This window comes from Dysgonomonas sp. Marseille-Q5470 (assembly GCF_951230145.1).
Taxonomy (GTDB): Bacteria; Bacteroidota; Bacteroidia; order Bacteroidales; family Dysgonomonadaceae; genus Dysgonomonas.
In genome coordinates this window covers 173,015-288,357 of the sequence record NZ_CATNVE010000004.1, presented here as the reverse complement: position 1 = coordinate 288,357, position 115,343 = coordinate 173,015, and the positions used below count along the sequence as shown (strand labels likewise).

General features: G+C 39.3%; 86 protein-coding genes, 3 tRNA genes and 1 pseudogene (2 of these 90 running past the window's edge). 51 read left to right on the top strand and 39 right to left on the bottom strand.

From position 1 onward, the window contains the following. Positions 1–1,501, top strand: partial view of a carbohydrate-binding domain-containing protein gene (locus QOX35_RS09705; RefSeq protein ID WP_283686732.1) — the 3' portion only. Its footprint begins 401 nt before the window's first position; only the last 1,501 of its 1,902 coding nucleotides appear in the window; its start codon lies off the left edge, out of view; it ends in the stop codon at positions 1,499–1,501. 111 nt (positions 1,502–1,612) lie between these two features. Here the strand turns inward: QOX35_RS09705 and folD are convergent, their stop codons facing one another. Further along, positions 1,613–2,494, bottom strand: a complete 882-nt coding sequence (gene folD, locus QOX35_RS09700; RefSeq protein ID WP_283686731.1) for a bifunctional methylenetetrahydrofolate dehydrogenase/methenyltetrahydrofolate cyclohydrolase FolD — start codon at positions 2,492–2,494, stop codon at positions 1,613–1,615. Positions 2,495–3,007: 513 nt separating this feature from the next. On the opposite strand from folD, the gene QOX35_RS09695 reads away from it, so the two are divergent. The 5 genes from QOX35_RS09695 to QOX35_RS09675 all read left to right on the top strand — a co-directional run bounded on the left by QOX35_RS09695 (position 3,008) and on the right by QOX35_RS09675 (position 6,134). Beyond that, on the top strand, positions 3,008–3,736 hold the full coding sequence (locus tag QOX35_RS09695) for an RsiV family protein (protein ID WP_283686729.1): 729 nt from the start codon (positions 3,008–3,010) through the stop codon (positions 3,734–3,736). After that, on the top strand, positions 3,736–4,356 hold the full coding sequence (gene rsmG, locus QOX35_RS09690; RefSeq protein ID WP_283686728.1) for a 16S rRNA (guanine(527)-N(7))-methyltransferase RsmG: 621 nt from the start codon (positions 3,736–3,738) through the stop codon (positions 4,354–4,356). Before QOX35_RS09695 ends, rsmG begins: the two co-directional genes overlap by 1 nt. Positions 4,357–4,399: 43 nt before the next feature. Next, a complete protein-coding gene (locus QOX35_RS09685) occupies positions 4,400–4,840 on the top strand; it encodes a hypothetical protein (protein ID WP_283686727.1) in 441 nt (146 codons plus the stop codon). A 155-nt stretch (positions 4,841–4,995) separates the two neighbouring features. Then, positions 4,996–5,406: an RrF2 family transcriptional regulator gene (locus QOX35_RS09680; RefSeq protein ID WP_283686726.1), complete on the top strand. Its 411-nt coding sequence runs from the start codon at positions 4,996–4,998 to the stop codon at positions 5,404–5,406. Positions 5,407–5,480: 74 nt separating this feature from the next. Beyond that, positions 5,481–6,134: an NAD(P)-dependent oxidoreductase gene (locus QOX35_RS09675; protein WP_283686725.1), complete on the top strand. Its 654-nt coding sequence runs from the start codon at positions 5,481–5,483 to the stop codon at positions 6,132–6,134. Positions 6,135–6,200: 66 nt separating this feature from the next. On the opposite strand, the gene QOX35_RS09670 is transcribed toward QOX35_RS09675, so the two are convergent. After that, entirely contained in the window at positions 6,201–7,250 is a 1,050-nt protein-coding gene (locus QOX35_RS09670) for a bifunctional transcriptional activator/DNA repair enzyme AdaA (protein WP_283686724.1), read from the bottom strand. A gap of 184 nt (positions 7,251–7,434) precedes the next feature. Then, a complete protein-coding gene (locus tag QOX35_RS09665; protein ID WP_283686723.1) occupies positions 7,435–7,746 on the bottom strand; it encodes a hypothetical protein in 312 nt (103 codons plus the stop codon). Between the two features lie 514 nt (positions 7,747–8,260). On the opposite strand from QOX35_RS09665, the gene QOX35_RS09660 reads away from it, so the two are divergent. The 4 genes from QOX35_RS09660 (at position 8,261) to QOX35_RS09645 (ending at position 12,697) form a co-directional block, all read left to right on the top strand. Beyond that, a complete protein-coding gene (locus QOX35_RS09660) occupies positions 8,261–8,902 on the top strand; it encodes an MBL fold metallo-hydrolase (protein WP_283686722.1) in 642 nt (213 codons plus the stop codon). A gap of 17 nt (positions 8,903–8,919) precedes the next feature. Then, positions 8,920–11,772: an aminomethyl-transferring glycine dehydrogenase gene (gcvP, locus tag QOX35_RS09655; protein ID WP_283686721.1), complete on the top strand. Its 2,853-nt coding sequence runs from the start codon at positions 8,920–8,922 to the stop codon at positions 11,770–11,772. Between the two features lie 164 nt (positions 11,773–11,936). Then, positions 11,937–12,266, top strand: coding sequence for a heavy-metal-associated domain-containing protein (locus QOX35_RS09650; RefSeq protein ID WP_252638373.1), 330 nt, complete (start codon positions 11,937–11,939; stop codon positions 12,264–12,266). Next, on the top strand, positions 12,263–12,697 hold the full coding sequence (locus tag QOX35_RS09645) for a copper resistance protein NlpE (protein ID WP_283686719.1): 435 nt from the start codon (positions 12,263–12,265) through the stop codon (positions 12,695–12,697). Before QOX35_RS09650 ends, QOX35_RS09645 begins: the two co-directional genes overlap by 4 nt. 87 nt (positions 12,698–12,784) lie before the next feature. On the opposite strand, the gene QOX35_RS09640 is transcribed toward QOX35_RS09645, so the two are convergent. The 3 genes from QOX35_RS09640 to QOX35_RS09630 all read right to left on the bottom strand — a co-directional run bounded on the left by QOX35_RS09640 (position 12,785) and on the right by QOX35_RS09630 (position 19,673). Beyond that, positions 12,785–14,539: a hypothetical protein gene (locus QOX35_RS09640; protein ID WP_283686718.1), complete on the bottom strand. Its 1,755-nt coding sequence runs from the start codon at positions 14,537–14,539 to the stop codon at positions 12,785–12,787. Positions 14,540–14,672: 133 nt separating this feature from the next. After that, entirely contained in the window at positions 14,673–16,373 is a 1,701-nt protein-coding gene (locus tag QOX35_RS09635; RefSeq protein WP_283686717.1) for a SusD/RagB family nutrient-binding outer membrane lipoprotein, read from the bottom strand. Between the two features lie 18 nt (positions 16,374–16,391). Then, positions 16,392–19,673, bottom strand: a complete 3,282-nt coding sequence (locus QOX35_RS09630) for a SusC/RagA family TonB-linked outer membrane protein (RefSeq protein ID WP_283686716.1) — start codon at positions 19,671–19,673, stop codon at positions 16,392–16,394. A 724-nt stretch (positions 19,674–20,397) separates the two neighbouring features. Between QOX35_RS09630 and asnA the strand changes: the two genes are divergently transcribed. Further along, positions 20,398–21,435, top strand: a complete 1,038-nt coding sequence (asnA, locus tag QOX35_RS09625; RefSeq protein ID WP_283686715.1) for an aspartate--ammonia ligase — start codon at positions 20,398–20,400, stop codon at positions 21,433–21,435. A 112-nt stretch (positions 21,436–21,547) separates the two neighbouring features. Further along, positions 21,548–23,215, top strand: a complete 1,668-nt coding sequence (locus QOX35_RS09620) for a nucleoside kinase (protein WP_252638379.1) — start codon at positions 21,548–21,550, stop codon at positions 23,213–23,215. Between the two features lie 115 nt (positions 23,216–23,330). On the opposite strand, the gene QOX35_RS09615 is transcribed toward QOX35_RS09620, so the two are convergent. Beyond that, the gene (locus QOX35_RS09615; protein WP_283686714.1) at positions 23,331–24,596 is read right to left on the bottom strand and encodes an ABC transporter permease; all 1,266 of its coding nucleotides are present in this window, start codon (positions 24,594–24,596) and stop codon (positions 23,331–23,333) included. A gap of 13 nt (positions 24,597–24,609) precedes the next feature. Then, on the bottom strand, positions 24,610–25,872 hold the full coding sequence (locus QOX35_RS09610; protein ID WP_283686713.1) for an ABC transporter permease: 1,263 nt from the start codon (positions 25,870–25,872) through the stop codon (positions 24,610–24,612). A gap of 404 nt (positions 25,873–26,276) precedes the next feature. On the opposite strand from QOX35_RS09610, the gene QOX35_RS09605 reads away from it, so the two are divergent. Next, positions 26,277–27,527 carry an SGBP N-terminal domain-containing protein gene (locus QOX35_RS09605; protein ID WP_283686712.1) on the top strand — a complete coding sequence of 417 codons (1,251 nt, stop codon included), beginning with the start codon at positions 26,277–26,279 and terminating at the stop codon, positions 27,525–27,527. A gap of 95 nt (positions 27,528–27,622) precedes the next feature. Here the strand turns inward: QOX35_RS09605 and QOX35_RS09600 are convergent, their stop codons facing one another. The 5 genes from QOX35_RS09600 to ribH form a co-directional block, all read right to left on the bottom strand. Further along, positions 27,623–27,964 carry a hypothetical protein gene (locus tag QOX35_RS09600; protein ID WP_283686711.1) on the bottom strand — a complete coding sequence of 114 codons (342 nt, stop codon included), beginning with the start codon at positions 27,962–27,964 and terminating at the stop codon, positions 27,623–27,625. Positions 27,965–28,131: 167 nt separating this feature from the next. Further along, positions 28,132–28,569, bottom strand: coding sequence for a hypothetical protein (locus tag QOX35_RS09595; protein ID WP_135104593.1), 438 nt, complete (start codon positions 28,567–28,569; stop codon positions 28,132–28,134). A 742-nt stretch (positions 28,570–29,311) separates the two neighbouring features. Continuing rightward, positions 29,312–29,384 (bottom strand) — tRNA-Gly (locus QOX35_RS09590). Positions 29,385–29,409: 25 nt separating this feature from the next. Further along, positions 29,410–29,492, bottom strand: a tRNA-Tyr gene (locus tag QOX35_RS09585). Between the two features lie 35 nt (positions 29,493–29,527). After that, positions 29,528–30,025, bottom strand: coding sequence for a 6,7-dimethyl-8-ribityllumazine synthase (ribH, locus tag QOX35_RS09580; protein WP_283686710.1), 498 nt, complete (start codon positions 30,023–30,025; stop codon positions 29,528–29,530). A 200-nt stretch (positions 30,026–30,225) separates the two neighbouring features. Between ribH and dut the strand changes: the two genes are divergently transcribed. The 16 genes from dut (at position 30,226) to QOX35_RS09500 (ending at position 47,313) form a co-directional block, all read left to right on the top strand. Then, entirely contained in the window at positions 30,226–30,660 is a 435-nt protein-coding gene (gene dut / locus QOX35_RS09575) for a dUTP diphosphatase (RefSeq protein ID WP_006843835.1), read from the top strand. Between the two features lie 19 nt (positions 30,661–30,679). Continuing rightward, positions 30,680–32,461 (top strand): tetratricopeptide repeat protein, encoded by a 1,782-nt coding sequence (locus tag QOX35_RS09570; RefSeq protein ID WP_283686709.1) that lies wholly within the window; start codon positions 30,680–30,682, stop codon positions 32,459–32,461. Next, positions 32,458–33,303 (top strand): lipoprotein insertase outer membrane protein LolB1, encoded by an 846-nt coding sequence (lolB1, locus tag QOX35_RS09565; RefSeq protein WP_283686708.1) that lies wholly within the window; start codon positions 32,458–32,460, stop codon positions 33,301–33,303. Before QOX35_RS09570 ends, lolB1 begins: the two co-directional genes overlap by 4 nt. Next, on the top strand, positions 33,300–34,601 hold the full coding sequence (locus QOX35_RS09560; protein ID WP_283686707.1) for a murein hydrolase activator EnvC family protein: 1,302 nt from the start codon (positions 33,300–33,302) through the stop codon (positions 34,599–34,601). Before lolB1 ends, QOX35_RS09560 begins: the two co-directional genes overlap by 4 nt. Further along, on the top strand, positions 34,601–35,335 hold the full coding sequence (locus QOX35_RS09555) for a sugar 3,4-ketoisomerase (RefSeq protein WP_283686706.1): 735 nt from the start codon (positions 34,601–34,603) through the stop codon (positions 35,333–35,335). Before QOX35_RS09560 ends, QOX35_RS09555 begins: the two co-directional genes overlap by 1 nt. After that, positions 35,325–36,260 carry a GNAT family N-acetyltransferase gene (locus QOX35_RS09550; RefSeq protein ID WP_283686705.1) on the top strand — a complete coding sequence of 312 codons (936 nt, stop codon included), beginning with the start codon at positions 35,325–35,327 and terminating at the stop codon, positions 36,258–36,260. Before QOX35_RS09555 ends, QOX35_RS09550 begins: the two co-directional genes overlap by 11 nt. An 87-nt stretch (positions 36,261–36,347) precedes the next feature. Continuing rightward, positions 36,348–37,997 (top strand): amino acid permease, encoded by a 1,650-nt coding sequence (locus tag QOX35_RS09545; RefSeq protein ID WP_283686704.1) that lies wholly within the window; start codon positions 36,348–36,350, stop codon positions 37,995–37,997. A gap of 107 nt (positions 37,998–38,104) precedes the next feature. Then, a complete protein-coding gene (gene rlmB / locus QOX35_RS09540; protein WP_135104584.1) occupies positions 38,105–38,845 on the top strand; it encodes a 23S rRNA (guanosine(2251)-2'-O)-methyltransferase RlmB in 741 nt (246 codons plus the stop codon). 26 nt (positions 38,846–38,871) lie between these two features. Next, the gene (locus QOX35_RS09535; protein ID WP_283686703.1) at positions 38,872–39,249 is read left to right on the top strand and encodes a RidA family protein; all 378 of its coding nucleotides are present in this window, start codon (positions 38,872–38,874) and stop codon (positions 39,247–39,249) included. A 74-nt stretch (positions 39,250–39,323) separates the two neighbouring features. Then, the gene (gene ribD, locus QOX35_RS09530; RefSeq protein ID WP_283686702.1) at positions 39,324–40,370 is read left to right on the top strand and encodes a bifunctional diaminohydroxyphosphoribosylaminopyrimidine deaminase/5-amino-6-(5-phosphoribosylamino)uracil reductase RibD; all 1,047 of its coding nucleotides are present in this window, start codon (positions 39,324–39,326) and stop codon (positions 40,368–40,370) included. A gap of 93 nt (positions 40,371–40,463) precedes the next feature. After that, the gene (locus tag QOX35_RS09525; RefSeq protein WP_283686701.1) at positions 40,464–41,846 is read left to right on the top strand and encodes a DUF6242 domain-containing protein; all 1,383 of its coding nucleotides are present in this window, start codon (positions 40,464–40,466) and stop codon (positions 41,844–41,846) included. 88 nt (positions 41,847–41,934) lie between these two features. Next, positions 41,935–42,639 (top strand): type IX secretion system protein PorG, encoded by a 705-nt coding sequence (porG, locus tag QOX35_RS09520; protein ID WP_135104580.1) that lies wholly within the window; start codon positions 41,935–41,937, stop codon positions 42,637–42,639. A gap of 17 nt (positions 42,640–42,656) precedes the next feature. After that, on the top strand, positions 42,657–43,406 hold the full coding sequence (uppS, locus tag QOX35_RS09515; protein ID WP_252638393.1) for an undecaprenyl pyrophosphate synthase: 750 nt from the start codon (positions 42,657–42,659) through the stop codon (positions 43,404–43,406). Positions 43,407–43,473: 67 nt separating this feature from the next. Beyond that, positions 43,474–46,149 (top strand): BamA/OMP85 family outer membrane protein, encoded by a 2,676-nt coding sequence (locus tag QOX35_RS09510; RefSeq protein ID WP_283686700.1) that lies wholly within the window; start codon positions 43,474–43,476, stop codon positions 46,147–46,149. Positions 46,150–46,238: 89 nt separating this feature from the next. Further along, positions 46,239–46,754, top strand: coding sequence for an OmpH/Skp family outer membrane protein (locus QOX35_RS09505; protein WP_006843849.1), 516 nt, complete (start codon positions 46,239–46,241; stop codon positions 46,752–46,754). 55 nt (positions 46,755–46,809) lie between these two features. After that, positions 46,810–47,313 (top strand): OmpH/Skp family outer membrane protein, encoded by a 504-nt coding sequence (locus QOX35_RS09500; protein ID WP_006843850.1) that lies wholly within the window; start codon positions 46,810–46,812, stop codon positions 47,311–47,313. A gap of 84 nt (positions 47,314–47,397) precedes the next feature. On the opposite strand, the gene QOX35_RS09495 is transcribed toward QOX35_RS09500, so the two are convergent. Next, on the bottom strand, positions 47,398–51,444 hold the full coding sequence (locus QOX35_RS09495; protein ID WP_283686699.1) for a two-component regulator propeller domain-containing protein: 4,047 nt from the start codon (positions 51,442–51,444) through the stop codon (positions 47,398–47,400). Positions 51,445–51,817: 373 nt separating this feature from the next. On the opposite strand from QOX35_RS09495, the gene QOX35_RS09490 reads away from it, so the two are divergent. The 8 genes from QOX35_RS09490 (at position 51,818) to QOX35_RS09455 (ending at position 66,370) form a co-directional block, all read left to right on the top strand. Then, entirely contained in the window at positions 51,818–54,943 is a 3,126-nt protein-coding gene (locus QOX35_RS09490) for a SusC/RagA family TonB-linked outer membrane protein (protein ID WP_283686698.1), read from the top strand. A gap of 19 nt (positions 54,944–54,962) precedes the next feature. Next, complete coding sequence (locus QOX35_RS09485) at positions 54,963–56,591, top strand: RagB/SusD family nutrient uptake outer membrane protein (protein ID WP_283686697.1); 1,629 nt, start codon at positions 54,963–54,965, stop codon at positions 56,589–56,591. 39 nt (positions 56,592–56,630) lie between these two features. Continuing rightward, positions 56,631–57,758 carry a SusE domain-containing protein gene (locus tag QOX35_RS09480; protein ID WP_283686696.1) on the top strand — a complete coding sequence of 376 codons (1,128 nt, stop codon included), beginning with the start codon at positions 56,631–56,633 and terminating at the stop codon, positions 57,756–57,758. An 86-nt stretch (positions 57,759–57,844) separates the two neighbouring features. Further along, the gene (locus QOX35_RS09475) at positions 57,845–58,996 is read left to right on the top strand and encodes a glycoside hydrolase family 76 protein (RefSeq protein WP_135104572.1); all 1,152 of its coding nucleotides are present in this window, start codon (positions 57,845–57,847) and stop codon (positions 58,994–58,996) included. Between the two features lie 6 nt (positions 58,997–59,002). Then, positions 59,003–60,190 (top strand): glycoside hydrolase family 76 protein, encoded by a 1,188-nt coding sequence (locus QOX35_RS09470; protein WP_283686695.1) that lies wholly within the window; start codon positions 59,003–59,005, stop codon positions 60,188–60,190. A gap of 21 nt (positions 60,191–60,211) precedes the next feature. After that, the gene (locus tag QOX35_RS09465; RefSeq protein ID WP_283686694.1) at positions 60,212–61,690 is read left to right on the top strand and encodes a glycoside hydrolase family 125 protein; all 1,479 of its coding nucleotides are present in this window, start codon (positions 60,212–60,214) and stop codon (positions 61,688–61,690) included. A gap of 7 nt (positions 61,691–61,697) precedes the next feature. Beyond that, on the top strand, positions 61,698–64,346 hold the full coding sequence (locus QOX35_RS09460) for an alpha-L-rhamnosidase (protein ID WP_283686693.1): 2,649 nt from the start codon (positions 61,698–61,700) through the stop codon (positions 64,344–64,346). Between the two features lie 80 nt (positions 64,347–64,426). Then, a complete protein-coding gene (locus QOX35_RS09455) occupies positions 64,427–66,370 on the top strand; it encodes a glycoside hydrolase family 97 protein (RefSeq protein WP_283686692.1) in 1,944 nt (647 codons plus the stop codon). Positions 66,371–66,518: 148 nt separating this feature from the next. On the opposite strand, the gene QOX35_RS09450 is transcribed toward QOX35_RS09455, so the two are convergent. The 4 genes from QOX35_RS09450 to QOX35_RS09435 all read right to left on the bottom strand — a co-directional run bounded on the left by QOX35_RS09450 (position 66,519) and on the right by QOX35_RS09435 (position 71,227). Continuing rightward, positions 66,519–67,289 carry a 3'-5' exonuclease gene (locus tag QOX35_RS09450; protein ID WP_135104567.1) on the bottom strand — a complete coding sequence of 257 codons (771 nt, stop codon included), beginning with the start codon at positions 67,287–67,289 and terminating at the stop codon, positions 66,519–66,521. Positions 67,290–67,381: 92 nt separating this feature from the next. Next, positions 67,382–68,506 (bottom strand): DNA polymerase III subunit beta, encoded by a 1,125-nt coding sequence (gene dnaN, locus QOX35_RS09445; RefSeq protein ID WP_135104566.1) that lies wholly within the window; start codon positions 68,504–68,506, stop codon positions 67,382–67,384. 580 nt (positions 68,507–69,086) lie between these two features. Continuing rightward, a complete protein-coding gene (locus tag QOX35_RS09440) occupies positions 69,087–70,313 on the bottom strand; it encodes an isocitrate dehydrogenase (NADP(+)) (protein ID WP_006843862.1) in 1,227 nt (408 codons plus the stop codon). A 29-nt stretch (positions 70,314–70,342) separates the two neighbouring features. Next, positions 70,343–71,227, bottom strand: a complete 885-nt coding sequence (locus QOX35_RS09435) for an alpha/beta hydrolase (RefSeq protein WP_283686691.1) — start codon at positions 71,225–71,227, stop codon at positions 70,343–70,345. A gap of 276 nt (positions 71,228–71,503) precedes the next feature. Here QOX35_RS09435 and trpS point away from each other — a divergent pair, with 276 nt between their 5' ends. Next, positions 71,504–72,493 carry a tryptophan--tRNA ligase gene (gene trpS / locus QOX35_RS09430; protein WP_135104563.1) on the top strand — a complete coding sequence of 330 codons (990 nt, stop codon included), beginning with the start codon at positions 71,504–71,506 and terminating at the stop codon, positions 72,491–72,493. A 107-nt stretch (positions 72,494–72,600) separates the two neighbouring features. Here trpS and QOX35_RS09425 read toward each other — a convergent pair whose 3' ends face one another. Beyond that, positions 72,601–73,539 (bottom strand): DUF6794 domain-containing protein, encoded by a 939-nt coding sequence (locus QOX35_RS09425; RefSeq protein ID WP_283686690.1) that lies wholly within the window; start codon positions 73,537–73,539, stop codon positions 72,601–72,603. Positions 73,540–73,716: 177 nt separating this feature from the next. Between QOX35_RS09425 and QOX35_RS09420 the strand changes: the two genes are divergently transcribed. Beyond that, positions 73,717–75,069, top strand: a complete 1,353-nt coding sequence (locus QOX35_RS09420) for a DUF4026 domain-containing protein (RefSeq protein ID WP_283686689.1) — start codon at positions 73,717–73,719, stop codon at positions 75,067–75,069. A 7-nt stretch (positions 75,070–75,076) separates the two neighbouring features. After that, positions 75,077–76,018: a glycosyltransferase family 2 protein gene (locus tag QOX35_RS09415; RefSeq protein WP_135104561.1), complete on the top strand. Its 942-nt coding sequence runs from the start codon at positions 75,077–75,079 to the stop codon at positions 76,016–76,018. 8 nt (positions 76,019–76,026) lie between these two features. Here QOX35_RS09415 and QOX35_RS09410 read toward each other — a convergent pair whose 3' ends face one another. From QOX35_RS09410 to QOX35_RS09400, 3 genes are read right to left on the bottom strand one after another with little or no spacing between them, the layout of a single operon-like run. Further along, a complete protein-coding gene (locus QOX35_RS09410; protein WP_252638408.1) occupies positions 76,027–76,257 on the bottom strand; it encodes a DUF4834 family protein in 231 nt (76 codons plus the stop codon). A gap of 47 nt (positions 76,258–76,304) precedes the next feature. After that, a complete protein-coding gene (locus QOX35_RS09405; protein ID WP_283686688.1) occupies positions 76,305–77,114 on the bottom strand; it encodes a DUF4249 domain-containing protein in 810 nt (269 codons plus the stop codon). Between the two features lie 5 nt (positions 77,115–77,119). Beyond that, positions 77,120–79,438 (bottom strand): TonB-dependent receptor, encoded by a 2,319-nt coding sequence (locus QOX35_RS09400; protein WP_283686687.1) that lies wholly within the window; start codon positions 79,436–79,438, stop codon positions 77,120–77,122. Between the two features lie 486 nt (positions 79,439–79,924). Between QOX35_RS09400 and QOX35_RS09395 the strand changes: the two genes are divergently transcribed. The 5 genes from QOX35_RS09395 to QOX35_RS09375 all read left to right on the top strand — a co-directional run bounded on the left by QOX35_RS09395 (position 79,925) and on the right by QOX35_RS09375 (position 86,648). Continuing rightward, complete coding sequence (locus QOX35_RS09395; RefSeq protein ID WP_283686686.1) at positions 79,925–82,207, top strand: GH92 family glycosyl hydrolase; 2,283 nt, start codon at positions 79,925–79,927, stop codon at positions 82,205–82,207. A gap of 115 nt (positions 82,208–82,322) precedes the next feature. Beyond that, on the top strand, positions 82,323–83,510 hold the full coding sequence (locus tag QOX35_RS09390; protein WP_283686685.1) for a DUF5009 domain-containing protein: 1,188 nt from the start codon (positions 82,323–82,325) through the stop codon (positions 83,508–83,510). A 172-nt stretch (positions 83,511–83,682) separates the two neighbouring features. Beyond that, positions 83,683–83,760, top strand: a tRNA-Val gene (locus QOX35_RS09385). Positions 83,761–84,047: 287 nt separating this feature from the next. Further along, positions 84,048–85,043, top strand: coding sequence for a site-specific integrase (locus tag QOX35_RS09380; protein ID WP_283686684.1), 996 nt, complete (start codon positions 84,048–84,050; stop codon positions 85,041–85,043). Between the two features lie 243 nt (positions 85,044–85,286). After that, positions 85,287–86,648: a site-specific integrase gene (locus QOX35_RS09375; RefSeq protein WP_283686683.1), complete on the top strand. Its 1,362-nt coding sequence runs from the start codon at positions 85,287–85,289 to the stop codon at positions 86,646–86,648. A 312-nt stretch (positions 86,649–86,960) separates the two neighbouring features. Here QOX35_RS09375 and QOX35_RS09370 read toward each other — a convergent pair whose 3' ends face one another. The 4 genes and pseudogenes from QOX35_RS09370 to QOX35_RS09355 form a co-directional block, all read right to left on the bottom strand. Further along, entirely contained in the window at positions 86,961–87,260 is a 300-nt protein-coding gene (locus tag QOX35_RS09370) for a helix-turn-helix domain-containing protein (RefSeq protein ID WP_252639297.1), read from the bottom strand. A gap of 3 nt (positions 87,261–87,263) precedes the next feature. After that, complete coding sequence (locus QOX35_RS09365) at positions 87,264–87,431, bottom strand: helix-turn-helix domain-containing protein (protein ID WP_252639296.1); 168 nt, start codon at positions 87,429–87,431, stop codon at positions 87,264–87,266. A 142-nt stretch (positions 87,432–87,573) separates the two neighbouring features. Then, a pseudogene (locus tag QOX35_RS09360) lies at positions 87,574–87,837 on the bottom strand (DUF3408 domain-containing protein); the annotation flags it as partial. A gap of 523 nt (positions 87,838–88,360) precedes the next feature. Continuing rightward, a complete protein-coding gene (locus QOX35_RS09355; RefSeq protein WP_252639294.1) occupies positions 88,361–89,302 on the bottom strand; it encodes a hypothetical protein in 942 nt (313 codons plus the stop codon). A 607-nt stretch (positions 89,303–89,909) separates the two neighbouring features. On the opposite strand from QOX35_RS09355, the gene QOX35_RS09350 reads away from it, so the two are divergent. The 3 genes from QOX35_RS09350 (at position 89,910) to QOX35_RS09340 (ending at position 92,559) form a co-directional block, all read left to right on the top strand. Beyond that, complete coding sequence (locus tag QOX35_RS09350) at positions 89,910–90,260, top strand: MobC family plasmid mobilization relaxosome protein (RefSeq protein ID WP_252639293.1); 351 nt, start codon at positions 89,910–89,912, stop codon at positions 90,258–90,260. After that, entirely contained in the window at positions 90,250–91,512 is a 1,263-nt protein-coding gene (locus QOX35_RS09345) for a relaxase/mobilization nuclease domain-containing protein (protein WP_252639292.1), read from the top strand. The genes QOX35_RS09350 and QOX35_RS09345 overlap by 11 nt, the downstream gene beginning before the upstream one ends. Before the next feature lie 369 nt (positions 91,513–91,881). Beyond that, positions 91,882–92,559 (top strand): hypothetical protein, encoded by a 678-nt coding sequence (locus tag QOX35_RS09340; RefSeq protein ID WP_252639291.1) that lies wholly within the window; start codon positions 91,882–91,884, stop codon positions 92,557–92,559. A 117-nt stretch (positions 92,560–92,676) separates the two neighbouring features. Here QOX35_RS09340 and QOX35_RS09335 read toward each other — a convergent pair whose 3' ends face one another. Then, on the bottom strand, positions 92,677–93,882 hold the full coding sequence (locus tag QOX35_RS09335) for an IS256 family transposase (RefSeq protein ID WP_252639290.1): 1,206 nt from the start codon (positions 93,880–93,882) through the stop codon (positions 92,677–92,679). A 163-nt stretch (positions 93,883–94,045) separates the two neighbouring features. Further along, on the bottom strand, positions 94,046–95,386 hold the full coding sequence (locus QOX35_RS09330) for a DEAD/DEAH box helicase (RefSeq protein WP_252639289.1): 1,341 nt from the start codon (positions 95,384–95,386) through the stop codon (positions 94,046–94,048). A 333-nt stretch (positions 95,387–95,719) separates the two neighbouring features. Between QOX35_RS09330 and QOX35_RS09325 the strand changes: the two genes are divergently transcribed. The 3 genes from QOX35_RS09325 to QOX35_RS09315 all read left to right on the top strand — a co-directional run bounded on the left by QOX35_RS09325 (position 95,720) and on the right by QOX35_RS09315 (position 98,268). Continuing rightward, positions 95,720–96,286: a pilus assembly protein N-terminal domain-containing protein gene (locus tag QOX35_RS09325; protein WP_252639288.1), complete on the top strand. Its 567-nt coding sequence runs from the start codon at positions 95,720–95,722 to the stop codon at positions 96,284–96,286. A 108-nt stretch (positions 96,287–96,394) separates the two neighbouring features. After that, complete coding sequence (locus QOX35_RS09320) at positions 96,395–96,973, top strand: RNA polymerase sigma factor (protein ID WP_252639287.1); 579 nt, start codon at positions 96,395–96,397, stop codon at positions 96,971–96,973. After that, positions 96,970–98,268 (top strand): porin family protein, encoded by a 1,299-nt coding sequence (locus QOX35_RS09315; protein WP_252639286.1) that lies wholly within the window; start codon positions 96,970–96,972, stop codon positions 98,266–98,268. The genes QOX35_RS09320 and QOX35_RS09315 overlap by 4 nt, the downstream gene beginning before the upstream one ends. A 56-nt stretch (positions 98,269–98,324) precedes the next feature. Here QOX35_RS09315 and QOX35_RS09310 read toward each other — a convergent pair whose 3' ends face one another. The 11 genes from QOX35_RS09310 to QOX35_RS09260 form a co-directional block, all read right to left on the bottom strand. Then, positions 98,325–100,007: a ribulokinase gene (locus QOX35_RS09310; RefSeq protein WP_283686682.1), complete on the bottom strand. Its 1,683-nt coding sequence runs from the start codon at positions 100,005–100,007 to the stop codon at positions 98,325–98,327. Between the two features lie 35 nt (positions 100,008–100,042). Continuing rightward, positions 100,043–101,188, bottom strand: a complete 1,146-nt coding sequence (locus tag QOX35_RS09305; RefSeq protein ID WP_252639284.1) for a glycoside hydrolase family 183 protein — start codon at positions 101,186–101,188, stop codon at positions 100,043–100,045. A 29-nt stretch (positions 101,189–101,217) separates the two neighbouring features. Continuing rightward, positions 101,218–102,375, bottom strand: coding sequence for a glycoside hydrolase family 183 protein (locus tag QOX35_RS09300; protein WP_283686681.1), 1,158 nt, complete (start codon positions 102,373–102,375; stop codon positions 101,218–101,220). A 30-nt stretch (positions 102,376–102,405) separates the two neighbouring features. Continuing rightward, positions 102,406–103,611, bottom strand: a complete 1,206-nt coding sequence (locus tag QOX35_RS09295) for a glycoside hydrolase family 172 protein (protein ID WP_252639281.1) — start codon at positions 103,609–103,611, stop codon at positions 102,406–102,408. Between the two features lie 175 nt (positions 103,612–103,786). Next, positions 103,787–104,713 (bottom strand): Ig-like domain-containing protein, encoded by a 927-nt coding sequence (locus QOX35_RS09290; protein ID WP_252639280.1) that lies wholly within the window; start codon positions 104,711–104,713, stop codon positions 103,787–103,789. Positions 104,714–104,800: 87 nt separating this feature from the next. After that, positions 104,801–106,576 (bottom strand): L-fucose isomerase, encoded by a 1,776-nt coding sequence (locus QOX35_RS09285; protein WP_252639278.1) that lies wholly within the window; start codon positions 106,574–106,576, stop codon positions 104,801–104,803. Positions 106,577–106,610: 34 nt separating this feature from the next. Next, positions 106,611–108,554 (bottom strand): glycoside hydrolase family 172 protein, encoded by a 1,944-nt coding sequence (locus QOX35_RS09280; protein ID WP_252639276.1) that lies wholly within the window; start codon positions 108,552–108,554, stop codon positions 106,611–106,613. A 24-nt stretch (positions 108,555–108,578) separates the two neighbouring features. Continuing rightward, positions 108,579–110,672, bottom strand: coding sequence for a glycoside hydrolase family protein (locus QOX35_RS09275; protein ID WP_252639274.1), 2,094 nt, complete (start codon positions 110,670–110,672; stop codon positions 108,579–108,581). A gap of 57 nt (positions 110,673–110,729) precedes the next feature. Continuing rightward, positions 110,730–111,980, bottom strand: a complete 1,251-nt coding sequence (locus QOX35_RS09270; RefSeq protein WP_252639273.1) for a DUF6786 family protein — start codon at positions 111,978–111,980, stop codon at positions 110,730–110,732. Between the two features lie 4 nt (positions 111,981–111,984). Then, positions 111,985–114,543: a GH116 family glycosyl hydrolase gene (locus tag QOX35_RS09265; RefSeq protein WP_435301188.1), complete on the bottom strand. Its 2,559-nt coding sequence runs from the start codon at positions 114,541–114,543 to the stop codon at positions 111,985–111,987. Positions 114,544–114,627: 84 nt separating this feature from the next. Further along, on the bottom strand, positions 114,628–115,343 hold the 3' portion of the coding sequence (locus QOX35_RS09260) for a RagB/SusD family nutrient uptake outer membrane protein (RefSeq protein WP_252639272.1). The gene runs 1,147 nt beyond the window's last position; the window shows 716 of its 1,863 coding nt (coding positions 1,148–1,863); its start codon lies off the right edge, out of view; it ends in the stop codon at positions 114,628–114,630.

Here is a 115,343-nt window from a genome sequence, read left to right as displayed (position 1 = left end):
GTCTAACCGATTGGTAGACAGCAGCACTTACACAGCCTACAACGACGAAGACATGAAAGGGGCTTTCTTCAGCGAAGGACAGCTCAATTTTCAGGGAAATGGAAATCTACTTGTTATAGGACGATATAAGCACGCAATCAGCAGTGACGACTACATTCGTATAAAAGGAGGTAACATCACCATATCAGGTGCAGTAAGTGACGGAATCCATGCCAAAGATTATTTCAGAATGGATGGAGGTACACTCAACATCAAAGCCTCGAGCGATGGTATAGACTGCGACGAAGGCTACATCAAAATTTATGATGGAAATATCACTATAAAAAGCGACGACGATGCCATTGTAGCCTCTTACGAAGACACAGATACATCGATAGACTCGTCTATAGCCATCAGTGGAGGCACTATAAATATCACTACCACAGGACAAAAAGCGGCAGGTATAAAAAGCGACATCGGTTCAATCGGCGTCACAGGGGGTACAATAAACATCAGTACTTCGGGGCTTGCGGCAAAAGCTTTTAATGCCGGAGGCAATATGACAATAGGAGGCGGTGAGCTTACACTGGCAACAACAGGCAGTGCGTATTACGATACCGACGACAAAGACATATCATCTGCGGCGGGCATAAAATGCGATGGCGCCCTCACGATAGATAAAGGTGTAATAAATATAACAGCCTCCGGCGCAGGGGGAAAAGGCATCAGTGTAGATGGAGACCTCATTATTAACGATGGAACTATAAATGTATCTACTACCGGAGATCTATTCAAATACGGCTCGGACGATACGGCAGCTAAAGCCATAAAAAGCGACGGCAATGTTACCGTAAACGGTGGTACTATAATCATCAAAACAACCAAAGAAGAAGCCGAGGGATTGGAAAGCAAGAAAATTCTGACAATCAACAATGGTACAATCGAAATTGAAGCCTACGACGATTGTATCAATGCCTCCAATCACATAGCTATCAACGGAGGAAACATATATTGTTACAGCACTTCAAATGATGGTATAGACTCGAACGGAACAATGACTATAACAGGTGGCACCATCATATCCTCTGGTACAACAGTACCGGAAGAAGGTTTTGACTGCGACAACAATACGTTCAAAATCACAGGTGGTATTCTTGTAGGTACGGGTGGAGCAACCAGTACTCCTACGTCAGGTGTAAGTACTCAGCGATCTGTTATTTACGGAACAACGGGGACTTCGGGCGATCTGATACATATAGAGGCATCTGATGGTACGGGAATATTAACTTACAAAGTACCTAGAACATACAACCAAATGACATTATTATTCAGCTCTCCCGATATGAAGTCGGATGTAACGTATACGATTTACAAAGGGGGCAGTGTGTCAGGCGGCAGCAATTTCCACGGACTGTATTCATCGGCAACATATTCAAAAGGAACGACAGCTATAACTTTCACACCAAGTTCGATGGTTACCAGCATCGGAACCTCAACAGGAGGGAACGGAGGTCGTCCGTGATTTTACTATTGGATAAATAATCGTAAAGGCCGCTTTGTGAAAAGCAGCCTTTATTTTTTTATAAGTGAAACGATCGCTCCACTCTATAAGATCATTCTTCTCAGAAAAATATTACTTGTATATTTCGTTTTTTCCTGCCAGCAATGTATTTCTCATCAGGGAAATAATTGTCATAGGCCCTACCCCACCCGGTACAGGTGTGATAAACGATGCTTTGGCGGCTACCTCATCGAAAGCAACATCCCCTTTCAGCTTAAATCCTGATTTAGTTTCAGCAGAAGGCACACGGGTAGTACCTACATCGATCACTACAACGCCATCTTTCACCATGTCTCCTTTCAGAAACTCGGGAACGCCCAATGCAGCAATAATAATATCGGCACTTTGACAAACTTCTTTTATATTTGGTGTACGGCTATGGCATACGGTTACTGTGGCATCGCCCGGATAACCTTTTTGCATCATCAGGTTTGCAACCGGTTTTCCTACAATATTGCTACGACCAAGCACTACGCAGTGTTTACCCTGAGTAGGAATATCGTATCGTTTCAGCAATTCGAGTATCCCCGCCGGTGTTGCCGACACAAAACAGGGCAAACCAATAGACATACGCCCTACATTGATCGGATGAAATCCGTCTACGTCCTTGCGGTAGTCAATCGCTTCTATTACTTTCTGTTCCGATATATGTTTTGGCAATGGCAATTGAACGATAAACCCGTCAACGTCGGCATCTTTGTTCAGCTTATCTACACAAGCCAAAAGTTCTTCTTCGCTTACGTTATCCTCGAAACGTATAAGAGACGACTTAAAGCCTACCTCTTCGCATGTACGCACTTTGCTGGCAACATAAGTTTCACTTCCGCCGTCGTGCCCCACCAATACTGCTGCCAGATGAGGGGTTTTACCTCCTGCGGCTTTTATTTTTGCGACCTCTTCGGCTATTTCTTTTTTCATTTGAGCCGATATGGCTTTACCATCGATTAATTGCATATAAATTGCTTTAGATAAGAATTATTAAGTTGTAAAATTTACTGCCATATTCATCTAGATGTAGTGGCTGGGCTTGTCCCTGCCCGACCAATAGTAGGTAACCACAAGGGTTACCCCTACAAGATACGTCAATAATTATTACTGACTACCTAGATGCCACAAAGATATAAAAATAGGAGCAAATAGCTGTTAATTGACAGAAACTTCATACTACCAAAAAGTTAATATAAATACGCCTTAGAGGCACTCTATTGAAAAATTACTTCATAAAAGATTAACAAAAAAAGGTATCCCTTTTCCTTTTTGTCGTATATTTGCTTCATGAAAAGAAATAAAAAACTATTAGCACAGATTTAACGTTAGTAGTATATACAGCAGTAGAAACTAAATGATGTTCATATGAAATTCACCTCTACACATATCAGTTTATTATTTATATTTTCCATTTTATTTTTTTCATGCGAAAACAAAAAAACGGATACAGTAAACAATATAGTGTACGATTCTATTAGTGTGTCAAAGATTTACCATTTGGATAACGACTCCACTAAGCCTTCGTGTTCTATAAAAATAAATTATATCTTCCCTGCAAAATATGGAGACAGTATTATGCTCGCCAAGATACAAAAAGAGTTTAACTATGCCTTGTTCGAAGACGAGTCTTCGGAATCGCTCTCGCCGGCAAATGCGGTAGACAAATATGTAACCAATTACATTGCAAACTACAAGGAAGCGGCACAAGTGCAGTTCCCAGACTGGGAAAGCTCCGAAGATAGTGAAGATTATTTTTCGTTCTACAAAACGCTAAACTCTCAAGTACTGTTCGACAAAGGAGGCATCGTTTCTTACCAGACATCATCGATGGACTTTAAAGGTGGTGCTAATTCGTCTACATTCTACAAAAATGTGAATATAGACCTGAAGACAGGAAATGTAATTACAGAAAAAGACATATTTATCCCCGAATATAAAAAGCTGCTCAACACAATGCTTACCGATAAGATAGTGGCACAAAACAACGTGAAGACAGCCGAAGACCTTCTCGAATTTGGATATTGGGGAATAGAAGACATAGCAGCCAACAACAATTTCTCGATCGACGATAACGGGATAACTTATCTATTCAATCAGGGCGAATACTCAGCTCCATCGCTGGGGCCTATCAAAGTTCCGTTTACATACAGTGAGTTGTACCCGATATTAAAAGACAATTCTCCAATTTCTAGCTTCTCAGGAAAATAATGGATATAATTCTTAAATACTTCCCTAATATTACAGAAAAGCAAAAACAACATTTTGCTGCTCTATACGATCTGTATGCGGATTGGAATTCTAAAATAAATGTAATTTCACGCAAAGACATCGAAAATCTGTATACTCACCATGTACTTCACTCGTTGGGAATAGCCAAACTGATTCAGTTCAAAGACGGCTCGAAGATTATGGATGTAGGTACAGGAGGCGGATTTCCGGGAGTACCGCTCGCCATATTGTTTCCTAAGTGTAACTTCCTGTTGGTAGACAGTATTGGTAAAAAAATAAGGGTTGCCACAGAAGTTTCGAGCGCCATCGGATTAGAAAATATTCAATTTCGCCATTGTCGTGCCGAAGAGGTAAAAGAACAATTCGACTTTGTAGTAAGCCGCGCAGTAATGCCTCTACCCGATTTGGTGAAAATCATACGGAAAAACGTATCGAAAGAACAGCAAAATGCTCTGCCAAACGGACTGATATGCCTCAAAGGAGGTAATCTGGAAGGAGAGCTAAAGCCATTCAAGAAAACAGCCGAGGCTGACGACTTGTCGATGTACTTCGAAGAAGAGTACTTTAAGACAAAGAAGATCGTTTATGTACTGATCTGAGATACGAAAATATCTCTTACTACTAACTTTAAATTTATCGGTGATGAAAAATCTACTCGTTATTTTTCTATGCCTCTTTTTTGTCGGATGTCAATTCAATCAGACTACAACAAGAGGTATTGACTCTGCTCCGGGAAATGAAGTGGAAATAGGCAGAAAAGCTTTAGGCTTTGCGGAATCAGATCAGATTGATAGTTTATTAACCCTGTTTGACAAGAGTGCGAATGTGAGTGAAAAGGCGATTAAGCCCTTTATAAAAATATGGAAACCCACATTCAACCAGTATATTTTTCCCGACAAATCGAATATCAGAGTATCAAAGACCGTAAGTAAAAGCATCGGAGGCACACAAGAGTTTATCGCCGTAGTATATCCATATACAGATGGAACAAATTCACCTACCAAAGATTTTGTAATTACATTCCTAAATGAGAAAATAGTAAAGATGGAATTGCAAGAGACCCGTGCAATTAAAATATTTTAAGCGTTTTCTCCAATACTTACGCGAATGATCGTTGCCTGTCATACCGACAAAGGAAACATCTCTTCCCTATAAGAAAAAAGTATATTTTTCTTCACTTTTATATTGTAGTATAAAATTTTTATCTACCTTTGTACTGTAATAAATATAATTACAGAATGAACGATCGCAGATTTGTTATATCAATGCATATATTAGTATTACTCTCCAAGTTTCCGGACGAGCTGCTCTCTTCCGATTTTTTGGCGGGGAGTATGAATATAAATTCTGTATTGGTAAGGAAAGAGCTATCAAACCTTCGCAAACATAATATTGTTATAAGTAAGGAGGGTAAAAACGGAGGGTGTATGCTTGCCAGACCTGCCAATGAAATATTCATCTCGGACGTATATAAGATTGTAAGCACACATTCCATTCTGGGCAACGAACTGGCATCGCCAAACCCGAAGTGTCCTGTTGGCAAACAAATCAATGAGCATTTGTACGACCTGAATAAAGAAGCCGAAGATATAATGATAAGCCGATTGGCTAACCAAACGTTAGCTGATTTCAGTAATAGATTTGAATAAAAAAATTTAAACAAAACTGTAACACAAAAACATACAGTATAAAAGAAATTAATTAATCAATAAAAAAGAAAGTTATGAAGAAAATAGCATTAATAGGAGCCACAGGCTTCGTTGGTTCACACTTGTTGGCAGAGTTAGTAAACAGAGGTTATGAAGTAACAGCATTTGCACGCTCTACAGATAAAATTCCGGTGAAAGACGGAAACCCCAAAACAGTTGCCTTGGATGTTACAAATACGAAAGCATTGGTAAAAGCTCTTAAAGGCAACGATCTTGTGCTAAGCGCATTTAATCCCGGATGGACTAACCCGAATATATACGACGATTTCATTAAAGGATCGGAAGCAATACAGAAAGCTGTAAAAGAAGCAGGTGTAAAACGTTATATCGTAATCGGAGGAGCAGGCAGCCTCTACATAGACGGCAAGCAACTTGTAGACAGTGAAGGTTTTCCCGAAGAAATAAAACCGGGAGCCACCGCAGCAAGAGACTATCTGAATATCTTGAAAAAAGAAACTGAATTGGATTGGACAATGTTTTCGCCTGCCATCAATATGCACCAAGGCACCAAAACAGGACGGACAGGCAAGTATCGATTGGGAACAGACGAACCTGTGTTCGACAAAGACGGAGAATCTATCCTGTCTGTTGAGGATCTGTCTGTAGCTATTGTTGACGAAATTGAGAATCACAAATTTTCCCGCCAACGCTTTACCGCAGCATATTAATCCTATATAATTTCATTATCCTGAGCGCACTAAGGGCTCTCTCGCTAAAGAGACATTCCTTTTCGTTCAGGATAATTTTTGTTTATTATCTTTTTCCAGATCGATAAGCTTCCGTTTACGCCACAATCCTCCCGCATAGCCTGTCAACGACCCGTCGGAACCCACAACCCGATGACAAGGAATGATAATTGCAATTTTATTCATCCCGTTTGCATTAGCCACAGCCCTTACCGACGATGGCTTACCTAGGACTTCCGCCTGCCTGAGATAAGACGAAGTAGTGCCATAGGGAATTTCAACGAGTGCTTGCCATACTTGTTTCTGGAAATCTGTGCCGGATATATCCAACGGAACTTTAAACTCTTTCAATCTTCCTTCAAAGTAGGCGTCCAATTCTTCTTTCAGATGTTTGAAATATTTGTTCTGCCCCTGTACAATATTAGCATTATGATACTTGGCTAATTGCTTCAGCTCGGTTTCCAATCCTTTCCGATCCGAAAACTCGAGTAAACAAACCCCTTTATCCGTAGCACAAGCTACCATTGTTCCCAAATCTGTTTCTATACGAGTGAAGTCTATGACGTGCTTTTCTTTGCTATTTTTGGGAGATACACCAAACACCTTCTTAAACGAGTCGTTGAAGCCACTGAGAGACTCATAGCCCGAATCGAAAGCAATATCGGTGACAGATGTGCCGGTCTGCAATTTTTTAAATGCTGTATTTATCCTGTACATACGCTGATAGGCATGAAAAGTGATACCATGATTCTTGAGAAACCACCGGCGGATCTTACTTGGCTCTATATCCAACTTCAACAGGTCGTAATCTTTGAGTTTCAAAGAAGGGTCTTCATCCAAAAGCCTTAATACATGGTCTACATATTCCGGAGTGCTACCTGCTTTCTCCATCGGATGGCAAACTTTACAGGCTCTGTAACCTTTGAGTATGGCGTCTTTTGCAGAAGCGAAGAACTCTACATTCTCCCTTTTTGGCTTGCGGGCTGTGCATGTAGGACGACAAAATATACCTGTCGTCTTTATTCCCGCAAAGAATGTTCCTTCGAATGAAGGGTCTTTGGCGACCAATGCCTCATAAAATATATCATCTTTTTTCATATCCTATTTTTATAGCAAAGCTAATAATAGATATATTTCTTTACAACCGATAAATTTACATGTATTTTTAATTAAAACCTTACCGATTCAAATACTTTGAAATTGTTTCGATATCGAAGTTAGTCTTCAAAAAAAATCGGTTGCAATGATGCCATCACAACCGATTCTCTGATATAATTATTGATTATTGTCCAAAACCAAAATGTCCGTGCATTCCGTGCATACCATGCATGTGACATTCGAAAGCTTTTTTCTTTTCGTCAACAAATGCTTGTTTTTCATCGCTCGACATACTCATCCATTTTTCACAACGAGAGTCTATTGCTTCAACAGAGAAATGGTCTTCGTGATTATCAAAGCCTTCCATACGCTTGTTCATAAACTCCAACTTTTCACTATCTGTCATTTTAGACCATGATTCTTTAAATTCTTTTCTTGCATCTTTATCGAAAGGGTTTCCACCAAAGAATCCCATTCCAAAACCTCTTGTTCTCATAATTTATTCAGTTTTACATTTTACAATCTATTTATTAAGAGCGCTCTATTTATGTAGACTACTGAGGCTTAAAAATATTTTAAGAAATTATTCCTTTTAAACAAAATTCACATTACGAATTTATTTAATGCTTATAGAACATTCTGTTTTTAGGTATAAATTGGGCATACAACCAAACAACTATTAATACAATAACTATTGCCGTTGCATACAAAATAAAACCGAAAGAATATACTGTGCCTTCATAAAAGGGATAAGGATAAGCTCTAAAAGACAGCACTTAACTACAATTGGTTTAAACAAATGAATATAAACATTTTACACCTAAACCATTTGCTATAACATCTAATTTCAGGAATGACGATAATAAATTAGTTAACAACTTGTAAACTTCCTATCAAACTGATAAAAAGTCAAGCCTACAATATTAGTTCTGAGTAAAAACTGGTAACTTTGCGAGAGCAATGACTATACATTGTAGAATCTTTTTTAACAGATAGTTACTAATATATATATGGAAGTAAAAATATTTGAATTTAACCCCATCAGTGAGAATACATATATTGCATATGATGAAACAAAAGAGTGCGTTATCATTGATCCGGGTTGTTTTTTTCAAGATGAGAAAGAGCTTTTGCTGAACTTCATCTTAGACAATGAGTTAGTTGTAAAACATCTACTAAATACACACCTACACTTCGATCACGTATTCGGAAATAATTTTATTTACGAACAATTCAAACTGGAAACAATGGCCAACAAGGGTGATGAGTTCTTACTCGAGCAACTCCCTACCCAATTACAAATGTTTGGCTTCACAAATGAAGACACGAGAATACCCAAGGTGGGAAAATATCTGAACGAAAATGATGTTGTAACCTTTGGCAATCAAAGGCTGATAGTAATGCAAATACCGGGACACTCGCCGGGCAGCATTGTTTTCTACAATCAGGAAGCCGATTGTGTATTTGTAGGCGATGTACTGTTCAGAGGTAGTGTAGGACGTACCGACCTGGCGGGAGGCAACCACAAACAACTGATAGACGGCATAAAAGAGAAATTGATGAAACTACCACCCGACACAGTGGTATATTCGGGTCACGGGCCGTTGACCACAATCAGAGAAGAAGCTAGAAACAATTTTTATTTACAATAAAACGATACTTAGAATCCATGGAGACCCAAAAATTTCAACACCGCCACATCGGCATCAATGCAGAAGATGAAAAAAAAATGTTGTCTAAAATCGGCGTCAATTCGCTGGATGAACTGATAGATCAAACCATCCCTGCAAATATAAGATTGCAGAACGGTCTTAATCTACCGGAAGCATTAAGCGAACACGAATATGCTGAGGAAATGGCTCTGATGGCCTCGAAGAATCGTATTTGCGCATCGTACATCGGCATGGGATGGTACGATACCGTATGCCCTGCCCCTATCTTCCGCAACGTATTCGAAAACCCGGTATGGTACACTTCATATACTCCATATCAGGCAGAAATTTCGCAGGGAAGACTCGAAGCGTTGATGAACTTCCAGACTACCGTAAGCGATCTTACCGGATTGCCTCTTTCTAACTGTTCGCTACTCGACGAAGCAACAGCCGGAGCAGAATCTGCTACAATGATGTTTAATCTCCGTACACGCGACCAGATAAAGAATAATGTAAATAAACTTTTTGTTGATAAAAATATATTCCCGCAAACCTTAGCTGTGATCAGCACACGCATGGAACCACAGGGCATTGAGGTGGTAGTTGGTGATTATAATACGGTCGATCTTTCAGACGGATTTTTTGGCGCAATTATCCAATACCCTAACTCGAATGGGAATATTGTAGATTACAAAGCTTTCGCCGAAAAGGCACACAGCATCGACTGCAAGGTATCTGTAGCTACAGACCTGATGGCACTTACGCTGCTTGTTCCTCCCGGAGAATGGGGTGCAGATATTGCATTCGGCAGCAGCCAGCGTTTTGGTGTTCCTATGTTTTACGGAGGTCCTTCGGCAGGATTCTTTGCAACGAGGGAGGAGTTTAAGCGCAATGTACCGGGACGTATCATCGGCGTATCGAAAGATGCCTATGGCAAACCGGCCTATCGCATGGCACTGCAAACTCGTGAACAACATATCAAACGTGAAAAAGCGACATCCAATATCTGTACAGCACAAGCACTGTTGGCCACAATGGCAGGATTCTATGCTGTATATCACGGACCAAAAGGCTTAAAGAACATAGCTACTCAGATACATTCGGCTACAGCACTTATTGCAGACGAGCTGAAAGAACTGGGATATACAATACTGAACGAACAATATTTTGACACACTCAAAATAGGCTTACCGAGCGGAATATCTCAATATACAGTTCGTGAGTTTGCCGAGATGCGTGACATCAACCTGCGCTATTACGAAGCGGGAGAAGTAGGTATCAGCATAGACGAAACAATAACAGAGTACAAGGCTCACGAATTGCTTGCCGTATTCTCTATGGCAGCAGGACGTATGGAAGTGTTTATGATAGACGATCTTGCTCAAAAAATAACAATAAATGATCAGTTCCTTCGTAAGAGCGAATTCCTTCAACACGAGGTTTTCAACTCTTATCATACCGAAACAGAATTGATGCGTTACATTAAACGCCTCGATAGGAAAGATATTTCTTTGGCTCATTCGATGATCTCTCTGGGGTCGTGTACAATGAAGCTGAACGCAGCCTCTGAACTTCTTCCTCTTTCGTTGGGCGGATTCCAAAACATTCACCCTCTAGCTCCTAAGTCGCAGACTCAGGGATACAACGAACTGATAGAAGAGTTGGGCGAATATCTGAAAGAAATCACAGGTTTTGCAGGCGTAAGCTTCCAGCCTAATTCAGGTGCAGCAGGAGAGTATGCAGGATTGATGACAATCCGCAAATATCTGGAAAGTATCGGACAAGGGCATCGTAATATTATCCTTATCCCGGCATCGGCACATGGTACAAATCCTGCATCAGCAATTCAGGCGGGATACGAAACCGTAACGATAGAGTGCGATAGCCACGGAAATATAGCAGTAGAAGACCTGCAAGCAAAGGCTGATCAGCATAAAGATCATCTGGCGGGTTGTATGATCACATATCCGTCTACTCATGGTATCTTCGAAAAAGAGATTAGAGAGATGTGCAAGATTGTACACGAAAAAGGCGGACAGGTGTATATGGACGGGGCGAATATGAATGCACAGGTAGGACTTACCAATCCGGGCTTTATCGGAGCCGATGTTTGTCATCTGAACCTGCATAAAACATTTGCTATCCCTCACGGTGGAGGCGGCCCGGGCGAAGGCCCTATCTGCGTTGCAGAACACCTTATACCATTCCTTCCTCATCATCCCGAAGTAGATGGCAGCACCGTTAATACGGTAGCATCGGCACCATACGGAAGCGCAGGAATATTACCTATTACTTACGGCTATATCCGTATGATGGGTGGAGAAGGTTTGACGCATGCCACAAAAATTGCTATATTGAATGCCAATTATCTGGCAGAATGCCTAAAAGATACGTATGGAATAGTTTACAGAGGTACAACAGGCAGAGTAGGTCACGAGCTTATCCTTGAATGCCGTAAGTTGAAGGAAACATCAGGTATCACAGAATCGGATATCGCAAAACGATTGATGGATTATGGTTACCATGCCCCTACTCTTTCGTTCCCTGTACATGGCACATTGATGATAGAACCTACCGAAAGTGAAAGCTTATCGGAGCTAAACCGTTTTGTGGATACCATGAACCAGATATGGGAAGAAATCAAGGAGGTAGAAAACGGAACATACTCGAAAGAAGACAATGTTCTTGTGAATGCACCTCACCCCGAATATGAAGTATGTGCCGACGAATGGAAACATGCTTATCCACGCTCTAAGGCTGCTTATCCGCTCGAATTTGTAAAACAAAACAAATTCTGGATCAACGTGGCACGCGTAGACAATGCGTATGGCGATAGAAATTTGGTAACATGTCTTTGTGACATGGGATAAAAGATATTTGAGATACTTTTTGTAGTTGCTGCATAGGCAAAGAAGATAATATATTTATCAGCGACGAAGAGTCTGTATAAATTTTAACAGACTCTAAAAAGTATTATTATTTTAAACTTTATAAATAAACATCTGTTTTATAACAGAGTATTAAACTTAGAACTATGAATGCTAAAATTTTTGTAATCTCTTTTATATTGATGCTTAGTGCCGGTTTTACACTAAATGCACAAGATAAGAAAGGTTTGAAGAGTGACAAAGAAACAGTAGTTTTCACGGTGTCGATGACTTGCGAAAACTGCCAGAAGCGTATCGAAAAGAATATTGCTTTTGAAAAAGGTGTAACCGATATGAAGGTAAACCTTGATGACAAAACGGTGACTATCGAATTTAAGAATAGCCAAACCACTGTTGATAAACTGAAGGCAGCTATCGAGAAGCTGGGATATGAAGTAGCAGTAAAGACGGATAAGAAAATAGAAGCGAAAAAATGAAAAAGTTATTAATAGCCATTGCAGTAGTGGGACTAATGTACAGTTGCGGAGGCAGCTCCCAAAAACCACAGGAAGAGCCTAAAGCTGACAGCACACTGATAGCTGATACACACAATGCAAGAACCTCGTTAGACTATATGGGCTCATACACAGGTAAGCTCCCTACTGCCAGCGGAGAAGGCATGAATGTAACCATCGAGCTAGGTGACAGCACCTTCGTTAAGAAGACTCAATATGTAGGAAAGAAAGAAACTTTTGAGGAAAAAGGCAAATATAGCTGGAATAATGAAGGCAATACTGTAATCTTGGAAGGAATAAAAGATGCTCCGAGCAAATATTTTGTTGGTGAAAATACCTTGACCCAATTGGATATGGAGGGTAAAAAAATAACAGGAGACATGGCAGAGCTGTATGTACTGAAAAAACAGTAATGTAAATATAAAATCAAATTATAAAAAAGAGACGTCTCTCGTTAGAGACGTCTCTTTTTTTTTCAAGCGATTATCGCTATCTTATTATCAGATAGGGAATGGTATTATATTTCCATTTCCTTCTGAATAAACGTCATTTCTTTGATAATCAATCCCTTTTTGGGGTTGTACGCTAAAATATTTGGAAAAAGAATATACGATATTTGAATTATTCTTATCTACTAAGTCAAAAGAGACTCTTACAGTTACATTTTTACAAGTGTAAATTCCATACTCATAGCTAGCGGTTTCTGCTTTCATTATTTTAGATTTAAAACTATAAGAGTTATTCATTGTTTTATAATATTCGATATTGTTAATCAAAGCAGCAGGTTCAACAGATGTTACTCCCCAAGTAGAAACAACAGAGGATGTCATAGCTAAATCAAATTTTGTATTTTTTATATCAAATTTAGATGCTATTTCCGGATTTAAGACTATTTTAGGAGTATTCAATACGTATTTATATTGACAATAATAACTAATAGGTAGCCATGTAGTCGCAGTATACATATTAACAGTAACAACAGGTGTTTCTTGCAGATTCCAAACTCCTAAATTTTTATTATATAGCGGCATATCATTTACATTAGATGTACTACCAGGTACAGGAAGAGCAGATATAGCTCCCCAACCGACTAACGGAGTTTCTCCCTCTAAGGAGATCTTTGTTGTAGAATTTATAGATAAGTCTACTTTTGTTATGGACTCTTGGCTTTTTCCTCCGATCAAAGAATTAACAAATCCACCAATAGCGTCACCTATAGCTGAGCCACCGCCAGATAAAATTGCAGCAATACCTTTTTCAGCACCAGCTTGTAAGCCTGTAGAGATCCACTTAGATGCATTACTCTTAATATTATTCCATAGTCCTTTAGAAAAAGAGTCATTCTTCTTGATACCTTCATCTAATTTTTTACCTACTTGCTCCGGTAATGCTTTATCATCAATTATCATTGAGGATACAGAAGCTGATTTATTAAACATGTCACTCAAGCTCAAATTGAGTCCAGAAGAATTAGGAGCGGTTGTTTTCAATGTACCTGTTATTGAGCCTGTAGTTGTAGCATTACCAGTAAGTGTTATTTTATTAACACCCCAGCCTTTAATATAAAAATTATGCCCGCTATTTTGCGTAATACTTGGATCATATGCACACTCTAGTTCTATTCCATACCAATTATTATCTTTATAACCTATCCCTGAATAATTAGTCCCAGTGAAAGTCCCTTTGGGTGTAATAATTTGAGATGGTCCCTGAACAAGTAAACTTTGACCTGTAGCAAAACCAGTTGTAAAATTAAATAAACTAGTCGGCTTATCTGTTGCAATACCCCAGAAGGAAGCAGTAGTCCCATATCCCGACCCATTTGATATTTCATATAGAAAAAATCTTAAAATGCCCGTATATTTATTATATATAGCAAAGTATTTAGAAGAAGTGTTTAAATGCAAATTACTATAAACCAACTCCCATCCTTTTTCTCTTGAATAATACCTTTTACTATATGTTACATCTTCGGCATTGGCATCCAGCCAGTTTGAAGGTATCCCAATATTTTGGGTGCTACCTTTTGTCCAAGGCAGAGTTAATGTTATCGGAGTTGAAGTGTAGGGATTTTTTGTTTGTATGCTATTGACTCTATCCCACTCAAAATATCCATCAAAAGAAGATTTTAGTACAGGTGAGATCTTTAAACTCTCACTTGAATAATCATCAATTTGATCAGAGCAGCTACTGAAACTTGCAGCGATAAACAAAACAATAAAAAATAACGAATAAATCTTAATACGCTTTTTCATGGCTTAATAATTTACGGGTTAATACTATTATACATAAGATTATTTAAAAGAAATACCCCCTGAAATTATCAGGAGGTATTTTTTAGATATTAGTACTTTTTATCATCTCCACATTCGAGGATGAGATAATTGATTATTTTTTATCCCACCATATACGACCAAATTCACTAGCTGGATCTCCAAAGTCAGGATCAGCCATCATTGTTTCCAATTTTTCTTTTTGGTTTGCATAGTTAGGAGTTCCTTCCAAAGGTATAGCAAAACGATATCTTCTCGGAGGTGTCTGTTTAACATTATCTACTGTACATTCTTCTAAAGCTAATATTGAAGAGTTTGTAGAAGGATATCCAGTACGTTTCCATAAAGCCCAACCTTCGTTTGAATTTTTAAAGTCTTCAATATATGTTTGTACATATATTTGTTCTTTTCCTTTTGCAGGATTCCACTTGATATCAGCTTGATTCATGAATGTAGAAATCTCATCATCAGTCATCGCTGTGTAATCATGTATCTCACAGTAGTTACCTACATAGTTCCACAGTCTCAAAGAACCTTCAACTCCGGCAGTATACCATTGCTCTGCAGTTTTAGAGCTTGCAACACCCTCTAACACAAACTCTGCAGCCATAAAGCTGAAATCTGCCTGAGTGATATTAGGAAACCAAGTTCCTCCATTTCCTCCATCATATGATCCTGAGAAAAGTCTAGTTTGAGGACGATTCACTGCTTGCATATTTATAGCTCTATTAGATGGGTCAAGAGTTTTACGATCAAACTTAATTTTCTCGTAATCGCTAGTACTTACTAAATCATAGTTCGCAGTTCCTCCTAACCATCTTTGCCCTATCAATTCAGCCGATATTTTGTTATCTGGATTTTGTGTATTGTACTCTGCAACATATTCAGGGGTCAAATTATTTATTCTAAAGAACATGCGTCTACGTGGATCATTATACTTATTCAAATAATTCATCATACCATTTGAAGCACGGATAAGGTCTTCAACAGCTTGATAATCTCCATTATCTGAGTATTTCATCTCTAACCAGAAAACAAACGAATCTGTATATGATGTAGGAAGCTCTGCATCTGGACTAGCTAATACCTCTGTTGCAATAGCTTTTGCTTTAGCTAGATCTCTTTTCATTAAACGATTAGCAATACGCAAACGAAGAGCGTTCGCAGTTTTAATCCATTTAGTCACATCACCTCTAAACGCTAAGTCATAGTTAGCAAAAGACACCTGATCTTGATTTGATTTAAACTTTGCTATCGCAGCTTTCAGCTCTGCATCCCAAATATCATATAATTCTTTTTGGGTTTCGAATTTAGGCTCTTCAATATTACTTCCACTTCTAAATCCCCATCCTTCAGTATATGCTAAAGACCCATGGAAATCTGAAGTAATAATCCCTTGATATATAAGAGTCACACGGGCTGCTTCTATTACATTAGAATATTGAGCTGCTTTATCCGGCATATTTTTGTTCACATAATATTCCAAGTGACGAGCATAAGAACCTGTATTCAACCAACACAATCTATAACGTTGTTCTCCAATATTGGAATTGAAAATAGTGTAAGTTGTACGTGTATTTCCTATAATACGTACCCCATACTGCATCCATCTCATTTGTGCAGCATAGTAATCATAATACCATTCCCAAGAACTAGATTTTGTGCTTACTTGTACATTGTATAAGAATCTTTCGGGTTCAACGTCTTTTGTTGTTTCCACATTTGTATTTGTTTCAAGGAAACCATCTGTACAACTGCTAAAGAGTACAAGTCCTGAAATCAATAATACAAAAAACGGTTTAATATATTTATTCATAATTGTCATTTTTTATCATTAAAAACCAATATTAAGCTTAAACCCTAGGCTTCTTGTAAGAGGGGAACCACCTAGTTCTACAAACTGAGTACTGCGGTTTGTAGACGTTACATCCGGATTAATATTGTCAGGTAAACTATTATAGATGTAGCCTAAGTTACGTCCGACTAAGCTAAATGCTGCATTTTTTACATAAACTTTTTGCAACCATTTTCTTGGAATATCCCAACTAATGGATATTTCACGTACTGCTACATAAGAACATTCGAAACGAGAAGCTTCACGTATTCCAGTTCCCCAGCTATAAAGATTATCGTAGTATTGATGTGCAGCAATCGGTCCGACTAATCCTTTCTCGTAAGCTTCACGGTAAGACATGCCACCGACATCTTGTCCATTTTTAGTAATACCTGCAGCAAAAACTCCATCAGGAATCATTCCATCATATACTGTACGTCCATCAGCCAATTTGCGAGCCAAACCTCCGTATTCTTCACTACGTCCGTTCAAAGAAGAAGCGATAGCTCCAGAAGCCATACCATAGTTATAAGTAGCTGAAAGAATATCACCACCATAACGTGCATCAAGTAATACATTCAATACAATACTCTTATATTGAACTGTAGTACTAAAGCTTGCTAAGAACTTAGGTTGTAAAGATCCTATTTTTGTACGTACGCCAGCTCTCTGCCATGCTCCACTCTCATTTAAAACCTTCTCTCCCTTATCATTACGTTTAAATGCATAATCTGTATATATATCACCATAAGATCCACCTACACTCGCATAAGCATGAGCATCCATACCATTATATTCAATTGGGAAAATAGGTACATTAGGAGCTAATTCAACTATTTTATTTTTATTTCTGGTAAAGGTAGCAGTCATATCCCATTTTAGATCTTTTGACTCTATTGGTGTTGCACTCAATGCGATTTCAAAACCAGAGTTTTGAATATTACCGGCATTGATAAGCTTATCAGTCATACCTGTTTCTAGTGCTGTATTAATTGGTAAAATCTGATTCTTTGTATTCGTTTTATACCAAGTAATATCAATTCCAAAACGGTTATTTATAAATTTGATATCTGCACCTAATTCTATAGAGTGTTGTTTTTCCGGTTTCAAATCAGGATTTGGAAGAACATTTGTATCAAACACATAGTATGGATTATTAATCTTAGTACCACCTAAAGTATATACAGGATAACCTTCGTTTATCATATAATAACCTTTGCTTGTTGCATAAGGATCTGTATCATTACCCACAATAGCATAAGAAGCTCTTAATTTTGCAAACGACACTGCTGTTGGCAGAATACCTTTAAGAGACTCTGTAGCCAACCAAGAAGCACTTACCGATGGATAAAAATATGATACGTTTCCAGATCCGTCAGGATACATAAGAGCTGAAGACCAGTCATTACGCCCTGTAATATCAAGATACACCTGATTTTTCCAGTCCATATTTACAAAACCGTACACACTATTAATCCTTTTTCTATTATAGTTTGATCTTGATGATTGGGTTGCAGGATTTACAGTGTTCGTAATATCAAATTTTCCTGGCACACGCAAACCTCCATTTGTCACACCTTTAGAATAAGAACCTCTGGTATCCCATTGTTCTACAGCTGCAGATCCGTTGAATCCAAAATCACCGAAATTCTTAGTAGCCGATAACATTGCAGTCAATGAGTACTGATCTTTTCTGTTTTGATTTAGTCTATACTCAGCACCTTCGTAATTTTTACTACCCAAAGCTAATATCTTATTTTCTCTGGTAGTTAATAACTTGTTAAAATCTCCGGATAGCTTTGCCGTTAACCAACTTGTTATTTTAAAGTCAAATTTTAAATTTCCTCTTATATTATCTTCTTTCTGACGATATTCGTTTTCAAGCATATCCCATAGATAACCATTATATCCGTAAGGGTCTGTAGAATTGTATCCGTCACCCTTCGAGTTGCGATAATTTTGAAGCCAATATTTTGTATCAAAATCGCGGTTTACTCTGTACATAAAGTCATATAGAGGAGACTTATTACCTCCCTGATAAGTAGGGTTTTTAGTATCTGATTGAACCCAAGATACACCTCCTTCAGCTTTTACATATTTACTAATCTCTCTGCTAGCATTTATACTAAAACTGTTTCTCTTGTAGTTATTATTGAAAGTAATACCTTCAGAAGCTAGATGAGAATACGATGTACGGAAAGAACTTTTAGCATCTCCCCCTTGTATAGCGACGTTAGTATTAGAATAGTTACCGGTCTGATACATTTGCTTCACGTTATTTGGACGTGCTGTATACAAAGTCTCATATCCTTCATGTGTATAAGGGAGATTATCATACTTTGGACCAAAGTTCATGCCATTATCATTAGCTGTACGATCTTCTGAGCCATCAGACTTCAAACCCCAAGCCGAATTAATACCCGGGCCAAAAACATTTTGGTATTTAGGAAAGCTATAAGCCTTATCCCACATCATAGATTGAGAAACGGATATACCTAAACCTTCCCCTTGCTTACCTTTTTTAGTTGTAATCAACACAACACCATTTGCGGCACGAGATCCATAAAGAGCTGTTGCGGCAGCACCTTTTAGAACCGAAACCGATTCAAAATCGTCTGAGTTTAAGTTTTTCAGGTCATTACCAAAGTCCATACCTGGCCCCCACTCTACACCATCAGTGATATCATTGTCTATAATTACTCCATCGATAACAAAAATAGGCTGATTGTTCTTACCCAAAGATGAGTTACCACGAATTAATATTCTACTTGAAGACTGTGGACCGCTAGAACCCATATTAATCTGAACCCCTGCAACTTTTCCTTGCAAAGCAGCTACCGGGCTAACAGAGTTGGTACGAGATATTTCGTCTCCTTTCAATTCTGTTACAGCATACCCTAGAGCTTTTTTATCGCGGCTCATTCCTAAAGCCGTTACAACAACCTCATCCAATTGCTGACTACTTTCCTCTAAAGTTACATTTATAACTTTTTGAGAACCTACCGACACCTCTTTCGAAGTATAACCAATAAATGAAAATACCAAAACAGAGTTAGACCCTGCTGATATTTTATAGTTCCCTTCTGTGTCGGTCAAAGTACCTGTAGTAGTACCTTTCACGGCAACACTCGCTCCAATAATAGGCTCATTGTTAGCATCTTTTACGACACCCGTAATTGTCTGAGCTTGAACAATGGTAAAAGAACAAAGTAAAATACTGCACAAAAGCAATATTCTGAATATGCCCTTACCAACTTTCCTTTCCTTTAGGTAATCATTCATAATAAAAAAAATTAAAGTTCCTCACTAATAATAAAGAAGTAATAAAATTGATTGCTCAAAAGCTCTGAGTAAGCTTCTAAATAAGCAATACAAAAAGGTTATCCGATTTTATTTAACGAAAACAATTTCACCCACATGCTGTTTTCATATTTAATAAAACTACTAGTCACAATGTCTTCTTAAGAATAAAGCTATACTACATTTGGTACAACTTTCTTAAACCACCTCTCCAATGCTTATTCCTGTATAAAAACAATACAACAGCTAATTATCAAAATAAAGCATCTTAACATTTTGAGACAATTATTTAAGATCAACTTACAAACACAAAAATAGAAGTTAAATTTCATTAAAACTGACAAGATTTCGACAAGTTGATAGCACTATATCGACTTCGTATATAGTACAAAAATTAAACAAATTTATCTAAATAAAGTTCAAACAACAAATATACACGAGATTACTAACGCATAATATATAAAGTAAGTGAACAAGCAAAAACAAAGACAATATCGACATAAGACAGAATTGTCTATTCGACGCAATATTAAGAATATATAGAAAATAGTGTAAGATAATTTAACGATAAACTCTTCACAAAGAAAATAATAACAGACCATCAAAACGATCAAAATGCATATTTTAAGCCCATAAAATTTTCACATTAACACAAAAAGCCTAACTTTGCAAATCATTTAACACGTAAATAGGCAAATTAATAAAAATGAGCTACTTAATTAAACCCAAACACTATCATGCTCTCTTAGATTTACAGCAAACAGAGATGGGCATCAAGCAGATTAAAGATTTTTTCCAACAAAATCTATCTTCCGAATTACGCTTAAGAAGGGTTACAGCTCCTTTGTTCGTTCTCAAAGGGATGGGCATCAACGATGACCTCAACGGCGTAGAAAGAGCTGTAAATTTCCCGATAAAAGACATGGGTGACGAGCGTGCCGAAATAGTTCATTCATTAGCCAAATGGAAACGATTGACCCTAGCCGACTACAATATAAATGAAGGCTTTGGCATATATACAGACATGAACGCCATCAGGGCAGACGAAGAGCTGGGCAATCTGCATTCACTATATGTAGATCAGTGGGATTGGGAAATGGTTATGTCTCCCGAAAACCGAAACTTAGAATTCTTGAAACAAATTGTAAACAGAATATATGCTGCATTGGTAAGAACAGAGTATTTAGTATATGAAATATTCCCTACTATCACTCCTATTTTGCCTTGCAACATAAAGTTCATACATGCAGAAGAGTTATTGCAAATGTATCCGGACCTTCTTGTAAAAGAGAGAGAAAACAAAATAGCAAAAGAATACGGAGCCGTATTCATCATTGGTATTGGTGGAGCACTAAGCAACGGAAAACCACACGATGGACGAGCCCCCGACTATGACGACTGGACTACCAAGTCCGAAAACGGATACAAAGGGCTGAACGGAGATCTTATCGTATGGAATCCTGTTTTGGAACAAGGCATGGAGCTGTCATCGATGGGAATCCGTGTAAATAAAGAAGTACTATTGGAGCAACTTGAAATATCAGGTCAGGAATCGAGAAAAGAACTTTATTTCCACAAGCGTTTGCTAAACGGAGAGCTCCCACAATCGATAGGCGGAGGAATAGGACAATCGCGACTATGTATGTTCTACCTCAGAAAAGGGCATATCGGAGAGATACAAGCCGGACTATGGCCTAAAGAAATGTGCTCTGAAGCACTAAAGCTAGGCATGCCATTAATATAGTTCTGCACAGGCATGTTTTTTAAATAAATATTTTTACTTAACTTTATAATCTGGAGGATGTTTTTTATAACGAAGAACATCCTTCGATATGTTTATAACTTACATTCAGATTATGGAGAAAAAAGTAACGATTTTTTGTACAAACACAAATACATATCAGGACTTTCCTGCAGGAAGCAATCTTATAAAAATACTGGAAGGCTTTGACGTCAAGTCAGAATCTACCATCGTAAACGCAAAAGTCAATAATAAAACCGAGCCTCTCGACTATTGCGTGTATCACAACAAAACGGTAACCTTTGTAGACCTAACAAGCCCATCGGGCATGCGGGCTTATGTACGCTCGCTTTGCTTTCTGCTGGCAAAAGCTGTTTCCGAAACTTTCCCCGAAGCTCAGCTTTATATCGAGCATCCCATATCGCTGGGTTACTTTTGCAAAATCAGTGACCGGGGTACGATCGACGAAAAAGCAATAGTGGCCATAAAGACAAAAATGCAACAATATATCGAAGCCGATATGCGCTTCGAAGCCGTTGAGGAAGAAACCGATAAGGTAGTAAAAATGTTCCGAAACAGAGGGTTTGAAGACAAAGCCTTGCTTCTCGAAAGTTCGGGAGAATTGTACTCCAAATATTATAGGCTCAACGGATCGGTCGACTATTTTTACGGATGTCTCGTACCTTCTACAAAATATATTCACCTGTTCGGGCTAGAGCTCTACAATGATGGCTTGTTGCTACGTGTACCAAACCGAAGCAACCCGATTGAACTTGAACCTGTCATTTCGCAAGATAAAATGTACAATGTTTACAAAGAGCATCTCAAGTTTCTGAATATCATTGGGCTCGACAATGTGGGCGATATGAACAAAGCGAATAAGATGGGTACAATGCCTAATATCATAAAGGTATCGGAAGCCTATCAGGAGAAGAAGATAGCAAATATTGCTACCGAAATAGCAGCACGGGCAAAAGAGGGTGTCAAGGTAGCACTTATATCCGGCCCTTCATCGTCGGGAAAAACAACATTCCGAATGCGACTGGAAGTACAGCTGATGGTAAATCTCTTAAAACCGGTAGGACTATCGCTCGACAATTATTTTGTAGATAGGGAATTAACCCCTTTGGACGAAGATGGAGATTATGACTTCGAATCGCTATATGCGTTAGATATAGCTAAGTTTAATGAAGACCTTCAGAAATTACTGAAAGGGGAGGAAATAGATTTACCGACATTCAACTTCACAACGGGAAAACGAGAGTATAAAGGAGACAAACTCCTGCTTGAAGAAAACTCAATCCTTGTGATCGAAGGCATTCACGGACTTAACCCCGAACTGACAAGAGATATACCTGACAACCAGAAATATAAGATATATGTATCTGCCCTCACTACCATTTCGTTAGACAACCACAACTGGATACCAACGGCAGACAACCGACTACTACGCAGACTAATCCGCGACTATAAATACCGAAGCTATTCGGCAATCGACACTATTTCGCGTTGGCAGAGCGTACGCAGAGGTGAGGATAAATGGATTTTCCCATACCAGGAAAATGCTGATGTAATGTTCAATTCGGCTATGATGTACGAACTGGCAGCACTGCGCCGCCATGCCGAACCTGTATTGATGCAAGTACCCAACAGCGCACCCGAATATGCGGAAGCCCATCGGCTACTTAAGTTCCTGAGATACTTCAACTACATCAACGACAAAGAATTACCTCCTACATCTTTATTGAGGGAGTTTCTTGGAGGAAGCAGCTTCAAGTATTAGGATATAAAATAAAGAGTCGCAAAAGGAAGAATAGTATTACTTACTTTGTCATTTTAAATGAATACATTCTCTTTTGCGACTATTTTTATGATCAATGCAATCTAAATTCCAATACCTAGTCAGCTCTCAAAGCCTCAACAGGCTGTATAGAAGCTGCCCGATTGGCGGGCCACAATATCCCCGCTACAATAATTAATATCATCACCATCAGTGCAACTACCAACGCAATCAATATACGCTCGACAGAAACAGGAACTCGCCAAACGTCTAAAACATCACCGATAAGCATATTTATATACACAATAAATGCGGGAACGATAGACAAAGACATCAGGCACAACCCCTCCAATATCATATGGAGACGTACTTTTCCCTTATCTGCTCCTACCACCATACGGATACCAATCTCACTTCGACGCTGATATGTTCGCAACCAGAATGTACCGAATACACCCAGAAACACAGTAATAAGCACAAAAACGACGACATAAACCATAGGCAGGATAGACTCCCTGATTTCTTTTCCTACAACATCTTCTCTAAACTTAGAAGAAGGTGTAACAGACGCTACATAAAGATTATTTTCTCGCAGACGGTCGCCCATCTCATTCTGAAAATTATCCTGAAAATGCTGTGCACTCCCCAACTTAACACGAATAGAAATATCAACTCTGGTTACATCATTGTCTTTGCTCCAATCTTCGAGCCTTGAATTTGTTATAATCTCAAAGAAAGCTCCCTCGTATGGGAAAAATTCCTGACGCTTCATTATGCTACTAACAGCTATAACCCGGTTGGGATTCGTTCCTCGACCTCCCTCTTCGGGAAAAAAAACATCCCTTCCTATGGCAGCATCTGCGCTCCCATAGAGCTGCTCTGCAATATCCTGTGTCAGAATAATTTGATTCTGCCCGCTTTCTTGAACCCGAATAGGCTTACCATCAGCTGTACGGATACGAAATACATCAAAGTAAGAAGGAGTGACATACCTATTGCGAATAGCTTTTGTGATAACAGAATCCACTTTCAACGAGGCCCACACACCTCCCATCGAGTAAGGCGCCGAATGAAAAGATATTGCCACAGCTTCTACATCGGGATATAATTTTATCCTATCCAGCAAGCTGAGTAATGATTCCGTTGGGGTTTGTGTAATCTGCTCGGGCGCAACATAATTAGGGGCAATAGGGGATAGTGCTTTTAGTTTCAGCACATAAGTATTATCTATATCAAAGCCTTTAGGTTCCAGATAGTTTTTAGCCCTGACATACAAAAAGTCGGACATAAGCAGCAGAAAAAGAAACACAACAATCAACTCCAATATCAGCCAACCATTATGCCGACGCTCTATCCATATTTGTTTAAAAAGATTCTTTATCATCGTTAATTGTTTTTTAATTCTCAGTATTTAATGACTCTACGATTTCTGCTTTGGCTATTCTCCATGCAGGCAAGATGGTAGACAGGATATTAATGAGCAGACAAACTAATATGGCGGCAACAAAAAGAGTAGGTTTCAGAATCATAGACCAATGCACGTTAACATCGGGATACCCCAACAAACTATCTTTTGCCATATATAAGAATAAGATAGACACCCCCACCCCGATAACACTTCCGATAAAGGTGATTGCAAAATTCTCTATAATAAGTTGCCCGATAATCTTTGTAGATGTTGCACCAAAAGCCTTTCTCAAGCCAATCTCGGGGCTTCGCTTTTTTATTTGAGAAAACATAATACCCAAGAGATTAAATATAGGCAAGAAAAGAAATAAAGCAGCAAGCGAGAGCATTCCCGAGAAATTGCCATCCAGATGGTCGCCCTGCACATAGTAAAACATGCGCTGAATACTCGTAATGGGTTGTTTCCATATATTGGCTTTGAATTCTTTCTGCCCCGAATTAAAAGTAGCCACCCTACTTTGGGCTTCTTGACGTATGGCATCAAAATCACTCTTATATTTAGCTAATATAAATACGTGAAACTCACCACCTATCCCTTCGGTAAAGTCAGCCTTCATCACCTCATCATTCAGCGAATAAGGAGTCCAGATTTCACCATAGGCTTCACTTACGGCATCACTTACAGAAGCTACAACTCCTAAGACTTTATAATCGACATAGTCTAATTGTATGGTTTTACCGGCAACATCCGTTGTTCCGAAAAATTCTCGTGCCATTTTATCGCTTATCACGGCTACCGGCATAGCCGAAGCAAACATCGACTCTGTATAAGAGGTTCCGTTTATAAAATGGAAATCGAATACTTTCCAAAAGTTTACATCCGTTCCTCTTACATCACATTCCCTGATCTTTTTATTGCCCTGAACCGAGGCTTGCTTTTGTGTCACACTAGAGGTAACAGCTGTCACTAGCTCCGGAGTTGTCATTTTATAAAAACACTGCTGCACGATATTATATCCCATTCCGCCTCCACTATACCCTACATTATCTTTATTAAGACCTTCTATTACGTCTATATAAAGCATTCTATCTCGTTCCGAAACCGGTGAAAAAGAAGCCGTTTTTATCTGATAAGTCAAGACCAAAATCATCATTGTGGCTACAGCTAAAACAGTACCCAAAATAGTAAAAAAGCCTACTAGAGGATTTTCCCTCAGCCCGGCGATTGCTTGTTTAAAATACTGCTTATACATACTCAATGCTTTTTATTTTATTACTGCTCTGTAAAACGAACAACAAAATAGAGTTGCTTATATTTATCCTCATACATTATTACTTAATCATCGGTCGATATATTTATTTCAAAGGATATAATCAAACGTCCTGCCAAAAACATAAATACCTAATAAACAAATAAATAATCAATAAATCAGTGTTCGATTTCGGACACTTTGTACGATTATGCTTTATCAAATTCGAAAATTACAATAAAAATAAACACACAAATAGTTCGCTAAACAACCTTAAAGCTTTAAATTTGCATAACCATTGTTCATGTCAGATACACAAAAGTACCCGACAACCTAACCGCTAATTGAGAATTAAGCATATAGAAATTAGCAGAGCCTAATACTTCTAAAATTTAAATTTTCTAATCATGGGACTAAAAAAAATCTTGTATCTGATATTATTGATTGTAACAGCTACAGCCTGCGATGACGATACCCAAAGTAACATTAAAGAGATCCGAGCTTTTAGTGTAAATGCTATAGAGGCTACAATAGACCAAACAAATAAAACTGTAAGACTAGCACTGCCGAAGGGAAGTGACTTAAAAAAGATAAAGCCAACGATTAAAGTATCGCCCAAATCATCCGTCAGCCCGAATTCAGATATGGAACTGGATTTCACCAATCCTGTAAAATACACAGTAACGGCAGAGGATGGCTCTCAGCAAGAGTATCTTGTGACTATAACCACGGCAAAATCATCAGATAAATATATCCTTGTTTTCAAGATCGGTCAGAACTCAGGCGACATAGATTGGCAAAAAAACACGGTAGACACAGAAGTTCCTGTGGATACAGATTGGACTAAAATAACGCCTACAGTAACAGTATCGGAAGGTGCGACAATATATCCTGCTTCGGGAACAGAAGTTGACTTTACGAATCCCGTAAAATATACTGTTACAGCAGAAGACGGCAGCAAGGTTGAGTATGTGGTTACACTATATGATGCTATTTCAAGAGCCACCCCAGTTGCAGTAACTACAATGATAGAAACAGTGGATAAAGAATCAACCCGCTATTATTTTTCATACAACTGGGCAAGAGAAATACAAGAGTATGCCACCGGGCATTCAGCACCACGACTTATAACCAAATTCATCTACGACAAGGGAAAAGTAAGCGAGATACTAATTACTGAAGAAAACGAGCCGGAAGTAATAAGTGTTATATCCGATCTAAGTGTTACCTATCCCGACAATAAGACGGTTAACCTCACTGATAAAGCAACAAATGGAGTATCTAAAATAAAATTGAATGATTGGGGTAAAGTAACCGAGTATACAAAAAGTAATGGAGATACCGAAAAATTTGAATATGACAAACAGGGGAATATAATAAAGTATACGCACGCAAACGGAGATTTCGAAACAATGACTTTCGAAAACAGAAACGGTGCATTTAAAGACAGTTTCAAGCAACAATGGTTATCTCTGTTTACAGTATCACCAGCCAAGGCAAATCCTCAGCAGATTACCTCTGTAACTACATACACCAAAGACGGACAACTCAAAGAAACAATTAATTATAAAAACCAATATAACATCACATACAACCTCTACCACTATTCTTATACAAGTGAAGGTATAAAAACAAGCGTCAGTTTCTTCTACGAATAATAAATACAACAAAAGCGATTGCAAACCAAAAATGTAATCGCTTTTGATATGTCCTTAACACTTAGCTATTGAAGCTAAGTCCGCATCGCATACAATTAATTATGCCCGGAATGAGGTACAGGCACAACAACAGGCACAGGAGTCCTATTGGGAGTACCAGCAAACCATTCTACTAATTTATCATTCAGAAAACGAATTGTATAGCTATTTCCATACAAGTTGTCGGAGTATGCAATTGTCTCCAAGTCACCCTCGGGAACCGCAATAGCCTCAAGGTGTGTATAGCTCGTACCCAACACATTCACAACCTCTTGCTTGGACATACCCAATCTGAGTTGTTTTACTTTCGAGTCTAAACTCCACACTCCACAAGAACATAGAGCAACCGTACAGAATAAAATAAACAGGAAGAATTTATTCAGTAGTATCCTTTTCATAGCATGTATTTTTATGATGTATCCTTGTTATTAAGACAAAAATACGAAGAAAAGGTTTAAATGTAAAAGTTTTAAAAATATAGTAAGAAAAATAACAAACAAGAATTTATCCTTTCAGTTTGTTTTGATTCTTATAAGATATAACAAACCCTCTTGGGATTATATTATTATGATTCTAACAATCCGGAAATTTCATTATTCGCCAATATCATGTTATCAAGAATTTTCTCCAAATTATTCTTCAATTCTCGCGAAAAACTATTCAATAATTGCAGATGAATTTCAACATGACAATCGTCATCGATACCCAGAATTGTTTTAATACCTTTATATTTCAAATTAATATTTGCTGCAATATTAAGCATCTCCCCTCTCTTGTCTTCGGGTAGTTCGTAGCTGTGCAGGTTATAAAGGATCAGGCTGAACATTTCAGTCTCTAAAGGTATACAAACTACATTCTCGATATCGGCTCCAACAACATTATGAAGCGGACGAATACTAAATGTATTTCCGTTATAAATAAAAGTGATAAAGCGATCAACATGACACTCAGGAAATAAACCTCTCTCTTGTAAACAATTGTAGAATTCATTTTTAATGTCCATTTTTATTTTATTTACGCCTTTCTGTTCCCCTCGAAAGACTGGATAAATATATATGGAAGCGTGGGAATCAGCCGTACTATCACATTCAGAGGTATCGCCAAACACCCATCGCATAGATAGACAACTAACCCCACGCTCATATATAATTCATACTAAAAAACGTATAAACCAAATGAACGTGAGAGCCAATTGCTACTACCCCTATGCGATTAAAATTTGGCGATTTTCCGAATATGGGATAATACCTTAACACTTCTCGTTTAAAATCTATATAATCCCAATACAATCCGCTGACAGATTAGAATTAACACAAATTTAGACGAAATGCGCGACCCTTCAAAATATTTCAAATCAATAGTTTCGATAAAAAACGAATTTGTTAAATTATCATATCAATATTCACTAATGAACAAATAGTTGGCTATACGCTTCCTTATAATTCTTTATTTTGCTTGCAATTTCACACAAAAAGTCACATCTTCAAACAGAAGACATACCCCCCCTTATTTAAATACTGAATTTGATATATTGGAAGAATTTCTGTAGACAGAAACATTGACAACTTTATTCACACTTCTGTAGTAAGCGATCTGCTTTTTGTAAAATTCATGTACAATCTCAATACCCATAATCGTGGTTGTGTTAACGTTCTTACAATACTCTGCTAACTTTACACCTAAAAGCAGTATTTTTTAGGACAAAAAAAGCAACTACATTTCTGTAATTGCTTTTCTGTTATCAGAGCGGAAGACGGGGCTCAAACCCGCGACCCTCAGCTTGGAAGGCTAATGCTCTATCAACTGAGCTACTTCCGCAATGTATAATTTGCATCTCAAAAAGTGGGCAGTGAAGGATTCGAACCTCCGAAGACGTAAGTCAGCTGAGTTACAGTCAGCCCCAGTTGGCCGCTTTGGTAACTGCCCTTTTTGCTTTGCGGATACAAAGGTAATACTTTTATTTATTCCTCCAAATTTCTGCGGTAAAAATCTATCATTTTTATCGCAGTTATTGCGCATTCATCCCCTTTGTTACCATGCTTGCCTCCGGCACGGTCTATAGCCTGCTGCATGTCGTCGGTAGTTAAAAGTCCGAATATGAATGGAATATCATAGCGAATATTCATATCTGCGATACCTTGAGTTACGCCACTGCATACATAGTCAAAATGTGGAGTATCTCCTCTTACTACGCATCCGATAACGATAACGGCATCCACCGGCTTATTTTCTGCCAGATGTTTTGCGCCAAAAACAAGTTCAAAACTTCCCGGAACAAAGTCGATCAGAATATTTTCTTCTTTCACCCCATGCTTCTTCAATGTGCTATACGCTCCGTCAAGCAAAGGCTTTGTTATATTCTCGTTCCATTCCGATACCACGATACCGACTGTCATTTCTGCTCCACTGGACACTGTAGCCGGATCGTACGATGATAAATTATGGTATGCTGTTGCCATTTTCTATATATTTTGTTAGGGTGCAAAGATACCGATTGTAAACAAATATCCAAAACTCAAAAAAGCTTTATCTATCAAAAGCTTTATCTAAAAACTTTAAACAACTTCTTTAATTCTTAATTTTTATCAATTAGCGAAGTAGATTGCAAAGATTTAACTAATTTCGCACACTATATAATAAGGTATTACAAATCATTGCAATGAAAGTAAAAATCATAAATAAATCGCAACATCCCCTTCCCGAGTATGCCACCCCTTATTCAGCAGGAGTAGACCTCAGGGCTAATATAGAAAATCCGATTACACTAAAACCCCTCGAAAGAACGATGGTTCCTACAGGTCTCTATCTGGAGCTACCACAGGGCTACGAAGCGCAAATACGCCCTCGCAGCGGATTGGCAGCTAAACACGGATTGACCGTACTGAACTCTCCGGGAACAATAGATGCCGACTATCGGGGCGAAATCCGCGTTATCTTAGTCAACTTATCCAACGACAACTTTGTTATAAACAATGGTGAACGAATTTGCCAGATGGTTATAGCCCAGCATGCGCAAGTAGTATGGGAAGAAGTGGACTCGATCAGTGAGACTGAGCGTGGCGACGGAGGATTTGGGCACACAGGAAAAAAATAAAAAAGAACTATATTCTTATATGAAAAGAACTATATACAGCGTCCTTCTCTTCTTATTTGTTGTCTCAGCATTCTCCGATCTATCGGCACAGAAGAAGACTGTCAAAAACAGTGTCGTATCTCAAGTTCAAGACCTGCCGATGGCTAAACTGTCGGAAGATGACAAGCGCAAGTTTGACTATTACTTTCACGAGGCTATGAATGCCAAAGCGACAAGTAAATTTGACTCGGCATTCGACCTTTTGGGATACTGCTTGGCTATCGACTCTACGAATGCCAATGTATATTACGAATTGGGTAACTATTACAATTCGCTGGATAATAAAAATAAGGCGTTGGATTTTTACCGTAAGGCTACAAGTTACGACGGAAGCAACTTCTATTACAACATGGCCTATGCAAGCCTTTGCTTAGAGTTTAAGCAATATAGCGACGCTATAGAACAGTTCGAAAAGCTTCTTGTATCCAACCCCGACAACTCGGACTTATATGTATATCTGTCGGAAGCTTATCGCCAGGATGGAAACATACACAAGGCGATATCGACCCTCGACAAGCTGGAGCAAATAGTAGGACTGAACGAAAAGATCAGCCTGCATAAGTACCAACTGTATACAGCGATAAAACAAGAGAGCAAGGCTTTTGCAGAAATACAAAAGTATATAGACAAATATCCGTACGAAATAAAATATCAGATATTGCTTGCCAACTTATACTTACAAGCGGGGAAAAATAATGAGGCGTACATGGTCTACAGCAAAGCAAAATCCATCGACCCCGAAGATCCTTATCTGATATCGTCACTTGCTGAATATTACGAAAGAACAAACAACAAAGAGGCAGCCGAAGAAGAACTTCACACAGCCCTTATGAGCCGCAAGATGGAAATCGACACCAAGTTGGCTATTCTGGCTCAGTATGTAGGCACTTTGCAGCAAAACAGACAAGACACAAAGGTAGCTAATCAGCTATTCGACTCGTTGATGGTACAACATCCGCAAGAGCCGAAACTGAACCTCATGTATGGCAATCTCCTGATGATGCAAAACAAAAAAGAAGAAGCACGATTCCAATATCAGGTATTTGCAGAAGCCAACCCCACCAACCCGGTAGGATGGGAACAACTGCTGAGCACAGCATTTCCAGACAGTCTGGACATGACAATCAGAGTTTGTAAACAAGCCATATCATACAACCCCGAACAACCTCAGTTTTACTTCTACTTGGGTATTTCGGAGTATATGAAAGATGATTATAACACTGCACTGGAAACACTGCAAAAAGGAGTGGTATATGTAGACGAAGAAAACGTATCTCTTCTATCCGACTTCTACGGGCAAATAGGTGACTTGTATTACCACCTCAACAAGCTCGACAGTGCATTCCTTACCTACGACAAAGCGATAGAGTATAATCCTAACAACATGGGTGTGCTCAACAATTATAGCTATTTCCTTTCCGTAGCGAGAAAAAACTTGGACAAGGCAGAGAGAATGAGTAGCGTTACGGTAAAAGCAGAACCAACAAACCCTACTTATCTGGATACCTACGGATGGGTATTATTTGAACAAGGAGCTTACACGATGGCAAAAATATATATCGAAAACGCCATAAAGTATAGCGAAGAAAAAAAGACAGAAATCAGCAGTGAAGTACTCGAGCATTACGGCGATGTACTATACAAAACCGGAGAGACCGAAAAAGCACTGGAATACTGGATAAAGGCAAAAGAGAAAGGTGACAGCAAATCGAAAACGCTGGACAAAAAAATTGAAACAAAAACTTACTTTGTCGAAAAATGAAACTATCCAACAGATATATACTTATAGCACTTGTCACTCTGGCAATACCTTTTGCAATCAGCAGTTGCGGATCAAAAAAAACACTGACTACAGGGGGCACATTGGCCGAGAAGAACAACAATGAAGTGATTGCCGACGCTCTGAAATCGGAGCTCGATTATAAAACGCTGACCACAAAGGGCAGCATCGAGTTCAAATCGGGCAAATCGTCACAAAAAGTTCCTGCGGTATTTAAAATAATAAAAGATAGTATACTTCAGGCTTCGGTACGAATACCGTTTATAGGAGGAGAGGCTATGCGCATCAACTTCACGCCCGACAGTATAGTTATAATAGACCGCCTAAAAAAACAATACATGGCGGAACGATACAAAGACTCGAAAGTAGTTGCAGGCTTCGACTTCAATTACTACAACCTTCAGGCACTGTTTACCAACAGGTTATTTATTCCCGGATATAAAGAGATCGGAAATAAAGACTTCGGAAAATTTAAAGTTACCTCAACAAACGATACGTACCTGATGCAAACAAAAGGTAAAAGCGATTTGTTGTATAACTTCGAGGTTGATGCGTCCGACAGAATTATATCTACCCTTATCAGTCAGGAGAAAAAGAATGTTTCCATCCAATGGGATTACAGCAACTTTATCAAAGACAACAACCATGTATATCCGACAAATATGGAAGCAAAGGTTAGCTTTGCAAAAAAACAAGCCAACATCAATATTTCATACGACAATCTGGATATAGATAAAGACTTTAGTGTAGATACATCGATTCCTTCTAAATACAAAAAAGTTGGATTTTCGGATATTATAGGAGCTTACATAAAATTGAAATGAGAAAAACACTTCTCTTACTCACACTCGTCATTAGTATTTCTTCTTTTGCTCAAACAGCCAAAATAAAAGAACTGGAGCAGCAAAGGAAAGATGCCCTGCGTGAGATTTCAAACACAGACAAGCTACTGCGTGAAACCAAGAAAACGACAACAAACCTGCTAGACAGAATAAAGCTGATCTCTAACCAAATATTTTCGCGCCAAAAAGTATTAGGACTTCTCGAACAGGAGGTGAGCGGTATCTCTGCTGAAGAAGTACAGATAGGGAAGGAAATTGTAATCCTCGAAGCCGAACTGAAAGTAAAGCAAGCCAATTACGCTAAAGCCATCGATGCCATGCAGCGCAACAGGCAAGGAGAAAACAAATTGCTGTTTATCCTATCGGGCAAATCACTCACCGAGTCGTACCGAAGAATGCGTTATCTGAGAGAATACTCGGAGTGGAGAAGCCAGCAGGCTGACGAGATTAAAGAAAAGAGCGAAACGCTCAAAGAAAGAAAAGAAGCGTTGAAGAAAGTAAAGACCGAAAAGGTGACGCTAATCAACCTTCGCTCTTCGGAACAAGACAAGCTAAAGAAAGAAGAAACAAATTATCAGCAAGAGGTTAGCGAAGCACAAAGCAAACAGAAAGACCTCCAAAAAATACTGACTCAGAAGAGAAATCAAGCCGAAGCCCTCGACAGACAGATAGCGAAGCTCATCGCCGAAGAGGTAGCCCGTCAGGAACGTGAAGCAAAACGAATAGCTGAAGAAAAAGCGCGTGCAGAAGCGGCGAAAAATAATAATGCGACAACGAATAATAAGAATAAGACTCGGACTAGATCGAGTGATAGCAGAACAACAACACGTACTCCTGTTGCCACTTCTACTCCCGAAAATATAACATTGTCGAACAACTTTGCGGCAAATAAGGGTAGACTTCCCTACCCTATATCTGGAAACGCAACCATTACCACACGTTTTGGTACACACCAGCACAGCAAATGGAATGTAACCACCTCAAGCGGAGGTATAGACATCCGATCTCAGGCGGGAGCCGATGCCAAATCCGTATTTAATGGTGAAGTAACCTATGTAGCCGCAATTCCGGGATATAACACCTGTATCATTGTCCGTCATGGAAACTATTACACTTTCTATGGCAATATACAGAGCATATATGTGAAACAAGGTGATACCGTAAAAACAGGTCAGTCGTTGGGTAAAGTATATACCGATCCCGACACGGGCTACTCTCAAATGCACTTCCAACTCTGGCAAGGTACAAACAAGATGAATCCTGAACCTTGGCTAAGATAATGGATATGGAGAGAGGCTGTTTTATCGAATTACCAACCATCACAGACCATCGGGGTAAGCTTACCTTTGCCGAAATAGGGCAGCATATACCGTTCGATATCTCTTGTGTTTCGCTGATTACGCAAAAGCAAGACTTAGAAAAGAACGAACAGATATTGATTGCTTTGCAAGGCGTTGTAGAAATATCCGTTCACAATAAAAGATATACACTCGACAAACCTCACCAAGCATTTTATACTCAAGACAAAGGCGAGATAAAATACATATCGGAAAATGCAATAGGTTTGATTATATCATCTGATAAGAAATCTAAAACTTCGACTAAAAAGGCTTCTTCGTCAAAAAAATATACAGTATCAGATTGTGCTCTTATCCCTCTGGAGGAGAATAAAAACATAGCAAACTATATCCCCTTTGCCGTAAAGCGTGTTTTCTATATCTATGATATCCCAGCAGGAGAAAGAAGAGGGATGCATGCCCATAAGCTTTGTCACGAAATACTGATCGCCATAGATGGCAATTTCAAAGTAGAGTTGAATGACGGTATAAATAAAAAAACAGTTACCCTTGATAGCTCTTCCTACGGGCTTCATATTCCTCCGGGTATATGGGCGGTAGAGACAGAGTATTCGCCGAATGCAAGATGTATGACATTAGCATCCGACGAGTATGATCCTATGAATTACATTCATTCTTATTCAGATTTCATCAAATACCGTCAGGATGGAAATTAAGATATACACGTCCGACTTCAAGCTCGAATGGGATAATTTTGTTCGCAATTCGAAAAATGGCACATTTCTTTTATATCGGGATTTTATAGAATATCACGGCAACCGCTTTAAAGATTATTCTCTACTCTTTTTCGAAAAAGGGAAACTGATCGCCCTTCTGCCCGGACATCTCGAAAACAAAGTGTTTTATTCTCACAAGGGATTGACATACGGCGGTATGATAATGAGTAAGGATACAAAAGCAAAAAATATATTATCTGCATTTGAATACCTGACCGTCACATTTCGCAGGCAAGGGATAAAGAAGATTGTTTACAAAGCTATTCCTCATATCTATCATCAGCAACCCGCAGAAGAAGACCTGTATGCCCTCTTTCGCAACAAAGCGGAGCTTACAGAACGAAATATATCATCGTCGATACTCATCTGCGAAAAAATAAAATATTCTGAACTCCGAAAACGAGGAATAAAAAAAGCAGAGAAAAGTGATCTGAAAGTAAAGAAATCTGACAACTGGGAAGGTTTTTGGAAAATCTTGGAACACAATCTGCAAACACGATACAACAAACAGCCGGTGCATTCTTTGGAAGAAATTCTTTTATTGAAAAAGAAATTCCCGAAAAACATACATCTCTTTACGGTAAAAAATGCGGATAAAGATATAGTTGCAGGCTGCCTTATTTTCGAAACCAAAACAGTTGCACATATCCAATACATTGCAGCATCAGACGAGGGAAAGAAAAAGGGAGCCACAGATTTACTGGTAGACCATATAATAAGTGAAGCATATCCCGACAAGAAATACTTCGACTATGGGGTTTCCACCGAAGACAGTGGACTGTATCTCAACGAGGGGCTCATAGAACAAAAAGAAGGCTTTGGAGCGAGAGCTACAGTGTATGACATTTATACAATCAATTTATAAAAATCAAAATTATAATTAGGGATATATACTAAGCTTCCTGTTATATCTGCAAATTCTTTATAATATAGAAAAAGAATATTTACATAGATGAATTTAAATTCTTTTATAAGAAAAAAGAGCATCGATAGTATCTCCGGTGAAGGCGATTCTATCGGCTCGGGAATGAAAAGAGTACTCGGTGTGAGAGACCTGACGCTTTTCGGTATTGCTGCCATTGTGGGCGCAGGTATTTTCAGCACGATAGGGCGTGCAGCTTTTCATGGAGGACCGGCAGTGTCGCTCCTTTTTGTTTTTGTTGCCATAGCCTGTATCTTCACAGCGTTGTGTTATGCTCAGTTTGCATCTATGATATCAGTGAGTGGAAGTGCGTACACATACACTTATGTGTCGTTAGGCGAAATATTTGCATGGACAATAGGCTGGGCACTGATACTCGAATATGCCGTATCAAATATGGTGATAGCAATTTCGTGGTCTGAATATTTCACCACCCTGCTGCAAGGGTTTGGCATACAGTGGCCCGACTGGCTCGCCATAGGATACGCCACAGCATACAAAGCCCATAATGCAGTACTGCATGGAGGTACAGACCTGCCTGCACACATACTAAAGGCTGACCAAATATACCAGAATGCCCCCGAACTTTTCGGCTCAAAAATATTGATCAACCTGCCTGCGGGACTCGTAGTTACCGCACTTACTTTTCTTGTCTTCTTGGGGATAAAGGAATCTAAAACGCTCAATAATTTATTGGTATATCTAAAAATAGGAATAATACTTGCGGTAATCCTTATCGGAGCATTTTTTGTAAAACCCGAAAACTGGTCTCCTTTTGCACCAAATGGCATACAAGGGGTTCTTGGGGGGGTGGCTGCTGTCTTCTTTGCCTTCATCGGCTTCGATTCGATATCTACCACAGCCGAAGAAAGCAAAAATCCACAACGGGACATGCCTCGTGCAATGCTCTACTGCTTGGGGATATGTACCATATTGTATGTTGCAATAGCACTTGTACTCACGGGAATGGTAAACTATAAAAACTTGGGTGTAGACGACCCTTTAGCATACGTATTCCAATTGGTAAATATGGATTTTGTGGCAGGGGTAATATCTTTTACAGCGATAATTGCTATCACAAGCGCAATACTTGTCTTCCAGATCGGGCAACCCCGTATATGGATGACAATGAGCCGCGACGGATTGCTATGGCCTAAGTTCTCGAAAATTCATCCCAAATATAAGACTCCGTCCTTCTCCACTATTATTACAGGGATTGTAGTCTGTATACCTTCATTGTTTCTCGACATGCAATTTGTAGTCGATCTTACCAGCGTAGGTACATTCTTTGCATTTATCCTTGTGTGTTCGGGAGTACTGTTTCTCGACCATAAAGGAGAAAGTAAAAAGGCTAAATTTAAGGTTCCCTACATAAATGGGCAATATATCATTTTTATATTATTCATAGTTGGAGTATCTTTGTTTATTGGTAAAACCGATTATACAGAAGTTATTGTCAGCAAACCCTTACTGATAGTCTTTTGGGCTATATGGTTGGGATTGTCTGTTGCGGCATTCAGGTATAAGTTTTCGTTGCTACCCGTATTGGGAATCCTTACCAATTTATATCTGATGACAGAGTTGGGATGGTCTAACTGGGTAATGTTCCTTATATGGCTTGCAATCGGATTGATCATATATTTTGGATATGGATACAAAAAAAGTAAATTAGCATTGTAAAGACGAGAGGTAGACAACCCTAAAAATTCAGTATAACATTATCAACGAACAGTAGTTGCCACACATACAAAAATAACAAATAGGTCTGCGACCCTAAACATAACAGAATGAAAGAGAAAGAAATGATTTTCGGCATACGTGCTATAATAGAAGCCATAGAAGCCGGAAAAGAAATAGATAAAGTAATTGTAAAACGCGAACTTCAAGGAGACCTTTCGAAAGAATTGTTTGCTTTGCTAAAATCACGAGACATTGCGGTGCAACGTGTACCCAACGAACGCCTCGACCGTTTTACACGCAAAAACCACCAGGGGGTAATTGCCTTCCTTTCGGCTATCACATACGAGCATATCGAAGACATCATTCCTTTCTTGTACGAGCAGGGGAAAGACCCTTTCATTCTGGTACTGGATGGAATAACCGATGTGCGCAACTTCGGAGCTATTGCACGTACGTGTGAAGTAGCGGGTGTAGACGCAATCGTTATACCGGCAAAGGGTAGTGTAACCGTAAATGCCGATGCCATAAAAACATCAGCAGGAGCATTGCTCAAAATTCCTGTATGCAAGGAGCAAAGCCTTACTAATGCAATTCAGTTCCTGAAAAATAGCGGAATAAAAGTAGTTGCTGCCACCGAGCGTGGTGCTGATGACTATACATCTGTAGACTACTCAGGCCCTATAGCTTTTGTGATGGGTGCAGAAGACACGGGAGTATCGAACGACAATTTGCGAATAGCAGACAACCTTGTAAAAATACCTCAATTCGGCACAATAGGCTCACTCAATGTATCTGTTGCCGCCGGAGTACTGATTTATGAAGTGATACGCCAGAAGGGCATAAAATAATTTTCATCATTCAAACTCAGCGTACAATGAAAAAAATAATTTCAACGAATAATGCACCTGCGGCAATAGGGCCATACAGTCAGGCTATAGAAGTAAATGGGATAGTATTTCTTTCGGGACAACTTCCTATCGATCCGGCAACGGGTGATTTTCCCGAAGGTGGCGCTAAGGAACAAACCGAACAATGTTTCAAAAACATTAAAGCAATCCTTGCCGAAGCAGGTCTTACAACCGACAATATCGTAAAAACTACCGTATTGCTAAACGACATAGCTCACTTTGGGGCAATGAACGAGGTGTATGCTACACAGTTTTCGGGAACCTTCCCCGCACGTTCGGCTTTTGCTGTCAAAGACCTGCCAAAAGGAGCATTGGTGGAGATAGAAGTAATCGCAGCCAAATAATATTTTATAAAAAAATCTTTACAGTAAAATAACCTCGTAATAATTGCGTTTCTCTGTTGTAGAAACTCAAAAGAATGACTGTTGACGAAAAATATATGTATCGTTGCCTGCAACTGGCACTCAATGGAAAAGGATTTGTAAGTCCCAATCCGATGGTGGGTGCTGTGGTAGTTCACAACGATAAAATAATAGGAGAAGGCTTCCACCGTGAGTATGGCAAAGCCCATGCCGAAGTGAACGCCATCGCCAGCGTGAAAGACAAATCATTACTCAAAGAGTCTACCATCTATGTATCACTCGAACCATGTGCACACCAAGGTAAAACACCTCCATGTGCACAACTGATCATCGACAACCAGATTCCCCATGTAGTAATCGCATGCCTCGACCCCTACCCTGCTGTTTCGGGACGAGGAATAAAGATGCTGCAAGATGCCGGCATAAAGGTTGATGTAGGAATATTAGAGCGGGAAGCATGGGAGCTAAACAAAGAGTTCTTTACCATACAAACAAAAGGCAGACCATATATATACCTCAAGTGGGCACAGACTCAGGATGGTTTTATAGACAAAGCCAGAGACGAGAAAGACATTCCTCAGCCAACGCCGATATCGAATGAATTTTCGAAAATGCTTGTACATAAGAAAAGAGCAGTTGTTCCTGCAATTATGATAGGTACAAATACGGCAATAAAAGACAATCCGTCGCTTACGACACGACATTGGTATGGAAAAAACCCCGTACGTGTCATACTCGACAGGCAAGGACGCATACCGCTCGATTATACGATTTTTGATGGAAAAGTAGAAACGATTGTATTCACCGAAAAGGAGTCTTTTCCGAAGCTGGAGAAAGTTACTTTCATCCAAATTCCATTCGACGAAAACCTGTTGGAGAATATATTCACGACACTCAAAAAGCGGAAAATCATTTCGGTACTCGTTGAGGGAGGACAAGAATTGCTTCAAAGTATTATAGATAAACGATTGTGGGATGAAGCCTTCATAGAAATTTCGGGCATTACATTCAACAATGGAGTACGAGCTCCCATCATTGCGGGGCATATCTTAAATGAGATAAATTGGGGGGCTTCTAAACACATTCATATACGTTTAGCCTAACCATAAAATTATATAAATATTAGATTTGTTGACGCATAAGCCGAAATTCTTTCTATTTTTGCACATTGATATTGAATAAAACTGATTAAAATAATGAAGTTGAAGAAATTTTCTTACCTACTACTTTTCGTAACTTTTTCACTCATTGCATTAAGTTCTTGTAATGATAATAATACGACTACTACAACTGAAGGCGGTTCTGCCGATGCTCAGATTTATTCGTTCAAGTTGTCAGCCATAGCGGTATCTTCTATCGACTCTGTCAACTATCCTATAATGGCAAGCACCAAATTTTCAATCGATCAGAGTCGAAATCTCATTTACAACATAGACTCATTGCCATACAAAACAAAAATAAAGAAATTTGCCACAACGCTCACATATTCGTCTTACGGTATCGGTAAGCTTCAGCTTGTATATCCCGATTCTATTGCAGAATGGAACGGTACAGATTCTATCAACTATGCATTAAATCCTAAAATCAAGGTATATGCAGCAAATGGTCTCGACAGCAGAGAATATACAATCGATATACGAATACACAAGATAGACCCCGATACAATTATATGGCACAAGGTAGCCACATTACCAGATGCAGTTGGAATACAACAAAAAACAGTATTGAAAGATAACGATTTCTATACATTTACTATTGCAGACGGTAATCTAGCTGTATATAAAGCATCAAAAGGAGCTCTTGCATGGTCTAAAAATCCAATAACAACAGGACCTTCGGCTGCAAATATTGTAATAGAAAGTATAACACTATTCAACAATACGTTCTATGTTGTAGACAAGAACAATCAATCATACAGTTCTAACGACGGCATCAATTGGACAGCCAAGAACAACGAAGTAAAAGCTATTTATGGCATATTACCGGGAGCCAGCGCAGCAAAAGATTCACTCTTAGTAGCTACGGAGCAAGGCGGTAAATACTACTTCGCTAAAACGGCAGACATGCAAACGTTGGTTCTTGTGAAGAACTTAAGCAGCAATCCATTCTCGAACGAAATAAGCCAAAGCTTTCCGGTTTCAGATTTCTCTCCGGTTACTTTTGTCAACAGGGCAAATCTGAGCAGCAATGTGCTAACCATCACAGGAGGTAGAGGATTCAACAATCAGCAATCGAACCTCACATGGTCTTTACGTGTCGGAGATGACAATCTTCTGGAGCTAGGTTCAAACCAAGTGAACTTACTATTCGGTGCGAATGACGGTATCAGTTGTTTCTCATACGACACCTACTTGTTTGCACTAACCGGAAATATACTATATAAAAGTGACAGCATGGGCGTTAAATGGATTTTAGCTCCATCCAAAGAAAGTTTAAGTACAAGTATACCTAAAGCCTCGGGGCAATCGGTAATAGTAGATAGTGAGAACTATATTTGGATATTCGGCGGAATACCAAAAACAGGATCTACACCAGTCAAAGAGATTTGGAGAGGTCGCTTAAATCGTCTTAATCCGTAAGTTCCCCCAGATTAAAAACTGGCAGTCGATATACTTATTGTCTTACTTTTGCGTTAGATAAAGATAGATATTGAATAATAAATTTATAATGAGAAAAGAGATACTTTTAATTTTTATACTTATTTCAGCCTCTCTCTTCTCGTCTATCACACTCAACGCACAAGACGACTACAAGTATGAGATTGGCGGAATGGCAGGCACATCTTTCTATATGGGAGATGCCAATAAGACAAAATTATATCAGAACCCGGGATTATCGGCCGGCGTTATTTTCAGATATAATAAGGACTTAAGATGGTCTGTAAAAAACAACTTTGTAATAGGCAAAGTATCGGGCGACACCAAAAACATGGGAAATAAATTTCCGCATGATCAGCAAGCATCCTTCAGCAGGATGTTTTACGAATTAGGAAGCCAGATTGAGTTCAATTTATTTAATTATAGTGATAAGTTCAGTTACCTTGGCACCAAACGGATAACACCATACGTGTTTACAGGTGTAGGAATAACTTTTGCTTCGGGAGAGAAGAAATTCTTAGATGCAAATATACCTATAGGCATCGGGCTGAAATACAAAATGAAAGATCGCTTGAATATAGGATTTGAATTCTCTTTCAGGAAATTATTCAGCGACTCATTTGACGTGACCGAGAAAAACAGTAAATTTGACCTCGATAGCCCTTATGGGATAAAAGGTAGCATATTCAAAAACAACGATTGGTATTCCCTTACAATGTTTACTATAACATGGGATTTCGGACGTAGAGTGTGTCCTTGCTTAAATTCTGATTAATTTAAAATAAAATATAAATGTCATATTTTGACCAAATAGATAAAACTAGAATACCCAAACATGTAGCCATAATCATGGATGGCAACGGGCGTTGGGCGAAAAGTCAAAATCTGGATCGCTCTTTTGGGCACAAAGAAGGCATTGTTGCTGTACGCAGAACAATTGAGGCAGCGGCCAAAGCCGAGATAGCCTATATAACCCTTTACACATTCTCTACCGAAAACTGGAAGAGACCCGAAGAAGAGGTTAAGGCACTGATGGCATTGATGATACAGGCTGTAGCCAACGAAACCCCTGATCTGATAAAAAACAATATACGGGTAAAGGTGATAGGTGATATAGACCGTTTGCCCGCCGACACACAGAAAGCGCTGGATTTCTGCTTGAATGAAACATCGGTATGTACAGGCACTACAGTTGTGCTGGCTCTGAGTTATTCTTCGAAGTGGGAATTGACAAAGGCCATGAAGACAATAGCGAGTGATGTGAAAGCCGGAAAAATAAAATTGGAAGACATCGAAGAATCTCTAATTCCACAGTATTTGTCTACGAAAGGAATTCCCGATCCTGATATATTAGTAAGAACCGGAGGCGAGCTGCGCATCAGCAATTTCCTTCTTTGGCAAATAGCCTATTCCGAACTTTATTTCACAGATGAGCTTTGGCCCGACTTTAACGAAGAATCGTTATTCAAGGCCGTTGTAGACTTCCAAAACCGGGAACGCCGTTTTGGTAAAACCAGTGAACAGGTATCAACAAAACCATAAGTTCACAAAACAAGAGTAGCATTAATACTAATAAAAATATTATTCGATAATAATTCTTAGACCAAATATGTTAAATAAAGGTTTATTCTTTCTGACTGTTATTCTATGCCTTGTATCCACAGGAATACAAGCACAAGGGGTAGACAGCACCGAAATCAAAAATGTGAATAAGGCTCTTGAAGCAAATGTTCAGGATTTACCGCTAATTACATACAACTCCAGTAAGAAGTATGAAATAGCTGACCTTAAACTCACCGGTTTAGTGAATCCGATGTATGAAGATTACACATTGTTTGGTTTTGCTCAGCTACAAGTCGGAGATATAATAGAGGTACCCGGCCCTGAAGTAACAAATGCAGTTCGCCGCTTTTGGAGACAAGGATTATTCTCGGATGTGAAAATTGCCGCTACAAAAATAGAAGGTAATAAAATATGGCTCGAAATCAACCTGAAAGAAAGGCCTCGTATTTCTGATATCGTGTATACAGGAATGAAGAAGTCGGAACGTCAGGATATCGCTGCGAAGGTAGGTATGGTAAAAAATCTGCAAATCACCCCATACCAAATGGACAGAGCCAAAACAATCATAAAAAAATACTTTGACGAAAAAGGATTCAACAAAGCAGAAATATCTCTGACTGAGACACCTGATTTGTCGAAAGAAAATCATGTTATTCTTAACATAGATGTCGTTAAGAAAAACAAGACCAAAGTAAACAGAATCACCATAGAAGGTAATGAAGAGGTAGCCACCAGAACGCTGGAAAAAGCGATGAAAAAGACCAGACATAAAAGCAACTTTAAGTCTTGGCTTGCCAACTTCCTCCGTTCTACAAAGTATGTGCCTGAAAGCTTTGAAGAAGACAAGAACAACTTGATAGCCAAATATAACGAGTTGGGTTACCGTGATGCTACAATCCTTTGGGATACTGTATATACGGCTGATGCAGAAGGCAAACCTGACAAGGTAAACATCGACATAAAAGTTGATGAAGGTAAACAATACTTCATTAAAGACATCAAATGGGTAGGTAATACCGTGTATCAAACATGGCAATTGCAAACACAGTTGAATATGAAACCGGGTGATGTTTACAATCAGAAGAAACTAACCGAACGTCTTTCGGTAGACGAAGGAGCTGTGATGAATGTATTCTATCAAAATCATGGTTACTTATTCTCTAATGCCGACCCTGTAGAGGTGAACATAGAGAATGACTCTATTGACCTGGAGATACGTATTACAGAAGGCCCTGTAGCTAAAATCCGTAAAGTAACAATATCGGGTAACGATAGAGTATATGAAGATATCGTACGCCGCGAATTAAGAATAAAACCGGGAGCTCTATACAGTCGTGATGACATTATCCGTTCGATACGTGAAATAGCTCAAATGGGACACTTTGACCCTGAGCAATTAAATAATCCGAAAATAGAACCGGATCAAGATTCAGGAACAGTTGATGTAGGCTTACCTTTGGTATCTAAAGCAAACGACCAGGTAGAGTTTTCTGCGGGATGGGGACAAACAGGTATTATAGGTAAATTAAGTTTGAAGTTTACAAACTTCTCTTTGAAAAACTTATTCAACCCGGGTACATACAAAGGAATTATCCCTCAGGGTGAAGGACAAACATTGACTCTTAGTGCTCAAACAAATGCTAAGTATTATCAATCATATTCCGTTTCATTCTTCGATCCTTGGTTTGGAGGAAAACGTCCGAACTCTTTATCTGTAGGTGCTTACTATTCTCGTCAAACAGATATAAACAGCCGCTACATAAACAACAGTTATGGTTCTTCTGCTCTAAGCAGCTATTATGGTGGCTATGGTAGTGGCTACGGTAGTGGCTATGGAGACTACAGCTTTGCAGCCGACCCGAACAAATCGATAACAATGATCGGACTATCGGTAGGCTACGGAAAACGTTTGACATGGCCTGATGACTATTTTACATTCCAAACAGAGTTGTCTTATCAAAGATATAGCATGAAAGATTGGGCATACTTCATCGTTAAAGATGGTATTGCAAACAACCTAAGCTTGAATCTTACATTGAGTAGAAGATCTACCGACAATCCTATATACACACGTCGCGGAACAGATCTATCTCTTAGCTTACAGGTAACACCTCCATTCTCGTTGTGGGATGGCAAAGACTATGCGTCAATGAAGAAAATCGATGGTTATTATGAGCCAAGCGAAAAATTCACATGGATAGAATATCACAAATGGAAATTTAAAGCAAGAACATATACATCATTATCTGATGTGGTGAAAACTCCTGTATTGATGACTCGTGCCGAGTATGGATTTGTGGGTTATTTCAACAAGAATAAGAAATCTCCATTCGAAACATTCTATATGGGGGGTGATGGTATGTCGGGATATTCGAGCACATACGCAACAGAAACAATCGGACTTCGTGGATATGAAAACGGATCGTTGGGCACACAGGCCAGTGCATATTCTCGTCTGGCTCTTGAGTTGAGATATCCGCTTATCCTCGAACCATCGTCTACGATCTATCTACTGGGTTTTGTTGAAGCAGGTAACGCTTGGAGCGATCTGAATAAATTCAATCCATTCGATCTTAAACGTTCAGCAGGATTTGGAGCACGTATCATGTTACCGATGATCGGACTAATGGGTATAGACTGGGCATACGGATTCGACCCGATCAATGGATCTCGTGATAATAGCGGAAGCCAATTCCACTTTATCATTGGACAAGAGTTCTAAAAAGCCTTTTAACATTATTTATAAGCAAGTTACTAAACTAAAAGATTAACTGTGCGTCTAATAGATATAATACATTAAATTTGACAGTTATGAAAAGATTATTATTACTATTTGCTCTATTTATCGGAATTGCAGCCGGAAGCTATGCTCAGAAGTTTGCATTGATAGATATGGAATATATATTAAAAAATATAAGCACGTACGAAACTGCTCAGGAACAACTAAACGTAATGTCTAAAAAATGGCAGGGAGAAGTTGACAAAGTGCAGCAGGAAGTAAAAAACATGTACAAGTCGTATCAGTCTGACCTTGTTTTTCTATCGGGAGAGCAAAAGACTAAAAGAGAAAACGAAATTGTAGAAAAAGAAAAGAGCTTACAAGAATTGAATCGTAAATATTTTGGGCCCGAAGGCGAACTTTTCAAGAAAAGAGAAGCCCTTGTAAAACCCATACAGGACGACATTTACAACGCAATAAAAGAGATATCAGAAGCCAAAGGATATCAGCTAGTGATGGACAGATCATCAGCTGAAAGTGTTATTTTTGCTTCCCCCCGAATAGATATAAGTAATGAAGTTTTAGCAAAGCTCGGATATTCAAAATAATTATTTATATTTGTCACCTAAATAAAGAATAACTAATCAAATAGACTTATACACTATGTTAAAAAAACTATTTTTATTGCTGCTGATTGTTGCTCCGGTTTCAATATTTGCACAAGATAAATTGGCATTTATAAATGCAGAAGAGGTGTTCTCTAAAATGCCGGAACTAAAAGAAGTTGAATCTAAACTTGCAACAAAAAGCGAAACGATAAGAAAAAATCTGACAGCTTTAGAAAAAGAGTACAACGATAAAGTTGAGGCTTTCAAGGGAGACACAACCGGACTTACCGAATCAATCGTACTTGACAGACAAAAACAGTTGGAAGATCTGCAAAACAGATATCAAACATTCTTGCAAACAAGCCAACAAGAATACGAAAAAGAACAACAAGCATTGATCACTCCATTGCAAGAAAAATTGAGAAAAGCGATCAAAGATGTTGGCGACGAAAATGGCTATACTTATATCTTTAATTTTGCGGCAACTCTTTATACAAGCCCTACAACTGCTGTAGATGCTTCACCTAAAGTAAAAGCTAAATTAGGCATTACTAACTAATCTTCATTAGTTATAAATCATAAAAAAAAGCTCTGATAGTTTTATCAGAGCTTTTTTATTGTGACTTTACTTTATATTTTCACACTACACATCATACATTTCCCTATCTCTATATTCCTTAGGTGTACAACCATACTTTTGAGCAAACTGCCTGAAGAAGGTCGCTCTGTTGGAGAATCCTGATTTATAGATTATCTCATCGATTGTCATTTTGGTATTTAACAGTAAGTTTCGAGCTATGTACAAACGGCTCTCCCTTATCATATCTGCCGGACTATCGCTTTCTACTTCGCTCAACCTACGATACAAGTGACGTGGGCTCATATTCAGTTCTGCGGCAATAAACTGAGCCGAGAGTTTGCTATTCATTATATTCTTTTCGATGATATTGTAGATATCCTGAATAAACTTTGTATTCTCCTTGTGAGTCATCTTACCTTCCGATAGGTCGAATGCACTCAACGGTGAACTGAAATAGTCCTTCAGCGTCTCTTTGCGCGAAATAAGATGCTTTACAGATGTGCGCAAATAGTCTGCATTAAAAGGCTTGGCAAGGTACATCTCAGCACCGGACGATAATCCCTCTATTTGTTCCTCAATCGTATGCTTTGCCGAAACCAATATCATCGGAATGTGTGCTGTCTTTTTATCCGATTTTATTTCCTTCGTAAGAGAGATTCCATCCCTGCCGGGCATCATAACATCACAAATGATAATATTGGGATGTATCTGTGTCAGCATCTCATCCACGAGTAATGGCTTATCTATAGGAATTACATTATACTCATCGGCAAATATCTCACTGATAAACCATAAAATTTCCACATCATCGTCGATGATAAAAATTGTTGGCTTCAACTTATCAAAGGCATATTTGGGGAGCTCCATCATTGGCTCATAATCTTTTCTTATCGTGATTTCGGGTAAAGCCTGATTCTTATCAATCAGCACATCGGAGACTTCCTTTTGCGGTAGTTTCACAATAAAGTCGGTACGCTCATCGAGTATGCTGTTTACTTCAATTGTACCATCCAGCAACTTGACCATACTATAAGAGATGGCCAATCCCAAACCATTACGGGAGAATTCTCTCTTCCCTTCTCGATTCTCAAAATCGTCGAGTATACTATATCGGTCGAAGATCCTTGTTATATTTTCTGCTTTAATCCCTTTTCCCGTGTTGGATATAATCATCAACAGCTCATCGTTCTCTTGATATACTTCAACCTGTATAAATCCATTGATAGCCGTATATTTGAATGCATTCGACACCAGATTAGACAAGATCGTATATATAAATCCCCGGTCTGAATTCCAAACCAAAGAGTCTTCAATATCCTTGCTGAATTGTATGTTTTTGGACTCGGCCAAGTCGTTGAACGAGTCGCTTATATCATGTGCTATATCTGTGATAGAAAGCGGTTCTATCTGAGGAGATTTATTCCCTGTTTCGATCCGCCTAAACTCGATAAGTTCTTGAATCAGGTCATTCAGACGCTCGGCATTCCGTTGTATAAGCTGTGTGTATTTCCTCACAAAACTATCGGAACCGGCATGCGACAAGATACGGTTGCAAGGCCCATATATTAACGTCAGCGGAGTACAAAATTCATGGGCGATATTAGTAAAGAAACGCAGCTTAGACTCGTGTACTTCCTCCTGATGACGTTGCTTTATTTTCATCATCGCCTTATATTTTTTCTTCTTGTCTTTTATAATAGCTGCTCGTATAAGCAAATATATAACAGATATCACCATTGTTGCATACAACACATACGCCAATGGCGAAAGATACCACGGAGGTGTTATCTTTATTGTTATCGAATATACGGGACTTTCCTTTCCGGTAAGGCGGTTCATATATTTTATAAACAATGTATATTCCCCGGGCGATAAACTTGTAAACGAAATATTATTGGACGTTCCATTATCAATCCACTGCTTACTCAGATCATCCAGTTTGTAATAATATGTGTAATTATTCCCGTTTACGTAGTCGAGTGCAGTAAAAGATATAGAGAAGAAGTTCTGATTGTAATTAAGTTCAAGCGTCTCATTTTCTCCATTCGATTGTAAAAAGTCGAATATGTTTTTCTCCTGACCGAAAATCATCAGATTATCAAATTGAATGCGAGGAAAATACTCAGGCTGAGCCATACCCGTCTCCGAGATAGCCACAAAGCCATTAATACCACCAAAGAATAAGATATCGGATTCCTCATCCTTGAAATAAGCCCCATCGCTATACTCTATAATCTGCAAGCCATTGAGATTTGAATATGTTTGAAAATTATCTTGTTCTATATTAAATTTGATAATTCCTCTATTGGTACTCAGCCAAAGATTATTTCTCTCATCGGCCAATATACCATGAATCGTATTATTCGGAAAGCCGTTTCTTTCATTAAATATCTTGTCGCTCCTACCCGAAACGTGCTTAACCAAACCAAAACTAGTACCAAACCAAAATGCATTGTTCGAATCCTTAATAATAGAGAATATATCATTCAACGTTTGATTTATCCCCTTATCGGGCACAAGCGTATCCAGTTTATGTTGATTTGTATTTAAGCTATATGCACCATATCCTCGGTTTCCGAACCATAAGATGGAATCGTTCTCCTGATAGATTGTAAAAAAATAGTTCTGAGAATCCCTGCCATCCCTTATTGTAACGCGGCTTGCATTTTTGAATACAGGAATATTTTGAGTGCCTGCGACTGATACTTTTACAATGCCCGTACCCACTGTCGCCAGCCATAGCGTAGAGTCGTTAAGCTCACAGATAGAGTGTATATATTTTACGGGTTCTCCGTTCGCTATCAGCGGTACTCGCTTTATCGACCTGTCGCTGTATGAATAGTAACTCAGTCCTTCTTCGCAACCAATCCACAATATATTTTTCTTACTCTTCGCAAAGGCATATACAGAATTATCGGTCAGTGCAGAATTTCCTGTATTGCTATATTCGAGTGAGAATTTAGAAGGAGCCTGATTGAAATCATAATTCTTTATTTTCACAATCCCATCCCCCTTTGTTCCTATCCACAGTGTTTTTTCTTTATCCAAAAACAAAGCTCTCACCGGCTTTTCTATATTCGCCGTAAATGTATTGAACACGGCAGACCTGATCGAATACATATCATTCGAATACATATACACCCCTTGTCCATCGGTACCTATCCAAACCAAGTCCTGATAGCGGTCGTTTATCAAACAGAAAATACCCGATTTGATTCCTATATCTTCAGGCTGGTAATTATCGAGCTTATCGGATACATATTTCAATCTCAACAGCCCGTTGGTCTTGAATCCGATAAAATAATCGTTGTGATGTTTTATTACCGAAGATATCTCACCATTCTTCTGTATAATCTCTTTAAGATTCCTGACATAGTATTTTTTCTTATCGGCGAAATGATATTCATACAAGGTATAAGTATTGTCTATAAAGTACACGACATCCGAAACTCCCCTTTCGTAGAAACAATACAAGAGATTTTCATTATGAGAAAACAGCTTTTCTTTTTCCAGCTTTATATCCCCTTCCCTACCCTCTTTTATAACGTATGCGGGATTAGACTGATCTTTTGTAAACACCTGAAGCTTGTTATCAGAAGTGATCACAAAATTGAGAATATCATTGTATTTCAATCCTCTTAATATTATCTTCTCAAAGGTTTTGGTCTCCTTTTTATAATAATAAATACAATCATCCTCTTTTATAATAAAGATATGGTTGTTCTTATCTTTTTGTATCAGATAGCGCCCTTTAAACTGATTGAATGAATCAATCTTTTTAGTGCGTTTATCCAACCTGTTGAGTCCATAGTTTGTGTACACCCAAAGGATACCATCCTCTGTTTCCAATACATTTTCGATAAGATTACCCGACAAGTTGTTCTTCTCATCCGTTGGTTTGTATACCCGAATGCTAAGACCGTTAAACATATTGAGCCCATCACAAGAGCCAAACCACAAGAAGCCGTCTTTATCCTGACAAATAGAGAGTATCGCACTGTTTGACAATCCATCATGGTTGGATATCTGGCGGAGATTATATGCATTTATATTCTGACACAATATAAGACCGATCAGAAAAAATGAAGCGTTTAATACGATTTTTTTCATGGATGTATTTTGTCCTAATTCTGATATAAGATTATGACAAAGATAAATATCTTACAGATAGTAAACGAGAAACAAATCCGCATTAACAGAAGTCACATATATAGATTTGAGACAATGTAGTATATATTTAAGACATGCCCACAGAATTGCTTTTGTACTATTGTTGCAGGTTTTAAGAAGAAGATATATTTGCTTTCGGAAAAGATGACTAATACCACTAACCTCTAAAACCTGTAAAAATGAAAAATATAACCTAAAGAGTGATCAACCTAATCCGAATCTAATTTAATCAAAATGCTCAGAATGTCTATTTCAAATTTAGACCTAAAGCGAATTAATCAAAAACAATCTTTTATTTAAATCTAACTATGGTATGATTAAGAGAAAGTACAAAAAAAACTTTGTCAGTTTAGTCTTGTCCCTGTTATTCATCGGGACACCATGCATCTTAAATGCCCAGACTGGCAATATTAATGAGCATCAACAATCACCTTCTGCAAAAAACACAGTAAAAGGAACTGTGAAAGATGAAACAGGAGAGCCTCTTGTTGGTGTTAGTGTAGTAATAAAAGGGACAACAAATGGAACAATGACCGACCTGGACGGTAATTTTTCTATTTCGTGTAACAAAAATGATGTATTACAAATATCCTATGTCGGATTTTTGACACAAGATATTACAGTAGGAAACAACTCCAACTTTCAGATAAAACTGAAGGAAGACCAAAAGGTTCTGGATGAAGTTATTGTGATCGGTTACGGTACTACTACCCGCAAAAGTGCAGTGGGAGCCGTTGATCAGGTAAAGGCAAAAACGATAGAAGAACGTCCGGTGGCCAATGTTACTCAAGCCTTGCAAGGAGCTTCACCTAGTTTGACAATCCAACAACGCAGCATGGACCCGAATGACAACAACCTGAATATCAACATTCGAGGACTATCTACCATGAATAACAATTCTCCTTTGATCGTTATCGATGGATTAGTAACCGATAACGCCAGTCTGAACAAACTAAGCCCCGGCGATATCGATAATGTTTCGGTACTGAAAGATGCGGGAACAGCTGCCATCTATGGATCACGCTCAGCGAATGGGGTCATACTGGTTACAACCAAGAGCGGAAAGAAAAATCAACGCCCTACCGTTCGTCTCGGAATGCAGCTTGGGACACAAGATCCTACTATTCTGTACAGACCCGTAGAAGGATACCAAAATGCGATATTAAAGAACCTGTCATTGACAAATGTAGGACAAAGCGCCATGTATTCACCTGCAGAAGTACGTGATCTATACGATCACCGAGGTGAAGAGTACTGGAACTTTGACAAGATTATACAATCGGCAATGCAACAGTCGTACAATATGAGTGTTTCGGGTGGTAACGAGAATACAACTTACCTATTCTCCGGAGCGTACTTTGATCAGAAGAGTAACTTTGTTGGACCTAACTACGGTAAACAACGTTACAATCTGCGTTCAAATCTTTCGACAGAAGTAGGACGCTTCAAGCTTTCTTCAATCTTATCATATACCCGCGACGACGGAAAAAAATCGGTTGATGGAAATGCAATTATCAACTCATCGCGTATACCTTCATACTACTGGACTAAAATGCAAGCCGACAATGGAAAATATCTTGTAAACAGCTTGCTTACAGACCAGAACCCGTTGGCGGGATTAAAAGAATCGGGATACGAGAAAGGAAATACCGACTACATTAATGCAAACATTAATCTTGAAGTAAAAATCATTGACGGATTGAAATTGCGTGGAGTTGTGGGAGCTGATATATACGCTTATCATCGTTTCATTAGAAGAAAAGAGGTGGATTTGTATAACAACGAGAATAATACAATCCCCGACATGAAAATGAACGCTAAGAGGAATACAGAAGATTACAATGAGAATAAACGATTGATGAACTATCAGCTTTTGGCGGATTATCAAAAGACATTCAACAATTCTCACAATCTATCCTTGTTATTCGGAGCAACTAACGAGTCATATACATTCAAAAACAATGAAGTAAAATTCATTAATACAGATCCTATTTTAGGTGTTCCGACAGAAACTCCTGAATCTGGAAGTTCTTCACTACAAAATCGAAGCAAAGAAAGTATTACTTCAATACTCGGACGTGCTTCTTACAATTATTTGGAAAGATATTATGCTGAATTCAGTTTCCGAGAAGATGGTTCTTCAAAGTTTGCGAAAGCGAACCGTTGGGGATTCTTCCCTTCTTTATCTTTGGGATGGAGAATATCCGATGAGTCATTTATGGATTTCTATAAAAACAAACTGGGAGATCTTAAAATTCGTGGATCATACGGTATATTAGGAAACCAGAATATCCCTTCGTATCAGACCATCGTCACTTACGAGTTATATTCAAACACATACGCATTCGACAATGACGTTGTTGGTGGAGCCGGATATAAATTTGGAAACAAGAACCTGAAGTGGGAAAAATCAAAAACATTCAACATCGGAGCAGACTTCTCGTTCCTAAGAGGGGCTTTATCCGGAACATTCGATTATTTCAATAAAACAACATCAGATATCTTATTACCACCACAGGTTCCAACAGTATTCGGGACAACTCTTAACTCGGAAAATATTGGAGAAATGAAAAATCACGGTTGGGAAGTTACATTAAACTATCACCTGAAAACAGGAGAATTCTCCCATGATTTTTCAGGAAATATAGGAGATACTCAAAATAAGATTACAAAGCTTGTAGGAGGAAGAGAAGTTATAAAAGTTGACGAATATTTCTTTATTAATGAAGTAGGGCTACCATTCCATTCATATTATGGATATAAAACTGACGGGCTCTATAAAACAATGGAAGAAATCCAGGCATCAGTCTTGCCAGTAGGTATTTCAGCTTCAGATCTTCGCCCGGGTGATGTAAAATATGTAGACCGCAACAACGACGGAGTGATTGATGAGAAAGATCGTTTTGTTATAGGAAATGGATTTCCACGTTACACATTCGGTTTCACTTATAACCTTGAGTGGAAAGGATTTGACTTTAACTTCTTTATCCAAGGTGTTGGAAAACGTGATATGATGATACGTGGTGAGCTGGTAGAACCATTCCACTCCAACTATTCGTATACGATCTACAAACATCAACTAGACTTCTGGTCTCCAACGAATACCGATGCCACTTACCCTCGTTTGGCAGGAATAGGCTCAGTTTCCAATTCGAATAATTATGGCATGGGGTCAGAAATCAATCGATTTGATGGAAAATATCTAAGACTGAAAAATATACAGCTAGGATATACAATTCCTAAAAGCTTGACAAATAAACTGATGCTGCAAAAAGTACGTGCATATGTAAATGCTCAAAATCTGTTTACATTAAGTAAAAACTCTTGGATCGATCCCGAATCTACCGAGCTTGACTCAAATATGAAAGGCAATGCTAATAGCGCACGTAACTACCCGGCCCTCAAGTATTTTGGCTTTGGATTAGACATTGAATTCTAACAAAAGAAACGATACAAAAATGAAAAAAAGACATACAATAAAATATCTGTTCTTATTGTCAATAGGAGCGTTTATATTCACAGGGTGTAACAACCTCGACCAAATGCCTTACGACAAGCATACAGATGAAACATACTGGCAATCAGTTGAAAACTCAGAACTATTGGTCAATATGGCATACAACCAAATGTATAACTCCGAAAAGATGTGGACAGACGAAGCCTTGACTGACAATGTAATTCAGGCCAGAGATGATAATGATCCACGAAAAATCCGTAATGGCATGGCAACACCTTCTCTTGGGCTATTTGCCAGCGAATGGAAATGGGCTTATGAAGGAATAAAAACATGCCATAAATATTTAGAGAACATAGACCGTGTCCCCGAAATGAACGAAAATCTTAAAGCAACAAGAAAAGCTGAGATTCGCTTCATCAGAGCGTTTCTATTCTTCCGCTTGGCTTATTTTTACGGTGACGTTCCTTTTTTCACAGAAGATATTACGCTGGCTCAGGCAAAGACCATATCGCGCACACAAAAGTCTGTTGTTTTGCAATTTGTGCACGACGAGCTCGATGAAATCAGAGACATATTGCCTTCAAAAGGTGCAATCACCAACAAAGGACGTATAACCAATGCTGCAGCTGTTGCTTTTCAGGCACGAGCTTATCTGTATGAAAACAATTGGCCAATGGTCGAAAAATATACTGATATGCTTATTAATCAGCAAGGTAAATATGGTATTTATGAACTGTTTGGCGATTACGAAAGCTTGTTCCAATCTCAAAACAAATATAACAATGAGGTTATCCTCGACTATGGCTATGCAACGACAATCCGCGCATGGACTGAGATGTATGCACGTGTACCGATGACTTTGGGAGCTTTCTTAAACTCATGTGCACCGACACAAGCTCTTGTAGACGACTATTGGACAATCAATGGTTATGCAATCAGCAAAGACCCTGCTTACAACCCAAGCTCTCCATATACCAACAGAGATCCACGCCTGACAGCCAGTGTTGTTTACGATGGTTTCAAATGGGTAGATGAGAATGGAAAGGTATCAACGATACGTACTGCTTATGGAACAGGAACGAAAGACTCTTGGGAAAGTGTAAGCTCCAACAAGTCGGTTACAGGTTATTATACTCGTAAGTATTTTGATCCGCAATCAAGAAAGACATTAAAAGACTATGCACAAGAGAACAATATTATCATGTTCCGTTATGCCGACGTTTTATTAATGTACGCAGAAGCAATGCTTGAACAAAACAAGATGAACCAATCGGTATGGGATGCTACCATTAAGAAAATACGCACAAGAGCAGGATTCACAGCAGCGAGTGCTCTAAACTACCCTTCAACATTGTCTACAGACGAAATGCGTGAATTAATTCACCGCGAACGCCGTATAGAACTAGTATTCGAAGGACTGCGCTACTACGACATCGTAAGATGGAAAGAAGGAACAAAATATCTGAATGGAGTAGTGAACGGAGCTAAATTCGCCAATAACAATTCTTCGTATATAACATTGGATTCAAGAAAATTCAATGAAGGAAAAGACTATCTATGGTCGGTTCCTATCGAAGAAATAGTTAAGAACCCGAACCTAAAACCAAACAATCCCGGTTACTCCGAATAAATAACCTAAAGATTAATTAAATAGAAAAAACATACTATTATGAAAAAGATATTTTACAACATATTCGTATTGCTTTCATTTGTTATGCTAATGACTGCCTGCGGAACGGACGACATGGAATTTAAAAACGCAGATGTTACCGAAGTCAAAAAGCTATATGAGCCGGCTACCGAAAAAGCAATAAACCTTACATCAAGCGGTTCTCTTTATTTCTCTTGGGAACCTGCCATTGCCCAAGACGGCGGCTCACCTTTGTACGAAGTATATTTTGACAAAGATGGAGGAGATTTTTCGAGTCCACTTTTCGTACTTTCATCAGATCTTAATGGATATTCCAGTGGAGCAGATATCTCTCACAAAATATTAAACAAAGTAGCAGCATTAGCAGGAGCCGAACCGGGTGAAACAATAACTTTGGCTTGGACTGTAGCTTCATCGAGAGGTATAAACCAGAAAATAAGCAAAGTGAGCAATAAGATTACAGTTACAAGAATCGAAGGACTGGAAGATCCGGGACAGGTTTTCATCACAGGAGAAGGTTCTGAGGCAGGAAGCGACTTGGGCAATGCTTTGCCAATGCATCGTTTGGGAGAAGGTGAATACGAAGTGTATGTTAAACTTGTTGCAGGTGGCACATACAAATTTGTAGACTCCAAATCGGGAAGTCCTGCTGAATATTATATTGCAGACGGTAAGTTAAAAGAAGGTACTGAAGGTACAGCCAATACATTGAATGGTGTATATCGCATCAAAATTGATTTCGGATCGGCTTCAGCTTCTACCCCTGTGGAAATTACAGAAGTAGGATTCTGGTTCTGCCCAACAAATAGTGTTGAATGGAAACTGTCTTACCAAGGAAAAGGTGTTTGGAAAGGAGCAGGTCCTGTTACATTCAAACAAGAATCGTGGGGTAGAGACCAACGTTACAAATTCAGGGTATCACTCAAAGATACGAAAGGAACAGAATCTTTAGAAGACTGGGGTCCGGCTAATGCAAACGAAGATGGTACACCTTCGGGAACAGCCAGCTATTACAACTTGGCTATATACACTTCTATATCTCAATGGGATCACAAATGGAAATTTGCAAGCGACTTTGACGGAAAAACCGTTAATCTTACTGTAAAAATGACAGGAGATACTTATACACATGAGGTTTCTCTCTGATAAATAAAATCTGATATTAATCGGGAAGATTGACCCGAAACAAAACCGTAGGGTCAATCTCCTTAGATATAAAGAATATGAAGCTTATGAAAAATATATATTTCGGATTTATAGCATTTGTTTTGCTAGCCCTATCATCTTGCAGCGATCCCAAGGATGAGTATTCGTACGGAACCTTGATAGAATACGATTGGAATGCGGCAGCCGATAGTGCATCGAATGCTTTGATAAATAAATTCTGGAACGAAACAGGCAACTATTTCAACTACGGAAACGACGACAAGGAACTTACATTCCACTATTGGCCGAATGCTCATGCTATGGATGTAGTGATAGATGCTTATCTACGCACAAACGATAGCAAATACAGTGCTTACTTCGACAAATGGTTTGCAGGCGTTAAGATAAAAAATGGAAATACTTATGAGAATGCCTATGTTGACGATATGGAGTGGAATGCATTGACTATGATCCGCCTATACAATATCACAAAAGATCAAAAATACTTAGATGCTGCTCAGCAGTTGTGGGGCTGGATCAAAGATGCCTGGTCTGAAGATGTAGGCGGTGGTATCAGATGGTGTACCGGATCGTGGGTAGAATTTACAAAGAATGCCTGTTCAAATGCTCCCGCAGCTATCATCGGAGCACGTCTGTATCAAATAACTCAGAACGAAGAAGACCTCGAATGGGCGAAGAAAATATACGACTGGCAAAAACAAACGCTGGTAGTATCTTCGACAGGTGAGGTGAAAGACAATATCATTGTAGAATCGGGAGAAGTAAAAGGCTCGGCTCTTACATACAACGAGGGTACATACGTGGGAGCAGGAGTAGAATTATATAATATCACCAAAGATGTAGTATATTTGAATGATGCAAAAAGAGCAGCCAATTATACCATCTCTACCCTTACAAACTCAAGCAGCAATGTATTGAGAGACGAAGGAACAGGAGACAATGGTCTGTTTAAAGGAATATTCATTCGCTACTTCCTCGAGCTTATCAAAGTGAACGACTTGGATGAAGCATACCGTCATAAATTTGTCACTTTCTTAAACAACAATGCCTATGTACTTTGGACTACCGGTGTATACAAAAAAGGAGAATATGAAGATAACCTTCTGTTTGGTTCTTCGTGGGATTCTTCTCCGGTAAGCTTTACCCAACTTACATCACAAGCCAGTGGTTGTATGCTGATAGAGGCAAAAGCTGCATACGAGAATTTGAAAAAGTAAAAGATAATGAAACTTACGTACATTTTTTTATTTGCAATTAGTGTTGCCACAATAGGCTGTAGCCCAAAAGATAAAGGCAATACGAGTTCTAACCTACAGAGAGCCCGGCTAACGCTGGACTCTCTGTATCAAAATTATTCGGCACCCGATACCAAGTTGCTGCGTGAAAACTATCCTTTCGATGACAAGTATACGGCTACGTATCTGGCATCGCAAGAGCAAGCGAATATTCCAAACCAATATTCGTATCTATGGCCTTACTCAGGAACATTCTCTGCTGTAAACGCCTTGTTTGAAACAACCAAGGATAAGAAATATCAGGAAATCCTTGATTCGAAAGTGCTGCCCGGACTGGAAGAATATTTCGACCAGAAGCGGAATCCGTCGGCGTATGCGTCATACATAAACACTGCACCTCAGTCCGACCGGTTCTATGACGACAATGTATGGTTGGGTATCGACTTTGCTGATACTTACATGCTAACTAAAGAAGACAAATATCTGCAAAAAGCTAAAATGATATGGGAATTCGTAGCCAGTGGTATCGATGACAATCTGGGTGGCGGAATCTATTGGTGCGAACAAAAAAGAGAATCAAAAAACACATGTTCGAATGCACCCGGAGCAGTTTTTGCACTCAAATTATTTGAAGCTACCAAAGACAGCACTTACTTTCAACAAGGTAAAAGCCTGTATGAATGGACAAAAAAACACCTGCAAGACCCTTCCGACTATTTGTACTTTGACAACATAAGGCTGGACGGAAAAATAGGTGAAGCTAAATTTCCATACAATAGCGGGCAGATGCTACAATCTGCATCTTTGTTGTATAAGCTCACAAAAGACAAGGCTTATCTTACCGATGCCCAGAACATAGCAAAATCTGCATATAATTATTTCTTTACAGATTTTACGACTTCTGACGGGCAACAATTCAAGCTGTTGAAGAAAAGTGATGTATGGTTTATTGCTGTTATGCTGAGAGGATTTGTTGAATTATATCATTTGGATAATGACAAAACATATATAGATGCTTTCCAAAAAAATATGGATTATGCATGGAACAACATGCGTGAAGGCAACGGACTGTTCAATACAGACTGGAGCGGAAAGCAAAAAGATGAGAAAAAGTGGTTGCTTACACAAGCCGCAATGGTAGAAATGTATGGCAAGCTTGCATCTATCAATAAATGAAAAAATCAACATAAAGAAGATATGAAAAGAAAGAAAAACATTGGATTATGCGCCGTAGCGGCTGCAACATTATTAATGGGAGGAAAAGCAACGGCTCATGACATGACTATCCGAAAGGATAATACCGTGGTAAGCTATAACGTTCCTACCGACTTTAAAAGCAACCGTCCACCCGTTGATCAAAGATTATTCAAATCGAAGGCTGTAGAAAGTGAGATAGTACGGATTAAGAAAATGATTGAAAATCCGAAACTGGCATGGATGTTCGAAAACTGTTTTCCAAACACGCTGGACACCACTGTCCGCTATCGCAAAACCAACGGTAAAGACGATACTGTAGTCTACACCGGAGATATACACGCCATGTGGCTTCGCGACTCAGGCGCTCAGGTGTGGCCTTATGTGCAATTGGCAAACAGTGATCCCGAACTGAAGGCAATGCTTGCCGGAGTTATCCGCCGACAATTTAAATGTATCATTATCGACCCATACGCCAATGCTTTTCTTGATCCGCACGACCCGAATCCCGATCACCAATGGATGAGCGACATGACGGACATGAGGCTGGAGTTACACGAGCGCAAATGGGAGATCGACTCGCTTTGCTACCCAATTCGTCTGGCATACCATTACTGGAAAACAACAGGAGATGCAAGCATTTTTGATGAAGAATGGCTGCAAGCGATCCAACTGGTATTACAAACGTTCCACGAACAACAACGTAAAAATGGTAATGGCCCGTACAAATTCCAACGCAAAACAGAGCGTCAACTCGATACCATGAATAACGACGGATGGGGCAACCCTGTCAATCCGGTAGGACTTATTGCATCGGCTTTCCGCCCGTCGGATGACGCCACAACATTTCAGTTTTTAGTTCCATCTAACTTTTTTGCTGTTACTTCGTTAAGAAAAGCAGCCGAGATATTGGCAACAGTAAACAAGAAACCTGAGTTAGCAGAAAAATGTAGAAATTTGGCACAGGAAGTTGAGACAGCCTTAAAAAAATATGCTATCTTTAACCATCCTAAATACGGTCAGATCTATGCCTTCGAAGTAGATGGATTTGGAAACCAGTATTTTATGGATGATGCCAATGTGCCCAGTTTATTGGCAATGCCCTATTTAGGAGATATGGATGCTAATGACCCTATCTATCAGAACACACGAAAATATGTGTGGAGTAAAGATAATCCATATTTCTTCAAAGGAACAGCAGGGGAAGGTATTGGTGGTCCCCATATCGGATATGATATGATATGGCCTATGAGTATCATGATGAAAGCATTCACTAGCCGTGACGAAAAAGAAATTCAGACATGTATAAAAATGCTTATGGATACCGATGCCGGAACAGGATTTATGCACGAATCGTTCAATAAAGACAACCCTGAGAAGTTTACCCGCGCATGGTTTGCATGGCAAAATACACTTTTTGGTGAATTGATCTTAAAGCAGGTAAACGAAGGCAGAATTGATATGTTAAACGCAATAAAATAAACCTTTAATGAAAAAGAATCTAAAGCTCCTGATTGCAGTTTCCGTTATTTTAGCCTTTTTAGCAAGTGCTTGTGGCAGTTTTTCAAAAAGTACAAAGATCGTAAAAACTCAATGCGAGTATTTAGATTCCCCTATAGGTATCGATGCCGAACATCCGCGCTTCACATGGGTGTTCGGTAGTGATACTGAAAATTTCAGGCAAGAAGCTTACCAGATACAGATAGCCAGCAGCGAAGAACTACTTGCTTCGGGCAAAGCGGATATATGGACTTCCAACAAAATAGAAAGCACAACTCCCCGTACCATATACAACGGAGGTACAAAACTATCTTCACATACCCGTTACTATTGGACTGTGACAGTATGGGACAAGAAAGGAAAAACCCACACATCACCTGTCAGCTATTTCGAAATGGCTAAAATGTCGAAAGCGGATTGGCAGGCAAAATGGATCACAGATTCGCACGACAAAGAATTTGAACCTGCGCCATTATTCAGAAAAGAATTTAAGACTACAAAGAAATTAATATCAGCCCGTGTCTATGTAAGCGGCACAGGATATTACGAGATGTTTATAAACGGAAAAAGAGTAGGTGAAAACTTCCTTGATCCGGGTTACACACATTTCGACAAACGTATATTATATGTTACACACGATGTAACATCACTTATCACCGAAGGAGACAACGCCATTGCGGCAGTTCTCGGAAATGGTTTTTACAACTGCCAGAGCAAAGCCGTATGGGACTTCGAAAGAGCCCGCTGGCGTGAACGTCCTAGTTTGTTGAGCGAACTAAGGCTTGTATACGATGACGGTTCTACCGATATCATATCCACAGACGAAACGTGGAAAACCAACACAGGACCTTACACATATAACAACATATACAGTGGCGACAGATACGATGCCCGCCTCGAAGAAGCAGGATGGAACACTGCCGGATTTGACGACTCTAAGTGGAACAAAGTACAACCGTCAAAAGAACCGGCTCCGATACTGGTTGCTCAGCAAATGCCGGGGATCCGTGCCGTAAAAGAGATCAAGCCAAAATCGGTAAAATCATTCGGAGATAAGATATACCTCTTCGATCTGGGAGAAAACATTGCAGGGGTTTGCCGTTTCTCGGTAAAAGGAGAGGCAGGCACAACATTCAAACTACGCCACGGAGAACTCCTAAAAGCAGACGGACGTCTCGAGCAAGGCAACATCAATGTTTATTATCACCCTGAGAAAAAAGGAGAAGTATTTCAAGAAGATGTTTTCATCCTGAAAGGAACAGGAAAAGAAGAAGAATTTACACCTCAGTTCAGCTATCATGGTTTCCAGTATATAGAAGTGGAAAGTGATCGCCCTGTAACACTTACGGTGGATAACCTGACAGGATTGTTCCTACATACAGATATACCTCAGGTGGGTAATTTTAGCAGTTCAAACAATCTGTTGAACAAAATATGGGCAGCAACAAATCAAAGTTATCAAGGCAACTTACACAGTATTCCTACCGATTGTCCTCAGCGTGAGAAGAACGGATGGACAGCAGACGCACATGTTGCCATAGACTTGGCATTACTCAACTTTGATGGAATCACCTTATACGAAAAATGGATGAACGACTTCATCGACAACCAACGGGAAGACGGTGTGATTGCAGGCATCATTCCATCTTCTGGATGGGGATTCGGCGACTGGCCGGGACCTGTTTGGGATGCTGCAATGTTTATTATCCCCAATGCGCTGTACGACTACTATGGCGAGACCCGAAGTATAGAACACCTCTACCCTACTATGGTAAAATATCTGGATTATCTGAAAACAAAAGAAGTAGACGGAGGATACCTGAATTTTGGATTGGGAGATTGGGTATTTTACAAAGCTCAAACACCGAATGATTATACATCAACGCTCTACTATTACCACGACTATGTATTGATGGCACGCTTTGCCAAACTCTTAGGGAAAGACGCCACTCCATATCAACAAAAAGCAGAGCAGTTGAAAAAACTGATAAACAACAAGTTCTTCAATGCCGAAACAGGCGTTTATGCCAATGGTACTCAAACAGCTCAGGCAGTAGCCCTGTATATGGGAATAGTTCCCGAAGGAAAAGAACAGCTCGTTGCCGACAATTTACACAAAACCGTCTCGGAAAATAATTATTTTCTCGACTTTGGACTCTTGGGCAGCAAAACCGTTCCGGCTATGCTTACCAAATACGGATATGTAGAAGACGCATACAAAATGGCGACTAAGACCAAAGCTCCGTCGTGGGGCTACTGGGTAGAAACACAAGGATACAGCACTCTTGCCGAAACATGGACACTTAGCCCTGAGTTTCGCGATGCATCTATCAACCACGTATTTATGGGGGATATCAGTGCATGGATGTACAACACATTGGCGGGGATCAATCTCGACAAAGACCAACCCGGATTTCAGAACGTAATCATCAGGCCTCATTTTGTGAAAGATCTGCAATGGGTTAAGGGCGAATATAATTCTGTGAGAGGTTTGATAAAATCGGAGTGGAAGAGAGAAGGAGATAAGATAAATCTTTCGGTAACCATTCCTGCCGGATCTACTGCAACGATATACGCAGACAAAGAATACACAGTAGGTTCTGGCGTTCACCAATATGTAATAAAAGAAAATAAATAAGATATAAGCAGGAGATAAATGCCCGTTAGAATCCCTTATTGGGACAAATAAAACAAACTAAACATTAATCGATAATAAACATGAAACACAACCTATTGTTATTACTATTTCTGAGCATTGCATTCGGTATAAGCGCTCAGAAAAAAGCTGAATTACAATCGCCTAACGGAGAGATAAAAGTATCTCTTAGTATTTCAGATAAGATATATTACACAATATCTTATAACAATGATGTGCTATTAGAAAAGAATCATTTGAGTTTGAACCTGGGAAATGAAACGCTTGGACTCAATCCCAAACTATCGGGGCAAAAAGCAAACAAAGTAAACGAGGTTCTTACTCCTGTTGTTCCTTTAAAATACTCATCTGTAAAAAATCAATACAATTCGCTCCTGCTTACATTCAAAGGAGATTATTCAGTCGAATTCAGAGCTTTTGACGATGGTATTGCTTATCGTTTCATAACCAATAAAAAAGGAGATGTAGAAGTTTTAGGAGAAGATTTTGCAATCAATTTTCCTGCAAATTATTTACTTCATTTACAGCAGCCCGGTGGATTTAAAACTGCTTACGAAGAACCCTATACACACGTTGAGAGCAATGAGTGGAAAGCAACAGACCGCATGTCTGTATTACCGGTATTGATAGATACAAAGAAAAAATACAAGATACTGATATCTGAATCAGACCTATCGGATTACCCTTGCATGTTCCTTAAAGGGAATGGAGTAAACGGAGTACAATCTACATTTCCAAAAGCTCCGCTCGAATTTGGAGAAGATGGCGACCGTAGCTTGAAGATAGTAAAGGAAGCCGATTATATAGCCAAAACAACAGGCAAAAGAAATTTTCCGTGGCGCTACTTCGTCATTACAAAAGAAGATAAGCAGCTTATAGAAAACACAATGACATACAGACTGGCTACCAAGAGTCAACTGCAAGACGTATCGTGGATCAAGCCGGGACAAGTTAGTTGGGAATGGTGGAACGAAGCATCGCCTTATGGCCCGGATGTGAATTTCGTAGCCGGATTCAATCTCGAGACCTATAAATATTACATCGATTTTGCATCCAAATACGGTATCGAGTATATTATTATGGACGAAGGTTGGGCAAAAAGCACACGCGATCCTTATACTCCAAATCCGAAAGTAGATGTACATGAACTTATCCGCTACGGAAAAGAAAAGAATGTAGGCATCATACTATGGCTAACGTGGTTAGTGGTAGAAAACAATTCCGATATATTCAAAACATTCAGCGAATGGGGTGTTAAAGGTGTTAAAATAGACTTTATGGATAGAAGCGACCAATGGATGGTGAACTACTACGAACGCATAGCCAAAGAAGCTGCAAAATACAATATTCTTGTTGATTATCATGGTTCGTTCAAGCCTGCGGGAATCGAATACAAGTATCCGAATATCCTTTCGTACGAAGGAGTAAGAGGCATGGAGCAAATGGAAGGCTGTATCCCTGAAAACAGTGTCTATTTTCCATTCATGCGCAATGCCGTAGGCCCTATGGATTACACGCCGGGAGCAATGATCAGCATGCAACCCGAAAGATACTGTGGTCATCGTCCGAACTCGGCAAGCATCGGAACCAGAGCTTACCAGTTGGCACTGTTCGTTATTTTCGAAAGCGGACTTCAAATGTTGGCAGACAACCCTACCCTTTATTACAGAAATGAGGATTGCACCAAATTTATCACCGATGTGCCTGTAACATGGGACGAAACTCGTGCACTGGAAGCCAAAGCGGAAGAATATGCGCTTGTAGCGAAACGCAAAGGCAATAAGTGGTATATAGGCGGTATGACAAATAACACAGAAAGACAACTTGAGATAAGCCTTGATTTCCTCAATGCCGGAACATCATATAAGATGACTTCGTTCGAAGACGGAATCAATGCCGGACGTCAGGCTATGGACTATCGCAGAAAGGAATCACACGTAAAATCGGGTGATAAGATACAAATAAAGATGGCTAGAAACGGAGGATTTGCCGCCGTAATAGAATAAGGTGAGTTATTTAGGTAACTCTTGCTAAATAAAGAGCGATATTGGTTATTTAAGGAGCTGTCTGAAAAGGATAGCTCCATGCTTAAACGATCAAAAAGGCTGTCCCTGTTAGAAGAGACAGCCTTTTTAATATCATAGAATGAGGCGATTACTTTTGTATTTCCCTCAACTTGATCTTAGTCAATACCTGCTTGGTATTCAATGGAAAATCGGCATCCATCATCCATGCATAAAAACTTGGTTCTCTTTTGAGTACTTCAGCCACGGGCTTTCCTTTATGTTTACCAAAGTTGAATACTTCTATACCATTTTCATCTCTGATAATACGCCCCGCAAGGTCTACATTATTGTTGAAGAAAGAGAATTCCGCAGCCAGCTTTTCCATATCGTTTTCCAGATCAGGATATTTGTCGAGCTGAGCTTTCAATACTTCGTAAGTAGCAAGAGTGTCTGCTTCAGCCGAGTGAGCATTATCCAAATTCTTATCGCAATAGAACTTATATGCGGCTTCGAGCGTACGTTGTTCTTTCTTATGGAAAATGATCTGCACATCTATCATTTTACGTTTTGAGAAGTCGATATCCACATCAGCACGAAGAAATTCTTCCGCAAGGAGAGGAATATCGAAACGGCTGGAGTTGAACCCAGCCAAATCACAACCCTCCATCTGATCGGCCAAAGATCTGGCAATCTGCTTGAACGTCGGGCAGTCTTTCACATCTTCGTCTGATATACCATGTATAGCAGTTGCTCCTGCAGGAATTGGCATTTCCGGGTTGATACGTCTGGTCTTCATCTCTTCTTTCCCATTGGGATATACCTTCAGGTAGGATAGTTCTACAATACGGTCTTTCACCGTATCTGTTCCGGTAGTTTCCAAGTCAAAGAATATGAGCGGATTCCTCAGATTTAGTTCCATAAGCTTTTTTATTAAAAAACTTTATCATCCCTCTCTTTTACAGAAGAATGATAAAGTTGTCATATATCTATTTTAATTATCTATTACTTTCCTTAATCGTTGAGCATCATTGGCATAAGCAGCATCAACAAGTCTTCATTCTCTTCATTTTCGGCAGGAATAATAAGCCCTGCACGTGAAGGGTCTGACAGTTCGAGTGAGATATCAGACGATGGGATATTGTTCAGAATATCGATAAGGAAACTTGATTTGAAACCTATGCTCATCGGTGTTCCTGTATAGTCACATGGAATAGTTTCTTCGGCAGCTGTAGAGAAATCTATATCCTGAGCCGAAACAATAATATTCTTGTCAGAAAGTTGCAATCTGATGAGGTTACTTGCCTGATTAGAGAACACCGAAACACGTTTCAATGCATTGAGGAATGACAAACGATCGAGAATTACTTTGTTCGGGTTATTTTGTGGAATTACCGAATTATAATTTGGATAACGGCCTTCTATAAAACGGCAAGTCATCGTATAGCTCGACATTTTTATATAGGCATTGTTCTCATCGAATTTGATTTCTACTGTTTCAGATTCTTTTGGCAGAATAGCACGAAGTAAGTTTGCCGGCTTCTTTGGAAGAATAAACGAAGCGCGTTCTGCTCCCTTTGCCGACAATGTTTTGCAACGTACCAACTTGTGTCCGTCAGATGCTACGAAAGTAAGATCTTCAGTGCTGATATCGAAGTAAACTCCGTTCATCACCGGACGAAGCTCGTCGTCTGCACTGGCAAATAGTGTGCGGTTGATACCCGAAAATAAAACCTGAGGCTCGATAGTCAGGCTAACGGCTGTTTCCTTCAATTGTTTAGGTTGAGGATAGTCTTCACCGTTTTGTCCGATAAAGTTATACTTACCGTTATGAAAGAAAATAAATGTCTCCAGATTGTCGCTATTGATCTCAAATGTAAGCGGTTGGTCAGGCAACTCCTTCAATGGATCCAACAGATTCTTTGCATTCACTGCGAACTTTCCATTACCGTCAGCCTCGTTCACTTCAAGAGAAGTAACCAAACGTGTTTCAGAGTCTGCTGCTGTAAGAGAGAGGGTAGAACCTTCGAGCTCGAGCAAGAAACAATCTAAAATAGGTAATGTATTCTTTGAATTGATCACCTTGCTTATTGCCTGCAAGTGACTTAATAATGCTGTACTGGAAACAACAAATCTCATATTTTCAGTATGTTTAAAGTTTTATTTTCTAATAATATTAATAGAGCAAATATAGTTATTTTTTATTACTTCTGTCACCTTTATTTTGTTATAATCACCATAAAAATGAACTTGTAAAACTACCGTCCTATTTTCCTACCTTTATTAAAAGGTGACAAAAGTGACAGGTATTTTATATATTTTCTACTGTCACTTTTTCTTTTGTTGGCCACAACTAAGTCTTTAATAAAAATAGTTGTCGTATTTTTTCATCGTCTTAGGGGATTTGCAATCCCCATTATTTATTTATCATTAACCTTCGGATTGCAAATCCAAAGGGACGAGTGTAAACATTTTATACCACTTAATCTACATTAAGATAATTTACTTCCTATTTATTAATAGGATTACACCCCCAGCTTTGCTTTCAAGCCTTCAGCTATCGCATCCAAGAAATCCTCGTCATAGGGGATTTGCAATCCCCATTATTTACTTATCATTCCCCTTAGGATTGCAAATCCAAAGGGACGAGTGGAACGATTGTAAACATTTTATACTTTAATCTACATTAAGATAATTTACTTTCTATTTATTAATAGGATCACACTCCCAGCTTTTCTTTCAAGCCCTCAGCTATTGCATCCAAGAAATCTTCTGTATTCAGATAATCACCTCTGTGCATAGTATCACCATATACTAGCAAAGCAAGGTCTTTTGTCATCTTCCCTTTCTCTACCGTTTCTATACAGACCTCTTCCAGCTTTCTGGTAAAATCAACGAGCGCCCAATTTTCATCTAGTTTTCCTCTGTGAGACAATCCTCTTGTCCATGCAAAGATTGAGGCTATAGGGTTGGTTGATGTTTCTTTCCCTTGTTGATGTTGGCGATAGTGACGTGTCACCGTTCCGTGAGCAGCCTCAGCCTCCATCGTCTTGCCGTCAGGGGTAAGCAATACGGAAGTCATTAAGCCTAACGACCCAAAGCCCTGAGCAACGGTATCGGACTGAACATCTCCGTCGTAATTCTTACATGCCCAAACAAAACCGCCGTTCCACTTCAAGGCAGCAGCAACCATATCATCTATCAGACGATGTTCGTATGTAATGCCTGCTTTTTGGTATGCTTCCTTATAGTCTTTTTCATATACTTCCTGAAAAATATCTTTGAAGCGTCCGTCGTAAGCTTTCAATATAGTATTCTTTGTAGACAGGTACAATGGATATTTCTTTTGTAACGCGAGTTTGAAACACGAATGAGCAAATCCATAGATAGACTCATCGGTGTTGTACATTGCCAAGGCTACACCATCCCCATTATAATCGTACACAGTATGGGTTTGAGGTTCTCCCCCCTCGGGTGTGTAAGTAATGGTAAGCTTCCCTTTTCCTTTTGTAACAAAATCGGTCGCTTTATACTGATCGGCGTGCGCATGACGCCCTATAATAATTGGCTTATCCCATGTATTCACCAAACGAGGAATATTGCTCATAATAATAGGTTCACGAAATACTGTTCCGCCCAAGATATTACGGATTGTCCCGTTCGGAGATTTCCACATTTTTTTCAATCCGAACTCCTCTACACGAGCCTCATCGGGAGTGATTGTAGCGCACTTGATAGCCACATTATATTTCTTAGTTGCCTCAGCACTGTCTATCGTCACCTGATCGTTTGTCGCATCACGGTTTTCTATACCCAGGTCAAAATATTTGAGATCTACATCCACATACGGGAGTATCAACTTATCTTTTATGTATTTCCATATAATACGGGTCATTTCGTCCCCATCCATCTCCACAACGGGATTCGTCACTTTTATCTTTTGCATATTGATATTTATTTAAGTGATATTATTATTTATTTTGCTTGTATATCTTTCAGCCACATTTGCAGCAAGGTGAGCATCTGTGTATGATATTTAAAATTCTCTCTCATTCCCCAACCATGTCCTCCTTCAGGAAATATGTACATTGTGGCCGCAATATTATTCATTTTCAGAGCATCGTAATAGCCGATACTATTTGCGGGTTGCACACTATCGTCATCGTCGCTAAGCAACAATATTGCAGGAGGCGTGTTTACATTCACTTGCTTCTCATTCGAAAAAGTATAAGTATCCGCTTGTGAAGCATTCTCTCCCAACAGATTATATTTAGACCCGCCATGTGTGGCTACCTGCATGGTAATAACGGGATAAAAAAGAATCGAAAAGTCGGGGCGTGTACTTACTCCCGATCTGGCAAAATGGGTAGAAGCCGTTGCCGCAAGATGTCCTCCGGCCGAGAAACCCGCAATACCGATTTTATCCGATTTTATTCCCAATTCAGCAGCATGCGATCTTACGTAGCGCATTGCTTGCCATGCATCATCTAAGGGAATTTCTTTATGCTTGTTCGGCATCCGATACTTGAGTATGATACCGGCAATACCCTGCTTGTTGAGCCATTGTGCAAATTGTACCCCTTCGTGATCGAAAGCCAGCCCGGCATATCCACCTCCGGGGCAGATAACGACTGCAACACCTGTGTTATTCGCACCATCAGGCAAGTAGATATGAAGCTCAGGAGCAGAAACATTGGTAAGCCACCCGCTACCTTTGTCATACTTCTCAGGTTCGGTGATACCGTTAACTGTTGGCGGATTCCCTTCCCATAGTTTTACTACTTTTTGTGCACTCATAGACACGGATAAAAACAGAGACAGTACGCCCCCAAACACGAATATTCTCTTGCTCTTCAACATATATCTTTTGATTAATGACATGACATTGTTCAAAGATAAAGAAATTAGGTTTTAAATCAAATACACATGACTGCCTGTTTAGATTTTTTACGGAAGGAATTTTTGAGAATTCTTTCCAAAACTTCTCCTTTCAGCGCTCTTTTGCCATTCCGAGGTACGAAGAACGAAAATTTCACCGTGGAATATTTCATCCATTTGTATTACACAAGTTGTGAATATATACCAACCCATTTATAGATTTTGACTATATTTGTGCCTTAAAAAAATATTTAAAACATGGAAACAGTACTAAGCGGTATCCGTTCTACCGGAAAACTGCATCTAGGAAACTACTTCGGTGCTTTGAGGAATTTCACCAGAATGCAACATGAAAACAAATGCTTCTTCTTCATAGCCGACTATCATTCGCTGACAACTCATCCCGATCCGAAAATACTACACGGAAACGTAAAGAACGTATTGACAGAATATCTTGCGGCAGGTATCGACCCCGAAGTATCGACGATATACGTACAAAGCGATGTGACCGAAGTATGCGAACTATATTTGCTACTGAACATGCACGCCTATATGGGCGAACTTTCGAAGACCGTTTCGTTTAAAGAAAAAGCCCGCAAACATCCCGACAATGTAAACGCAGGACTATTAACATACCCTACCCTGATGGCTGCCGATATCTTGATGCACAATGCAGACAAAGTACCTGTAGGAAAAGATCAGGAACAGCACTTGGAAATGACACGCAAATTTGCGCGTCGTTTCAACAATATGTACGGTGTAGAGTACTTCAAAGAGCCTGTAGCTTACAACTTTGGAGAAGAGCTGATAAAAATACCGGGACTGGACGGTAGCGGCAAGATGGGAAAATCGGAAGGAAATTGCATCTATCTGGACGAAGACGCTAAAAGCATCGAGAAAAAGGTGAAACGTGCACTTACCGACGAGGGACCAAAAGAACCGAACTCGGTAAAACCGGACTATATAGAAAACCTGTTCACCATACTAAAGGTGGTTTCTACTGACGAAGTAGTGCAACATTTCGAAGACAAATGGAATACATGCGAAATTCGTTACGGTGATCTTAAGAAACAATTAGCCGAAGATATTATCAAGGTAACAACACCGATACGTGAGCGCATACAGGATATTCAAAATGATGATGCCTATCTGCACAAAGTAGTAACCGAAGGGGCGGAAAAAGCACGTGAAAGCGCACGCAAAACAGTTAGAGAAGTCCGTGAAATAATGGGATTTAAGAAATTCTAAGATTTCTGCGAAATAAAAAAATGAAAGGAGATTGCCTGAAAAAAAACGGTGCAATCTCTTTTTTTAATAGAAAAAGAATACTATTTCAAGAAAATTTTTCCTGGATCTTATCTAACAATAAAAATACCTTCAATACATCTTTTCCTGAGAAATTCTTTGTACTCATCAGTATAGTATTTTTCCCCATCTTCTTCTGGTTCAGCGAATGGAACAACAGAGTTTTTTTGCTCTTCAAACATTCGAGCAAACTCTTCATATTCGTTTTTCTTTTGCTCCAATCTAAGCGATGTATCAACCACTCCTTTTTGAAGGTGTTCTTGATAAACAAACAAAATAAGTCCCGACATATCATCAGCCTCATGAATACCATGCTGAGTGAACCATAATTGTAAACGTGAGTCTTTCCAAAGCTTCCAACTATTACGCATCCATCTTCCCAGACCAAAATGTAAGTCGGCTATATCTGTAGTTTTTATTTCATTTTTCACGGTATCATCGAGCAGTTTATCAAGAGCCAACAGGCAATCATCTAAATTCTCGGGAATATACACTCCGTCTATTGAACTAGCAATAATGTTCCTTTCATATTCTGCTTTTTGTTCTTTTGCAATAGAGTCGTACTCCTGAACTAGTCTATTGCATTCAGTATCTATATCAAACGGTTGCTTATTGAGATACCTTTTATAGGATAGTAGAATCAGATAGTAAATATCTTCCAAATGCTCTATTCCTTTTTTTCTGAAATAACAATACAAACGAGTCGACTCTTGTTCTGTCCACTCTCTAAAAATAAACATTCCATTTATCCTCTTCAATTCAACATCTTTCGCATCAATTAGTATACGTTTGGGCTGTTTCTTCAGAACTTTATCCAATTCTCTATTACATTCATCTATATTAGCAGGAATATAGAAGCCCTGCCCAGACAAGCTATCGTTCAAAATACCAATACAATAGTTCTCATCATGAAATAACATTTCTTCGGATTGAGAAGAGCACACAGATGAGATGTACAAAATGGAAAACAAGAGGATCAGTTTCTTCATATTATAAGTTAAGAGATAACCATATAAAATTACTAAAAACTATTCTTTATTAAATATTTTCTGTTACTATTTCCACAATATATAATAGCCTTCTTTCAAATACCTACTATTTTTTTCATTAAGTTTGTATATTATATAAATAGAATACGAAAAGAATACTCAACAGAACTTACTAACATGGATAATAGTGAAAAATATAATCTGCTGGCAGAAGGCGAAACGGGGTTAGCCTCGGCAATGGGTATATACCCCAGAAGCAAAGACTTCAAGTTCGATGCTGCGCAGATAGAAAAATCCTTAGCACAAAACTCAGATTTCAATTTAAAATCTTTCAACAAGGTAGAAGTAGATATTGAATACTCAATAATGAGTTTTCATGCCGAAATAGAATACAAAGAAGCTATTTTTAATGTCGATCTATATATCAGCGACACAAAAAATATAAATCTAAACGATTACGGTTTCGCCAATGCAATAGACGAGGAATCGCTACAGGTAGCAATGGAGCAGGAATACTTCTTGGAGACTTCTCTATACTTCGAACTAAATCCTCTGGATTCGTTTCATTTGCAATTAAAAATAATGAACGCCATTGTTCCTGATGCCAGTCTGGTTCTTGACTTCATGTCTTACAGATTATTATCGGCTAAATGGTTAAGCATGACAGCAAAATCATCCATTCCCCCTTCACCCGACTATCTATACACGCTGCACTGTGTGTATGACGAAGACGGCGAAAACGGAAACAGACGTTATTGGTTCCATACACATGGCCTGCACCGTTGTGGGTCGGTAGAGTTGGAAATGCTCAACTTCAGTCAGGGTGCTGAGCAAATGAATACGCTGATAAATATGACGGTAAAGAAATTCCTGACCGACCCGGCAAAAGAAAAAGAGAGATTTACCATTGGCTACGACGGCATGGGCATAAACCTCTGCTGGCTAAGATGGGAAGAGGCATTGAAAGACCTTCCTCAAAATATACTTGGAGGTGCGGGCGACCGCGATGAGGTGGACAATGTGCATGCTGAACCTTCGGGCATACTGTTTGCAGTAGAAGACGGCAATATGATTTCACCCGAGATATATACCTCTACTCTTGCCGAGAATCCAATTTACTATATAACTACAGAAGAAACAAACAGGATGAGCGCTTTGGCTAAAGAGCGTTTCGGAGTATTTGCCAACGTGTTCAGCAAAGAACATAAGCAGCCTGAAAAGAAATCATTCTTAAAGAGCCTGTTCAGCTCGAAAAAAGAAGAGGATGAAGCGGGTTGGACATTCCTTGTTAAGCTGGGACTAATTGTAGATAATTCAGAGTCGGAAACGGATAAAGAGCATCTGTGGTACGAAGTCATTTCTATAGCAGGTAATCAGATAGAAGGAAAGCTACTGAATCAGCCTTATTGGATTGCTGGCCTCAATGAAGGCGACATAAAAACATACCCATTGGATCTTCTCACCGATTGGGTTATCTATTCTCCAGATAATACATATACCCCTGATTCAATATATTTATTAATAGATTAGATAAAAGATGCAAACACTATCCGTTATTGTCCCTTGTTATAACGAAGAAGCAGTTATACAGGAGTTTTACAGGAGAACAAAAGAGGTTCTAAACTCACTCGATGATGTAGTGGGATATATAATTTTTATAAATGACGGTAGCAAAGATAATACGAGATATATACTCGATCATATAGCATCGCAAGATGATAAAGCGAGAGTTATTCATTTCTCTCGCAACTTTGGGCATCAACCCGCTGTAACAGCCGGAATGAATCTCTGTAAGACCGACTTGGCAGTAATTATTGATGCGGATTTGCAAGACCCTCCCGAATTGATTCCTGATCTCATTGAAACGCAACGTAAGGAAGAAGCCAGCGTTGTTTACTGTGTAAGGAAAAAACGAGAGGGTGAAACTGCTTTTAAGAAAGCGACAGCCAAACTCTTTTACAGAACAATGAATAATCTATCGGAAGTAGAATTCCCCGAAGACACAGGCGATTTCCGACTCGTAGACAGAAAGGCAATAAATGCCTTCAACGGACTAAAAGAGAAAGGAAAGTATATTCGTGGACTTATCAGCTGGATAGGGTTCAAGCAAGTTCCATTCTATTACAACAGGGACGCACGCTTTGCCGGAGAAACAAAATATCCGCTCAAGAAAATGCTCTCTTTCGCAAAAAAAGCTCTTCTTTATTTTTCCAAAAAACCTTTGATGTTATCCATCAGTCTGGGTTCCATCGCTTTCTTTATCGGAATTATTTATGGATTGTGGGTGTGGCTCGGGCATCTTTTGGGCTTCACGAATGTGATTACAGGATGGACTTCTACTATAATTATAATTATATTCTTTGGTGGTGTACAACTAATAACAATCGGAGTGCTGGGACAGTATATCGGGGTACTCTTTGATGAAGTAAAAAGCAGGCCGGAGTATATTATAGATGAAAAAATAAACTTTGAAGAATAACCGATTGGTTATTCTTCTTTTATTTCTTCGTAATTGACATATTCGCCTTCATTTTTCGAGAATTTCTTTTGAGTGGTATCCTCAGCTGTCGACCGTGAATTGTTATTGGTCTGACGACGATTACTCTTAGCCCTATCCGAAGATGGACCAAAGAAGCGAATAACCCTGCCCAAAAATATTCCTAAAATAAGGAAACCGAAAAGTCCGATAAGTAATAAGAATCCAAGAAATTTAAACATATAGTTACCAATATTTATAGACTATGAGAACAAAGATACGGAAATTATTATTTATTCATATCGTCTTCGGTAACTGTATAATTAACAAAAACGGAATTGTAAGCCTTAAAGCAACCCAATGCACCGCCAACAATATTGGTAAGAGGATTGGTCCCCCCTCCGGCGGCAACACTGCTCAATGATCTGTAGAAAGTATACATTCCCTTATCCAATGTTTGCATCTCAATTCTTAACTTATCTCCTGCCTTGAGAGCTTCGTCATTATTATCTTCCTTATCAAACAGTAGAATATTTTCGACTTTCAGCCCATTGCGGTATTTATCGCTATCTAAGTATAAGGATTTCATCGCCTTTTCGTTTACATAGAGTGTTGTATAGTAATAATTCTCTACATCTACAGGATCATAAAAAACCACGCATGGCGAATAAATAGCCTCGTTGGCTACCGTAACCTTATAAATATAAACACTATCGATGGGTACGATATTGGGAATTCTAGCCTCTGATGTATAAATATTATCTCCTATGGTGACCTTCAATGTATATGTACGTCCTACCCTGCCTACAATTGAAGAAACATAAAAACCCGCTTCCTGCTGGCTTTCTATGAATATATCAGCATTATCTTTATCGTCTGTCAATTCAACCTTAGCCCCCGACAAACGATTGTAAGATTCTTTATCATAAAAACCTTTTGTTTGAGTCAACAGTACAAAACACGGTGCCCCTTCTTTTATAGAAGCATCAATTACATCTCTGGGCGGAGCCTGAGCAAGGTCTAGCTGAACAACCTCTTCACATGCTGTGAGCAATGTGAGAAGAAAAATTATATAAAGACATTTATTTACAATAACCATAATTTTCAGAACTTAAAGTTCCACGAAATTGAGGGTACAACACTAAATAAATAAATCATATACGACTCTGACGCTGACCTGTCATCTTCGTTTTGTCTAAAGCCAAACATATAAGGATTTTTACGGGCGTATGCATTATACAAGCCGAACGAAAGCTCGGATGTATATTTCTTTGTCTTCTTTAAGACACACATAGCTCCCAAATCGAGCCGATGATAAGAAGGGGCTCTATAATGATTCCTGCCTTCGTAATAATATATAGCATGCCCATCAATGACATACTTCCCCGACGGAAATGTCATGGGGCTGCCTGTAGCAAAAACCCATGTAGCCGACAATGTCCACTTTTTGCTCAGTTCATAAATACCGACAGCAGAAATATCGTGCGTCCTATCCTGATTGGCTGCATACCATTTACCGTCATTTATCTTATCTATTTTGCGTTCGCTGCGAGACAGGGTATAACCTACCCAACCATTAAAACGACCGTATTTCTTTTTCAGGAAAAGCTCCAATCCGTAGGCTCTTCCTTTACCAAACAAGAGTTCGGTTTCTATAACTTCTTTAGCCCTTACATCTGCGCCATCTTTATAATCTATCTGATTTTTCAGATCTTTGTAATACACCTCTGCACTAAACTCAAAAATATTATTCTGGAAGTTGCGAAAATAACCCAACGAAACTTGATTCGCCACTTCGGGTTTTATATAATCGGTATTCGATATCCAGCGATCAATCGGACTAGACATATTCGATGTAGTGAGCAGATGCAGGTTTTGCCTTGTAAGCGCATAAGCAGCCTTAATAGAGGACGACTCGTTTAGCTGATATGCCAGCGAAAGTCGTGGCTCTATACTCCAATATGTTTTAAGGAACTCTCCCCTTTTAGTGGCAATTGTATCCTTTATAGACTGGTCTTCTTCATTGAAAGTATAATAATCGCTTCCGCCCAGCACGCTGAAAGAAGACAGCCTAACACCATAACTAAATTCCAGTTTATCGCTAAGCTTCATATCGTTAGAGGCATACAGTGTATTCTCCCATGAATAACGATGGGCATACGGCGATACTTTTAGTTGAGATGGGTCTTTACTTACCAATTCTCCGGGTACAATCTGGTGATAGATAGAGTTGAAGCCGAAGCGTATCAAATTCTTTTCGTTGGGATAGAACACAAAATCCTGATTGAAATTGATATCCCTTATCCGCGACATAACATTAAACCCTGTCGTGAGATCTACACTTACATTGTATTTATAGTCGGTATACGAAAGAGTGGTGGTCGAAACCTTTTTCGAATCAAAGATATGATTCCATTTCAGAGCGGCGATTGTATTCCCCCAATCCATTGTTGCTATCTGATCAAGACCTAGCTTGTCCTTTCCATGATAAGCTGTCAGTGTCAGTTTATCTTTATTCGACAAAGCGTAAGTAAGCTTTGCATTCAGGTCATAAAAGTATAATGTCGACCCTTTTACCTGCTCTACGCCGACCGTACGAGCCAAGGCATCAGCATAAGTACGTCTGGCAGAAACAATAAAAGATGATTTTTCCTTCTGTATGGGGCCTTCTAATGTAAGCCGGGAGGAGATCAACCCAATACCTCCATTCATGTGATAGTTTTTCAAATCACCATCACGCATGCTCACATCGAGTGTCGAAGACAGTCGTCCTCCGTATTGGGCAGGCATAGAACCCTTATAGATAGTCATATTATCTACAGCATCGGAATTGAATGTTGAGAAAAACCCAAAAAGGTGAGAAGGGTTATACACTGTTGCATTATCGAGCAGTATCAGATTTTGGTCACTGCTTCCTCCCCGCACATAAAATCCGATATTGCCCTCTCCCGCAGTTTGTACGCCGGGCAGCAGCTGAATTGTTTTCAAAATATCCCTTTCGCCAAATAACACAGGAATTTTATTCATTGATTCTATTTCCAGCTTTTCAACCCCCGACTGCACTCGCTTCACGTTATCATCCGATTTTACAGCCAGCACCTCTATTTCTTTGAGAGAAACAATGTCTTTTGTCAAAACAATATCCTGAGAGAAATCCTTATCTATTATGATCTTAAGGTGTTTGGTATCATAGCCCAACAGCTTGAATATAACACTATATTCGCCCGAAGGTAATTGCAGAGAGAAGCTGCCGACAGCATCGCTAAAACCGGCAGATTGAGTATGCTCTTTTGCAGCGATGGCAACTCCGGCGAGCGGAGTATTATCTCCTTCACTATATATTTTGCCACTAAACACATATTTTTTCTGAGAAAAAGCGGCAATGCTAGTAAACAATATAATGACAGTAAAGAGATGCTTCATATTAGCTTACTTCATCCGTGAAATTTATATATCAAACGGAACAGAAACTGTCTTATTTTCCAATGACATATTTTGAGGCCGGAATAACACAAAGATAAAATTAAATTATTAAGAACCTGTTTATTTCATTTCGAACAAACTTTTATTTTTTCTAAAATTATCAAAATTTTCTCTCACCCCTTGCCCTTTTTAACATTTAAAAAATATGTACCAAAAATGAAATACTTTTCATCTTTACTTCATAAGCAATCAAAGATGGAGAATAACATGTTCTAAATACAATTCTGATTTATTTCAAATAGTTAATTCGGCTCAATAAGCCTAAGAACTGGTTAAAAAAAAGCAATAAATCGATTATTCGAATATTTTTTAATTAAAATAAATAACTTTACAATCTCAAATAAATTGCCTAATGATTCTGTCTGTATTTACAGGCAAACAATATGTTAATAATTAAATAATTTAATATAGTAATCTAATAGAACAATGACATTTAATTTAATCAGAATGACGAAGGCCATCTCAATATGGCTTATTTTGTGTGGATTTTTAAGTTCTTGCGAGGGGACGAAACAATTGGATGCGACGCCTAATCTTACTCAATTTGTCGATCCATATATCGGAACCGGCGACCATGGGCACGTATTTGTAGGAGCGAATGTACCTTTCGGATTGGTTCAGTTAGGACCAACAAACTATTCGCAAGGATGGGATTGGTGCTCGGGATATCATATTTCAGATTCTACCATTATCGGTTTTGGACATATGCACCTTAGTGGAACCGGTATCGGCGACTTGGGCGATATTTCATTTATGCCTGCAACAGGTAACGTAGTTCTAAAAAGAGGAGATCTTAAAGACCCTAAATCAGGAATATATTCTTTATTCAGACGTGAGACCGAAAAGGTAAAAGCTGGATACTATGCTGTTCACCTCGACAGATTTAATGTTGATGTGGAGTTAACTGCAACCAAAAGAGTTGGGTTCCACAAATATACATTCCCTCAATCAGACTCAGCAAAGGTAATCATCGATCTTCAACATGGTATCGGTTGGGACAGCCCAATGGAAGGATACCTTGTTCAAGAAAACGACTCTGTAATATCAGGATACCGCTATTCGAAAGGATGGGCTGTAGACCAGCGCATATTCTTCACAGCTGTATTCTCTAAACCAATGAAGCAATTTGTTGTATCAGATTCTACAGAGGTGAAAGCAGGAAATAGCATCAATGCGAGAAAAGCATACGGACAGGTATTGTTCGATACAAAGGATAAAGAAAATGTATATGTTAAGGTAGCTATTTCTCCGGTAAGCATCGAAAATGCAAAATTAAACATGCAAGCCGAACTACCGGGATGGAACTTTGAGCAAACAATTACAGATGCAGACAAAGCATGGAACGAAGAATTGAGCAAGATACAGATAGAAACAAACGATGCTGCCGCTAAACGTGTGTTCTATACAGCTCTTTATCACACAATGATTGCTCCATCCGAATTTTGCGATGTAAATAACGATTACAGAGGTTCTGACGGGCAAATGCACCAGAAGGGAGCTTTCAAAAATTACACTACATTCTCTTTGTGGGATACTTACAGAGCTGCTCACCCATTGATGACTATTATCCATCCTGAAAAGATGAGTGATATCATCAATACAATGCTTACAATATATCAGCAACAAGGCAAGCTTCCTGTATGGCACCTGATGGGTTGCGAAACAGACTGTATGGTTGGTAACCCGGGTATATCTGTTGTGGCAGATGCTATCTTGAAAGGTTATGACGGGTTTGATAAAGACCTGGCGTATGAAGCTATGAAAAAGTCGGCTATGCTAGACGAAAGAGGCTTGAACTATCTAAAACAGTACGGCTATATCCCTTACGATAAAGGAAACGAAAGTGTAGCTAAAACAATGGAATATGCTATTGCAGACTGGACTATTGCTCAGGTAGCTCAAAAAATGGGAAAAACTGAAGATTACGAATATTTCTTGAAACGCAGTAAAGCATACACTCACTTTTTTGACAAGTCAACAGGCTTTATGAGAGGTCTTTCTTCTGATGGTAAATTTAGAACTCCATTTAATCCATTCGAATCTATTCATCGCGAAAACGACTATACAGAAGGAAATGCTTGGCAATATACATGGTTAGTTCCTCATGATGTACAAGGACTTGTAGACCTGTTTGGAAGCAAGGAAAAATTTGTACAAAAACTGGATTCTTTATTCATCGTAGAAGGGTCGCTAGGAAAAGATGCTTCTCCTGACATCAGTGGATTGATCGGTCAATACGCTCACGGAAACGAACCGAGCCACCACGTAATCTATATGTATCCATACGTAGGTCAACCATGGAAAACAGCAGAAAGAGCTCGTGAAGTGATGTCTGTAATGTATCATGATCAACCTGCAGGTCTTTCAGGAAATGAAGACGTAGGACAAATGTCGGCATGGTATGTATTGTCTGCTCTTGGATTCTATCAGGTTGAGCCTGCCGGAGGAAAATATATCTTCGGTAGTCCGATTGTAGACAAAGCTACTGTGAAGGTTAAAGATGGCAAGGTATTGAACATTGTCGCAAAAAACAACAGTGCTGCAAACAAGTACATCCAGAGCGTAACTCTTAACGGACAGCCTTACGACAAATATTATATCAACTTCAATGATATTATCAATGGAGGTACACTAGAGTTTACAATGGGTGACAAACCTTCCGAAACTTGGGGTACAACTGTAGATGTTATACAAGCAAGTGCGAAATAAGCAAATACGATAATTATTTATATCAGAAAAGCGAAAGTATAAACTTTCGCTTTTCTTTTTTTATATCTTTGTTTTTTAGCAAAATAGAATCTTAATAATCTAATCTGACCACTTTATGACTTCTGCGCTCACAGAAAAACCCAAACGTATAGCATCGATAGATGTATACAGAGCTTTAACAATGTTTTTTATGATTTTTGTGAACGACCTATGGAGTGTAAGCAATGTACCCCATTGGCTCGAACATGCGGCAGCGAATGAAGACATGCTCGGCTTTTCGGACATTGTTTTTCCTTCGTTTCTCTTCATTCTAGGAATGTCTATTCCTTTGGCTATTGAGATAAGGAAGAAGAAAGGTGATTCGAACAGTGGAATTTTGAAGCACATCATTATTCGTTCTATCGCTCTTTTGGTAATGGGTTTGTTTACCGTAAACCTTGAATCGGGCGTAGCGGCGAGCATAGGCATCAGCAAACCTATATTTACACTAATTATGCTTTTGGCTTTTTTCCTTATCTGGAATGTATACCCCAAAACAGAGAATAAAACAAGGCAGAATTTATATTCCGGATTGAAAATTATAGGTATAGTCATTCTGGCTATATTAGCTTTTATGTTTAGAGATGCAGAAGGAGGAGTTTTTCAACCTCGTTGGTGGGGCATACTGGGACTTATCGGATGGACATACCTGCTGTGTGCTATTTTGTATCTATTCCTAAACAAAAATAAAGGTTACCTCATTGTTGCCCTCTTTGCTTTTATACTACTATGCATTGGCGGGTCGAATCATTGGCTGGGTATCTTTGATGGAATTATCCCAGGCAATGGATGCTTTCATGCTTTTACGATGAGTGGGATGCTCATATCTCTGCTTTTCAATGAATCTGAACTGGGTATCGGCATAAAGAAAAAAATGCTAACATCGACCTTTATCGGTATTATATTCATTCTAGGCGGATTTGCAGCTCACAACTTTTGGATTATCTCCAAAATACAAGCGACACCTACATGGCTATTCTTGTGCACAGGAATTTCCATCCTTTTATACGTATTGATGTATTGGTTGACCGACATTCAGAACAAAGCATCTTGGTTTGGCATTATAAAACCGGCAGGGACTGCCACGCTTACCTGCTATCTGATCCCTTATTTTTTATATGCCATTTTCGTATTAACGTCATTTTCTCTTCCCGAATCGCTGACCACCTCTCCTATCGGATTAGTAAAATGTATCATTTTTTCATTTTTGACTATCGGGATTACAGCTCTATTGGGAAAAATACATATAAAATTAAAAATATAGTCATTCGTTGTATTTCTAGTAAATAATTGGAAAATAGAGCAATAAAAAGCAGCCTCTGAATAGCGCATCAAAATTTAGATACTTTTTCTAAAAAATGTATGGAAATTGTTTTGTAGAATAAAAAAATTGCATACCTTTGCCACGCATTTGAGAGAAAATGTAACCCTAACAAGGGCGTTTAGCTCAGCTGGTTCAGAGCATCTGCCTTACAAGCAGAGGGTCGGCGGTTCGAATCCGTCAACGCCCACCAAATGGCAAAAAGGTCAAAAGCCACAAAATGCCAAACAAAGACATAAAGTCTGTTAGTCAGTAAATTAGCAGACTTTTTTCTTTTTCACCGAAGCCAAGAAAAGTCACTAAAAGACAGTAGTAAAGTGAAAAATAAGTGAACAAAAATTTCAACTTCGTTTTGTTCACTTTCCGTCGAATTACTCGCTGGTTTTAAGTGACTTACAATGACCTAACTTGGCTTTATTCGGGGTGCTAAAACTCTAAGCGATAGTCAATAATTTTGTCTAATCGTGAAAATTTTGAGTTATGAACAGTACTTATCGAATCCTTTTTTTGACTAGGAAAAGAGTAAACAGCAACGGATTAGCCTCTATCAGTGTTAGAATTTCTATCAGTGGTGACAAGGCAGAGTTCAGTTCCTTACAATTTGTTAAACCCGAAATGTGGAGTCAAACAGGTCGTGCAATGGGCAGAACTAAAGAGGCTGTAACAATCAATGATGCTTTAGATAAAATAACTATTGCCTTAGACAAGCACTATAAAGCCATTCTTGAAAATGACGGCTATGTGACAGCCGATAAACTTCGTGACACCTACTTAGGTAAAGAGATAAGGAAAAATACCGTTCTAGCTTTATATGACATGAAGGTAGAGCAAAAAAGAAGTTTGGTAGGAAAAACAATCCGAAAAACAACCCTGTCGAAATATTTAGCTACACGAAAACGCGTAGCCGATTTTATCCTGTACAAATACAAAAAAGAAGACTTGCCCATTCGAAGTGTAGATTTTCAGTTCGTCACTGATTATGAAGTTTATCTGAAATCTGTTTGCGATTGCGGTCATAACTCAACAGTCAAACATTTACGATATCTAAAGCAAATTATAACCAACGCTCTAAAGAATAGGTATATAACTCATGATCCTTTCGATGAACTGGCTCTGTCATATAAGCCAGTCAAGAAACAATTCTTAATAGAACCTGAACTTAAGAAACTTCTATCAAAACAATTTGATTCTGAAAGATTAGAAGAGGTTAGAGATATATTTGCGTTCCAGTGCTTCACGGGTATTGCTTATATAGATGTTACGAACCTGACTACTGATAATATATATGAAGATGGCTTCGGACAAAAATGGTTACGCCTGAATAGACAAAAATCAGATGTAGAAGCCAATATCCCATTGTTAGAGGTTCCTTTGAGCATTATTCGCAAATACAGGAGGTTGGGAAGTGATAAACTTCTCCCTTTACACAGCAATCAAAAGATGAATGAATATTTGAAGGAAACAGCAGCCATTTAGAAAAGGGAGAGCAAAAGAATGTAATTAAAACTTAATCAACGGATTAAGCAAAACGGTTCTTTTAGCCAAAAGAGAATAAATGCACAAAAAAGCAAAGATGACGGTGAATTCAGTTACTAAATCGTTACCTGAGTAACTTTGTTCAACTGGAGTTTATTCGTCACTTATTCAATAGTTTGCGTAATTTTGCATAGCACCGGATAACTCTAAGTAAACTAAATTTGTAATTAAAAAATTAGAGTTATGGCAAGAAGTACATTCAAGGTTTTGTTTTACCTAAAAAAGAACAATTTAAAAGATGGTAAAGCTCCTATAATGGGAAGAATCACTGTAAACAGTACCATCTCGCAGTTTAGCTGTAAGCTAAGCATAAAGCCCGAGTTGTGGGATACCAAAGCAAACCGAGCATTAGGCAAAAGTCTTGAAGCACAGAAAATCAATCAGAAGTTAGACAACATCAAAACCCAAATCGGCAAGCAATATCAAAGCATCTGTGACAAGGATAATTTTGTTTCTGCTGAAAAAGTTAAAAACGCTTATCTCGGCTTTGGCGATGAGTTCCGAACTTTCTTCTCTATCGCCGATGAGTTCTACGAGCAATACAGCAGACGTGTAGGTAAGGATAGAACGGAAGGTTCATACGAGCAACTAATTATTAATCGCAGGAGAGTAGAGATGTTTCTTCGAGATAGATATAATCTTTCCGATATTCCGATTAAGGAAATAGAGCCACAATTTATAGAGGACTATTATGCCTATTTATTGGAAGAACGCAAGCTGGCGGGCAGTACTTTGCTTACATCCGTGACCAAACTGAAACAAATTATGTTGATCGCTCAACGCAAGGGGTATATCCATATCAATCCTTTTGCCAGCTTCCGATTCAAAGCACAAACTCGGGATAGAGGTTATTTGACCGAAGATGAACTTCGAAGGTTTATGACTGTAGAACTCAGAAGATACAAACAACGTCAGATTCGGGATATCTTCGTTTTTCAAGCATTTACGGGTTTGGCTTATGCAGATGTCAAAAAATTGACCTTTGATGATATTCAAACTTCTTTTGATGGCGAATTGTGGCTGATAGCTAAACGCAAGAAAACCAATGCTACGTTCTATGTCAAATTATTGCCAATAGCAAAGCAACTGATTGAACAATATCGTCTTGTGGCTAAAAATAATTTTGTATTTCCTGTACCAAGCCATAGCGATAATATGAATCGTTGCCTTCAACGTATAGCTAAATTATGCGGTGTGAATAAGCGAGTTACGTCGCATATGGGGCGCCATACAATGGCTACAACAGTGTGCCTCTCGCAAGGTGTACCCATCGAAACAGTCTCTCAAATGCTCGGGCACAGCTGCATAACTACGACTCAAATTTATGCCAAAATCACCAACGACAAGATAAGTAAAGATATGGCGGTATTGACAGATAAAATCGGGGATAAGTATAAATTGGAAACAGATCGACCTGAATCCGATTTCAGAAACATCAAACGAATCACTAAAAAGCAAAAAGAAATGTTGCCCCGAAAAAAGAGAGAAAATAACCCCGTTAATCCATCAACTTATATCATCCCCAAATGGGCTAAGGTGGAATAGAATAAGAACAATGATGGTCAGCTCAGTCCTTTTGTTGCAGGAGAAAGTCACTTCTTACAAGGCAAACTAGTCAAGCCCGAAGCCCTACAGGTCGGAAACAAAAATCTCCATCCTACGGATAGTATTTTCGCTCCGAGGCTTGCCTGTTTCCCTGCTCGAAGTGTAAAAGAATATCCTGCAACGAAAACGACTGACCTGACGATGACGCATATCTTCAAACTAAAACAAGCATCCCTGATTAATATCAAGAATGCTTGTTTTCATTTTATGCGTAAGTAGCAACTTCAACTCCCTCTCCTTAGAATCTGCATATTAAAAGGGTAATTCTGGCGATTGGTAGTTATTACACAATACCTCTTGAAGTTCTTTCTCGGGATAAAGTATTTTCCCTCCAATCATTGTATAACAGATCATTCGCTTATCTCGCAGATTTTGAAGCGTTCGAGGCGAGATATGGAGATATTCCATTAGTTCCTCTCCGCTCAGATAACGTTCGTCTGCCAATGTTGGGCGATGCTTGTCTCTAACATCCTGCACACCCTCAATGGATTGTTCTATCTGCTCCAAAAGTTCCTTGAACTCTTCGGTCTCGTAATTGATAAATTTATCCATAAGTTACTTCTTGGCTAGTTTAATTTCTGTTTGAAGTAGGCAATGAATATCCTCTTCTTTATAATAGACCTTGCCACCCAACATTGTAAATGGTATCTTCCCATTATTCCGCCAAGTTTGTAAAGTACGTTTCGAGATACTCAAAGCACGGCAGACATCTGCCGAATCCATTCATCCGTCTCTGGGATTGGAACAATAGACGGCTCTTAACGCAGCCATATCGGAAGTTAATCTATTGATCTGTCGTTTCAACAGTTCCCATGTATGTAAATCGATACAAACAATCTCCATAATGATTCAGTTTAGTTGTTATTTACTCTTTATCGTTATTAAATGTACTTGCCAGAGAACGTTTTAACCCTTCATTGGCAGCACGAGTTATCAGCTCTTTGTTTTGGAACAAGTGATCGGCAAGAATATTCGACAACAGCATAGTCGGAGTGATCTCGGGTACAATATGTTGCAACGAGGCAACTAGCATCTGGAGTTTCTCTTTCATCCGAACATCAATATAAACCGGAGTATAATCCTTGATTTTCCGTGTTGCCAAAAATCGGTTGGTATACTCTTCCTCGTCTTTTTTGCGAGAAAGCTTGCCTCTGGCTGAGCTAGCTACTCATGTGCTGTCCTCCCCTATAAATTGAGATATAAGTTCTTTATTATCCAAAGGCTGTTCTTTATTTTCAGACTCATCTTTCATACGATACTTGTTTTTTAATGTTTATAAATAGGATTCATTAAATTAGAATGATAATATTCATTCAAACATCTCTGATACGATTGGTCTTGCCCATGATTCTACATTTTCCGAAAGGATAAGCAGTATACGACTTTTTATATTGCTGTTTCCGAACTCAGGTGCAAGTATAGCACATTCTCAAGCCCTGCGCTGTGAGCATAATAGCCTTACCTAACAGGTTGGGGTTGTATAGTGTTTATTATAAGCCTGTTATGATTTAGGTGTGTACTTGGAAAGGAATAATCTGAGAATAGTAGGCAATCAACTATTTTATGTTAACATGCTCTATTTGAGTAGATAATATTAGTTCAGGTTGGGACATAAATATTTATAGGAAATACAGGATGGTAAGATTTTTTAACTATTGACGGCTATATTCCCCCAATTTCTCTATCAAGGTATCTATATCTTCAAGCCCAAATATCTGTTCCCGTTTGTTGCGGTTACGGCAGTTGAGTAGTTGTTGCATACCAATATAGTGTTTATTATCACCATATCTTTCTTTGTTGCCTTCTGTGCGAAAAGAAATAAAGTCTTTATTCCCATCGGCAACCGAAACCCATTGGGCTTTAATGTACTTGTGTTCGCTCAGTTGGTCAAGGAGATAGACCAATGTCTTTTGGTTGGTTACTTGTAGCGGTTCAGGTAGTTTTCCTGAAAGTAGTTTCTTTAGTTCAGCTACTTTAATTTTTGAGCGAAACAATTTGATAGTTTCTATGCAGTTGGCTAATAAAGCGTATTGCTCTTTGCTTAGTTTGGATTGGTAAGAACGTTTGGTAGATTTAGCTGTAGCTTTAGTCTCTTTGGCAATGGTAGTTTCTTGTATGGGTGTCTCTTCCTTAATGATCTCTACTTTAGGTTTTGGAAGAAGTTTCTCATATTTTATACATAATCGTTCTAAACTTACGAGGTCTACCAATTCTCGGAAATAGGGCAAATCAATTTTGATTAGCTCTGCGGTATAGTTGCTTGGAGTTATTGTATTTGTTGGTTTTATAAATGTACGATACTGATGATAAACATCTTTGCTTATCTCGTCGCAAAAGTCACTGTACCATAGATAATCCTCTCTATCGTCACGAAGGTATTTGGGCAAGCTTGCCAAAGGAGGATTGTTACGGATGATATCCAGCACTTTGCTTTTATAGTGGAGTAGTTCCGCCTCAGTGAGTTGTGGCTGTGAGACCAAACCAAGTGCCGTTTCATAGTTGATTGCTACAAAGTCATTGAGACTCTGCTGCACAGCCCGAAATACTTCAGGAACATTACTATCATAATCTATGTCTTGCTCACCATTATACATGTACTAAAGATAGTAATATTACCAATAAGAGCAATAACAGTGACTCAATTTTGTCTGGCAATATGGCAAATAAAAGCATGTTCAAGCAAAGCTATACACGTCATATTGTCAATGATATAACTATCGAATTAACAATCTATCTTTGCTACAGTGTCCATGTCGGATACATCTAAATTATACTGCTATATGAGAAATCCAATCCACTTTCTACTATTCATTTGCTCTGCCTACCCTTGAAGAGCAATAGGCAATACACTGACCGTATTGCTAAGTCCGGGCGTTTTGACTTTATGCTCAGACCTGAGTGCAAATGTTGCCACCGATTCAAAAAACAAAGAGACTACCGCCTCTTTATTTTTTTCTCGTCGTCAAAGGAGCAAGGTAATCGCACGGGTAACCCAAAATTCGACTAACGTCTCTTTGGGCTACTTCCGTGCATACCTTGCCCTTGCAGGGGGCTCAGCCCCGAACAGTCTGCTCCCGATGGTCACTTGACTGTCGTGGCTGTGGAGCAATCCTGCACTTCATCTCCCGATGGTCACTTTCGTTTCGGCTCGCCTGAGTGTTTGGAGACACTCAGTTTTCCATAACCTTAAACAAAGTAGTTATGGAAAATAAGAAGAGTGACAGCGCTAAAAGAGGTCGTCCAAAGAAAGAAAAAGTAAAACTTTCTACTTCGATTAATCTGAAATTGACCGAAGAAGATTTTAAAACCGTGAAGGAAAAAGCAGAGAAATTGGGAATGAAAGCAACTCAATATGCTCGGGAGATGACCTTGAAAGGAGGTGTCAAATCTCGTTTTACTTTGGAAGAACTTGACCTCATACGGAAGCTCGGTGGTATGGGGAATAATCTGAATCAGATAGCCAAACAGGCTAACAAATCGGGATTCGCTCAAGTTAGTGTAGAGATCGTAAATATTGCACTTCAAATCAAACAATTGTTGGATGATCGCTAAAAACATCAAAGGGAAATCATTTAAAGGCTGTGTGAATTATGTGATCAATGACACAGCCGAATTGCTCGAGGCCGAAGGAGTATGGGCGGATAGTGCGAAAGATATGATCCGCAGTTTTGCCATACAACGTTCGGGACGAAAAGAGATAAAGCAACCTGTTGGCCATATTCCAATATCCTTTTCTCCCGAAGATAAAGGAAAAATGACCAATGATTTTATGCTCCAACTAGCCAAAGAATATATGCAGGAAATGGGAATCAAAAATACGCAATATATCATTGTCCGACATCACAATACGGATAATGCCCACCTGCATATTGTCTATAACCGTATTGACAACAACTTAAAACTTATCTCCGTCAACAACGATTACAAACGAAACATCAAGGCTTGTAAGAAGCTAAAAGACAAGTATAATCTGACTTATGGTAAGGGTAAAGACAATGTAAAACGGCAGAAATTAGACAATCCCGACAAGACAAAATATCATATCTATGATGCTATAAAATCTGTTTTATCCAGTTGTAAGAATCCGGCAGATTTACGATTCGCTCTTCAAAAATTCAATATTGAGATTGATTACAAATTCAAACGAACGACCAGAGAGATTGAAGGAGTATCGTTTCGATACGACAATATTGCTTTCAAAGGCTCGGATATTGATCGGAAATTTAGTTTCGGAAATCTAAAAAAAGAGTTTGATAAGAATATTGAAGAAGCGAAGAAACGAGGTCGAGAGGAATTTCTGCGAGAACAGGCCGAACAAAAAGCTAAACACGAAGTACAGAAAAAGACAGAAATCCAACCTATATCCGTTAAACGAAATCTTGTTGTTTTGGGTGTTGAGCTATCAGACGAACAGGAAAAAGTATTGAGAGAAGGCGGTATTATCTTTGTTGAAAACATGATTCATCCCAATGACAACACTAAATTTTCTGCATATGCATTTGCCAATGATGATAAGGACAATATCTCATTTAGCAATAAAAACCCAGAAAAGTCCATAAAATATGGTAAATATGAGATGCGACTCAGAGATAAGATTTTGATAGAAAAGGGCTTTATAACTAAAGCTAAAGTGAAATGGTATGATGGTAGATTCGCTCATCCATATCTGTGGAAAGAGAAGAAAACTGATACGGAATATAAAGAGTCATGGGGCGATCCGAGAGTAGTAGAAGCTAAAGAGGAGGAAAAGAGGAAGCAAATCATAACACCTATAATAAAGAAGGATAAAGGAATGAAAATGTAAAACATTAAGAACATGACAGTATTTGGCAGTTATCAATTTTATTTTTGTCGGAGCAAATAATAGCAACAGCCCTTTTACTCGCCTCCGAAAATATTTACATATATTTGCCATCGGAAACGATAGGTTTTGCTAATGTATATTTGAAGAAGCGTAAAGTTTCGTCCTTTGTTTAGAAAATCGCCAATTGACTAATGTAGCAAGGATAAACATGATGTTCCTGTTTGATGATTGTACCTTTTGTACAGCATATCAGGCGTGGGCTGTTGTTTATTTGCTACAAGGTGTTTGGCGATACCTCTAAACAAAATAGGCATACAGTGCCACGCTTTTTCTTTAGTTTGGAACTTATTTGTAACTAAAATAATAGATATGATAAATACAAAACTAAATGCTCTTTTTCAATACTGGAAAGATGGAATGATGCAGAATGGTGATCATGGATTTTGTGAAGATGGACTGATTTACCGTAATGGAAAAGAAAGTTTATTGTGGCAGAACTCTAAAAGAAAAATATTGTTTCTGCTCAAAGAAAACAACGACAACGATGGACAAGATGTTCGAGAATGGACAGGTTCTATCAATGGGTATTCTCCCAATGGGTTATTTTATAATCGATTATCGGCTTGGCTATATGGGTTGACCAATTATACAGACACTAGCTATCCTGCTATTGAAGAAGCTTTTGATGCGAAGAATCAGATGAAAGCATTATCTGAATACTCCTATGCTTATGTGAACGTGAAGAAGAAATCGGGTGGTGCTACTGCTGACGATAGTATTGTATATGATTTTGGTAAGCGGTATGCACATTATTTACGTCAAGAATTGGATATTTTATCTCCCAATATTATTGTTTGTGGGGGGCAAGTAGTATTTAATGTTGCTACAGATATAATCTATAAAGAACTTACATTCATTCAGAAGAATAGTTGGGTATATTATAATAAAGAAAATAACATAGTATTAATAAATAGTTTTCATCCTACAGCTCGCAAATCGAATGTTGAAATGTATGAGTGGATGATGGAAAATGTGATAAAAGGATAAAATGGGACTGTCCATAGCTTTGTGTAAGCGTCAACTACAAGGTTGAAGATTTATCATATAAATTCTTTCAAATTCTCCCCCCTAAAAAGACGGGGGAGTTTGAAAGAATTTCTCTTTTTACAGGTTCACTCTTTCTCCAAAGATAACCAAAAATTGATTGAGTATCAGCCCCCAATTATGGATTGGCATTGTCCACTTTTTCTCAATCTCAGCAATAGACAGATATACCGACTTTTTCAAGGCATCATCCGTTGGGAATGAAAGTTTGTTTTTAGTGTATTTTCTTATTTTACCATTCAGGTTTTCAATTAGGTTCGTGGTATAGATTATCTTCCTGATTTCAAGTGGAAAATCAAAGAAGGAAGTCAATTCGTCCCAATTGTTTCTCCATGAGCGGATGGCATAGGGATATTTAGAACCCCATTTTTGTTCAAATACACCAAGTTCCCGACTGGCGGATTCTTTTGTTGGAGCGTTGTAAATGAGCTTCAAATCGGAAGTAAACTCTTTCTTCTCTTTCCATACCACATAACGACAGGAGTTGCGGATCTGATGTACGACGCATATCTGAGTGGTTGACTCAGGGAAAACAGCCTTGATGGTATCTGTAAATCCATTCAGATTATCGGTCACTGTCACAAGTATATCTTCTACTCCACGAGCTTTTAAATCAGTTAATACGCCCATCCAAAAAGAAGACGATTCTGTCTTGCCAACCCACATACCCAAGACCTCCTTAAAACCGTTTTTGTTGAGTCCTACGCAAAGATAAACAGTCTTATTGATAACCTTGCCATTGTCTCTGACTTTGAAGACAATACCATCCATCCAAACGATCAGATACAGATTATCCAAGGGACGGTTCTGCCACTCAATGGCCTGCCCTGTTACTTTATTGGTAATATGCGAGATTGCTGATGTGGATAGGTTAACTCCATAAATCTCATGCATTTCACTTTCAATATCTGATACGCTCATACCCTTGGCATATAATGAGATAACCAAACGCTCTATAGATAAGCCTCTACTTTGATGTTTCGGAACAACAACTGGTTCAAACTCCCCTTCACGATCACGAGGTACTTCTATTACAGCTTCTCCATGTTTGCCCTGAATCTTCTTCGCATAACTGCCATTACGAGAATTACCCGTATTAATACCTTCTTTTGAGCCTTTCTCATAACCTAAATGAGAATCCATCTCTGATTGAAGCATCTGCTCATAAACTTTCACATGGAGGTCACTCATGAAAGCTTCTACATCATCTTGTGTCTTAAATTGACTCAGGAACTCCTTACTTAAAAAATCTTTTGGGATATCCATAATAAACTCTTTTGATAAAATTATACATAAATGAAAAAACTACAAGTTTTCCAACCTGTAGTTTTCATTTACACAATATCTTGGACACTGTCCATGCTTAAAGTATTACTGGGCTATAAATCTAATATTAAATACCTGCAAATTTAGCCTAATCGACAATTTGTCAATCGACTCTTTTAATAACATTTCTTGCCACTTCTATCTTATACTTCTTACCCTTCATTTTTTCATCTCTGATATTGCTAAGAAGAGTTTTTATGGCAGAAAAACGAACAGCAACAAAAGAAATAAAATCTTTGACTTCAATCAGTCCCAAATCAGATTTATCCAGTTTTCCCTTTTGTAAAAAGAAGCCGACAATATCACTTTTATTCAACTTGTTTTTCTTACCTCCGCTTACATAAATTGTCTGATATTCTGGGCGGTTGGGTAATGGCTTTCCTGTTGCCACTCGCAACACATCTAAATTGTCAGAAATATAATCCGGAGTTTTATCCTCCTTGAATTGTATAATATATGCTGTTCCCGAAGCATGCATACGGGCTGTACGTCCATTGCGATGCACAAATTCACTTTCCTTAGAAGGAAGATGATAATGTATTACGTGATTCATTTCGGGAATATCCAATCCTCTGGCTGCCAAATCGGTGGTGACGAGATAATTTAAGCTTCCATTTCTGAATTGAACCAAAACTCTCTCTCTATCATCCTGATCCATTCCACCATGATAATATCCGGTCTGTATTCCTTTCTTATTCAATAAGTCGCTGATACGTTCGGTTACTTCTCTGTGATTACAAAAAATAAGGGCAGGTTCGGAATTGAGTGAACAGATAAGATGGAACAGAGATTCTATTTTATCTTTTTCGGGAGATAAAACAAGCTTGATCGAAAGGCTTTCGCTTTTCTCTTCTTCTATATAATCAAGCGTTACGGGAGATTCCATTTTTACAAAGTCCGGAATTTCCACATCGGATGTAGCTGACAGCAGAACTCTTTTTTGAAGATTGGGCAGTTGGCTGATGATTGTATTCATTTCGTCCTGAAAACCTAATTGCAGAGATTTGTCAAACTCGTCCAGCACTAAGGTTTTGATAGAATCAGTATCAAAAGATTTTCGATCCAGATGGTCTGTCAATCGTCCGGGTGTTCCGATAAGCAAAGCCGGAGGGCTGCTTAAATTCTTTAGTTCGGTATCAATAGCATGTCCGCCATAACAAACATTTACTTTAAACTTTGTTCCCATCTTTTTCCAGACCTGCTCTATTTGAAGAGCTAATTCTCTCGATGGTACAACTATCAAACATTGTACTTTTGTTATATTCTCATCCAATAATTGTAGAACCGGTAGGAGAAACGCAAGTGTTTTGCCGGAACCGGTAGGAGATAATAACAAAATATTTTGTTCTCTAAATATCGCCTTTTGGGCTGCTATCTGCATCTCATTCAGGTCTTCAATCCCGAGATTGGATAATATGCTTTTGTTCTGGTCTGCTACTTTCATGGAACAAAGGTAAGATATTATAGCTCACCGTTTTTCTTTTCTCCGCTTTTTACTACAACAAATATTCACTCCGGTAGATTTTAAAAATAGACATTTCCTGAAATCTTTCTTGGCTCTGATTATCAAAGAATTTCGTTAGTTATATAAGGCAATGTATGCTATGGAGTAATGGTGTATAATAGGAATTGCAGAAGTCTATAATGTTAAAAAAGTTAAATATGCTTATTCTTCTTGATTCGTCATGCAAGGTTTCAGAAAAGAGAGGATTTAATATATGAAAGTTCACAGGATGTAGTGAGTCCTGATAAAACAACGCTTAATATAATTATAAAAATGAAAAATCTACAAAAATTTTCTAGTTTATTTTTTCTGACTTTAGTAACCGTAACTACTATCGGTTTTACATCATGTGACAAAGATGACGACAAAAAAGCTCTGAAATTGAATCCGAGTAAAGTGGAAGCCGAAATTGGCAAGACAGTTACAGTAACAGTTAGTGGTGGTACAGCTCCTTATAACGTTGCATCAAAAGATCAAAAGATTGCTACCGTAAGTGTTGATAAGAGTACTGTTACTATTACCGGAGTAAGTAAAGGTGCTACATCCATTTCAGTAACTGATAAGGATAAAAAGAAAGGCACTATATCTGTGACAGTAAAAGAAGTTGGATTGGACTTTGATAAAAAAACACTTGAAGTAGCTGTTGGAAAAGAAGATGTTGTAACAATAAAAGGAGGAGTAGCCCCTTACCTAGCTACTGCTAAAGATGCAGCAATTGCTTCAGCAACAGTCAAGGATAATAAAGTTACAGTTAAAGGAGTGAAAGCTGGAACAACTACTATTACAGTGACTGATAAAGATAAAAAGAATAGTGGAACAATATCTGTTACTGTAAAATAATAAGGTTTTACTAAAAAAACAATTATAAGTTATACCTTTGATCAAAGGTATAACTTATGGCTTAAGGCACAATCTTTAATATTGATGAAAGAGTTCACATGTTCATAAATGATAGAAGACAAAGATAAGGAACAAGAGCTACTTGAAAAGATTATCTATGGAGATATCTCTGCAATGAGAGATTTTTATAACAATTATTCTGGATATTTTACAACAGTCTGCTCTCGTTATATCTCAAATCGGGATGATATTAAAGATGTTTTACAAGAAAGTTTTATTAAAATATTTAAATCGATTACTGGTTTTGAATACAAAGGGACGGGGTCTTTGAGAGCATGGTCTACCCGTATTGTAGTCAATGAATCGCTGAAGTTTCTTAAGAAAAGTGAGAAACTGAATATTGTGAATAGCCCAGCATGGAATTTGCCCGATATAGTAGAAGAGGAAGAAGAGGCCGACTTTGATGAAACTCCAACATCAGTCATATTAGAAATGATCCGCTCTCTTCCGATAGGATATAGAACAGTATTTAACCTTTATGTTTTTGAAAAAAAGACTCATAAAGAAATAGCTTCAATATTGAATATTACAGAAAATACTTCCGCATCTCAATTGCATAGAGCGAAGTCTCTTTTAGCAAAACAGATAAGTGGATATAGAAGATCAATCAAAAGGATGGAGTCATGAATAATCAATGGTCAGAAAACCTACGTAAACGGATGGAAATGCATGAAGAGCCATCCCCGGAAGGATTATGGGAGGATCTTGAACAGATTATACAAAAAGAGGATTTCGCAAAACCGTTATCAAAATCCAAGAAGATTTTGTTATGGAGCAAATGCATTGCTGCGGTGGCGGCCGTAGCAATAATTGCATTGGTGATTGGTTATAATATATCAAATCAAGAGCCGGAAGAGATACAACTTGCAATAGAAACACCTTCGCAGCAGGATACTCCTGAAGCAATTATAAGTGTTTCGGATGAGGGGGATAACTCTATGGTAAAAACCGGTAGTCAGTTGTTTATACAAAAGACAAACACAAAGAGATCAATATCAGCAATAGCAACACAAACAGAAACATTTCCTTCTATAGACACAGTTAATCTTACAATAAAAGAAGAGGCTAAAATAGCCCAAGAAATACTCAAAGAAGATACCCTTGAATCTAAGCCAAAGTCGGATAAAACTAAAAATAAACGTTTATACTCAAGTGATAGCAAGAGTTTAGACCTTGCATCCGAATTTGATTTCTATGAAAACAGACAAAGAAATACACCTGCAAGATGGGGTGCAAATCTTTATGCATCAAACTTATCGGCTAGTACAACAAACAACTATAATGGGTATGGCACGTTAGCCCCATGTAGTCCGCCAATAGATAACAGTGAAGCGGATCCCGACGCAAATGAGGATCCGTATGGAGATATTCTTGTTCAGAATAAACATAAGAGTGTCTATACTGATGTTAAGCATAGGCAACCGGTAACCGTCGGTGTGTCTGTGAATTACAATTTAGACGAAAACTGGAGTTTCACGACCGGATTGACTTATACCTTATTATCATCTCAACTTCGGTCGGGTAGTGATCGTTATTATTATAATAGTGAACAAAGCCTTCATTATATTGGTATTCCTTTAAAAATCAATTATAATATTTGGAGAAATAGAAAGTTATCCATCTATTTATCCGCAGGTGGGCAAGTTGAAAAGAATGTATCGGGGAAGCTAACCACAGATTATATTGTTGATAACAAGCTTGAATCCACTAAGAAAGATAATATATCAGTTGATCAGTTGCAATTATCTTTAAATACTGCGATAGGGATACAATACAATCTTTCGAAAAAGATAGGATTATATGCAGAACCTGGGGTAAGTTATTATTTTAAAAATAAGAGTGAAATTGAAACCATCTATAAAGAAAAACCTTTAAATATAGGTCTACACTTTGGTCTTAGTTTGTCTTTAGGTGGTGGATAAATTAATTCCAATCTGGAACATGCCGTTAACCAGATTGGAATAATTCTCAAAGCTTATTATAAATCCTCATTTGGTAAACATGCTTCTGTAAACTGACCAATGCGCAGATACTGATTATACAATGCCTTGTACTTCTCATGTTTCTCCATCTCGGGCATATATTCGCAGATAAACCCTTGTCCCATTCCCACTTGTGCTTCCTGTATATTACTATATCTTCCGGCAATCACTGCCGCGAACATAGCTGCACCCAGAGCGCAGGTTTGTTGCGATTTAGCAACCTTGATAGGCAGGCCGATTACATCCGAAAGGGTTTGCATTACAAAAGGTGATTTTTGCGAGATGCCTCCAATACCAATTACCTCTTTTATCTCTATTCCTGATTTTATGAAGCGGTCGATAATAGACTTGGAGCCAAAAGCCGTTGCTTCTACCAGTGCCCGGAAAATGAGTGGTGCCGAACTGCCTAGAGTCAAACCTGTTATCGATCCTGTTAATAACTGATTAGCATCAGGAGTGCGTCTACCATTCATCCAATCGGTAGCGATGATTGTACTTTGTTCGATAGGAATTTTTGTAGCCTCATCCGACAATTGTGGTATAATAGCTTCGCCGACTTCTTCTATCAGTTTTGTTTTTGCGTCTTTATCCAGTAATTCGCTCTTAAGTAATATGTTCTGTAACGGCCATTCCAGCACCTTGCGAAACCATGCGTACAAGTCGCCAAAGGCAGATTGTCCGGCTTCCAGCCCTACAAATCCGGGGATGACCGAACCGTCTACCTGCCCGCAAATACCGGGTATAAGCATATCTTTCATTTCGTCGTAAGGTACAGTCATAATGTCGCAGGTGGAGGTGCCCATCACACGGACAAAGGAACCGGGCTTGATCCCTGCTCCTACAGCACCCATGTGGCAGTCTATAGCACCTATTCCTACCTCTACATCGGTTGTAAGCCCCAATCGTGCTGCCCATTCGGAAGTAAGTTTTCCGGCAGAAGTATCTGATGTATATGTTTTTTCGTATAAATGTGCCCGGAATCCTGTCAGCAGAGGCGATAATCTGGTAAGGAATTCTTCGGAAGGAAGCCCTCCCCATTTTTCATGCCACATAGCTTTATGCCCTCCTGTGCAACGGCTTCTCATAACACTTTCGGGCTTTGTGTTTCCTGTCAGCAGAGCAGGCATCCAGTCGGTATGCTCTATCCACGAATAGGCTTGTGAACGTATGCTTTCATCCACCCGAAGCACGTGCAGTACTTTAGACCAGACCCATTCTGCCGAATAAATCCCTCCTTCGTAGGCAGTAAAATCTATATCCCACTTTTTAGCCAATTGATTTATCTCTATCGACTCCGAAATAGCCGTATGATCTTTCCATAGGATGAACATTGCATTCGGATTCTCTTTATATTCCTCCAGCAAAGCCAACGGTATTCCGTCTTTGTCTACCAATGCGGGAGTACTGGCTGTCATATCGAACGATATGGCGATTATCTGTTTTGAAACATCTACTCCTGCTTTTGCCAACGACTCTTTGATCGCAGTTTCGAGCGTATCAATATAGTCCTGCGGATGCTGCCTATACTGGTTTGCTTGCGGATTACAATACAATCCTTGTTTCCATCGGGGATAATATTGTACCGCTGAGGCTATTTCTTTTCCGTCGTCTGTATCAATTATCACAGCACGGCACGAATCTGTACCGTAGTCAACCCCAATAACATACTTTCTGCTCATAATATTTATATATTTTGTTATTTATTATATTCATCTCAATCGGGATTTTCCTCATTTGCCAGTTCGGCTTTCATCATAAACACACTGTATGGAAACCATAAAGACATATGGAAATATAAATTATCACCGTCGAGAGACAATGGATGTATATATGGTCCATAGAGTAGGGAGTATTCCTTTCCTGTGGCTAATAACTTAGGCTCACTCCATTCGCCTGTAATTTCATCTGCATCGCGCAAATTCATTTCATATCTCTCTTCGCAGAGGTAAGTCATTATCCATCTTTTATACTTGTTATGGAATACTATGGATAGTTCGCCTACAGCATCATCAAACAGATTCGTGGCTTTTGTTTCATCACCTTCGATCCATTTTTTCGCATCTTTGTTCCAGTATTCATATTTGGTTTGGTCTTCTATATCCGCTTCTCGAAAACGTGCTACGCGGGGACTGCTTTTGCGTCCGGTTTCTGTGCCGATCATATATACATAGCCGTCTTTCTTGAAATAACCCGCCTGACCAAAATTACTGTCCGAACCGAAATAAATATTCTCGCATTTCGCCCATGTTTGTCCGTTGTCAGTAGATTTATATATCCCCGAGTAATTGGTAATCCACCCATGCCACTTTTTCATATTGAAGTAATGCACATAGTCGGCACCATTGGCACGTATGGCAGCAGTGGGGATCGATGTCCAGTCTCCTTCTCCCGACATGTCTTTTGCTCCGTATACTATCTCACGAGCTTTACCCGTATCATTCACAGCCATTCCGTTTATGGTCATGCCATCTTCGAGGTTTTGATCGTCCGAAAAAGCCAGTACATTACATCTCCAATTACCGCCATTAGGCCCCGGAGCTTGAGGGTTGGGCTTGAAATCGCTACCGTAAGTATCGCCGAAAAATATTCCGTATTTTCCTTTTTCCATCTCCCATATTATCCCTAAATCTGTTCCGCCCACATCAAACATGCGGGGCGTATCGTTGGGGCTAAAAAGAGTTTCTCCTTCCATTGGAGTTCCTGTCACACGGGATATGCGTTCTACTTTTTTTATAACGATTCCGCTATTATTGCCTTTATTTTTATCTGGTCTCACCGATTGAGCCAAGCTATTATTTTGGCAGGCAAACAGAAAAAATAAAGCTGGTAATAGCCGGAATATAATATATCTTTTTTTCATGAATTTTATCGTTATTATGTTCTTATCAGTTAAAATGCAAGTTCGGCTTTCATCAGGAATACATTATAAGGTCGCCACAAAGACATCAGAAAATAGAGACTATCTCCGTCCAGTGCAGCCGGATGGATATACGATCCATATAGCTGAGGATAATCTTTCCCTGTAGCCAACGTTTTGGGTTCACTCCATTCGCCTGTAAGCTCGGCGGCAGCACGCATGGTTATTTCGTAACGCTTGCCACAGAAATAAGTTATTATCCAGCGCTGAAACTTTGTGTTGTATGCAAATGATAATTCTCCTACTGTATCTTCAAACAGATTAGTGGCCATAGTCTCATCGCCTCTTATCCATTTCTTCTGATCTCTGTTCCAATATTCGTAAAGCGACTGGTCTTCTATATCTTTTTCTGCGAACCGTGCTAATCTTGGATTGCTATCGCGTCCGGTCTCTGTACCGATCATATATACGTAACCGTCCTTTTTGAAATAGCCCGCCTGACCGAAATTACTATCGGAGGTGAAATTTACACTTTGGCATTTTTCCCAAGTCATACCGTTGTCTGTAGAGCGGTACATTCCCGAATAATTGGTAACCCATCCTGTCCAGTTTTTCATATTGAAATAATGTACATAGTCGATACCATTTGCACGGATGGCAGCTGTGGGGATAGATGTCCAGTTTCCATTTCCTGACTTATCTTTTCCTCCGTATATCAATTCCCGGGCTTTGCCTTTTTCATCAACAACCATTGCATCGATCGTCAATCCGTCCTCCAGATTTTTGTCGGAAGAAAAAGCCAGAACATTGCATCGCCAGTTATCGCCAAAGGCTGCCGGATCGTCCTGATCGGGGACGAAGGCTTTACCGAAAGTGTCGCCCAGAAATATTCCGTATTTACCTCGTTCCATTTCCCATACAATACCGAGGTCGGTTCCACCCACATCATACATGTCGGTAGTATTGTTAGGTGAAGCAAATTTTTCATTCTTCATGGGTGTTCCTGTCACACGGGCAAGGCATTCTACCTTTTTTATGTTCAAGGGTTTGTTCTCTCTTTTCTTTGTATTGTCTTTATTGTTACAAGGTTGTGTTTCCGGTATTATGTCATTGTTCTTTCCTGGCAAAATCAGAACAAACAATGATCCTGCTAGCAACAATAAGAATTTTACTCTAATTGATGATATCATTATTTTATTTTCGAATACAGGTTTATAATATTACTTATGGTTTTCATTTCCCCATAACTTAGGATTTTCTCCTCTGTTTTTTCTCCATTCGTGACGCCAGTAGTGCATATCTTGTACGTTGATAAATGGTTTTAATTTCCGTGTCTCCTTAGAAGGGGCAGGAGGTAATACACTCGCTTCTGTCTGATACCAGTAAGCCACTGTTGCCATATCGAGTGTCAGGTTATTGGCATGCCCATGCTCTATACTTGCTTTGAGGCTTTTTTCGAAAAAGACAGGGTCTTCGATGAAGAAACGGTAAACATGTGTCCGTCCCAGCCATCCCACATCGTTATTGACGCGAGGATATCCGAAATATGGATGAGAGTAAGGTTCTTTGGGGCACCATGATGTATTAAATAAATCTTCGGTTCCTGTTCCTAACAGTGATGCTTCTTTTTCGCCATCTATAAACCAAAAGTCATCACCTTCGCCGTACCAGATTGGGGAGGGACAGTGTACATAGTAATTAATTCCTACAAAATGTCCTTTGCCCTTGATGTCTGCAAAAACATAATTCCGGTCGCCCGATGTGTTTTTATCTTGCTTGCCTATTATCGCCCATTCTGTCTCTCCCTCCGGAGCGGCTTCGGTCAGCTCTTGATTGTACCAGGCATGAAAGCGTCCCAGATCGGGAGGAAGTTTCTTTGTCTCGTAGTAATCGACATAGAAATAAAACTTTTCAAGATTTACTTCCGATTGGTTTTCTATTTCTATCTTCGCACCTTTGGCAAACGGCATGGAAAAGTATGACACCATTGAAGTTCCATTTGCCGGACCTGCCGTTATAGGCAGAGCCGAATAATTGTAGCGCTCGTTCCATCCCTGCCCGAAGAAAGGGCCGATAGGCGACTCCACAGACGGATAACTATTTCCATCCCAATACATACGGATAATAATATCGCTACGGTTCAATATATGAGGCTCGGGAGCAATCGTAATCCATATATGATTTATTATTCCAGAACCCGGAATCTCTGCAACGATACGCTTTTCGCCTGGTTTTATATCCGACAGGTGATCTAATACGCCTCCTGTAGGATCATTACTACTGATGCGTCGGTTGCGCATTCCGTTTTTTATTTGCGATAGATCATACATTGTTCCCGGAACGGGATTTTGAGCCTCAATTTCAGGGCTATATAAAAAGGTAGCCACGAGGCATACTATTATAAGTTTCAAATAATCTTTTCTCATATTCTTGTGTATTCCAATCTTATTTGGTTTTAAAATACTTCTATAAGGAAACTGCAACTGCATAGAATTGCAGTTCCAAATAGAAGTTCCTCTAAAGCCTAATAAAAGGTTAATAATTGATTGATTCTCAAAACAACATTATTTATATAGAAACTATATCCAGCGTACTGGAATGCTAAAAATTTAAAGGATACGTCAGGTTATAGTCTTCGGGTACTATAATCATAGCTGTGATGCCGTAAAATTTAGCCCATTGTGTATTATCCGGCCCTGGTCCTAAGGTGATTTTTATTTTACCATCGTTGTCAGGCAGAATATTTTTTACTGTAGCTACATTCGATTGGTTATTCGATGTATATAAGAGAACTTTCTCTTCAGTATTACCTTTAACTATATATTCCGTTTGAGTAACATTGTTGTCTGCAATTGTTGCATAAAAAATGAGTGTATATTTTATGTTTGCTTTCAGCTTTGATAAGGTGAATCCGGCTGAAGCAATATTAATGCCGTCGTTGAAAAACATATCGAAAGCCACATTATCAGGAAATCCTAATGTATTGAAGTGGGTACTTCTGTCCAGAGTCAGGAATGAGCCGTTGACTTCAATTTCATATTTAGATGTAAAACCTTTTATATCTGTCAATCCTTGTAACTTCCCACTCGAAGAACTTAGTAAATTATTAAATGGATTTGGAGATTCTATAGTTCCAAAATCCATAAAAATCGGGTAGTTGAACTGAAAAGACTGGTTGATTTGCAGTGTTGAGGTATATTGCAGTTTTCCATTTTCAGATTCTACTTTTAAGTAAGTTTTCCCTGGTTTTAGTCCGGTAATGATAACTGAATTGTCTCCATTTTCAACGAGGCTTGCTAACTCTTGATTCGCAACACTCCATTTGTATTTTCCTGCGGCTGTCTGGTCGCTATCAAATTCCGGAGTTACGGTTATTGCATTATCTTTATCGGTTTCGATCACAAGATCACGGTTAGGAATCCTCACATAAGGTCTGGCTTCGCCTTTTTCGTAACCAACCTCTTCTGTACACGAACCAAGCACAAATGCGAATAAAAGGAAATAGACTAAATACTTAGTTGACTTCATATAACGAAAATTTAGATGTTAAATTCATAGTATAATTTGATTGATGAGGATGTCTTATGAGACATCCTCATACTGATAGAGTTAACCTTATTTATAAATAGGTCCATAAGCCTGACATGCCCTGTAGTCCGAACCTTCGGTATCGGAACCAAATGCAGCCCATGCAGAAGGACGGAATATCTTATCTTCTTCTATATTGTGCATACACACAGGTATGGATAGCATCGATGCCAACGATATCAGGTCGGCCCCGATATGTCCGTAGCTGATTGCACCATGATTAGCACCCCAGTAGTTCATTACCGAATATACGTCGCGGAAGTATCCCTTACCTGTTACACGAGGCACAAAGAATGTCGATGGCCATGTTTTATCGGTACGCTGGTCGATAACGTCAAACGCTTTGTCGGGGAAAGTTGCCGTCCAGCCTTCGGCTATCTGCAATACCAGTCCCAGACCTTTGACGAGGTTTAATCGGCACATAGTTACCGGCATACCGCCGTTGGTAAGAAACTTGGAAGAGTAGCCGCCCCCCCTGAAATATTCACGTGAAGATGGCCCCCATTGGGTGGCTTTGAGCATTTTGCCCACTTCTTCCTCTTTGATTTCCCAGAATGGTTTCATCACAGGGTTACCGTTTTTCTCTTGCTGACCTGTGCCGTCGAGTGTGCATGAGCCCGAATTGATAAGGTGTATGGCTCCGTCTTTCATAATGCCTTCAGGCTTCCAGCCTGTCACACGTTCGATAGATTGCGGACTCCAATAAGTACGTACATCGGCAAACATCTGTGCTGTGTTGGTCAGGTATTTACCCAACAACATCGACAAGCCGTTCAGGTGATCGTTTTCGGTAGCGAATGCAAATGGTTCGCGAATGCCGTTCCAGTCGAATGATGAGTTAAGCATTGCCTCAGAAAAGTCTCCGTTGGGCATAAAGTCTGTCCATTGGCGTTGTCCCTGAAATCCTCCGCAGATGGCATTATGTCCCATTGCTTCTTCTCCCCATCCTGTTTCAGCCAGTTTCTCGTTACCGGTCATCAGGTCACGGAAAATTAATGTCATTTTCACTACAAATTCCCAATCTTTGTCTTTTTGTTCGCGGGTGCTTACCAGATGTTGCGGGTTGTGGTCGGGCAGTTCGTTGGGTACACAATGTTTTTTAGTCCATGCCAATGCCTTTTGGTATTCTTCCTTATCATATATTTCTTGTTGTACACGGCGAAGTATCTCCGAACAGTCTACATATTCGGTACGCATGCCGAAGTATTCCTGAAGCATATCGGCGTTGACCATCGATCCGGCAATACCCATCGAAACAGTTCCGATAGACAGATACGATTTGCCACGCATCAGGGCAAGAGCCAATCCTGATTTGGCAAAGCGGAGTAGTTTTTCTTGTACATCAGCCGGAATAGAATTGTCGCCGATATCCTGCACATCACGCCCATAGATCCCGAAGGTGGGCAATCCCTTTTGGTTATGGGCTGCCAGAGCCGCTGCAAGATAAACCGCCCCGGGGCGTTGTGTTCCGTTGAATCCCCAGATCGCCTTTGGTATCAACGGGTTCATGTCTATCGTTTCCGAACCGTAGCACCAGCATGGGGTGACGGATAGAGACAAGCCTACATTCTCTTTTTCAAACTTTTCGGCACAATTGGCGGCTTCTTTTACACCTCCGATACAAGTGTCGGCAATAACGCATTCAATGGCTGAGCCGTCAGGGTATTTCAGGTTTTCACTGTAGAATTTGGCTACGTTTTTTGCCATGTTCATAGTTGTTTCTTCCAGTGACTCACGAATGCCCTTGCGGCGTCCATCAATGATAGGACGTATGCCTATCTTGGGATAATTTGTTTTGCGCATAATTTTTTTAGTTTTTGATATTAAACTTCAATTATTATTGTTTTTCTAAAGTCAGTACGTCAAAATGGAATTTTGATCCCTGCTCTGTTTTTTTTACTTTAATGGATATTGAATTAGTATGCCTTGTGAGTGTAAATGTTCCTAAATCGGCATTTTCAATTCTTACTTCATCTTTGCTGTAGACATTCTCCCACGACTTCAAAGGTTTCTGACGATTCCACACCTCAAAAGCACCACCATCAGGTGTCTTAAAGTAGGTCAGTTTTACTTTGTATACACCTTCGGGTATTTCATCCAGCATAATTCTTACCATCCCTTCATTTTCTGCTTCAGCGATTAAACGCCCTTTGTTTTGAATTTTTAGCCCATCGCCAATGGATAGGTTCATCAGTTGCGGAAAGAAAATGTGCGTTGTCGGATAATAAACCGTCCGCAGCTCTTCGGTGGGTTCTACCCCGCAGGTAGCAGGCTCGGATCCGTAATAGAATGCAACGGAGGTGTAGTCTACAGGGAAGAGATTTTTCTCAGGTCCGTGTTCTATCGTAACCAATAAGTTTTCATTGAAAGTAACTTTATCCGTCAGGAAGAAACGGTAAGCACCTGTACGAGCCATTGGCAACGAATAGTCGAGAGCTCCGTGTATGGGCAGGCTGACACCACGATCCCAACGGTCGAGTAATGCATACCAGCCTCCGTTGTAATAGTCTTCCGATCCTGTGCCGTGCATTCTCAGTTTATTGTCAACTATAGTTGAATCATCCCCTTCGAAAAATAAGGTCATGCCGGGTTGCAGTCCTTGTGCAATATGGGTGATGCCCATATAATGCCCTTTGCCTTTGATGTCGGCGAGGAGATAAGGTTCAAAATCTTTTGGTTTTATTTCCCTGCGCCAGATAGTATACAAACGACCTTCCTTTTCGGTGTCCTGAGCTTCTTTTGTATAGTATACCTTTGCCTTAACTTCTATCTTAGACTGATTGTCGCCTTGTCTTTTTTTGTAAACAAGACTCATTTCCGCCTTATTTTGGTAAGGCATCGGGATGTACGAATAATTCACTCCTTGATGGTAGCCCAGTAAAATGCTTTGCATCGCCGGTTTGCCATATGCGTAACCAAAATAGTCGGCAGCCGGGCTGTAGATTGCCGGTTTGGAATCATTGTCCCATAAGGCTTGCAATAGTATATCTTTGTTCGTGCCCTCGAGTGAAGAACCGAGTTCCAATTCGAATCCGGCTATGCGCCCACCTTCGTTTGCCGTGAAGAAAGGGAGAGTTTCGCCCGGAGCGATGAAGAATTGTTTTGTTTCGGTCAACGTCGTTGTTTTGTCAGGTACAGTTAGCGGCTCAACCTGACGTCCCCAAAATTCACAGGCCTTTGCTAAAGCGTCTTTTTGCGGTTGCTTCCAGTCCATAGTGAATGATTCTACCGTTGTATTTTTAGGGTAGGGGCGATACTGTATTTGGTGAAACATTATTTTCTCGCCGCAAAATACAATCTTGCATGATTTTGCAAACTGGATGGGTATGTAACAATAATATCCTCCTATCTCGTTTCCGCAAATTGGATTGATGAACGGAAACGTTTTACCCGAAAACAAATCAATAAAAGGAATGCTGATACGTGGTGTTTTTTCGCCATCGATATAAAACTGTATAGTGTCGTTTGTCGGCGTGGGTGTCCAGATACGGTTTATAACACCGGGCCCTTTATAATCGGCAAGTACCAGTTTATTATCTTCCTTGCGGATAAAGGAGTATTTGCCCGAAAAACCGTCATCATTATTTCCTGTACGGTCATAACTCGATTCCTGTTCCATCACTCCTTCGCGGTATAGGGGCAACAGAGCGGGGTTGTACAGATGTTCCAGTTCATCCGTTAAGGAAATGGCAACAGGCGTCTGTTTGGTCTTTCCCTTCTTCTGCGAATGGGCAGGAAGTACTAATAACAGGCACAAAACTGTAAAAAATAATTGTCTCATAATTTATTTATTATCAGGGTTATCTTATTCAAATATTGCTGCTCCAAATCTGTCTCTGATACGATTGTAGGCTTCGGCCGCAGCGCCATTTCCCCAGTCGTAGATCGTAAATTCGCCAATGCCAATTCCTTCTTTGCTGGTTTGACCTCCGTGTCCGTAGTTTTCCATGGTGAAGCCATAATCCTTTTCATTGAAAAACGGCCATACTTTTTCCCATTGTTCTTTTGCTGTCGGATTCTGAGGGCAATACATCATTGAGAATGAAGCGCGCAGGGCTGCCAATCCGCGTTCGGTATATTCTTTCTTTTTCAGCAATTTGCCATATTCCATTATGGTCTCGGCAAAAAGGCTTTGGCGCGAATCATTCCATTCTCCGTCAGCATTCATCACCCCGAATCCGCCTAATCCGTTGACATAGATATAAGGTGGTTGCCATGCACTTTGTGTCATCAGCATTTCGTCGAGTGTCCGTTGTCCGAGAGATAAGTATTTCTTGTCTTTTGTCAGCTTATAACATTCCAGTAAGGCTTCGGCAGTCCAGAATATGGAGAAGTTGCATTGCTTATACATGTTGTTTCTCTCTATCTTTTTACCTACCCAATCGCGGCTGCCCAACCGACTGCAAGACCAATAGGTTTCGAAGTCCTCCCAACGTCCTTCTTCAATGACATCTTTGCATACGGCATCCATAGCTTTGAGCGCTGCGGTGCGATATTTCTGATCTTTGGTCAGCTCCCACAATTTAAGGAGGAATGTTACGCTCATTGATGTTTCGGGCGAATCGTTTAAATGCTGCATCGGTTGAAGGGTTTCTACGTCGAGCCATCCCGGGAAAAAGCCCCGTACATCTTGTTTCTTTAATAATGCATCTGCATAGCTGCGTGCATAGTCGAGTAAGCGTTGATCTTTTTCTAACTCGTCGTACCAGCGAAGCATCAATGTGGCAGTCCAACTCATATCCAAAATATGGAAAGGAGCTTTACGTGCATCCGATGTATAAGGATTACGATTCGAATTGCCCCAATAATAGGTATCCCATCCTTTCGATCGGTTGTAAGACTTGCCATCGATCTTTACGGTTTCCATTTCGGTACCAATCAGACCATAGAAGAAACCATCTTTGGCTGGTGCTGCCAATACCAACTCTTTGGACAGATTGGCTTTTTCGAGCAAATCACTGTTACTCATACGACGTGCATAGCGGTACAATCCACTTGCCGAACGTAAGGAGCTGAACCAAGCCTGATTCCAGATGGAACGGAATTCGCGTTCGTTTACTGGCTCAGGGTAATTTGGACTTTGCGTTGTATTAACTATAAATACGGGGGCTCCAACCTTTTTTCCGTCGATGACAAATTCTTGCCATACGGCATGCTTCCAAGTGTTAAATGCCCAGTTATAGGTATGTTTTATATATGGTTCCAAATCTCCCTTTATGGGGTTGCCGTCTTCGAAAAGTTTATGCCCCCAGTTAGACCAATAAAAGTCTAGCGGCTTGCGAAAGGGATTATCCAAATCTGATTTCTGATTATAACTCATCAGGTAAAAGCCAAATTCGACTTTACCTTTAGGATATGTAGCACCGTTTGCTCGTTCGTAGATTACGTGATCCGAAACGAAGCTTTCGCTCATTCCCAATGTCAATATATTTTGAGGCGCATTCATATCCATATACCAGCGCACAGGTGTTCCGCCTTGCATGATTGCCACATCGGGCATAACCACTAATCCTTGCTTTGCGTCTGTAACAATCATTGCCGGTGCTCTGAAAACATGTTGGTCTATGATATTCTTTTCGTATGGACTTATATGTGGTGCCCAATTGAATATGGGGCTGAATGCTGGGAAAACTGTGAGTTGCCAGTCGTTTTGTTTTATTTCTTTTGGCAGGTCGAATATCAATTTTACATGTATCAGGTTATTTCCTACAATCTTGATTTCTTGTGAAGGCTGTATTGTTCCCAATGCCCCGAACTCTATCTTATTTATTATTTGTTTAAACTCTTTTGGGAAACCGCTTGTATCAAGTCTTAATCTTTCGGAAGCATTAATTTGAACCAGAGCTAAAAAACTTAGTATACTTCCTAATAGTGCTATATGAAATATTCTTTTTGTCATATCCAAATTATAAAGCATCGGGGCGGGAATACCCCGACGCTGATTTTGTATTGCTTTTTAGAACGAATTTATAATTTCTTCAATGGAAACTCCAAGCAGTTTTTTCGCTATCGGATTCAGGTCGGCAGCCTCACCTACAAAATGATACACATTGTGATTGTGTGACTGAGCCTCGCCCGATTTCAAAAATGCAGCAGGCGAGCAGCTTTCGACTTCGAGGAAGGGCCCCATTATACTACCGTCTTCCAGCGGGCCGTCATTGTAGGCATTCATCGCATCCCCTACAAGTGGGTTTTTGGTGGGGTTCCACTCCTGATTGAGGTATGTGGCTCCTTTCTCTACGCCGAACGTTGTAATGGTCAACCTCTTCGAGTCGGGATCATAGTTGCCTGCAATACCTGTTGTACGGAACGAATTCAATCCTAATTTGCCACGATGATTGCCATCGGTTTTGAAAAACAAGGTATTCCCCTTTACTGTCAACCGATCGGCAGGGATTTCGCCAAAGTAGTCGCTGGTAACGATTTTTCCCATTGCTCTTTCGTCTCCTGCATGGAATGGGATAACAGTGACGGCTTTAGGTGCAGGTATAAACATATCCAGCATCCATATACAAATGGTTCCTGTTTTTTTTGTCCACTCAAAGTTGTTTTTGTTTGTGATTACGTTCTGTGTACTATAAGCTACAGACTTAACCTTGTCACTTAACTCAACACCGAGCGAAGATTTGATTTTGTCAGGATTCAGAAATTCAATTGTACGATCCACATTCAGCTTGAGCTGTGTTCCTACATAGTTTTTCACTTCCATTTCCTTCCTCATCTCAACCTTTTGTCCTGTTGCCGAGACCAGTACCCACGGCTCAATATCGATCGGCTTTGGGGTATGCCAGTTGTCATATACCTGCTTTTTACCCGGTTCGAAATAAACTGAGTATTGTCCACCTTCGGGTCCTAGCCAAAAGCGGTTTTCGCCTCCAAAGCCATTCATGTGCTCGTCGGGAGTGGACAGCTCGAAAGCCTTATAGCCTATAAAGCCCATGCTTCGTCCCGATAGGCCATCGGCAGTACTGGTAAATACTTTTGCTTGATATTTGGGAGACACAATTACTTGGGCATTGTCGTTTTCTCCCTTGAGGACAATCAAACTGTCTTTCTTTGATAAATAATTCAGATCGTATCCGAATGTTCCTTTTTTGTAAGTTTCCATACTCATACTCTCATCTCCTTTTTTGGTGTTATTATTCCCACAGCTTAACAATAGGCTTGTTGCCAATGTTATGGTAACCAAATGATTGAAATTTTTCATAAGATTATTTTTTGATTTCTATTTCGCTCTCCTTGCCCGAAACCATACATTTCTGGATGTTGATTTCGCCTGATTTTATGTTTATGAAAGGTTTTCCTTTTTTCATGCCAACATTGGCAAATCCGGTATTAGTTGACAAGAAAGATACAAAATCATTTCCAATCTGGGAATTAAAATAGAGAGTTCTATCGACAGCATCGTAACGAATACCTGTTAAACCTTCTAATAAAGCATAGCTTGCCATAGCACGTGCATACCATGCTCCGCATTCATATTCGTTAAAAGGATTACGAAGCTTGCCATCATATCTATTGCGGCATGTACGGACGATTTCCAACCCTTTTTCTACTTCGCCCTCGAACATCAAATGTGCTGCAACCTGATACTCTATGCCTGTCCACACTTCGTCGCTATACACAAACGGCAATTGAAGTTTGCCTCCTTTGGGCCATGAACAAAGTAGCAAGCCGCCTTCGTTGCCTAAGGCATAGGTGGGTCGTTGCGGATTGGCGTGTTCACGAAGATCTTGTTTCAGATTGTATTTGTAGACAGCATTCAGGTGACTGGTAATCTTATTATTATCCACCACCTCAGGCATCCCGCATACCAGTGACATCCAAGAACCGAGTACTCCGTCGGACAAGCATCCTTTTCCGTATTGATATTTAGGGCCTTCCTTCTCTAATATCTCGAGTGCCTCAGCCGAATATCCCGAATTGAAAGCTTGTACTTTGGTTGGGTCTGCCGCATTTAGTCCTTGCCAACGTATATCCTGAATAAAATATTCGCCGTCGTAGAGCTTATTCTCCATATATCCTTTACTCTTAGTCAATAAGGTTTGGTATTGGCTGATATCCTGATTCAAGTGTTTTCCCATCAGGCATATTGCCTGCAATGCTCCTGCATAAAAACTGGTCATCATGCCATTAGGTCCCCAGAATTCAATATCGTAGGTGTTGTGGTGCGGTTCTTCCAAAGCTCCTACCTGACGAGGATCCCATACTCGGATGCAGTAGTCCATACTGGCTTTTACCGATGGATATATATCTTTCAGCCAGTTGTCATTGCCATAGATGCGCCATTCGCGATATACTTTCATGATGCCTCCGAGTTGTCCGTCGGCTGCTGAATGAAAATCGTGGATCAATGGTCTGATAGGCAAATTGGAACGGAATGCCTGATGCCCTTCTTTATTTTGATCGACATAGTATTCCACTTCGCGTAACGACCGTTCCATGTCAGGAAACAGATGAGGTACTGCCTGTGCATAATTCCACACATGGGTGCATGATCCGTGACATGATCCCCAATTATCTCCGCACCCTTCCCAATTCCACATACGCCCATCATACTGGCGAAAGACCGTCGGCGACTTCAATATGGTGAGGTTTGCGGCAATGGCTTCCGTTACTTCGGGTGGCAAGGTATTATTGTAGAATGTTTCGGAAAATAGTTTCGACTTGGCTTTCAGGTCTTCATAATTCTTTAACCAATATTCGGCTACGTCATTTATACTTGCAAATTTGCTGCTATACCATGGGCGATAGTTGCCTTCGCCTTTGTTGTCGTACGTATAGTTGTAAGGAATATCAGGCATATCACTCTCAGACTTTGGTTCACCGCCGAATCTTTGGTTCGAAAACGGTACATACCATGCCATATATAATCTTACGGTTTTTGATTCGCCCGGTTTCAGTTTCACTGGGACAAACAGCGATGCTCCTGTAGCACCTTCCAGTTCGGGAGGGTTATTTCCAATTGTACCACCGGCTATGTTATTCCAGCAAATAGTCAACGGGTCGAACCATCCTCCACGGAACCAGTTATGGTCTATTTTGGTTTCGGGATTGTCTGTGAATATGGCAAATTCGCCCTGATGAAACGGTTCGGTTTCTGTTCCCGACTGATAAAGAATAAAACCGTTCTTATGCGATTTAACACATGATGTACCTTTGCCATGTACATACATAAAGTTTCGGGTGCTGTATGAAAAAATTGCATCTACCTCAACGCCACTTGTATTCTTAAATTCGTATTCGAACCCTCCCACAGGCAGGCTCGAGTTGTCTGCATCGGTTGGGATGAATGGATTCCATGTGTTTATTTTTACCTCTACAGGCATTGTATTATCTTTCAGTTCTATTTCTGCAAAAGGGAAACGAGCTAGGAATGTATTCTCTTTGTATCGGGGTAAACCCCATGTTCCGCCACCGCCCAATGCGGAGTTTGGCATTCCAAATTTTTTCCAGTCGGGTACTTGTCCTTCGAGGACTCTGGTTGCATTATCAATTCCTTTTATATGGAGTGCCGCAAACATTGTTGGCTCATGAAAAACTTCAGGTCTATGCCTTAACGACATATTGGATATGGCACCGCTTCCTTCAACACAAAACATGCCGGTGCCCATTCCCCCTATCGGGAAAGCAACACGATTTGTATATTCTCCTGTGTACTTTTGATTATAGTCGTGACTGATTACACTCTCAGCATTCTTTTTGCTGCAAGAAAAACATATCACACACATCAATAATAGAGACAGAATAGTGAAGTCTATTTTTTTCATATCGTATTATTTTTGTTTAAAGGAAGGAATACGGAGTCCATAGTACATTTTGATCTACAGACTCCAAAGTATCCTTATCATAGTTTATTCATTCTTAGTCCAACCCGGATTCTGAACCAGAACACGTTCTGTCTTATTAATCTCATCCTGAGGGATTGGGAACCAATAATGTTTTGTTTTGTCAAATATGCGAGGCTCACATACTACTCTTTCGTAAAAAGCATTGTCTTGCAAATGTGTACCAGCCATGATATTCATAGAATGAATGGCGCGGTTGTCGGTGCTTTCGGCTATACCCCAACGGCGAACATCAAAATATCGATGGTTTTCGAAAGCTAATTCTATCCTACGCTCACGCCTGATAGCATCTCTCATCTGTGCCTGATTGAGACCGGTTGGAAGATTGGCTACGCCTGCCCTGCTTCTTATTCTGTTCACATACGGATATGCTTTGGCTGGTCCTTCGGCTTCGTTGATTGCTTCGGCATAGTTCAAATAGATTTCGGCTAATCTGAAAAAGACCCAGCAACGTTGTTCATAACCTGTTCCTGCAGCCGGATTTACATTCGGATTTACAACCTTGGCTATCAGATAGCCTGTTTTGCAATAGTCACTTCCAGCTCCTTTGCGTCCGTCTTTTCCTGTATACCAGAAATCGCAAGTAGTGCCTTGCCATTTTTGTCCGGCAAAATTGATAGAAGCATAGAACCGGGGCTCTCTGTTTGCATACATAGTGCGTACTCCGGCAGGGCTCCAGCCATTGTCGCCTACAGCAGCAGTATAACCGCTTTCCTGATATC

Coding starts and splice junctions, on each gene's coding strand:
- QOX35_RS09535 (WP_283686703.1), top strand. CDS start 38,872: ATGAAAAAAATAATTTCAACGAATAATGCACCTGCGGCAATAGGGCCA.
- QOX35_RS09420 (WP_283686689.1), top strand. CDS start 73,717: ATGGATAATAGTGAAAAATATAATCTGCTGGCAGAAGGCGAAACGGGG.
- dut (WP_006843835.1), top strand. CDS start 30,226: ATGAAAGTAAAAATCATAAATAAATCGCAACATCCCCTTCCCGAGTAT.
- QOX35_RS09290 (WP_252639280.1), bottom strand. CDS start 104,713: ATGAAGTCAACTAAGTATTTAGTCTATTTCCTTTTATTCGCATTTGTG.
- QOX35_RS09605 (WP_283686712.1), top strand. CDS start 26,277: ATGGGACTAAAAAAAATCTTGTATCTGATATTATTGATTGTAACAGCT.
- QOX35_RS09675 (WP_283686725.1), top strand. CDS start 5,481: ATGAAGAAAATAGCATTAATAGGAGCCACAGGCTTCGTTGGTTCACAC.
- QOX35_RS09325 (WP_252639288.1), top strand. CDS start 95,720: ATGAAAAATCTACAAAAATTTTCTAGTTTATTTTTTCTGACTTTAGTA.
- QOX35_RS09405 (WP_283686688.1), bottom strand. CDS start 77,114: ATGGTTATTGTAAATAAATGTCTTTATATAATTTTTCTTCTCACATTG.
- QOX35_RS09570 (WP_283686709.1), top strand. CDS start 30,680: ATGAAAAGAACTATATACAGCGTCCTTCTCTTCTTATTTGTTGTCTCA.
- QOX35_RS09270 (WP_252639273.1), bottom strand. CDS start 111,980: ATGAAAAATTTCAATCATTTGGTTACCATAACATTGGCAACAAGCCTA.
- QOX35_RS09560 (WP_283686707.1), top strand. CDS start 33,300: ATGAGAAAAACACTTCTCTTACTCACACTCGTCATTAGTATTTCTTCT.
- QOX35_RS09340 (WP_252639291.1), top strand. CDS start 91,882: ATGATAAATACAAAACTAAATGCTCTTTTTCAATACTGGAAAGATGGA.
- porG (WP_135104580.1), top strand. CDS start 41,935: ATGAGAAAAGAGATACTTTTAATTTTTATACTTATTTCAGCCTCTCTC.
- QOX35_RS09350 (WP_252639293.1), top strand. CDS start 89,910: ATGGAAAATAAGAAGAGTGACAGCGCTAAAAGAGGTCGTCCAAAGAAA.
- QOX35_RS09685 (WP_283686727.1), top strand. CDS start 4,400: ATGAAAAATCTACTCGTTATTTTTCTATGCCTCTTTTTTGTCGGATGT.
- asnA (WP_283686715.1), top strand. CDS start 20,398: ATGAGCTACTTAATTAAACCCAAACACTATCATGCTCTCTTAGATTTA.
- QOX35_RS09355 (WP_252639294.1), bottom strand. CDS start 89,302: ATGTATAATGGTGAGCAAGACATAGATTATGATAGTAATGTTCCTGAA.
- QOX35_RS09440 (WP_006843862.1), bottom strand. CDS start 70,313: ATGCAAAAGATAAAAGTGACGAATCCCGTTGTGGAGATGGATGGGGAC.
- QOX35_RS09490 (WP_283686698.1), top strand. CDS start 51,818: ATGATTAAGAGAAAGTACAAAAAAAACTTTGTCAGTTTAGTCTTGTCC.
- QOX35_RS09460 (WP_283686693.1), top strand. CDS start 61,698: ATGAAAAAGAATCTAAAGCTCCTGATTGCAGTTTCCGTTATTTTAGCC.
- QOX35_RS09610 (WP_283686713.1), bottom strand. CDS start 25,872: ATGTATAAGCAGTATTTTAAACAAGCAATCGCCGGGCTGAGGGAAAAT.
- QOX35_RS09660 (WP_283686722.1), top strand. CDS start 8,261: ATGGAAGTAAAAATATTTGAATTTAACCCCATCAGTGAGAATACATAT.
- gcvP (WP_283686721.1), top strand. CDS start 8,920: ATGGAGACCCAAAAATTTCAACACCGCCACATCGGCATCAATGCAGAA.
- QOX35_RS09295 (WP_252639281.1), bottom strand. CDS start 103,611: ATGAGAAAAGATTATTTGAAACTTATAATAGTATGCCTCGTGGCTACC.
- QOX35_RS09395 (WP_283686686.1), top strand. CDS start 79,925: ATGACATTTAATTTAATCAGAATGACGAAGGCCATCTCAATATGGCTT.
- QOX35_RS09650 (WP_252638373.1), top strand. CDS start 11,937: ATGAATGCTAAAATTTTTGTAATCTCTTTTATATTGATGCTTAGTGCC.
- QOX35_RS09680 (WP_283686726.1), top strand. CDS start 4,996: ATGAACGATCGCAGATTTGTTATATCAATGCATATATTAGTATTACTC.
- QOX35_RS09620 (WP_252638379.1), top strand. CDS start 21,548: ATGGAGAAAAAAGTAACGATTTTTTGTACAAACACAAATACATATCAG.
- QOX35_RS09645 (WP_283686719.1), top strand. CDS start 12,263: ATGAAAAAGTTATTAATAGCCATTGCAGTAGTGGGACTAATGTACAGT.
- QOX35_RS09525 (WP_283686701.1), top strand. CDS start 40,464: ATGAAGTTGAAGAAATTTTCTTACCTACTACTTTTCGTAACTTTTTCA.
- QOX35_RS09550 (WP_283686705.1), top strand. CDS start 35,325: ATGGAAATTAAGATATACACGTCCGACTTCAAGCTCGAATGGGATAAT.
- QOX35_RS09335 (WP_252639290.1), bottom strand. CDS start 93,882: ATGGATATCCCAAAAGATTTTTTAAGTAAGGAGTTCCTGAGTCAATTT.
- QOX35_RS09275 (WP_252639274.1), bottom strand. CDS start 110,672: ATGACAAAAAGAATATTTCATATAGCACTATTAGGAAGTATACTAAGT.
- QOX35_RS09390 (WP_283686685.1), top strand. CDS start 82,323: ATGACTTCTGCGCTCACAGAAAAACCCAAACGTATAGCATCGATAGAT.
- QOX35_RS09630 (WP_283686716.1), bottom strand. CDS start 19,673: ATGAATGATTACCTAAAGGAAAGGAAAGTTGGTAAGGGCATATTCAGA.
- QOX35_RS09665 (WP_283686723.1), bottom strand. CDS start 7,746: ATGAGAACAAGAGGTTTTGGAATGGGATTCTTTGGTGGAAACCCTTTC.
- QOX35_RS09380 (WP_283686684.1), top strand. CDS start 84,048: ATGAACAGTACTTATCGAATCCTTTTTTTGACTAGGAAAAGAGTAAAC.
- QOX35_RS09330 (WP_252639289.1), bottom strand. CDS start 95,386: ATGAAAGTAGCAGACCAGAACAAAAGCATATTATCCAATCTCGGGATT.
- ribH (WP_283686710.1), bottom strand. CDS start 30,025: ATGGCAACAGCATACCATAATTTATCATCGTACGATCCGGCTACAGTG.
- trpS (WP_135104563.1), top strand. CDS start 71,504: ATGGAAACAGTACTAAGCGGTATCCGTTCTACCGGAAAACTGCATCTA.
- QOX35_RS09465 (WP_283686694.1), top strand. CDS start 60,212: ATGAAAAGAAAGAAAAACATTGGATTATGCGCCGTAGCGGCTGCAACA.
- QOX35_RS09485 (WP_283686697.1), top strand. CDS start 54,963: ATGAAAAAAAGACATACAATAAAATATCTGTTCTTATTGTCAATAGGA.
- QOX35_RS09670 (WP_283686724.1), bottom strand. CDS start 7,250: ATGAAAAAAGATGATATATTTTATGAGGCATTGGTCGCCAAAGACCCT.
- QOX35_RS09315 (WP_252639286.1), top strand. CDS start 96,970: ATGAATAATCAATGGTCAGAAAACCTACGTAAACGGATGGAAATGCAT.
- QOX35_RS09425 (WP_283686690.1), bottom strand. CDS start 73,539: ATGAAGAAACTGATCCTCTTGTTTTCCATTTTGTACATCTCATCTGTG.
- QOX35_RS09480 (WP_283686696.1), top strand. CDS start 56,631: ATGAAAAAGATATTTTACAACATATTCGTATTGCTTTCATTTGTTATG.
- QOX35_RS09305 (WP_252639284.1), bottom strand. CDS start 101,188: ATGAAAAAAAGATATATTATATTCCGGCTATTACCAGCTTTATTTTTT.
- QOX35_RS09615 (WP_283686714.1), bottom strand. CDS start 24,596: ATGATAAAGAATCTTTTTAAACAAATATGGATAGAGCGTCGGCATAAT.
- QOX35_RS09320 (WP_252639287.1), top strand. CDS start 96,395: ATGATAGAAGACAAAGATAAGGAACAAGAGCTACTTGAAAAGATTATC.
- QOX35_RS09475 (WP_135104572.1), top strand. CDS start 57,845: ATGAAAAATATATATTTCGGATTTATAGCATTTGTTTTGCTAGCCCTA.
- QOX35_RS09555 (WP_283686706.1), top strand. CDS start 34,601: ATGGATATGGAGAGAGGCTGTTTTATCGAATTACCAACCATCACAGAC.
- QOX35_RS09495 (WP_283686699.1), bottom strand. CDS start 51,444: ATGAAAAAAATCGTATTAAACGCTTCATTTTTTCTGATCGGTCTTATA.
- QOX35_RS09510 (WP_283686700.1), top strand. CDS start 43,474: ATGTTAAATAAAGGTTTATTCTTTCTGACTGTTATTCTATGCCTTGTA.
- ribD (WP_283686702.1), top strand. CDS start 39,324: ATGACTGTTGACGAAAAATATATGTATCGTTGCCTGCAACTGGCACTC.
- QOX35_RS09400 (WP_283686687.1), bottom strand. CDS start 79,438: ATGAAGCATCTCTTTACTGTCATTATATTGTTTACTAGCATTGCCGCT.
- rsmG (WP_283686728.1), top strand. CDS start 3,736: ATGGATATAATTCTTAAATACTTCCCTAATATTACAGAAAAGCAAAAA.
- QOX35_RS09450 (WP_135104567.1), bottom strand. CDS start 67,289: ATGGAACTAAATCTGAGGAATCCGCTCATATTCTTTGACTTGGAAACT.
- QOX35_RS09365 (WP_252639296.1), bottom strand. CDS start 87,431: ATGGATTCGGCAGATGTCTGCCGTGCTTTGAGTATCTCGAAACGTACT.
- QOX35_RS09600 (WP_283686711.1), bottom strand. CDS start 27,964: ATGAAAAGGATACTACTGAATAAATTCTTCCTGTTTATTTTATTCTGT.
- QOX35_RS09280 (WP_252639276.1), bottom strand. CDS start 108,554: ATGAGACAATTATTTTTTACAGTTTTGTGCCTGTTATTAGTACTTCCT.
- QOX35_RS09470 (WP_283686695.1), top strand. CDS start 59,003: ATGAAACTTACGTACATTTTTTTATTTGCAATTAGTGTTGCCACAATA.
- QOX35_RS09375 (WP_283686683.1), top strand. CDS start 85,287: ATGGCAAGAAGTACATTCAAGGTTTTGTTTTACCTAAAAAAGAACAAT.
- QOX35_RS09455 (WP_283686692.1), top strand. CDS start 64,427: ATGAAACACAACCTATTGTTATTACTATTTCTGAGCATTGCATTCGGT.
- rlmB (WP_135104584.1), top strand. CDS start 38,105: ATGAAAGAGAAAGAAATGATTTTCGGCATACGTGCTATAATAGAAGCC.
- QOX35_RS09505 (WP_006843849.1), top strand. CDS start 46,239: ATGAAAAGATTATTATTACTATTTGCTCTATTTATCGGAATTGCAGCC.
- QOX35_RS09545 (WP_283686704.1), top strand. CDS start 36,348: ATGAATTTAAATTCTTTTATAAGAAAAAAGAGCATCGATAGTATCTCC.
- QOX35_RS09345 (WP_252639292.1), top strand. CDS start 90,250: ATGATCGCTAAAAACATCAAAGGGAAATCATTTAAAGGCTGTGTGAAT.
- QOX35_RS09300 (WP_283686681.1), bottom strand. CDS start 102,375: ATGATATCATCAATTAGAGTAAAATTCTTATTGTTGCTAGCAGGATCA.
- QOX35_RS09415 (WP_135104561.1), top strand. CDS start 75,077: ATGCAAACACTATCCGTTATTGTCCCTTGTTATAACGAAGAAGCAGTT.
- QOX35_RS09500 (WP_006843850.1), top strand. CDS start 46,810: ATGTTAAAAAAACTATTTTTATTGCTGCTGATTGTTGCTCCGGTTTCA.
- QOX35_RS09640 (WP_283686718.1), bottom strand. CDS start 14,539: ATGAAAAAGCGTATTAAGATTTATTCGTTATTTTTTATTGTTTTGTTT.
- folD (WP_283686731.1), bottom strand. CDS start 2,494: ATGCAATTAATCGATGGTAAAGCCATATCGGCTCAAATGAAAAAAGAA.
- QOX35_RS09595 (WP_135104593.1), bottom strand. CDS start 28,569: ATGGACATTAAAAATGAATTCTACAATTGTTTACAAGAGAGAGGTTTA.
- QOX35_RS09285 (WP_252639278.1), bottom strand. CDS start 106,576: ATGCGCAAAACAAATTATCCCAAGATAGGCATACGTCCTATCATTGAT.
- QOX35_RS09435 (WP_283686691.1), bottom strand. CDS start 71,227: ATGTTGAAGAGCAAGAGAATATTCGTGTTTGGGGGCGTACTGTCTCTG.
- dnaN (WP_135104566.1), bottom strand. CDS start 68,506: ATGAGATTTGTTGTTTCCAGTACAGCATTATTAAGTCACTTGCAGGCA.
- uppS (WP_252638393.1), top strand. CDS start 42,657: ATGTCATATTTTGACCAAATAGATAAAACTAGAATACCCAAACATGTA.
- QOX35_RS09370 (WP_252639297.1), bottom strand. CDS start 87,260: ATGGATAAATTTATCAATTACGAGACCGAAGAGTTCAAGGAACTTTTG.
- QOX35_RS09635 (WP_283686717.1), bottom strand. CDS start 16,373: ATGAATAAATATATTAAACCGTTTTTTGTATTATTGATTTCAGGACTT.
- QOX35_RS09410 (WP_252638408.1), bottom strand. CDS start 76,257: ATGTTTAAATTTCTTGGATTCTTATTACTTATCGGACTTTTCGGTTTC.
- QOX35_RS09310 (WP_283686682.1), bottom strand. CDS start 100,007: ATGAGCAGAAAGTATGTTATTGGGGTTGACTACGGTACAGATTCGTGC.
- lolB1 (WP_283686708.1), top strand. CDS start 32,458: ATGAAACTATCCAACAGATATATACTTATAGCACTTGTCACTCTGGCA.
- QOX35_RS09265 (WP_435301188.1), bottom strand. CDS start 114,543: ATGAAAAAAATAGACTTCACTATTCTGTCTCTATTATTGATGTGTGTG.